Genomic DNA, 115,343 nt, shown 5'->3' with positions numbered 1-115,343 from the left:
CGGCCCGTCCTGGCGCACCGCGCCCGGCAGCCAGGGGTGCAGCGCCGCGTCGAGCAGCGCGGGGTGGACGACGAACGGGTCGTCCGTGCGGCGCACCGGGAGCTCGACCTCGGCGCAGATCTCCTCGCCGGCCTGCCAGAGGCGGCGCAGGCCGCGGAAGGCCGGGCCGTAGGCGTAACCGTGCTCGGCGAGGCGGCCGTAGACGTCCGTCGCGTCGATCTCGACGGCGCCGTGCGGGGGCCACGCGGCGGCAGCCGCGCCGGGGGCGTCCGGGGCCTCGGACGGCGTCGCGGAGGCGCGGCCGAGCACACCGCTGGCGTTCCGTGTCCAGGCGTCCTCGACGGTGCTGCTGCCGCCGCCGGTGCGCGAGTCGACGGCGACGTCCCGGCGCCCGGCGGCGTCGGCGGCCGAGACCGTCACCCGCACCACTGCCACACCGTGCTCGGACAGGACCAGTGGCGAGGTCACCGCCAGGTCCTCGACCCTGGGCGCCCCCGCCCGGTCACCGGCGGCGACCACCAGCTCCACGAACGCGGCACCGGGCAGCAACAGACCGCCGGGGACGACATGGTCGGCGAGCCAGGGGTGGGTGGACAGGGCGATCCGGCCGGTCAACACCAGCCCCCCGTCCGGAAGTTCGACAGCAGCAGCGAGCAATGGGTGCCCCGCCTCGGACAGACCCGCCGAAGAGACATCACCAGCGGAGACCGGCTCCAGCCAGTAACGCTCACGCTGGAACGGGTAAGTCGGCAGGGCAACGCGCCGGGGCTCATAGGGGGCGAACAGAGCGGGCCAGTCCACCTCCACGCCGTGGACGAAGCCATGCGCCAGCGCGGTCACGGCCTGCCGGTACTCACCACGATCCTTACGCAACACCGGCACCGCGTTCTCCGCCAGCCCCGACAGGACACCATCCGGGCCCAGTTCGATCCAGGCACCCGCATCGGCAACACTGACCGCGTCGGCAAAGCGCACTGTGCGGATGACATGCTCGACCCAGTACCGCGGCTGCGACCACTCCTCCTCGACCGGGCGGCCGGTGACCGACGACACCGCCGCGAGCTGCGGAGCGTGGAACGTCAGACCCTCCACGACGGTGCGGAAGTCCTCCAGCATCGGCTCCATCAACGGCGAGTGGAACGCATGACTCACCTCCAGCCGCTTCGTGCGCCGCCCCGGCAACCCCTCGACTACGGCCAGCACTTCGGCTTCGAGGCCGGAAACGACCAGCGATGTCGGCGAGTTGACAGCCGCGATGCCCACACCGGCCGTCAGCAGCGGCACGACCTCGTCCTCCGCCGCCTCCACGGCGACCATCACCCCGCCTGCGGGCAGGGCATCCATCAGCCCCGCGCGGGCACGCACCAGCCGGCACGCATCCACCAGATCCAGCACACCCGCCACATGAGCCGCCGCGATCTCACCCACCGAATGCCCCACCACAACACCCGGGCTCACACCCCACGACGACAACAGACGGAACTGCGCCACCTGCAACGCGAACAACGCCGGCTGCGCCAACCCCGTACGACCCAAACCCTCACCCGAGACCACGGCCTGCTCCACCGGCACACCAAGCTGCGCACACACCTCGTCGAAGGCAGCACGGAACACCGGGAACGCCTCGTACAACTCCCGGCCCATCCCCACCCGCTGACCACCCTGACCCGCGAACAGCAACCCCACACCACGAGCAGACCCACTCGCCACCACCGGCGCAGCGGAGATGAGTTCTTCCCGGTCCGCGCCGAGCAGTACCGCCCGGTGCGCGAACACCGACCGGGACGTGACCAGCGACCAGCCCACGTCCTCCGGATCACCGGTGAACGACGCCGCCTGGTCCAGCCGTGCCCGCAACGCCTCCTCCGACCGCGCCGACACCACCCACGGCACCACCGGCATCCCCACCCGGCCACCAGCAAGCTCAGTTACTGGAGCGGGATCGCCCTCCTCCACGATCACATGCGCGTTCGTCCCGCTGATCCCGAACGACGACACACCCGCCCGCCTCGGCCGCTCCCCCACAGACCACTCCCGGGCCTGCGAGAGCAACTCCACCGCCCCCGCGTCCCAGTCCACATGCGAGGTCGGCTCACCCAGATGCAACGACCGCGGCAGCACACCATGCCGCATCGCCATCACCATCTTGATCACGCCCGCCACACCGGCGGCCGCCTGGGTGTGCCCGATGTTCGACTTCACCGAGCCGAGGTAGAGCGGACCGGTCGAGCGGTCAGCTCCGTATGTCGCCAGCAGGGCTTCCGCCTCGATCGGGTCCCCGAGCCTGGTCCCCGTGCCGTGCGCCTCCACCGCGTCGACCTCGTGCGCAGCCAGACCCGCCGACGCCAACGCCGCCCTAATCACCCGCTCCTGCGACGGACCGTTCGGCGCCGTCAACCCATTGCTCGCACCGTCCTGATTGACCGCACTGCCGCGCACCACCGCGAGCACCTGATGCCCATGGCGCCGGGCATCCGAAAGACGCTCCACGAGCAGCACACCGACACCCTCGGACCAGCCCGTCCCGTCCGCGTCGGCCGAGAACGGCTTGCACCGCCCGTCCGGCGCCAGCCCGCCCTGGCGGGAGAACTCCACGAACATCCCGGGCGAGGACATCACCGTCACCCCGCCCACGACGCCCAGCGAGCACTCCCCGTTGCGCAGCGCCTGCGCCGCCAGGTGCAGGGCCACCAATGAGGACGAGCACGCCGTGTCCACCGTCAGCGCCGGGCCGGTGAACCCGAAGGCGTACGCGATCCGGCCGGACATCACGCTCGGCGAACCGCCGGTCAGCAGGAAGCCGTTGAGGCTGTCGGGTGCCGCGTGCCGGCGCGGGCCGTACTCCTCGGCGGTGGCGCCGACGTAGACGCCGGTCCGGCTGCCGCGCAGCGACTGCGGGTCGATGCCCGCGTGCTCGAAGGCCTCCCAGGTGGTCTCGAGCAGCAGCCGCTGCTGCGGGTCCATGCCGAGCGCCTCGCGCGGCGAGATGCCGAAGAAGTCCGCGTCGAACCAGGCGGCGGTGGGCAGGAACCCGCCGTGCCGGACCGGGCCGGGTGCCCATCCCCGGTCGGTCGGGAAGGCGGAGACGGCGTCGCGCTCGTCCGCGATCAGGTCCCACAGTTCCTCCGGTGATCCGGCCCCGCCGGGGAACCGGCAGCCGATGCCGACGATCGCGATCGGGTCGTCGTCCGACGCCCCCTGAACCGCCGTCCCGTGAACCGCTGCTGCCGGAGCCTTCGCACCTGCCTCCCCGGATGCCTCCGCCATTCCGAGCGAGCGGTACAGGTGCTCGGCGAGTCGGCGCGGTGTCGGGTGGTCGAAGACGAGGCCCGCGCGCAGCGGGATCCCGGTCCGGGTGACGAGCGCGTCGCGCAGTTCGACCGCGGTCACCGAGGTGAGGCCGAGGTCACGGAAGGTGCTGTCGGCGTCGAGCTGCGCGACGTCGGTGTCGAGGAGCCGGGCGAGGGTCCGGTTCACCAGTTCGGTGACGGCCGCCTCGGGGTCGGGCAGTTCGGCCAGCTGCCGCCGGAGCGCGTCGGCGCGGCTGGGCTCGTGCGCGGGTCCGTCGGCGCGCGGGACGCCGAGCCAGTGCCGCTCACGCTGGAACGCGTATGTGGGCAGCGGGATCCGGCGGGCACCGGTGCCCTCGAACAGCCGCGGCCAGTCGACCTCGACGCCGTGCGCGTAGAGCCGGCCGAGAGCGGTCAGCAGCTGGACGGGCTCGGCGCGTCCGGCCCGGAGCGTGGCCACCGCCGGCACGTCGAGCCGGGTGTCGGCGATCGCGCCGGTCAGAGCGGCGTCGGGGCCGACCTCCAGGAGGACGGTCGCGTCGGCGGCGCGGACCGCGTCCGCGAACCGGACCGGCCGGCGCACGTTGCGCACCCAGTAGTCCGGCGAGGCGATCTCCTCCGCGGTGAGCGGCAGGCCGGTGACGGTGGAGACCATCGGCACGCGCGGCGGGTGGAACGGCAGTTCCGCCACGATCCGCCGGAACTCCGGCAACATCGGGTCCATCTGCGGCGAGTGGAAGGCGTGGCTGACGGTGAGCCGCTTCACCCGCCGACCGCGGGTGCGCAGCTCTTCGGCGATCTCCGTGACGACCGTGGCGTCGCCGGAGAGCACCACCGAGGTCGGACCGTTGACGGCGGCGACGTCGGCGAGACCGGCGGACGGGGCACGCTCGCCGAGCATGGTGCGGACCTCGTCCTCCGAGGCCTCGACGGCGGCCATCGCCGCGTCGTCCGCCGGCAACGCCTGCATCAGGCCGGCGCGGGCCGCCACCAGCGCGCAGGCGTCGGGCAGTTCGAGTGCGCCGGCCAGGTGGGCGGCCGCGACCTCGCCGACGGAGTGGCCGATCACCACGTCGGGGCGGATGCCCCAGGACTCCAGCAGCCGGGCCAGGGCGACCTCGACGGCGAACAGGGCGGGCTGGGTCCGGCCGGTCCGGTCGAGCCCCTCACCCGAGTCGATCGTCTCGGCGAGCGAGCCGCCGAGCAGCGGGTCCAGGTGGCGGCAGACCTCCGTGAAGGCGCGCGCGAACTCCGGGTACGCGGCGCGCAGTTCGCGCCCCATCGCGACGCGCTGCGCGCCCTGGCCGGTGAAGACCAGGCCGAGCCGCGGCCGCTGTTCGGCGGGCGTTCCGGACGCGGCCACGTCGCGCAGGGCGGCGAACAGCTCGTCGGCGTCCGTGCCGACGACGACCGTGCGGTAGGCGTGGGCGGCGCGGGTGGTGACCAGCGAGTGGCCGATGTCCACCGGGTCCGCTCCGGTCAGTGCGCCGAGCCGCTGCGCCTGGGCGCGCAGCGCGGCCGGGGTGTGGCCGCTCAGAACCCAGGGCACGGCGGGCATCGCCGCGGTGGGGCCGGGCGGCTCGACCGGGGTGTGCCCTTCGGCCAGCACCAGGTGGCAGTTGGTGCCGCCCATCCCGAAGGAGCTGACGCCGGCCACCAGGGTCCGGTCGGGGCGGGGCCAGGCGCGCAGCTCGGTCGCCACGTCCAGCCGCAGGTCCGCGAGCGGGATCCGTGGGTTGGGCAGTTCGTGGTGCAGGGTGGCCGGGATCTCGCGGTGGCGCAGCGCGAGGACCGTCTTGACCAGACCGGCGATCCCGGCGGCCCCTTCGAGGTGGCCGATGTTGGTCTTCACCGAGCCGACCACGAGCGGGGGTTCGTCCGCCGAGCGGCCGGCGAGTCCGGCACCGAGCGCGGCGGCCTCGACGGGGTCGCCGACGGGGGTGCCGGTGCCGTGCAGTTCGACGTACTGGAGGTCGGCGGGGCCGATGCCGGCGGCCCGGTGGGCGGCGGCGAGCACGGCCTGCTGGGCGGCGGCACTGGGGGTGGTCGGGTTGTCCTCGCCGCCGTGGTTGACCGCCCCGCCGAGGATGGTCGCCAGTACGGTGTCGCCGTCGGCGAGCGCCGCGGCCAGCGGCTTCAGCAGGACGGCGGCGGCGCCCTCGCCGCGGACGAAGCCGTTGGCCCGGGCGTCGAAGGTGCGGCAGATCCCGTCGGGCGACAGTCCGCCCCAGGCGGCGAGCAGTTCCTCGTTCTCGGGGCCGAGCAGCAGGTTGACGCCGGCCGCGACGGCGAGTTCGGACTCGCCGCGCCGCAGGCTCTCGCAGGCCAGGTGGACGGCGACCAGGGAGGAGGACTGGCCGGTGTCCACGACCAGGCTGGGGCCGCCCGCGCCGAGGAAGTGGGAGAGCCGGTTGGCGATGAGGCTGCGGTGGACCCCGACGGCGGTGTGCCGGTTGTAGCCGTCGGGGCCGGTCCGGCGGCTCAACTCGCCGTACTCGTCCCAGATCGCTCCGACGAAGACGCCGAGCCGGCCGGTCTGCGACGGGCGGACACCGGCGTTCTCCAGTGCCTCCCAGCCGACTTCGAGGACGAGCCGCTGCTGCGGGTCGGTCGCGTCGGCCTCCTGCGCGGTCATCCCGAAGAACGCGGCGTCGAACCGGTCGACCTGGTCGAGGTAGCCGCCCCGGGCACGGCCGGCCGCCGTCCCCGCCCGGTCGGCGGGCGCCTCGGTGACGGCGTCGGTACCGGTGCGCAGCAGGTTCCAGAACTCCTCGACGCCGTCCGCGCCGGGGAAACGGCAGGACAGTCCGATGACGGCGATCGCGCCGTCCGTTGCTTCGAAATCACCAACGGAGCCGGTCATGGCTCTCCCATCGTCGATTTGTTCGGGACAATGGCCGCGCAAGGACGATCAGATTTCGATGCTAGACAAGTGGCCGTACCGGCGGCTGCCCCGTACGGTCCCTACCGCGCCCCCGAAGAACCCCTACCGGAAGGGGTCCGCATTTCGCCAGGGGGCGCAGATTCCGCCATTCCCGGGATTGTCCGCAGGACTGGGAAAACGAATGCGCCCGGTCCTGGAAAGGACCGGGCGCATTCGCTCCGCAGGATCGCGGTGTGTTTCTCCGGCGGCCACCGCGCCGCCCGACGGGTTACGGGACCAGGATCACCTTGCCGGTGGTGACGCGCTCCTCGAAGGCCCGGTGGGCCTCGGCGGCCTCGGCCAGCGGGAACACCGGCCCGAGGACCGGCTTGATGGTGCCGGCCGCGGCGAGCTCGAAGGCGGTCTTGCGCAGCCGGAACCCGTACTCGGGCTGGACGAAGACGCGCGGGCCGAAGCCGGTGACACTGACGCCGCGCACGTAGACCTGTTCCGGGTCGAACTGCGGGACCTTGCCACTGGCGGTGCCGAAGACGACCATCCGGCCGAAGGCCATCGCCAGCAGGTCGAAGGCGGCCTGGGAGACCTCGCCGCCGACCGAGTCGAGGACGACCTGGACGCCGGCCGGGGCGACCTCGCGAACGCGCTGCGCCCAGTCGGCCTCGGTGTAGTCGAAGGCGTGGTCCGCGCCGAGCTCGCGGGCGAGAGCCAGCTTCTTCTCGCCGCGCGCCAGGGCGATCACCTCGGCACCCGCGTTCTTGGCCAGCTGCACCAGCAGGCTGCCGACGCCGCCGGCCGCGGCCTCGACCAGCACGATATCCTTCGGCTGGATGTCGGCGACCTCGGCGACGCCGACCGCCACGACGCCCTGTCCGTACAGGGCCAGCGCCTCGTGCTCGGAGAGTCCCTCCGGGAGGGCCTGGGCCACGGCGACGGGCAGGACGGCCAGCTCGGAGTAGCCGCCGGCGGTCGGGGAGACACCGACCACCTTCCGGCCGACCCACTCGTCGCCCACGCCCTCGCCGACCTTGACCACGGTGCCGGCGACCTCGAAGCCGAGGGCGTGCGGCAGCGGCGGGTCCGGGAACCAGGCGAACTGCTCCATCACGCCGCCCCGGATCTGGATCTCGGCGTAGCTGATGCCCGCCGCGCTCACCTGGACCAGCAGCTGGCCCTCGCCCGGCTCCGGGTCCGGGACGTCGTCGACCTTGAGGACCTCCGGCGGCCCGTAGTCGTGGAACCGAACAGAACGCATGTGCGCATCTCCTTGCCTCTGCAAGCCTGGTCTCACCATATCCGGACCGCTGGTCCTCTTGGCTGCGATAGCGTAGCCCTCGATCACCGCACGATGTCAAGGGAGCCCAAGTGACCGTCAGGGAGCGCGCGGACGCCGCGCACAACCGGCGCAAGATCCTCGTCACCGCTCAGCGACTGTTCCAGGACAGCGGCGTCGACCACGTGTCCATGGACGACATCGCCCAGGCGGCGGGCGTCGGCAAGGGCACCCTCTTCCGGCGCTTCGGCAACCGCGAGGGGCTGATCGGGGCGCTGTTCCAGCAGCTCACGGAGGACTGGCAGCAGGAGGCCCTGGACCAGCTGGCCGACCCCGGGGAGGACCCGCGCGAGCGGGTCCTGGGCTTCGTCGCCAGCCTGTTCGACGACATCGTGGTCCCCGGCCGCCCACTGCTGCGGGCGCTGGAACGCGACTCCGGCGGCTCGCACGCCAACCTGGAGCGCTACCTGCTCTGGCAGGGCCTGCTCGCCCGGGCCATCGCGGAGGCCCGTCCGGACACCGACGCCGACTTCCTGGCCCACACGGTCCTGGGCGTGCTCCGCGCCGACTTCGTCGACCTGCTGGTCGGCACCGGCATGAGCATCGACGCCGTGCGCACCGGTGTGCTGACGCTGACCGCCTCGGTCCTCACCGCCGCGCCCGAGCCCGGCTGACCCGCACCCTCCGAGTCCGGCGGCGCCGAGCGGTGCCTGAGCCGGCCGGCCCGAGCGGCCCGGCCGGAGCCGTCACCAGGCCGGCGGGAAGGCGTCCACCACCTGGCCGGATACGTGCCGCGACTCCTCGGAGAGCAGGAACCGGGCGAGCGGAAGGTTGTCACGCACCTGCGGCAGCGCCGGGTATGGTTCCTGCCGCCCGAGCGCCGACGCCTTGCGGTCGAGGAAGTCCCGGGACAGCGCCGTCTCCGCGACGATGCCCAGCGCGTTGGCCCGCACGCCCGTCCCGGTCAGCTCCTTGGCGAGCGTGCGCACATAGTGCTCCAGCGCGGCCTTGGCCGACGCGTAGGCGCCGAGCATCTCCACCGGGAACCGCGCGCTGTGCGAGCCGAGGGCCAGCACGCTGCCCCGCCCGGCTTCGCGCATCGCCGGCACGGCGTGCCGCAGGCAGCGGACGAACCCGAAGAAGGTCGCGTCGAAGACCCGGGCCAGCTCGTCCGGCCCGACCTCCCAGCCGTACCCCACCGCCGACGCGTCGCCCGCGCTGTAGACCAGGCCGTACGGCGCCGGCGACACGCTCGCCGCGTACCCGAAGAAGTCCGCGACGCTCCGCTCGTCGGCCACGTCGACCTGCCGGTAGAGCACTCCGCCGCCGGACTCCCGGGCACTGCGGGCGCCCGCGACCACCGTCCGCCCGGCGGCCGCGAGGTCCTCGGCCAGCGCGGCGCCGAAGCCGCTGCTCGCCCCGATGATGACGACTGCGGATTCTTCCACTGACACTCCCGGGATTCTGCCGTGGTATCCCACCGGCCATTTCCGTCGCGCACGGTAGGCATCGATTCTGACCCGCCCGACCGGGTCACAACCACCGGAACGGCCGGAACAGGGGTTCTTTAGGGGGGCCCGCCGTCCGCGCGCCCGATTACGCTGTCGTCCCGCCCACCCTCGACGGGTCGACGCCCGCGGCCTTCCCCCCATTTCCGCAATTCGCGCCCACAAACCCCTGAGAGAAGGTTTCCGTGATATTCGACGACCTCTATCTGGACGGCATCGCCGCCTGCATTCCGGACCGCGTCACCCTTGACGAGGCGGTCGAGCGGGGGCTCTGCGAAGCGGAGGACGTGGCGGGGACGGACTGGCTCTCGGTCGCCCTCGCCGGAGACGTCGCCGCGCCCGACATGGCGGTCCAGGCCGGGCGGGAGGCGCTGGAGATGTCCCGTCACCCCGCCTCCGACTTCGCCGTCCTGATGCACGCCACCTGCACCTACCAGGGCCCCGACATCTGGTCCTCCTCGCACTACGTGCAGCGGCACACCATCGGCGGCTCCGCGCCCTCCGTCGAGATCCGCCAGGGATGCGCCGGCATGGTGGCCTCCCTGGAACTGGCCGGCTGCTTCCTCGCCGCCGCCCCGGACCGCCCCGCCGCCCTGATCACCTCCGCGGACAACTGGACCCACCCGCTGATCGCCCGCTGGCGGGGCACCCAGTGGGCCCTGTTCGGGGACGCCGCCACGGCACTCGTCCTCTCCCGCCGGCAGGGCTTCGCCCGGCTGGTGAACGTCTGCTCCTCCTCGCTGCCCGAACTGGAGGAGATCAACCGCGGCGGGGAGCCCCTCCACCCGGCGGGGCCCACGATCGGGCACCAGGTCGTCCTGCCCGAGCGGATCCTGGCCCTCCAGGGCGATCAGAGCGAGATGGCCAAGGCGATCGGCCGGGCCGAGAGCGAGCTCATCCACCGCGCCCTGGACGAGGCCGGGCTGAAGCCCCGGGACATCACCCGGGTCGCCCACCAGTCGGCGGGAAGCCGCAGCATCGTCGAACACATCCTGGAACCCTTCGACGGGGAACTGGCCCTGGGCACCTGGGAGTTCGGCCGCCGCCTCGGCCACACCGGCGCCAGCGACCAGGTCGCCGCGCTGCATCACCTGCTCACCGGGCGCGAGGTCCGCCCCGGCGACCACGTCATGCTTCTGGGCACGGGCGTCGGCATGGCCTTCTCCTGCGCGATCGTGCAGATCCTGGACGACCTCCCGGCCCGGGCGTAGCGCCCGGCCGGTGCGCGGGCCGTCCGAGGACAACCAGGGCGGCCCGCTCACCCGGAACCCGGGTCAGCCCAGCTTCCGGCGCAGGTCACCGCGCCCGCCGACCCGCAACTTCCGGTAGATCCGGGTCAGGTGCTGCTCCACCGTGCTGACCGTGATCGACAGGGTGCGGGCGATCCGCTGATTGGTCTCGCCCTGCGCGGCCAGCAGGGCGACCCGCTGCTCGGACGGGCTGAGTTCGTCCAGGGCGGCCGCGTAGCGGTCGGTCACCTTGTACCGGACGACCCGGTACGGGACGGCGCCCGGCAGGTCACCCCACTGGAGCAGCCGCAGCCGGGAGAACAGGCCGGGGCGTCCGGCGCTCTCCTGGAGGATCCCGAACAGCTCCTCCCGTTGCTCCCGCCGGCTCCTGGCCCCCGGCCGGCCGAAGACCTGGACCATGTCGGCGGCGGGCGCGGCCGGCCCGGCCAGGTGGGAGTCGACCATGGTGAGCGCCGCGTCGTGGTCGCCGAGGCTCAGGTATGCCGCGGCGGCGGCGAGCCGCCACGGGTACAGGTCCGCGTGCAGGCCCCAGGAGGCCAGCAGCCGTCCGCAGCTCATGAAGTCGGCCAGCGCGGAGCGGTGTTCACCGTCGGCCAGGTGGTGGTGGCCGCGGGCGTAGAGGTAGCCGAGGCAATGCCGGGTCTCGTAGATCGGCGCGGGCACCGGGCGCCGCGCCCAGCCGCGGGCAGCGCCGAGCTCCCCGAGGTCGGTGTAGCCGGCGATCAGACAGGCCAGCGGTCCGCCGATCCAGGCACCGCGCCGCTCCGGCGGCGCCGTCTCCAGCGCCGCCTCGGCCCGCGCCAGGGCGACCAGCACGTCGCCCCGGTGCAGGGACGCCTCCGCCCGTACCGCCAGCAGCCGGGCCGACCAGCTCTCGGTGGTCAGCCGCGACGCCTGCGGCAGCGCCCCGTCGCACCAGGAGATCGCGGCCTCCAGGTGGTTGCCGTGCACCAGGGCGGTGACGGCGGCCACCACGGCGGAGGCCGTCTCGGCGCTGAACGGGCAGGAGGCGAGGGCCGACCCGGCGTCGTCCGGCGGGTCCGGCAGGCCGGGGTCGCCGAGCAGGCAACCGGCCAGCGCCCAGGCGGCCCGGTGCCGCACGGCGTCCCGGTTGCGGTCGCCGATCGCGTCGAGGACCGCCACCCGCTCCGGTTCGCCGGCCTCCGCGCGCAGCAGGCTCGGGAACTCGCAGGCGATCAGCAGCCGGTCGGCGGCCACCGCCACCCGGCTCCGCCCGTCCGGCGCCGCCGCTCTTCGGTCCAGCGCGGCCAGTGCCTCCTTCGCCTGCCAGAGCAGGTCCGGCACCACGGCCGTTCGTTCGACGACAGTCATCGGTGGCAAGCCCTCCACTATCACATGACGAATGGTCAGTTCTGGTCCGGAGGTTCCGCCCATGGGGGCGGCGCGGGCCGGCGGGCGCGACACGGTGGCGGCGCGCGGGCGGCCGCGACCGGACGCGGGCACCGGACACCGGTGGATCTCACCGGCGCGACCCGCTGATCGGGACAAGGCGAACCGCCCGGTCCCTGGTGCGGGCATGGGGAGAGATGAAAAGGGAAAGGGAGAAAGGGCCGAGGGGCGGCCGGAGCCGTGCCAGAGCGTGTCTGACGATTCCCGCCGGGCGCGCGGCGCGGATCCGACGCGAACCGCCGGACACGCCCTAGCGGGGGCGGCGGTCTGTCACACCGGCACGCGGGCGGACCGAGGGGGGGACACCCGGGCGTCGGCCCTCCGGTGTCTCGCGGCTCCGCCCAGTCTCCTCGACCCGCTCATGCGACCCCCGTCACTCGTCCACAACTGCTACATGGTCATCATCACCGATGGCGTCCTCCGTCCGTCCTCGAACCATCCTCGGGCCGTCCCGGCCGGATCGTCTCCCGGCCATGGGCCGTCGCGCCCCTCGCGGGCGGCAGGAACAGGGCGCCACCCGGAGGCGTTCGGCCTGGTGTCCGACGGTTCGTCAGGAACCTTTGACCGGGGACCAATTGCCCGAGCGGGATGTCACCCGGCGGGGTAACATCGCGCCTTCAACGTGAGACCAGCCCGGAGGTGGCTGCCCGCGACACACGGGGAGGCTGCGTGAGGTTCCGAATACTCGGACCGCTGGAGGTACGTGCGAACCATCGGAAGGTGCTGCCGGCCGGCGTCCGGCAACACCTCGTACTGGCCCTCCTGCTCCTGAAGTCCAACCAGAACGTCCCGCTGAGCGAGCTCGTCGACGCCGTCTGGGACGACCCGCCCCGGACGGCCGAGAAGCAGATCCGCAACGCCGTCTCACTGCTGCGCGGCCGGCTCAGATCCGCCGGGATCGTCAACCTCCCGGCGGCGGTCGGCGCCAACGGCTACCGGTTGGAGCTGCCGGACGACCATCTGGACCTGACGGTCTTCATCAACACGCTGGCCACCGCTCGCCGCCGGGCCGCCGAAGGGCGGCCGGACGAGGCGATCGCCGAGTTCCGTGCCAGCCTCGGCCTGTGGCGCGGCCCGGCCCTGGCCGGCCTCAACACGAGCGCGCTCCAGCCGTACACCTCACGACTGGAGGAACAGCGGCTGACCGCCCTGGAGGACTGCCTCGACCTCGAACTCGCCCAGGGCAAGCACCAGTCCGTGGTCCCCGAACTGATCGACTGGCTCGGCGCCCACCCCCTGCGCGAGCGCCTGGCCGGCCAGCTCATGCTGGCGCTGTACCTCTCCGGCCGCCAGTCGCAGGCACTGGCCGTGTACGAGTCGACCCGGCAGCGGCTCGCCGACGCCCTCGGTCTCGAACCCGTCCCGGAGCTGCGCGAGCTGCGACAGCGCATCCTCACCAACGACGGCACGCTGGGCCGCCCCCGGACGTTCGCGCTCGCCCCGCGCGCCCCGCACAGCCTGCCCAAGGACATCAGTCACTTCACCGGCCGGGAGCGGGAGTTGCGCACCCTGATCGACGAGGTGACGGCAGGCCGCCGGCGGTCGGAGCCCCACGACGTGGTGCTGGCCGCGATCGACGGCATGCCCGGGGTCGGCAAGACCTCGCTCGCCGTCCACCTGGCGCACCGGATGACCGAGCGCTACCCCGACGCCCAGCTCTACCTGGACCTGCACGCCCACAGCCGGGACCACGCTCCCCTGGACCCCAACACGGCGCTGGAGAAGCTGCTGCGCTCGGTCGACGTCACCGGCACCGACCTGCCCGAGGACGTGGAGGAGCGGGCCGCGTTATGGCGCACCAGCCTGGCCGGCCTGCGGGCCGTCCTCGTCCTGGACAACGCGGCCAGCACCGCCCAGATCCGGCCGCTGCTGCCGGGCACCACCGACTGCCTGACCCTGGTCACCAGCCGCGACCGGCTGACCGACCTGGACGCCACCGCCGTGCTGTCCCTGGAACCGCTGGCCCCGGCCGGCGCGCGCCGGCTGCTGACCCGGATCCTCGGCGAGCGGCGGGTGGCCGTCGAACCCAAGAGCGTCGGCGAACTGCTGCGGCTGTGCGGCAACCTGCCGCTGGCCATCCAGATCGCGGCGGCCCGGCTGCGCCACCGGCCGGCCTGGACCATCGCCCATCTGACCGCACAGCTGCGCGGCCCCCGGTGCGGGCTGACCGAGCTCAGGACCGCGGAGACCAGTCTCGCGGCCGTGTTCCACCTCTCCTACCGCAAGCTCGACCCCAGCCACCAGCACCTGTTCCGGCTGCTGGGCGTCATACCGGGCACCGAGTTCGACGCGGACGCCGCGGCCGCGGTCGCCGGGATCCCCCGTCCGGCCGCGGACCGCCTGATGGAGCGGCTGCTCGACGCGCACCTGCTGGAACAGCCGTCCGAGGAGCGCTTCCGGCTGCACCCCCTGCTCCAGGCCTACGCCGTCCACTTGGCCGCCGCCGAGGTCCCCGGGGCCGAGTGGGAGGAGGCGCTGACCCGTCTTCTGGACCACTACCGGCACACCGCCGCCGCGGCGATGGACCTCCTCGCCCCGCACTGGCGTTCCGACCTCGCGCCGTTCACTCCGCCGGGCCAGGTGCTCGCGCCCCCGGGCGGCCACGAGCGGGCCGCGGAGTGGCTGGAGGCGGAGTGGCCGACCCTGCTGACCGCCGCGGAGGCGGCGCAGCGCTCCCGGCCCGGGCACAGCGCCGACATCTTCCGGATCCTGCGCCACTTCCTGCACCTGCGCGGCCAGCACACCGAGGCCCTGTCGCTGCACACCGGCGCCGTCGAGCTGGCCCGCGAGACCGCCGACCGGGAGCTGGAGAGCCTGGCCCGCTACGGCCTGGGGGTGGCCAACCAGCGGCTCGGCCGGTACGAGACCGCCCTCACCCACTTCCGGCAGGCGCTCGACGTCGCGCGTGACGTCGGCGACCACGTGACCCACGGCCGGTCACTCAGCAACATCGGGCTGGTGCTGCACCGGCTCGGCCACTACGAGAGCGCGCTCACCCATTTCGGCCAAGCCCTCGCGCTGGCCCGCGACACCGGCACCCCCGCGGCCGAGTGTCACGCCCTGTCGGGCCTGGGGCTGGTCCACGAACGCCTGGGCAGATACCGCACCGCCCTCACCCATCTGGGCCAGGCCCTGGCCATCGCCCAGCGCATCGACGACCGTGACATCCAGGGCTACGTGCTGGGCAACCTCGGCCGGGTGCAGGGGAGTTCCGGCCAGTACCAGCAGGCCGTCGAGAGCCTGCGACGGGCGCTGGCCACCGCCCGGGACACCGGCTCGCGGGACCTGGAGGGCCATGCCCTGTGCGGTCTGGCCGTGGTCCACGAGCGCCTCGGGGACTGCCAGGCCGCCCTGGTCCATCTGCGGCCGGCGCTCCAGCTCGCCCGCGACACCGGCACCCGCGACCTCGAAGGGCAGGCCCTGTGCGGTCTGGCGGTCGTCCACGAGCGCCTCGGCGACCACGACACCGCCCTCGCCCACGCACACCTGGCCCTCGAACTCGCCCGCGACACCGGCACCCGCGACCTGGAGGGTCACGCCCTGTGCGCCCTCGGCGCGGTCCGCGCCCGCCTCGGCGACCACGACCTCGCCCTCACCCACCTGCAGTTGGCCCTCGAACTCGCCCGCGACACCGGCACCCGGGACCTCGAAGGGCAGGCGCTCAACAGCCTCGGCGAGCTGTCCCTCGCCCGCGGATGTCCGGCCGAGGCGGCGGAGCTGCACGGCAGGGCGCTGCTCATCGCCCAGGAGATCGGAAGCCACTACCGGCAGGACCAGGCGCGCCGCGGCCTCGACGCGGTGCGCCACGCGCTCGGCTGCCCGGACGCCGCGTAGCGGCACGGGCGCCCCGGCGAACGCGTCCGGTCATCGGACCGGGGCGCCCCGGCCGGCGGCCTCCCGCCGAGGCCACCGGCCGGGGCACCCGGACACTAGCTGGAGCTGACCGACAGGTTGTGGTGGAAGATGTTGCGCGGGTCCCAGGTGGCCTTGATCTGCTGCAACTTGGCGTAGTTGCCCTTGTAGTAGATGGTCGACCAGGGCACCCCCGAGGTGTTCCAGAGCGGGTCCGCGAGGTCCGGGTCGGGCCAGTTGACGTAGTTCCCGTCGGTGACGGTGTTGGGCACCGGCACCCCACCGGTGCTCGTGTAGACGTCCCGGTACAGCTGGCGGATCCATTGCAGCTGCTGGTCGTCCGCCGTGGCGTCGGCCCAGTAGTTGGAGAAGGAGGCGAGCATCACCGAGTCCCGGTGCGGCACCGCGTTCGCCGTCGTGGAGAGGGCGTTGACCTGGCCGCCGAAGGAGAACAGGCCCATCAGGCCACCCGAGTAGGAGTAGGCCGAGTTGGTCATGTACTGGTAGATGACGCCCAGCTGGGTCGAGGTGAAGCCCTTCTTGTGGAAGGCGCCCTTGGTCTTCGAGCGCAGCTGGAGGGAGGGTATGCCGAAGACGTCGCCGACCTCGCCGGCGCTGGTGGTCGTGGTGTAGAGCCACGGCAGGGTGCCGGTCGTGGTGTTCGACGGGGCCGGCGTGACGTTCTGGGTCATCGCGGCCGCGAAGGAGGTCAGCAGCTGCTGGTTGCCGGCGACCGTCGGGTCGACCTGGGAGCGGACGACCACCCCGCCCTTGCCCTGGCGGACCGCGATGAGCGAGGCCCACAGCTGGTTGGCGGCGGCGCCGGGGGCGCTGTTCTGCTCGTGCCAGGTGCCGAAGTTGGTGGCGATCCTGGTGAAGGCCGTCTGGTCGAGCTGGGACCAGTCCCAGTACAGCGTGTTGATCATGATCCCGCCCGGGGTGGGCGGCAGCAAGGTGGTCGGGTCGGTGCCGGTGGCGCCCGGCGAGCGCAGCCAGAACCGGGTGACGATGCCGAAGTTGCCGCCGCCGCCACCGGCGCACGCCCACCAGAGGTCCCGGTTGGGATCGGACGCCGATTTGGTCGCGATCACCGCCTTCGCCGTGCCGCTGGAGTCCACCACGACCACCTCGACCGCCACCAGGTTGTCGGCGACGAGACCGTACTGGCGGGAGAGCACCCCGTAGCCGCCGCCGGTGATGTGGCCGCCGACGCCCACGGGCGGGCAGGAGCCGCCGGGTATGGTCACGCCCCAACCGAGGTCGAGGGTCCGGTAGACCTGCGACAGGATCGCACCGCCCTGGATGACGAAGGCGTTCATGGCGCTGTCGAAGGACACCGACCGCATCTCGGACAGGTCGATGACCACCTTGACGTCCGGGTCGTCGACGAAGTCCTCCAGGCAGTGCCCGCCGCCGCGCACGGTGACGCGCTTGCCGGCGGCGACCGCCTCGTTGACGGCCTGCACCACCTGGGCCGTGCTGCCGACCAGTCGCACGTAGTCGGGGTTGCCGGTGAACCGGCGGTTGTAGCCGCGCACCAGCAGGTCCTGGTAGCGCCGGTCCGTGGACTTCACGGTGACCGGCCCGAAGGACGACTGCGCCGTCCCGTCCGTGGCGTCCGCGGCGGCCGCCCGGGCCGGCGTGCCCTCGCCGCCCACGACGACTCCCGTCGCGGCGGCACCGAGCCCGGCCAGAGTAAAGCGCCTACGAGTCAACTCGGCCATGAAAATCCCCCTTGTTCCACCAACATTGCGGACGGCCCCGGACGACGGTTGTGCGAATGCCGCTCCCGCGTGTGGCCAGAATCATGCCGTTGCCACACACCCCGTCAACCAGCCCCCTAAAAATCCCCTATTTCGCGACTTGGCCGAGCGGATCCGGGAGTTCCTCTGTTTAGCTGCCGAAACGATGTCTCCGCACGTCACACGAGAGTTAGATTGACATGTCCACCTACGTCATAACCGTGCTGGCCAATGTGCACGAAGGCCGCGAGAACGATTTCCACGCCTGGTACGAGAACAAGCACATCCCGGAAATCCTCGAAGTCCCGGGAGTCGTTTCCATCAGGCGCATGACCCTCAACGAGAACCAGATCGCCGCCGACGAAAGTCATTCCCAGGACCACTACAGCTTCCTCACCCTCATCGAGATCGAGACCGAGGACTTCCCGACCACCCTCGCCGGCATCAGCGAACTCGACGGCACCGAGGCCGCCGACTTCCTGATCCCGGGCCAGGTACTCGCCTCGCTGTATCGCGACCCGAAGCTCTACACCAGGCGGTGACCATCCCGCCGTTCCTTTGACAGGCCATCGATCCGGGCTCCGGAAACGGAGTTCAACGGGCCGCGACCGCCACCGGCGGTCGCGGCCCGCCGTATTCCACGCCATCCGGACGCACATCCAGGAACACATCGTTCCGGCCACTTTGATGGGGCTCGTAATATCGGCAGAACGGCCACCGAGGCACCGATATATACCAGTTCACACCGGTTCGCCAACCGGACCGGATGGTCCGGTTCTGGCTCGTTCCTGTTCCCCTGTCATGGCCCGGACATCATCTGGCACTTAGCATTCTTCGCAGGCGGTGCACCCTGCCCTATCGAACAACTCCTGACCCGATGAATTCCCGGCGAGAGGAGATACTTCGGTGTCGCTCAAGTTACTGCTCGTCAACGCGCCCAATCCCACCGAGAACGCGAACGCCTCGAACTACGCGTGTTATCCCCACATCGGCATCGTGCAACTGGCGACCGCCGTCCGGGCCGCCTATGGCGACCAGGTCACCGTCCGCGTCGTCGACGGCGGGATCAGCAGCACCGCCCACGTCCAGCAGGCCGTCCGGGACTTCGAGCCCGACCTGGTCGGCATCAGCGCGCTCACCCCCACCTACGGGGAGGCCCTGCGGATCGCCGAGACGGCGAAGCGGGCCGGCGCCCAGGTCGTCCTCGGCGACGACCACCCCGGCTTCTTCCCCCGGCTCATCCTGGAGAACCGGCCCGCCGTCGACTACGTCATCGCCAACGATGTCGGCGAGGTACCGTTCGTCGAGTTCGTCGGCGCCCTGCTCAAGGGCGAGCCGCTGTCCGCCGTCTCCTCGCTCGGCTACCGCGACGACAACGGCTCCGTCGTCGTCAACCCCTCCCCCACGTACGCGCTCCGGCAGCAGAACACCATCCCCGACCTGGAGTTCATCCGCCCGGAGCTGCCCGTCTACGCGGAGAACTACCGCGCCCAGTTCGGCCACCTCCACGACCACGTGGTCACGCCGATCACCGTCAACAACGCCCGCGGCTGCGAGAACGGCCACAAGCGCTGCACCTACTGCAGCATCGCCGACCTCAGGGTCAACACCGGTGAGCCCAGCGGCTTCTGGAAGGCCGTCGACACCTACTACCGCGACTTCGGCGTCAACCTCTTCTTCGAGGTGTACGACAGTTTCACGGCCAGCCCGCGCTACGTGGACGCGCTGATCGAGGCCACCCCGCCGCACCTGCGCCGGCTGATCGACAACGGTGAGATCGAGGTGATGGTCTACGCCCGGGCGCTGGGCCTCACCAAGCGCAACAACGTCGACAAGTGCCGCCGGCTCGGCGTGACGCGGGTCAACATCGGCCTGGACGCGGCCGACCCCGAGATGCTGGAGGCCCAGCGCAAGAACAAGACCACCGGTGAGACCAACCTCGAAGCGATCCGGATGCTCAACAAGGCCGGCATCTCCGTCCACGCCTCCTACATCGCCGGCGCGCCCGGCGAACGCCCGGAGACGCTCGACCGGACGATCGACGGCATCCGGCAGATGCTCGGCGAGGTCGAACTGTCCTCCGTCGAGTTCTCCCGGTTCATCCCCCTGCCGAACAGCCCCGCCTGGGACCTGCTGGTCGACTACCGCAACCCGTCGTTCTTCAAGAACAGTGCGGACATCGACGCCTACCTGTCCGGCCTGCACCTGAGCGTCGGGCCCGAGCTGCGGGCCGAACTCTTCGAGCGCTTCGGCGACCAGGACCTGCTCGACATCGAGGAACTGGCCGCGGTGTGGGCCGAGCACTTCACCCACATCACCGAGGAGCACGCCCTGGAGCGCATAGCGGAGGTGGACCGGCTGGTCTCCGCGCACAATGTCCGAACCGGCAACAACGTCGGCTGACACCGTCCCACACCGGTCCGGCCGCGGCGGGCGCGCGCCCGCCGCGGCCGGACCGGGCACCACCGCCCAGGAAGGAGCGCCGCATGCTGGGTGTCACCAATCTGCCCACCTACACCCTGGGGGCCCTGCTCATCATCCTGCTGCCAGGACCGAGTTCGCTCTACACGCTCTCGGTCGCGAGCCGCCGGGGAGTGCGGACCGGCTACCGGGCGGCCGCCGGCATGTTCATCGGTGAGGGCCTGCTGATGCTCCTCACCTCGGCCGGGATAGCCTCCCTCCTGAAGGCCAATCAAGTGGTCTTCTCCGTGGTCAAGTTCGCCGGAGCCGGGTATCTGGTCTGGATCGCCATCGGGATGATCCGCGCCGCCGTGGCCGTGTGGCGCGACCGAGCCACCGAACGGCCCGCTCCCGACAGCGAGCCCGCCAAGGCCGAGCACCCGTTCCGCCGCTCGCTGCTGATCACCCTGCTCAACCCCAAGGCGATCCTGTTCTTCCTCTCCTTCTTCGTCCAGTTCGTGGACCCCTCCTCCCCTCATCCCGCCCTCTCGTTCGGCCTGCTCGCCCTCGTCTACCAGGCGATCAGCATCACCTACATCTCCGTCCTGATCTTCGGCGGCACCTACCTGGCCGCCCAGTTCCGCCGCCACCGGCGCCTCTCCGCCGGCCTGACCGTCGGCTCCGGCGCCCTCTTCCTCGGCTTCGCCGCCAAACTCGCCACCGCGGGCAGCTGACGCGGCAACCAGGACCGACACCGGAACCCGGTCGGCAGGCGCGCCCTCTCGGCAGGCCGGCCGGAGGAGCCCGGACACCCCGAGCGCCGCCCACCCGGCCTCCTGCGCCGATCCCGCCTCCCGCGGTCACTACGCCCGCTGCCGGGCCCCGGTGAGCCACCCGGCGGCCGGCCCGTCCGTACCCGTGCGGGGGATGCCCGGATTGAGCCTGGGCACCAGGTGTCATGTCCTTGAGACGGTGCCGTACGACGGAACGGCCGCGCGGCACCGTCGACCGATGAACGTTCAACGAGAACGGAGCGGGCGATGCGTGAGATCCTCGCGGCGCTGGACCGGTGGTACGCCGCCCGGCTGCCGTTCGGGCTGGCCACGGTGGTCGAGGTCAGCCGCAGCGCGCCCCGCGGACCCGGCGCCGCCATGGCGGTCGGCCCGGACGGCGAGGTCGTCGGCAGTGTGTCCGGCGGCTGTGTGGAGGGCGCCGTGTTCGAGCTGGCGCAGGAGGCCGCCGAGAGCGGTACGGCCCGGCTGGAGACGTTCGGGTACAGCGACGAGGACGCGTTCGCGGTCGGACTGACCTGCGGCGGTGAGATCACCGTGCTGGTCCGGCAGGTGACCTGGGCCCGGGATCCGGCGTTCGGCGCGGTCGCCGCGTCCGTCGCCGGCGGCGAGCCGGTCACCGTGGCGACCGTGGTCGACGGGCCGGCACCGCGCGGGGCCACCCTCGCGGTGTGGCCGCGGACGGCCGCGGGCGGCCTCGGCACCCGGGGGCTGGACGCGGCCGTCGCCGCCGACGCGCGCGGCGAACTCGCCCTCGGCGAGACGGGCCTCAGGCACTACGGGCCGCACGGGGAGCGGCGCGAGGACACCGTGACCGTGTTCGTGCAGTCCTTCGCGCCGCCGCCGCGCATGCTGGTGTTCGGCGCCATCGACTACGCCGCCGCCGTGGCCCGGATCGGGGACTTCCTCGGCTACCGGGTGACCGTGTGCGACGCCCGCCCGGTGTTCGCCACGCCCCGCCGGTTCCCCGAGGGCGTGGAGGTGGTCGTGGACTGGCCGCACCGGTATCTGCGCGACACCCGCACCGACGCCCGGACGGTGATCTGCGTCCTGACCCACGACCCCAAGTTCGACGTGCCGGTGCTGCGGGAGGCGCTGCGGCGCCCGGCGGCGTACATCGGGGCGATGGGCAGCCGGCGCACCCACGACGACCGGCTGCGCCGCCTGGCCGAGACCGGCCTCTCCGACGCGGAACTGGCCCGCCTGCGCTCCCCCATCGGACTGGACCTCGGCGCCCGGACACCGCAGGAGGTCGCGGTGTCGGTGGCGGCGGAGATCGTGGCGCTGCGCTGGGGCGGCACCGGCGCGCCCCTCAGCCGCACGAGCGGGGCGATCCATCCGCGGGCGGCGGGCTGACGGCCGCGCGGCGGCCGCTACTCGGGGTCCCCGGCCACCCTCGCGTGCAGGTGCTGGTCGTGCCAGCCGTCGGCGTGCAGGAGGGCGCTGCGCTGCGTGCCCTCGTAGCGGAAACCGGCGCGCTCCGCGACCCGGCAGGACGCGGGGTTGGCCGTGGAGTGGCACAGGCGCAGGCGGTGCAGGCCCAGGTCGTCCAGGGCCCACCGGGTGAGCCGGCGGACCGCCGCGACGGCGAGCCCGGCGCCACGGGCGCGGGGCAGCAGCCAGTAGACGAGTTCGGCGCCGCCGCCCGCCAGGTCCACGTCGTTGAGCCCGACGAGTCCGGCCGCCTGGCCGTCCGGCCGGGCGAGGGCCCACACCGCGCCGGTCTCGGCCCGCCACCGTTCGTGCATACGGGCGATCCGGGCGCGGGCCTGCGCGGCATCGGCCACGGTGAACAGGTTCCACCGCCGGATGCCGGGATCCTGCCCGGCGGCGAGCAGCGCCTCGGCGTCCTCCGGCCGCCAGGGCCGCAGCCGGAGACCGTCCGGCAGGGCCAGCACGGGCTGCGCGCGGCCGGCCATGCGGCCCGCCGGTACGACGTCGGGTATGCCGGCGTCCGCCCGGCCCGCGAGCACGGCACCGGGCGCGCCGGCGTCCGCCCGACCGTCGGGTACGACGTCGGGTATGCCGTCGCTGGAGATCATTCCGGCATCCTCGCACAGGCCGGGGCGAGGTGACCGCTACGGGGGATCTCCCCTTGTGCCGGAACGCGGTTCACGGGCGGCGCCGGCTGAACGGCGAGCAGCGGATGGTTCACAGCGCTCCGCGGGCGGACGTCTTGCACGTCGTGGCCACCCGGGCACGCCACTGGATACTGGGCTTCTGAGGTCCCACGCACGCGAGCGCGGGCGAGCGGGTAACGGCGGCTCTCGCTTCCGCCGCTTGGACTGCGGTCTGCGTAGTAAGAGGTCCCTTGCGGGCGGGGACGCTGCGGCAGACGATCATCCATTGGCGGCGGTCGGGCCCGTGTCAGCAAGCACCGTTGCGCTACTGGCCCCGCGGCAGGCGGTGCAGGGTCACATCCGTGAGCGATCCGTCGGTCACCGTCGCGGTGAGGTAGGTGCAGTGGGGCTGGCCGCGGCGGTCGGTCGGGGAGCCGGGGTTGAGCAGACGCAGGCCGCCGGGGGCGGTGGTGTCCCAGGGGATGTGGCTGTGCCCGAAGACCAGGACGTCCAGGTCCGGGAAGCGGGCCGCGCACCGGGCCTCGCGGCCTGGGGCGGGGCCGGTCTCGTGGACCACGCCGAAGCGCAGGCCGCCCAGTTCGGCACGGGCCACCTCGGGCAGCCGGGCGCGCAGCTCGGGGCCGTCGTTGTTGCCGTACACACCGATCAGCCGGCGGCTGCGGCTCTCCAGGAGGTCCAGGGTGGCGGTGTCGACCCAGTCCCCGGCGTGGAACACGACGTCGGCGTGCGGGAGTTCGGCGAGCAGCTGCTCCGGGAGCCGCTTGGCCCGCTTGGGAAGGTGGGTGTCGGACATCAGCAGGAGGCGCACGCCGTCAGCCTAGTGCCGCGACGGCGCCGGCGGGGTCAGGGGCTGTCCGCGCGCCGGGGGCGGGGCAGGGACGGCGGAGTCGGGGAGGGCGAGGGCCGCCCGCACCCGACAGTGAGCGTTTTCTACCATCCCTCACAGTCGGCCACTCACAATCCGGAGCAATGGATTCCGTAACCGTCCGAAACCTTGCCGTTGCCCGGAGGCCACCCTATTCTCGCGGCGCGGAAAGCGCTTTCCCGCGTTCGGCTGAGTACGGCACCACCAGAATCCGAGCCGCGTCCGGCGGCGAACGACCGAGTGGGAGACGACGATGAGACGACCAGTCGCCATGCGACTGTACGCGGCCCTGGCCACGCTGGGTGTGGCCGCCGCGACCGGGATGGTCGTGGCGATCCCCGAGCGGGCGTCGGCCGCCGTCGGAGGCGCGACGGGATACGCGACACAGAACGGCGGGACCACCGGCGGCGCGGGCGGGCAGACCGTGCGGGCCACCACCGGGACCGCGATCCACGCGGCCCTGTGCTCCCGGGCGAGCAGCAGCACCCCGATCACCATCCAGGTCGAGGGCACCATCAACCACGCCAACACCAGCAAGGTGTCCGGCGGCAGCTGCAACACCGCCGACGGCGTCATCGAGCTGAAGCAGGTCAGCAACGTGACCATCGTCGGGGTCGGCGGCGGGGCCGTCTTCGACCAGCTGGGCATCCACATCCGCGAGTCCCGCAACATCGTCGTCCAGAACGTGACGGTGAGGAACGTGAAGAAGTCCGGCTCCCCCACGTCCAACGGAGGTGACGCCATCGGCATGGAGAGCGACGTCCGCAACGTCTGGGTCGACCACGTGACACTGGAGGCCTCGGGCGGGGAGGACGAGGGCTTCGACGGGCTCTTCGACATGAAGGACGGCACCCAGTACGTCACCCTGTCGTACAGCATCCTGCGCGACTCGGGTCGGGGCGGTCTCATCGGGTCGAGCGAGAGCGACCTGTCGAACAGCTACATCACGTTCCACCACAACCTGTACGAGAACATCGACTCGCGCGCTCCGCTGCTGCGCGGCGGCACGGCCCACATGTACGACAACCACTACGTGCGCCTGAACAAGTCCGGGATCAACTCCCGGGCCGGCGCCCGCGCCAGGGTGGAGAACAACTACTTCGAGGACTCCAAGGACGTCCTGGGCACCTTCTACACCGACGAGCTCGGCTACTGGCAGGTCGCCGGCAACACCTTCGACAACGTGACCTGGTCCAGCCCGGGCACCGACAACCACCCGGCCGGCCCGAATCCGCAGTCCACCACCACCGTCAGCATTCCCTACGCCTACACGCTCGACGCCGCAGGTTGCGTGCCGGCCATCGTGAGCCAGACGGCGGGCGCCGGCAAGGGGCTGCGCGTCTCCGACGGCACCTGCACACCGCAGACACCGACACCCACACCGACGCCCACGCCGACCCCGACCCCCACGGCGACGCAGCCCGGTGGGACCAACCTCAGCATCGGAGCGGGCTCCGACGGCTCCGGCAAGGCCGACGGCACGAGCTACGGCAACGTGCGCGACGGTGACCTGAACACCTACTGGTCGCCGGCCGGCACGACCGGATCGATCTCCATCAAGTGGGGCTCGCCCACCGCCATCTCCTCGGTCGTCATCCGGGAGACGGCGGGGGCCGCGGGCCGCATCGGCTCCTGGCGCGTCCTCAACGGCGACACCGGCGCGCTGCTCACCTCCGGCAACGGTGCGGGCGTCATCCCCCTCCCCCGGACGACGCTCTCCAAGGTCACCTTCCAGATCACCGGCGCGAGCGGCACCCCGCAGGTCGCCGAGTTCGAGACGTACGCCGGGTAGGGCCGCGCACCGGCGTTCGCCGACTCCCCGGTCGCCGCGGTGCCCCGACGCCCAGGGGCGGCCGGGGCGTACGGCTACTGGCCGGCGGGCGCCGGTACGAGGCCGTCCGCGACCAGACCCGCGAGGACCGCCTCACCGAGGGCGCGGACGGCGGACAGGGGGCGGACCATGACGGTGAACTCCTTGATCCGGCCGTCGTCGTCGAAGTGCAGCAGGTCGACGCCGTGGATCTCCCTGCCGCCCGCCGTGGCCCGGAAGAGCAGCACCGCGGAGGCGGCGGACGTGTCGTCGGCGCTGGTCCGCGCGGTGCCGGTGTAGTGGCCGAGGTAGCGGAAGTCCTCGAACGTGCGCAGCAGGACCTTGAAGAGGCCCCGCACCATCGGCTTGCCCTCGAAGGGGGTGAACTTCACCGGGCTGTAGAAGCGGATGTCGTCGGCGAACAGGTCGTCCAGCGCCGCGAGGTCACGGCGGTTCACGGCAGCACGGAAACGGTCGGCAGTGGTCACGGCTTCCTCACCCTCATAGTCATGAATGTGACTAGTCATTTTCATGACTATCATGGTCCGAGCATTCGTGACAGAGGCAGGCGAGGAGACGGCCCGATGGCACTACGGCACGCCGTGCTGGCGGCACTGCTCGACGGGGAACTCAGCGGCTACCAGCTGGCCAAGGCGTTCGACCTCGGCGTGGCGAACTTCTGGTACGCCCAGCCGCAGCAGCTCTACGCCGAGCTGACCCGGCTGGAGAAGGACGGGCTGATCGCGGGCCGCGAGGTGGTCCAGCGGTCCCGGCCCACCAAACGCCTGTTCCGGGTGACCGAGGCCGGGCTGGCGGAACTGGGAGAGTTCACGGCCTCCTCCGCGAAGCCCTCCTTCATCCGTGACGACCTGCTGGTCAAGGTCCAGGCCGCCGACCACGTCGACCCCGAGGCCCTGATCGCGCAGCTCTCCGAACGCGCCGCCTTCGCCCAGGCCAAGATCGAGCTCTTCGGCAAGCTGCTGCGCGGCGTGCGCGGTGACCGTACGGAGGAGGAGTTCCTGCGCCACGGCGACCGCGTCGGCCCCTATCTGACGTGCCTGCGCGGCCTCGCCTTCGAACAGGGCAACCGTGACTGGTGCGAGCGCACCATCGCGGTCCTGCGGGAGAGGCTGCAGGCCCATGCCCGGCACTGACGTGACGTACCGGCGCTACGTGGCCCTGGGCGACAGCCAGACCGAGGGCCTCGGCGACGGAGACGACACCGTCGGCCTGCGCGGCTTCGCCGACCGGCTCGCCGAACACCTCGCACGCCACAATCCCGGCCTCGGGTACGCCAATCTCGCCGTACGGGGCCGCCTCGCCGCGCGGATCCACGCCGAACAGCTCGCGCCCGCCCTGGCCCTCCGCCCCGACCTGGCCACCGTCGTCGCCGGCGTCAACGACCTCCTCCGCCCCCGCTTCGACGCCGACCACGTCGCCGGCCACTTGGAGGCCATGTTCGCCGCCCTCACCGCCCAGGGCGCCCGCGTCGCCACGCTCACCTTTCCCGACCTCGCCCGGATCACGCCCCTCGCCCGTCCCCTCACGCCACGCGTCACCGCCCTCAACCGGCGCATCCGCGAGGCCGCCCGCCGCCATGGCGTCGCCGTCGCCGAAACCGGCCACCACCCCGTCGTCGCCGACCCCCGTCTGTGGAGCCACGACCGGCTCCACGCCGGTCCTCTCGGCCACCAGCGCATCGCGGACGCCCTCGCCGACGCCCTCGGCCTGCCCGGCGCCGACGACACCTGGACGCGCCCCCTGGCCGGGCCGGCGACACCCGCGCCGGCCGGCCTGCGCGCGGCCGCCGGCGAACTCCGATGGGCCGCCGCCTTCCTCGGCCCCTGGCTCGGCCGGCGCCTGCGCGGCCGTTCCTCCGGCGACGGCCACACCGCCAAACACCCACTCCTCACCCCCGTGGGCGCCACGACCACACGGTGAGGAGGTCCTGGGCAGGGGTGTTCCCCGCCCCTGCCGTCAGGAGGGGCGCTCCTGCCCGTGCCGCGCGTCCTCCTCGTACGTGATGCCGTGCCGGCCGGCGATCCGGTTCAGCCGGGCCGGGTCGAGCCGGCCGTCGGCCATGAGGCGGGGGCCCGCCTCGACCATGTCCTCGACGAAGCACTCCCAGCCGCCCGGTGACGAGATCTGCAGCACGCGCGGCGGGCCGTCCGCGCCGGGGCGCAGGGCGTGGGGTATGCCGCGGGGCAGCAGCGTGAACCCGCCCGGGCCGAGCGTGTGGGTGCGGTCCCCGATGGTCACCAGCAACTCGCCCTCCAGTACGTAGACGCTCTCGTCCGCGAGGTGGTGGGTGTGGCGGGGAATCGGCCGGTCGAGGACGACTTCGAGCAGCGAGAAGCGGCCTTCGGTGTCGGCGGTCGTGGCCTTGACGGCGTAGGCGGGCGGCAGGGGCACGCGGCCCGGCCGTGCCTCGCCTGCATCCAGCAGCAGGAAACGGTCGTACGCCATGAGGTGTTCGTTCCTCTCCTCGGGAATCAGGGGTTGTCGGGGGGCTCAGCGGGGCTGCCGGACCCCGCGTCGCCACAGGGCGGTCACGTTTTCCAGGGCCGACACGTCCCGCGTCGGGTCGCCGTCGACAAGGAGCAGGTCCGCGCGCAGACCCGGCGCGACGCGGCCCCGGTCGGCCAGGCCGAACCGGTCCGCCACCGCGCTCGTGGCCGCGGCCAGCGCCTCCTCGGCACGCAGGCCGCCCGCCCCGGTGAGCAGGGCCAGCTCGCGGTGCAGGCCCGAGCCGTGGGCCGGCGCGAACGGGGTGGCGTCGGTTCCGGCGAGCAGCGGGACACCGGCCCGGTGCAGGGCCCGCAGCGCCCCGACTGCGTTGGCGTAGTGGCCCGGGTGCGCGCAGCCGGCGGTGTCGGGCTGTCCTGCGTCGATCGCTTCGAAGTAGGCGAGCGTGGTCACGACGAACACGCCCTGCTCGCGCACGCGGCGGGCGAGCCGGCGGGACGCCGGGTCCTCGGGCGGGACATCGGCCCACACATGGGCGAGGCCATCGACACCCGCGTCCAGCGCGATGGCCGCCTCGGAGGCGGTGATCGCGTGGGCGACGACCCGCAGCCCGGCGTCGTGCGCCGCCGCGGTGAGGGCGGCGGCGGCCTTGAAAGTCATGGCGGGCAGGTCGGTGCCGTGCACCGTGCCGTCGTCGATGACGATCTTCAGGAAGTCGGAGCCCTCGGCGAGCCGGGCCGCCACGAACCCCGGGGCCCGCGCCGGGTCGGTGACGGTGTCGATCTCCGTCACGTCGTCCGGATCGAGCACCGTACCGGTCAGTGCCGCGATCAGCTGCGTCGGGTGCCCGCCCGGCGCGGTCGCGATCGTGCCCGCGCTGCGCAGGTCGGCCACGTCGTCCCGGTCGGCCGCGAGCCGCCGGTGCCGGGCCAGTGGGCGCGGCAGGCAGAACATGTCGATCTCGGTGGTGACCCCGTACCGCAGGGCCTCGGCGAGACTGCCGTCGAACACATGGGTGTGCGCGTCGATCAGCCCCGGCAGCAGTGTCCCGCCCCGCCCGTCGACCTCGGCGTCGGCCCGGCCGCCCGCCTCGGTGCCGACCGCGGCGACGATCCCGTCCTCCACGACCACATCGGTGATCCCCCGGATGTGTTCGCCGTCGAACAGCCGGGCGCCGTGGATCCGCGTACGCATGGTGAAGCCTCCCTCTGGTCGTCGCGGAGGCCCTTCCTCCCCGACGGCACCACAGAGCGGACTCCCACCGGCCGCTGTGACATCGGCGCCCGTGTCCGTGGTGTGGCTCACACCCGGCCGCGTCCGTGTCACACTCGCGACGCGACGGACCTCTTCGGTCGGAAAACAGTCCGGGGCACAGGAGGAGCAGATGACCCCCACACCGCCGGGGTGTCCGGCCGAGGACACCGTCACCGAGCAGTTCCTCGACCACCGCGAGCTGCTGTTCTCGGTGGTCTACAACATGCTGGGCAGCGTCGCCGACACCGAGGACACGCTCCAGGAGGTGTGGCTGGCCTGGGCCGCCCGCCACCGCGGCCCCGGCGCCGAGCCCGTCGACAACGCCCGCGCCTACCTCACACGTGTCGCGGTCAACCAGGCCCTCGCCCGCCGCGCCCGTCTGAGCCGCCGCCGGGAGACATATGTGGGCCCGTGGCTGCCCGAGCCGCTGCTGGTCGGGCGGGACGACGCGTCCGAGGGCGCCGAACGCGCCGAGGCGCTGTCGATGGCAGTCCTCGTCGTTCTCGAGACGCTGTCGCCGTTGGAGCGCGCCGTGTTCGTGCTGCACGAGGTGTTCGGCTTCGCCCACCCGGAGATCGCGCGGATCCTGGACCGCTCGCCCACCGCGGTGCGCCAGCTAGCTACCCGCGCCCGACGTCACGTCCAGGCCCGCCGCCCGCGTCACCGGCCCCCTCGGGAGCAGCACGCCCGGGTCACCGAACGCTTCGCCGAAGCCGCCCTGGGCGGGGACCTGCGGGCTCGCCTCGAAGTCCTCGCCCCCGATGTGACGCTGTGGACCGACGGCGGCGGCAAGGGCCCGGCGGTCAGCCTCCGGCCGGTGCACGGCCGCGACCGGGTCGCCGCCGTGTTCACGGCGGTCGCCCGTGCCCTGCCGCCCGAAGGCGTCGACGTCCGGTACCGGCTGGTGGCCGGTGACCCGGGGGCCCTCGTCTTCTCCGGCGGGAGCCCGCTCGCCGTCGTGGTGGTGGACCTCGCCCCGGACGGAGAGCACATCGCCGGCGTCTTCTCGGTCACCAACCCCGACAAGCTCACCGGCATCCCCGCTCCCCGCGCGTGACGGCCTGTGCCCAGGCGGCTAGGCGGCTCGCCCCGTCAGGCGGCGCAGGCCGCGGGTGGTGCCGAGCAGGGCAGCGCCGGCGCCGAGGGCGGTGGCCGCGGGGTGCCGGAGCAGGGTCTCCTGCCAGGAGCGGCCGTGCGCGCTGTCGTCGAAGGCGCCGTGCGCGCCCTGGTCGTCGGCGGGTGTGCGGTCGACCGGTTCGAAGAGGTTGTCCAGGTGGGCCGGCGGGACGCTGTCGGTCTGCTGGGAGTCGAAGCCGGTGCGGGCCAGATAGCGGTCGAGCAGCGCCGGGACGAGCCGGTTGGCCCAGATGGTGGCGACGGTGGAGGCGCCGACGTAGTACTGCTTGCGGCGCGGGTGGTCGGCCGCGTACAGCACGCCCCGGGCGGCCACCTCGGGCTGGTAGATCGGCGGGACCGGCATGGGGTGCTTGGCCAGCCGGGAGCGGACCCACTCGAACTGCGGGGTGTTGACGGCGGGCATCTGGGCGACGGTGATGTGCACGCCGCTGCCGCGGTGCAGCAGTTCGGTGCGCACGGAGGAGGTGAAGCCGTTGATGGCGTGCTTGGCCCCGCAGTACGCCGACTGGAGCGGGATGGACCGTTCCCCGAGCGCGGAGCCGACCTGCACGATCGTGCCCCGGTCGCGGGGCAGCATGCGCTTCAGGGCGGTGCGGGTGCCGTTGACGAAGCCGAGGTAGGTGACCTCGGTGACCCGCTTGAACTCCTCGGCGGTGATCTCCTCGAACGGCGCGAACACCGTGGCGAACGCGCAGTTGATCCAGACGTCGACCGGTCCGAACGCCTGCTCCGCGGCGTCGGCCGCCGCCTCCAGCTGCGCCGGGTCGGCCGCGTCCGCGGCGTGGACCAGGGGCCGTCCGCCGAGCGCCGCGACCTCGTCGGCAGCCGCCTGGAGGCCGCCCTCGCCGCGCGCGACCAGGACGACGTCGGCGCCGCGCCGGGCGTACAGGCGGGCGGTGGCGCGGCCGATGCCGGCGCTGGCGCCGGTGATGACGACGGTGGGGGGCATGGTCCTTCTCCTCTTCCAGCACGATGTCCGGCACGGTGTCCGGCGTGGTGTAGGGCGCGGTGTACGGCCTGGTGTCCTGCGCCTTCGTTTCACTCCGTCCGGTACGGCGCCGCCCTGTCTTCGGCGAGCGTGAGGCCGAGCCCGGGGGCCCCGTCGGCGCCCGGGGTGACGCTGCCGCCGGCCGGGTCGAGGACGCCGTCGAACAGCAGGCGCTCGATGCGGACGTGGTCGTGGAACCACTCCAGATGGCGGAGGTTGGGCACGGCGGCGGCAGCGTGGGCGTGGGCGTGCGGCGCGCAGTGTCCGGAGATGTCGGTCCCGCGCGCGTGGGCGAGCGCGGCGACGCGCAGCCAGACGGTGATGCCGCCGCACCGGGTGACGTCGGCCTGGAGGCAGTCGACGGCTCCGGCGGCCAGCATGTGCTCGAAGTACGGCAGGGTGTAGCCGTATTCGCCGGCGGCGACGTCGAGCGGGATCCGGTCGCGGAGGCCGGCGAGGACGGTGAGGTGGTCGGAGGAGACGGGTTCCTCGAACCAGGTGACCCCCTGGTCGGCGAGCGCCCCCGCGATCCGTACCGCCTGGCCTCCGGTGTAGCCGCCGTTGGCGTCCACGTACAGCTCGGCCGTGTCGCCGATGGCCGCCCGCGCTCGGGTGACGCGTTCCAGGTCGCGGTCCTGCCGGGTGCCCCACGACTCCCCGATCTTGATCTTGACGCGGGGGATGCCCTGTTCCTCGGCCCAGCCGCGCAGCTGGCGTTCCTGCCGGCCGGCGTCGTAGGTGGTGAAGCCGCCGCTGCCGTAGACCGGCACATCGGTGCGGGCGGCGCCCAGCAGGTGGACGAGGGGCAGGCCGAGCAGGCGGGCCTTGAGGTCCCACAGGGCGATGTCGGCGGCGGCGATCGCCTGGGCGGCGAGGCCGGGCAGCCCGGCGTTGCGCACGGCCCGGCACATCAGTTCGTTGGCGCGCGGCACGTCGTACGCGGACAGGCCGGTGACGGTGCCGGCGAGCAGTTCGCGGACGAGGTGGGCGGTGGCGGCGGGCGCGTAGGTGTAGCCGAGCCCGGTGGTGGTGCCGGAGCGGGCGGTGACCAGGACGAGGGTCGTCTTGTCCCAGGCGAGGGTGCCGTCCGCCTCGGGGGCGTCGGTGGGCACGGTGTAGACGGCGGTCTCGACCGTGTCGACGGCCGGCTGGTCGTTCATGCTCACCTCCCGGGCCGGCGCAGTCCGCTCACCGCGGCGGCGGTGCCCGCGGCGAGGGCGGCCACCAGGGCGGCGGTCGCCCAGCCGGCCGCACGGGACGGCTCGGCGGGGCGGACGGCCAGCCGTTCGGGCCGGTCGCTGGGCAGGTTGCCGTCGAGGGCGAACGCCAGGGCCTCGGCGAGGTGCAGGGCGCGGCGGCCGGTCGCGCCCTGTTCGATCTGGGTGCGGCAGCTGAAGCCGTCGGCGATGACCAGGCTGTCCGGGGCGGCGGCGCGTACGGCGGGCAGGACGCCCAGTTCGCCGACGGCCATCGACACCTCGTGGTGGCCGCGTTCGAAGCCGAAGTTGCCGGCCAGGCCGCAGCAGCCCTCGTCGAGCACCTCGGCGTCGAGGTGGGCGCGGCGCATCAGTTCGCGGTCGGCGTCGAACTTCATGACGGCGTGCTGGTGGCAGTGGGTCTGCACAGTGGCGTGCCGGGCCAGTCGCGGCGGCCGCCAGTCGTCGGGGGCGTGGTGGACGAGGTGTTCGGCGAAGGTGCGCACCTGCCCGGCCAGCCGCTGGACGTCCTGGTCGCCGGGCATCAGCTCCGGGGCGTCGGTGCGGAAGACGGCCGTGCAGGAGGGTTCCAGGCCGATGACGGGCGTACCGGCCTCCAGGTAGGGCCGCAGCACGCCGAGGGTCCGGGTCAGCACCTTCTTGGCGGTGGCGAGCTGGCCGGTGGAGATCCAGGTCAGTCCGCAGCAGACGGGTTCGGTGGGGACGGCGACGTGGAAGCCGGCGTCCTCCAGGACGCGGACGGCGGACCGGGCGATGGCGGGGTGGAAGTAGGTGCTGAAGGTGTCCGGCCACAGGACGACCGTGCGCGGGTCGGCCGGGTCCGGCTCGGGGCGGTCGCGGGAGCGCCACCACTGGACGAAGGACTCCTCGGCGAACACCGGTGCCGCGCGGGCCGGGTCGACGCCGGCGAGCCGCTTGCCGAGGCCGGCCAGGCCGGGGGCGTGCAGCGCGGAGTTCACCAGCCGGGGCGCGGTGCGGCTGAGCCGGGCCCACAGCGGGAGCCAGCCCATGGAGTAGTGGGCCATGGGGCGTTTGCGGCCCGCGTAGTGGTGGGAGAGGAACTCGGCCTTGAGGGTGGCCATGTCGACGCCGGTCGGGCAGTCCGACTTGCAGCCCTTGCAGGCCAGGCAGAGGTCGAGCGCGTCGTGGACCGCGGTGGAGCGCCAGCCGTCCTCGATCACGGAGTCCGGGTGCCCGCCGAGCATCTCGAACAGCAGCCGGGCCCGGCCGCGGGTGGAGTGCTCCTCCTCCATGGTGGCCCGGTAGGAGGGGCACATGACGCCGCCGGTGTGGCCGCGGCAGTTGCCGATGCCGACGCAGCGCATCACGGCGCGCTTGAAGGAGTGTTCGTCCTCGGGGAAGCCGAAGTGGGTGGCCGGGGTGGCGGGCCGCCAGGCGGGGCCGAGCCGCAGTTGTCCGTCGACCGGGTTCGGGTGGACGACCTTGCCGGGGTTCATCCGGTTGCCGGGGTCGAAGAGCGCCTTCAGCTCGCCGAACGCGGTCATGAGCCGCTCGCCGAACATCCGGGTGAGCAGTTCGCCCCGGGACTGGCCGTCCCCGTGCTCGCCGGACAGGGAGCCGCCGTAGGAGGCGACGAGGTCGGCGGCGCGCTCCGTGAACCGCCGGAAGACGGCCACGCCGTCGGCGGTACGCAGGTCGAAGGGGATGCGGGTGTGCACACAGCCCTGCCCGAAGTGGCCGTACAGGGACGGGTGGTCGTAGTCGGACTCGGCGAACAGGCCCTTCAGGTCGCGCAGATAGTCGCCGAGCCGTTCGGGCGGTACGGCGGAGTCCTCCCAGCCCTCCCAGGTCTCGCGGTCGTCCGGCGGGCGGGCGGTCACGCCGAGCCCGGCCTCGCGGGCCTTGAGCATCTTCTGCTCGCGTTCGGGGTCGTCGGAGAAGGCGACGTTCCGGTCCTTCTCGTCGCGGCCGAGGGCGTGCAGCAGCGCGTGCGCCTGTTCGTCGACGTCCTCCTGGCTGTCGCCGCTGTACTGCACCATCAGCCAGCTGTCGCCCTCGGGCAGCACGGCGAGCGAGTCCAGATAGGCGCCCTCCGCGCGCATCAGCTGGGCCATCCGGTCGTCCAGGGCCTCCAGTTGGGTGGGGTTGCAGTGCTCCAGCAGGCGGGGTACGTCGTCGGCGGCGGCGCAGATGTCGTCGTAGCCGAGGACGAGCAGGGACTGGTACGCCGGCACGGGGACGAGGTCGAGTTCGGCGCGCAGGACGGTCACCAGGGTGCCCTCGCTGCCGACGAGCGCCTTGGCCACGTCGAAGCCGTTCTCGGGCAGCAGGGAGTCCAGGTTGTAGCCGGAGACGCGGCGCGGGATCTTCGGGTAGCCGCGGCGGATGTCGGCGAGGTACTCGGTGGCGATGCGGTCCAGGCCGGCGTAGATCCCGGCGAGCCGGCCGCCGCCGGCGATGATCCGCTCCCGCTCGTCGGGCGGGGTGGGGCCGACCCAGGCGCGCTGCCCGTCGTAGGTGAGGATCTCCAGCCGGCGGACGTTGTCGACGGTCTTGCCGTAGGCCTGGGCGGAGGCGCCGCAGGAGTTGTTGCCGATCATGCCGCCGAGCGCGCAGTGGCTGTGGGTGGACGGCTTGGGGCCGAACTGGAGCTTGTGGCGGGCGAGTTGCCGGTTGAGTTCGTCCAGGACGATGCCGGGTTCCACCACGCAGGTGCGCCGTTCGGGGTCGACGGAGAGCACGCCGGTGCAGTACTTGCTCCAGTCGATCACCACGGCGGTGTTGGTCGTCTGCCCGGCGAGGCTGGTGCCGCCGCCCCGGGAGAGGACGGGGGCGTCGAAGCGCGCGCACACCGACACCGCGCGGGCGCCCGCCTCCACGGTGCGGGGCACGACGACACCGATCGGGGGCTGCCGGTAGTTGGAACCGTCCGTGGCGTAGGCGCCGCGGCTGCCCGCGTCGAAGCGGACTTCGCCGTCCACCTCGGCGTGGAGAGCCGCCTCCAGGCCGGACCTGTCCGCAGGGGTCATCAGCGCTCCTTGGGTTCACCGACGTGCTGGCCTGTCCGAGGTCCGGCGAGTACCCCCGCAAACAGTCAGCCAAAACTGAACAGTCTCAACTGGACAGCCAAGGCTGTCGGTCATAGCCTGGCGCGTATGGCCGACATCTCCGACTCCTCCGCCCGCGCCGCCCGCGATCTGCGCGTGGTCTTCAGCAGGCTGCGGCGCCGCATCCGCGAGGTCGCGCAGGACACCGACCTCAGTCCCTCGCAGGAGTCGGCGCTCACCCTCGTCGGCAAGCACGGCGCGGCCACGGCCAGCGCCCTCGCCGCCGCCGAGGGCGTGCGCCCGCAGTCCATGGCCGTCACGCTGGCCGCGCTGGAGCGGCACGGGCTGATCCGCCGGGCCCCCGACCCCGACGACGGCCGCCGCCAGCTGGTCACCCTGACCGACACCGGCCGGGCCCGCGTCGAGGGCAACCGGCAGCTGCGCGAGGAATGGCTGGCCCGCGCCTTCCAGGACCGTTACACCGAGGAGGAGCGGCGGACGGTCCTCGCGGCGCTGGAGCTGCTGGAGCGGCTGTCCGCGCCGTGACCCGGGGCGCACGGCACCGACCGGTGTGCCGTCCGGTCACGCACTGTCCCGGCCGCGATGCCCCCGGCCGGCCGTCTCCTCGGCCGGTTCATCCCCGTAACACCCGAAAGGCCTGACCGACCCATGTCGCTCACCACGCTCGACCCCCGTACCGCCCTCGTCGCGATCGACCTGCAGAACGGCATCGTGGCCATGCCCACCCAGCCCCGCCCGGGCCCCGAGGTGGTCTCCCGCACCGCGGAACTCGCCGACGCCTTCCGCTCGCACGGACTGCCCGTGGTCCTGGTCCGGGTGTCCTTCGCCGCCGACGGCGCGGACGCCGTGCCCGGCCGCACCGAACGCCAGGCGCGCGGGCTCGCCCTCGCCGAGGGCTGGGACGAAATCGTGGACGAGCTGTCCGGCCACCCCGGCGACATCCGTGTCACCAAGCACAACTGGAGCGCCTTCCACGGCACCGACCTGGACGTCCAGCTGCGCCGCCGGGGCATCACGCAGATCGTGCTGACCGGCATCGCGACCAGCATCGGCGTGGAGTCCACCGCGCGCGACGCCTACGCGCACGGCTATCACGTCACCCTCGCCACGGACGCCATGGCCGACGCCGACGGCGAGGCGCACGCCAACAGCGTGCGGCGGATCTTCCCGCGGCTCGGCGAGACCGGCACCACCGCCGAGATAACGGAGCTGCTGGCGAAGACCCGCGGCTGACCTCCGGTCGCTTACGGGACAGGGGCCGTCAGTCCTCGCCGCGCACGATGGTGTCCTCGGTGTCCGGGTCCGGCCGCCGCCCGGTGGCGCGGTCCAGGACCGCGGGGAGGCACGTGCGCACTCCCCGGTCCCGGCGTCGGCGGGCCCGGGCCCAGCCGGTCTCCGCGTAGGGCAGGGCCGGTTCCGTTTCCGCGTGCGCGGTCATGTCGTTCCTCGTCCTTCCGTGTCCCGCCCGTGGCGGGAACTGTCGCCGGGACCGCCGCGGGCCCGGCGGAGTGATCCGTGTCCGGGTGCCCGGCCGGGGCCCCGGGCGTCCGCCCCGCGGGCCGGTCCCGCCGGGGAGCCGCCGGGCGGTTCCGGCACCGTGCGCCGGGCCGTGCCCGTGCCGGCTCAGGTCCGGCCGCCACCGCCACCGCCGAAGGACCCGCTCGACCCAGGCGTCCAACGGGGACGGCTCTGGTCGGCGGCACGCTTGGTGCCGACGTTGCCGAGCTGGTGCGGGGTGAGGCGTTCGCTCCCGTCGGCGGCCCGGGGCACCTCGTCGGGCTCCCGGACCTCGCGGGTCTCGTGCACCGGTCCGCCCGGCGGCATCTTGGGCTGCTCGTCCGGGCGCGGCGGCGCGGGCTCCCGCTCACGCACCTTGGCACCCAGCCGGAAGGCCCAGATGATTCCCGCGACGAGGGCCACTCCGGCGATCAGGATCAGGACGTATCCGAAAGCCTGCGCGCCCGTGGCCGCTTGGTACATGGCAGTGTTCATGGACGCCGGGTACCCGGGGCCGGGCGGCGGATGCCTGGTCCGGCGGCCCTACGGCGCTCCGTCCTGCTCGTCGGCCGCCGCGCGTTCCACCTCCGCCTCGACCTCGGCCCGGGGCCGGCCCGTCTCCCGGGCGTACTCGCTCACCGCCGTCTGCACATCGCGGGCGAGGTCACGCCAGGCGCGCAGGGCGGTCTCGTAGGTGCCCGCCTGGACGCCGGTCAGCCGCTGCTCGGCCGGCGGCCCGTAGGCCTCCCGCAGCTCCTGGACCTGGGCCTGGGCGGCGTCGGCCGCGCGCTGCTTCGCGACCAGTTCTTCGAAGGTGTGCGACACGCCAACCGACCTTAGGCAGCTTCGGCGCTCTCGCCCAGAGCGACCTGCCGGAAGTGGCCGCAGCCGCACCCGAGTGGCGGGTCAGCCACCGGTCACCAGCTCCGCCCACACCTGTTTGCCGCCACTGACCGGCACCGTGCCCCAGGCCGCCGACACGGCCTCCACCAGCAGGATCCCCCGGCCCCCGGTGGCCTCCCAGCCGATGCCGGCCGGTTTCACGGGGCTGCGCGGGGAGCAGTCGGTGACGGCGAGCCGCAGCCGGTGATTGGCCAGGTTGAGGTCGAGCCGGACCTGGCCGCCGGTGTGCACGAGGGCGTTGGTGACCAGTTCGGAGACCACCAGCAGGGCCGCGTCGACGGTGTCCCGGGGCAGCTGCCAGGCGCGCAGGGTGCGCCGGGTGAAGCGGCGGGCGTGCCGGGCCGCCTCCGGCACCCGCCACACCGTCCAGCTCTCCCGCAGCGGGCGTACGGCCATGCCGTCGTAGCGCATCAGCAACAGGGCCACGTCGTCGTCGCGCTGGGCGCCGGTGAGCAGGGCGTCGGCGACCAGGCCCAGGTGGCCGGGGTCGGCGGCGGCCAGCTCGCGGGCCAGCCGGTCCATGCCGGTGTCCAGGTCGAGGCCGGGCGACTCCACCAGGCCGTCGGTGGTCAGCGCGATCACCGTACCGGGCAGCAGGCGCAGCGGGGTCATCGGGTACTCGGCACGGTCGAGCACACCGAGCGGCGGGCCGCCCTCGCACCGCACGATCTCGGCGGTGCCGTCCGGGTGGCGCAGCACCGGATGCGGGTGGCCGGCGCGTACGCACCAGGCGGTGCCCTGTTCCATGTCGACGTCGACGTAGCCGCAGGTGGCGAAGAGGCCGGTCTCCATGTCCAGCAGCAGCCGGTTGGCGTGCGCGACGACCACGTCCGGGGGGTGGCCCTCGACGGCGTAGGCGCGCAGCGCGGTGCGCATCTGGCCCATCAGGGTGGCGGCGCCCGCGTTGTGGCCCTGGACGTCGCCGATGACGAGGGCCACGTGGTGGTCGGCGAGCGGGATCACGTCGTACCAGTCGCCGCCGACCTCCAGGCCGGCCGTGGTGGGCAGATAGCGGGCGACGGCGGTCCCGCCCGGCAGCCGGGGCAGCCGGCGGGGCAGCAGGGTGCGCTGGAGCATGCCGACGAGTTCGTGCTCGGCGTCGAAGGCGTGGGCACGCAGCAGGGCCTGACCGGTCAGCGCGGCGCACGCGGTGAGCAGGGCGCGTTCGTCGGGCGGGAAGTGGTGCGGGCGGTCCCAGCCGATCAGACAGGCGCCGGCCATCCGGCTGCCGGCGGGCAGCGGCAGTACGGCGAGGCCGCCGGGGCCGACCTCGCCGAGGGCGGGCTCCAGCGCCGAGCCGGCGGGCCAGATCCGGGCGCGGCCCGCGCGCAGCGCGGAGGCCAGGGTGGGCATGGCCCGCACCGGGGCGTCGGGCCACTCGGTGCGCCATTCGCTGCGCCAGACCTCGGGCCAGGCCTCCGGTTCGGGCGGGTCGAGGACGGTGACGACCAGCCGGTCGTTCTCCAGCTCGGCCAGGGCGATCCGGTCGGCCTGGAGGGGTTTGCGCAGGGCGGCGACGACGGCCCGGCCGACGTCCTTGACGGTGCCGGCGGTGGCCAGGGAGGCGGCCAGCCGCTGTACGCGGGCGACGTCGGTGCGGTCGGAACGCAGGGTGGAGGCGTCGACGACGGTGCCGACGAGCCGGGCGGGGCAGTCCTCCCCACGGGGCAGCAGCCGGCCGCGCAGCCGCAGCCAGCGGGGCGGGCCGGCGGGCTGCAGGATGCGGAACTCCAGTTCGCGTTCGCCGATGGTCATGTGGTCGGCCTCGACCACGGACATGAGCGCGGGCAGGTCCTCGGGGACCGTGCGGGCGAGCAGGGTCTCCACCCGGCCGTCGAAGGAGTCCGGGGCGATCCCGAACAGCCGCAGGAGCTCCGCGCCGGCCTCCATCCGGCCGGTGTCCATGGCCAGGCTGAACGCGTCGGCGGCGAGCTCGCCGGTGTCGGCGGCGACGGCCGGGGCGGGTACGGGGATCGCGCGGGCGATCAGCTCCAGGCAGGCGCGGTCATCGGCACCGAAGCCGCCGGGGCGTTCCCCGACGACCAGCAGACAGCCACCACCCGGCGAACCGAGCGGCAGAACGGCGAGGGCGAGGCCGGGGGGTGGGGTGGGGCCGGTGAGGTCGGGGGGTGGGGCGGCCCCGGCGGGGGTGGGGGGTGGGGTGGCTGCGGCAGGGGCGGGAGGCGGGGCCGAAGCGGAAGGGGCGGAGGGTGGGGCGGGCCCGGCGGGGGCAGCGGGCGGGGTGGTCCCGCCGGGGGTGGAAGGCGGGGCCTCGGCAGAGTCGGACGGCGGGGCGGCTCCGGCAGGAGCAGGAGGCGGGGTGTCCCTGGCGGGGTCAGCGGGCGGGGTGGCCCTGGCAGGAACGGGAGGCGGTGCGGCTCCGGGAAGCCCGGGGGCAGGGGCGGGAGATGGGGTGGCACCGGCCGAGTCCGACGGCGGGGTGGCCCCGGCAGGAGCAGGGGGCGAGGTGACCCCGGCAGAGTCGCACGGCGGGGCAGCTCCGGAGGGAGCGGGAGGCGGGGCGGCCCCAGCAGGGCCGGAAGCCGAAGCGGCTCCGGGGAGCCCGGGGGCAAGGGCGGGAGACGGGGTGGCACCAGCCGAGTCCGACGGCGGGGTGGCACCAGCAGGAGCAGGGGGCGAGGTGACCCCGGCAGAGTCGCACGGCGGGGCAGCTCCGGAGGGAGCGGGAGGCGGAGCGGCTCCCGCGAGGCCGGGGACGGAAGCGGGAGGCGGAGTGTCCCTGGCGGGGGCAGCGGGCGGGGTGGCACCAGCCGAGTCGGACGGCGGGGCGGCTCCGGCAGACGCGGGAGGCGGGGCGGCCCCAGCAGGGGCGGAAGGCGGAGCGGCTCCGGAGAGACCGGGGGCAGAGGCGGAAGGCGGGGCGGCACCGGCCGAGGCCGACGGCGGGGTGGCCTCGGCAGGAGCGGGAGCCGGGTTGGTTTCGGTGGGGTCGGGAGGTGGTGGGGTGGGGGTGAGCCAGCGGGGTCGGCCGGTGCGGTGGGCCTCGGCGACCGGGGAGGTGCCGGACGTCGGGTAGCCGTCCGGCAGCCCGTACAGGGTGCGGGGCAGTCCCGCCGACTCGGCGAGGCGCAGCAGCGCGGGATCGTCGCCGGGTACGTACACACCGGCGAAGGAGGCCCCGGCGAAGACCAGTGCCTGTTCCAGGATGCGGCGGAGCCGGTCGGGATCGGCCGGGGACGCCTTCAGCGAGGCGAGGGCGGCTTCGGCGCGCTGCGGCGCCGTTCCCGCTGCGCCGATCGCGGCGCCCTGTCTCACCACCTCGCCATTACAGCGCGGGTCGACGGCCCGCGCAGCCCCTGTGCGCGGGCCCGGTCTCCCCCCTCGTCCGGCCGCCGCCGCTTCCCGCCCGGCCGCTCGGACCGGCTCCGCCCGGATCACCGGGAACGGCCCGGACGGAGACGTGCGGTCGGGTACGGCTCCCGCGGCGGATCAGGACGTCTGCGGAGCCTCCCGCTGGAACCTCGCGTAGAGGTACGCGGTGTCCTGGCTGCCCTCGGGAACGTCGAAGTTGGGCTTCGACTCCTTTTGCCCCGGCTTTCTGAAGCCGGTGATCTCCACGCTGTACTTGTTTCCGTCGATGAACACCGTTTCGGGCTCGTGGATCGCTTCCCATTGGACCGTGTCGTTCGGGTGCGAACTCTGGTTGGACGTCTCGTCGTGACGTAAATTGACCGTGAAGTCGTGGTTGAGGTTCCCGTTCTCGAAGTGCACCCGGATCGCGAGGTACACCCAGAACTGCGACTGTCCCGAAAGGAAGATCGGGTAGTTGTGGTGCGTGAACTCGCCTATCGGGAATTCCCGGCCACCCAGGTTCGCCTCCATTTCATAGTCCAGGAAGTCATAGCCACTCAGAGCACCGCCGGGCGTGGCGGGCTGCCCCCACCTGATCTGACTGGTGTTCACACCCGTCAGACCGGGAAGGTCCACACTGGCCCCCGTGAACACGCCGGTGGTCTTGATGAGCCCCATTGCGGGATTCCCCTTCCCCTGGGCTGCGCAGAAAAAATTTCCTGCCGTTTCGTTCCCGGGTTTCCGGGAACAGGTCGACGCCACTCTATGAGACGGAGACCGGGGTGACGAAACGAGAAAACAGGACAAACGGAAATCCGCTCATCCCGGGTCCTTGGTCGGGATGACGAACAGCTTGGTGACCGAGCCGTCGTCGCCGACGACATCCCGGACGTGGCGGAAGCCGAGGCGGCGGCACATGGCCAGGCTGGCGGTGTTCCCGGCGCCCACCATGCCGTACGCCTCGGTGAGTCCCAGGTTGTCGGCGGCGTGCCGGAGCAGGCCGCGGACCACCTCCCCGCCCAGGCCGCGCCCCCAGTACGCGGGGACGAGCGCGGTGACGAGTTCGTGGCCGTCGACGTTGCCGGTCGGCTTGACCTCGGCGTGGCCGACGTAGCGGCCCTCCAGCCACAGGCCCCACACGTCGAACCGGCGCTGGGGATAGACGTCGGTGAGGATGGCCCGGAACAGCTCGCGGATCTGCGGTTCGGGCACGAGGTCCTGCCCCATCCAGCGGCACACCTCCTCGTCGCGCAGCAGGGCGACGAAGACGTCCTCGTGTTCGGGCCGGTAGGGGAGGAAGTCCAGGCGCTCGGTGCGCAGGACGGGGGTCTCGGGTGTCATGGCGGGCTCCTCGGGAGTGATGCGGTGCGGCGGGGCCGAGGGCGGTGGGGCGCCGGTACGCGGCTTGTGCGTGTGTGGCGGCTTGTGTGTGTGGGGGGGTGACCGGGCCGGGCCGGCATGGGGCCGGCCCGGCGGGTCCTTGGCGGTACGGCGGTCAGGCGCCGGCGTTCTCCATGCGCTCGCGCAGGCTCTTGGGCCGCATGTCGGTCCAGACCTCATCGACGTAGGCGGAGCACTCGGCCTCGGTGCCCTCCTTGCCGACGGGCTGCCAGCCGGCGGGCACCTCGATGTCGACGGGCCACAGGGAGTACTGCTCCTCGTCGTTGCGCAGCACCTGGTAGCGGGTGTTCTCGTCCATGTCGTCTTCCTTCGGTCGTCCGGTGTGCGGATGGGTGTGCGGTGGCCGGGGACGGGTGGGTGGTGAGCGGGGGCCGTGGGGGGCGCGCCGGCGGTGGGTCGTCACCGGCCTCCCCTGGCGTGCCGGGCGAGGTGGCGCAGGGCGGTGGCGAACTCCTCGGCCACCCGGCGCACGGTCGCGGTGTCGTGGACGCCGGGCCGGTGGTGCCAGGTGAAGGCGAGCCGGCCGTGCTGGACGGCGCCGACCACCTCCAGCGGGTGGGAGCCGGGGTCCCGGGGGTCGTGGTCCTGTCCGAAGGAGCCGTGTTCGGCGCGGACCAGGCCGCCGTCCGCCGTGTCGGGGCGGGCGTCCCACTGGCCGAGGTAGTTGAACACCACCTGGCTGTGCGCGGTGCCGCCGAGGCGTTCGCGGACCTCGGGCGGGCCGAAGGTGCGCAGCGCGCCGAAGCCGATGCCGTTGCCGGGGACCGCGCGCAGCTGGCGGCGCACCGACTTCACCAGCGACCGCCAGTCCCGGTCCGGGCCGAGGTCGCCGGGGTCGGGCACCTGGAGGGCCACGGGGTGGACGGTGGTGAACCAGCCGACGGTGCGGGTCAGGTCGACCCCGTCGAGCAGGTCCTCGCGGCCGTGCCCCTCCAGGTCCAGGCGGACCCGGTCCCGTCCCGTCCAGCGGGCCAGGGCGAGGGCGAGGGCGGCGAGCAGGACGTCGTTGACGCGGGTGCGGTAGGCGGTGGGGGCGGACCGCAGCAGGGCGGTGGTGTCCTCTTCGCCGAGTTCCACGTCCACCGTGGCGGCCGGTCCGGCGCCGGCGGCCGGGGCCGGGGGCTCCTCGGTGTTCACCGCCTGTTCCCAGTAGGGCAGTTCGTGGTCGAGGCCGCCCTCGGCGACGTGTGCGGCGAGCTTCCGGGACCACTCGCGGAAGCTGGTGCTCCGCTCCCCCAGGGTGACCTGGCCGCCGTGGCGGGCCTGCCGGTAGGCGGTCTCCAGGTCGTCGCGCAGGATGCGCCAGGAGACGGCGTCCACGACCAGGTGGTGGGCGACGAGGAGGAGGAAGGCGGGCCGGTCGGCGGCGCCGGTGAACAGGGCCGCGCGCAGGTGCGGGCCGTGGGCCAGGTCGAAGCTCGCGTGGAGTTCGTCGGCGGCCTTGGCCATGGCCGCGTCGGCGTCGTCGGCGGACAGGCCCGTCAGGTCGTACCGGGTCAAAATGTCCTGTCCGGTGGTGGGCGGCGGGTTGAACTGCCGCCAGCCGCCGGGCTCTTGGGTGAACGTCATGCGCAGGGCGTCGTGGTGTTCCAGCAGCGCGTCCAGTGCGGCGCCCAGGGCGCGCGGGTCGGGGGTGCCGTCGAGTTCCAGCAGTGCCGACTGGTTGAAGTGGTGGTGGGCGGCGCGCGGGGTGGTGAGGAACCAGTGCTGGATCGGGGTGAGCGGCACCTCGCCGGTGACCGGGCCGTCGGCGGACCGCCGGGGCGCGGCGCGGACGACGGTGGCGAGGTCGGCGACGGTCTGGTGGGTGAACAGGTCCCGGGTGGCCACGTGCAGTCCGTCGCGGCGCAGCCGGGAGACGACCTGCATGCTCAGGATGGAGTCGCCGCCGAGCGCGAAGAAGTTGTCGTCGGCGCCGACTTCCCCGATGCCGAGCACATCGGCCCAGATCCGGGCGATCCGGCGTTCGGTGTCGGTGCGCGGCGCGGTGCGCGGTCCGTCCGCCGCCTGGGCGGGACCGGGGGCGGGCAGCGCGCGGCGGTCGGTCTTGCCGTTCGGGGTGAGCGGCAGCCGCTCCAGCGGGACGAAGACCGACGGCACCATGTGCGGGGGCAGCGACCCGGCCAGGTCCAGCCGCAGTTCACCGACGGGCAGGGCGGTGCCGGACGGCTCGGCGGGGACGACGTAGGCGACGAGCCGGGCCGGTACCCCGGCCCGGTCCGCGCGGACGACGACGGCCGCGTCCCGGACCAGGGGGCTGCGGCGCAGCGCGCTCTCGATCTCGCCGGGTTCGATGCGGTAGCCGCGCAGCTTGACCTGGTCGTCGGCGCGTCCGGCGAACCGCAGCCGGCCGTCGGCGGTCCACCGCACCAGGTCCCCGGTGCGGTACATCCGCTCCCCCGGCGCCCCGGACGGGTCGGGCAGGAAGCGCTGGGCGGTGAGTCCCGGCCGGCCCAGATAGCCGCGGGCCAGGCCGGGCCCGGAGACGTACAGCTCGCCGGTCACGCCGGGCGGTACGGGGCGCAGCGCGGCGTCGAGCACCTGGACCCGGGTGGTGCCGGCGGGGCGGCCGATGGACGGGGTGCCGGTGCCGGGGGTGAGCGGGCCGGTCCAGGTGGCGACCACGGTGGCCTCGGTGGGGCCGTAGGAGTTGATCATCCGGCGGCCGGGTGCCCAGGTGTCGACCAGGTCGGCGGGGCATGCCTCGGCGCCCACGATGAGGGTGCGCAGGCGGGGCAGGGCGGCGGCGGTCTCGGGCGGTACGGTGGCCAGCGCGGCCGGCGGGATCAGGGTGTGGGTGATCTCCCGTCCGGCGAGCACCTCGGCGAGCCGCTCCCCGACCAGTGGTCCTTCCTCGCCGGTGACCAGCGCGGCCCCGCCGAGCAGGGAGACGCACAGTTCCAGCACGGAGGCGTCGAAGCTCGGGGAGGCGAACTGCAGGACCCGGTCTCCGGGGCCCGCCGCGTACTGTTCCGCGGCCGCCGCGGCGAAGGAGGCGAGGCCCCGGTGGGTGACCACGACGCCCTTGGGGGTGCCGGTGGAGCCGGAGGTGTAGATGACGTACGCGGGGTGGGCGGGGGTGAGCGCGGTGGTGCGGTCGGCGTCCGTGGGCGCCGTGTCCGGTCCGTCGGCGTTCCACACCTCGGCGGGGTCGCCGAGGACCAGGTGGGCGCCCGCGTCCCGGATCATGAACTCCCTTCTGGGGGCCGGGTAGTCGGGGTCGACGGGCAGGAAGGCGCCGCCGGCCTTGGCGACGGCGAGCTGGGCCACCACGGTCGACGCCGAGCGGGGCAGCGCCAGGGCCACCACGCGCTCCGGTCCGACGCCGTCGGCGATGAGCCGGTGGGCCAGCCGGTTGGCCGCCCGGTCGACCTCGGCGTAGGTCAGTTCCCGGTCGCCGTCGATCAGCGCCACGGCGTCCGGGGTGCGGACCGCCTGCCGTTCGAACAGGGCGGGCAGGGTGGACTCGGGCACCGGGCGGAAGGAGCCCCGGCCGCGCGCCGTCAGGGTCTGCAGCTCCTCGTCGGAGGCCAGCGGGAGGGCGCCGAGCGGGCGGTCGGGGTCCTCGGCCACGGCGCGCAGCAGGGTGGTGAGCTGGGCGGCCATCCGTTCGGCGGTGGCCGCGTCGAACAGGTCGGTGTTGTAGGTGAGCAGGCCGTGCAGGGCGCCGGTGCCGGTCTCGGCGAACTCCACGGTGAGGTCGAACGCGGCCTGTTCCGACTCCGGTTCGACGTCGGTGACGTCCAGGCCGGGCAGGTCGAGGTCGGCGGCCGGGGTGTTCTGGAGGACGACCATGACCTGGAAGAGCGGGCTGCGGCTGGTGTCCCGTTCGGGCTGGACGGCGTCCACGACCCGTTCGAACGGCACGTCCTGGTGGGCGAAGGCGTCGCGGACGGTCTGCCGTACGTCGGTGAGGAACGCGGAGAACGGCCGTGCGGCCTCGGCGCGGGAGCGCAGCACCAGGGTGTTGACGAAGAATCCGACCAGGTTCTGGGTCTCGGGCCGGTCGCGGCCGGAGGTGACGGTGCCGACGGCGATGTCCTCGGCGCCGGAGAGCCGGGCGAGGTAGGCCTGGGCGGCGGCGACGAGCGTGGTGAACAGGGTGGTGCCGTGGTCCCGGGCGAGCCGGGTGAGCCGGGTGACGGCCGGGGCGGGCACGGTCAGCCGGGTGGTCGCGCCCGAGCTGGTGCGTACCGGCGGGCGGGGCCGGTCGGTGGGCAGTTCCAGCGGTGTGGTGCCGGCCAAGCGCTCCTTCCAGTGGGCGAGGTGCTCGTCGGCGTCGCTGTCGGCGGTGGTGCGCTGCCAGTGCGCGTAGTCGGCGTACTGCACCGGCAGCGGCGGCAACTCCGTTTGGCTTACCCCGAGTCGGGCTCGGTAGTGGTGGGCGAGGTCGCCGAGCAGGACGGCGGTGGACCAGCCGTCGGTGACGATGTGGTGCAGGGCGAGGGAGAGGACGTGGTCCTGCTCGCCGAGCCGGATCAGGCCGGCCCTCAGCAGCGGGCCCTCGCGCAGGTCGAAGGGGCGGGCGCGGTCCTCGGCGAGCAGCCGCCGCAGCTCCGGCTCCCGCAGGGAGTCGGCGACCTGGGAGAGGTCGCGGACGGGCAGCGGCATCTCCCGGGGCGGGTGGACGATCTGGACGCCGCGCCCGTCGACGCTGTCGAAGGTGGTGCGCAGGGACTCGTGCCGGGCCACCACGGCGTCGAGGGCCGCGCGGAGCGCTCCGGTGTCCAGGGTGCCGCGCAGCCTGAGGGCGAGCGCGGTGACGTACTCGGTGCCGCCGGGCTCGAACTCCTGGAGGAACCACAGGCGTTGCTGGGCGTGGGACATCGGGGCGACGGCGCCGCGGCCGGCCGGGGCCGGCGCCGGACGGCCGGAGCCGCGCCGGGTGCCGAGGAGGCGGGCCAGGGCGGCCGGGGTGGGGTGGGTGAACACCGCGCGCGGGGTGACGTCGGTGTCGAATGCCTCGGCGAGGCGGGAGGCGAGCCGGATGCTCAGGATCGAGTCGCCGCCGAGCTGGAAGAAGTCGTCCTCCACACCGGGCGGTTCGCTGCCCAGCACCTCCGCGAAGACGGCGGCGGTGCGCCGTTCGTCCTCGGTGCGGGGCTCGGTCCGGGCGCGCCCCGAAAGGGCCTCGGGCGCGGGCAGGGCGGCCCGGTCGACCTTGCCGTTGCGGCTGAGCGGGAGGGCGGGCAGCGGGACCACGGCGGTGGGCACGAGGTAGTCGGGCAGGGTGCGGGCGGCGAAGGCCCGCAGTTCCTCGGCGTTCCGGCCGGCCTCTCCGACGACGTAGGCCACGAGCCGTTTGGCGCCCGGCCGGTCCTCGCGGGCCAGGACGGCGACGTCCGTCACGCCCGGGTGGGCGGCGAGCGCGGCCTCGGCCTCGCCGGGCTCGACCCGGAAGCCGCGGATCTTGACCTGGTCGTCGGCCCGGCCCAGGAACTCCACGGTGCCGTCCGGGCGCCGCCGGGCCAGGTCGCCCGTGCGGTACATGCGGGTGCCGGGCGGGCCGAAGGGGTCGGCGAGGAAGCGGGCGGCGCTCTCTCCGGGACGGCCCAGATAGCCGCGGGCGACACCCTCTCCGGCCAGGTACAGCTCGCCGGGGCAGCCCGGCGGTACGGGGCGCAGCCGGGCGTCGAGGAGGTGTGCCCGCATGTCGTCGAGCGGCCGGCCGATGGGAACGGTGTCCGGCACGGCCGCCGGGTCGGTGAGGGCGAAGGAGGTCGCGAAGGTGGTGGTCTCGGTGGGGCCGTAGCCGTCCACGACGGTCAGTCCGGGGCAGGCGGCCAGCACCCGGCGCACGGCCGGGGCGGGGACGACGTCGCCGCCGGTCCACACCTGGGTCAGGCCCCGGAAGCAGTCGGGGGCGTCCTGGGCGAGCAGCCGGAACAGTCCGGCGGTCAGCCACAGCGCGGTGAGCCCGCCGTCGGCGGCGAGCCGGCGCAGCAGGGCCGCGTCCACGCTCTCGCCGGGTGCCACGACCACGCGGCCGCCGTTGAGCAGGGGCGCCCACACCTCGAAGGTGGCCGCGTCGAACGCCACCGGCGAGTGCAGCAGCACGCGGTCGCACACCCCGCCGGCGAACCGGCTGTCGGTGCCGAGCGCCGCCACGTCCCGGTGCCGTACCGCGACGGCCTTGGGCAGCCCGGTGGAGCCGGAGGTGAACATCACGTAGGCCAGCCGGTCGGGGTCGGCGGGCGGCAGCGGCCGCCCCACGGTGTCGCGCGCGGGCCGGCCGGGGCCGGGGGCCGGGGTGCGCTCGGACCGGGCGGGCTCGTCGGCCGGGATGCGCTCCGCGCCCGGCGTGCTCGGCGCCGGCCGGCCGGGGTGGGCCTTCCGCGCGCCCCGCGCGAGGGCACCGGGCGTCTCGCCTTCCGTGCCCCGCCGGGGCCGGCCGGGGAGGGTGTCCCCCGCTTCACCCGCGAGGGTGCCTCGTGCCGCTTCCGCTCCGGTGTCGTACGCCGGTCGGGCGGTGTCGGCGGGCGGCACCCGGTCTCCCGTGGCGTCGGGGCGCGTGGCGGTCACGTCCGCTGCCGTGAGGCGGGTGGTCGCGCCCGCCTGGGCCAGTAGGGTGCGGCGGCGTTCCTCGGGGGCGCGGGTGTCGACGGGGACGTAGGCGCCGCCGGCCAGCAGGACCGAGAGCTGGGCGACGACGAGTTCGGCGGAGCGGTCCATCAGCAGGGCCACCCGGTCCTCGGGCGCCAGCCCGCCGGCCAGCAACCGGCCGGCCAACGCCGCCGCCCACTCGTGCAGTTCGCGGTAGGTCAGCTCGCGGTCTCCGTCGTGGACCGCGACCGCGTCCGGGGTGCGGCGGGCCTGCTCGGCGAACAGGTCCACGGGGCTGCGCGGGCCGGCCGGGCGGGCGGTGGTGTTCCAGGCGGCCAGCAGCTCGCGGTCGGCCGGGGTGAGCGGGTCCAGCGCGGCCAGGTCGGTGTCGCAGCCGTCGGCGAGGGTGGTGAGCAGGGCGGCCAGCCGGCCGGCGGCGCGCTCGGCGGTGCCGGCGTCGAACAGCGCGGGGTCGTAGGCCAGCTCGAAGCCGAGTCGTTCGTCCAGGTGGGCGCGCAGGCACCAGGCGAAGGTGGTGGCGTCGTCGGCGCGCACCTCCTCGACCCGGACACCGGTGCGGGCGGTCGCCGACTCGTCCACGGGGTAGTTCTCGAACACCACCATGCTGTCGAACAGCGGTTCCCCGGGCGGGACTTCGCTGACGGCCTGGATGCGGGACAGGGCGAGGAAGTCGAAGCGGCGGGCGTCGCTCTGCCGTTCCTGGAGGTCGCGCAGCCACGGCAGCACCGGCCCGGCGGGGACCCGGACCCGGGTCGGCACGGTGTTGACGAACATGCCGATCATGCCCTCGACTCCGGGCAGTTCGGCCGGGCGGCCGGAGACGGTGGTGCCGAAGACCACGTCGTCCCGGCCGCCGGAGCGGGCCAGCAACAGCGCCCAGGCGCCCTCCACCACGGTGTTGACGGTGAGCCCGGCGCGGGCGGCGCTCTCCCTCAGGCGCCGGGAGAGCTCCGGGTCCAGCTCGTGGCGGACGGCGGCGGCGGAGCGGGCCCGGTGGGCCTCGGCGGGCGTGCGGTCGTACGGCAGCGGGGTGCGGGCGGTGAACCCGGCGAGCGCGTCGGCCCAGTGCCTTTCGGCGGCCGTCTCGTCCTGTGCGCGCAGCCAGTGCAGGAAGTCCGCGAAGGGCCGCCGTGCCGGGGGTGCCTCCTCCGGGCCGCCGGTGAGGGCCGCGTAGCGTGCGCAGACCTCGGTGAGCAGCTGTCCGGTGCTCCAGCCGTCGAGGACGATGTGGTGGGTGGACCACAGCAGCAGCACCTCGTCGCCGGGCAGGGCGGCCAGGGTGAGCCGGGTGAGCGGCGCGCTGGTGAGGTCCAGGCCGGCCGCGCGGTCCTCGGCGAGCAGCCGTTCGGTGGCCTCGGCGCGTTCGGCGGGGGTCAGGGTGCGCCAGTCGAGGTGGGTGACGGGCAGTTCGGCGTGGCGGTGGACCACCTGGACGGGGTGGGGCAGGCCGTGCCAGTGGACGCTGGTGCGCAGCGCCGGGGTGCGGTCGGCGACCTGCTGCCAGGCGGCGGCGAAGGCGCCCGGGTCGGCCACCCCGGACAGCCGTACGGCGGTGCGGTCGAAGTAGGCGTGCTCGGTGTCGACGAGGCCGTGGAAGAGCATGCCGGACTGGAGCGGGGTGAGCGGCAGGACGTCCTCGATGTGCCGGCCGGTGCCGACGAGCCGGTCCAGCTGTTCCTGGCCGAGGCCGGCGAGGGGGAAGTCGGAGGGGGTACGTCCGCCGGCCGCGGGGTCCGCGCAGTGCGCCACGATCTCGCGCAGGGCGGTGAGGGTGTCCTCGGCGAGCCGGCGGACGGTGGCCTCGTCGTAGACGGCCGCCGGGTAGGTCCAGCCGAGTTCGAGGCGGCCGTGCTGGACGACACCGGTGATGTCCAGCAGGTAGGGGCGGGGTTCGTCCGGGTCGGTGTCGCGTCCCGCCGGGGGCAGGGCGGCGCGGAACAGCCCGTCGGTGCCGTCGGTGTCCCACTGGCCGTGGTAGTTGAAGCCGACCTGGGGGGCCGGGGCGTCGGCGAGGGGGCTGCCGGGCAGCAGGTGGCGCAGGGCGCCGTGGCTCAGGCCGTGCAGCGGGACCGCGCGCAGTTGTTCCTTGACCGAGCGGAGGGTGTCGTGCCAGCCCGCGTCCGGGGCGACGCGCAGCGCGAGCGGGTACTCCGCGGTGAACCAGCCGACGGTCCGGGACAGGTCCACGTCCTCGAACAGCTCCTCCCGGCCGTGGCCCTCGACGCCGAGCAGGACGGTGTCGCGTCCGCACCAGCGGGCCAGGGTGCGGCCGAGGGCGCTGAGCAGGACGTCGTTGACCTGGGTGCGGTAGGTCTCCGGGACCCGGCGCAGCAGGGCGTCGGTGGCCGGCTGGTCCAGGGTGACGGTGAGGGTGGCGGCGGTGCCGTGGGTGTTGGGTCCGGGGTGTCCGGCGGGCAGTTCGGCGGGGGCCTCGCCGGTGCGGGTCCAGTACGGCAGGTCGGCGTCCAGGGCGCCGGAGCGGGTGTGCCGCTCCAGGCGGGCGGCCCAGTGGCCGTAGGGGGTGCCGGTGGCGGGCGGGTCGGCGGGCCGGCCGGCCGCCGCCGCCCGGTGGGCGGCCTCCAGGTCGGCGAGCAGGATGCGCCAGGACACTCCGTCGATCACCAAGTGGTGTGCGGTGATGACGAGTTGTCCCGGTCGCCGCGGGCCGCGGTCGAGGAACAGGACGCGGACGACCCGCCCGGCCGTGGGGTCGAGGGCGGCCTGCGCCTCCTCGGTGAGCCGCTGGGCCTCGCGTTCCAGCGCCGGGTCGTCCAGCGCGGCCACGTCGTGCCGGGTGAACACGCCGTCCGGTGCCGCGGGCAGCGCCTCCTGGCGCCAGCCGTCGGGGGTGTGCCGGAACCGGGTGCGCAGGGCCGCGTGCCGGCGGACCACGGCCTCGGTGGCCTGCTCCAGCGCCGGGGAGCGGGTGCCGGCGACGAGTTCCAGGCGCTGGGTCATGGTGAACCGCAGCGGCCGGGCGGGGTCGCGGCCGTCCAGGTACCAGTGCTGGATCGGGGTCAGCGGCGCCTCGCCGGTCTCCTCGACGGCCGAGTGCGGCGCGGACTCCTTGGCGCACAGGGCGAGTTCGGCGACGGTCTGGTGCCGGAAGACGTCCTTGGTGGTGAGGGCGAGTCCGGCCTGCCGGGCGCGGGAGACGATCTGGATGCTCAGGATGGAGTCGCCGCCGAGGGTGAAGAAGTTGTCGCGGGCGCCGACGCGTTCGACGCCGAGCACCTCGGCCCAGATCGCGGCCAGGCGTTCCTCGGTGCCGGGCCGGGGGGCGACGTAGGGGGTGGTGCCGTCGGGCCGCGCGGGCGGGGCGGGCAGGGCGCGCCGGTCGGTCTTGCCGCTGGTGGTGCGCGGGATCCGGGCGAGCGGGACGAACGCGGCGGGCACCATGTGGTCGGGCAGGGTGCGGCGCAGCGCGAGGCGCAGGGCGTCGGCGGACGGGGCGCGGCCGCCGGCGGGCACCACATAGCCGACGAGCATGAGCCGGCCGGCGTGCTCCCGGGCGGCCACCGCGGCGTCGGCGACGTCGGGGTGGTCCAGCAGGGCGGCCTCCACCTCGCCGGGTTCGATGCGGAACCCGCGGATCTTGACCTGTTCGTCCGCCCGGCCGAGGAACTCCAGCAGCCCGTCCCGGTCCCAGCGGGCCCGGTCCCCGGTGCGGTACATCCGCTCCCCCGGCGCGCCGAACGGGTCGGCGAGGAAGCGGGCGGCGGTGAGGCCGGGCCGGCCCAGGTAGCCGCGGGCCACCTGCGCCCCGGCCAGGTACAGCTCGCCGGGCACACCGGGCGGCACCGGGCTGAGGGCGCCGTCGAGGACGTAGGCGCGCAGGCCGCCGCCGGGGCGGCCGATGACCGGGTGGTCGGGGCGGTCCTCGGTGCGGGCGTAGACGGCGTCGACGGTGCACTCGGTGGGCCCGTACATGTTGTACACGGCCACGCCCAGCTCCTCCTCGGCGCGGGCGAGTTCGCGCCACAGCGCCGGGGTGACTGCCTCGCCGCCGACGAGCAGCAGGCGCGGATGGTGGCGGCCGGGGGCGAGCAGTCCGGCGGCGGTGAGTTCGCGCAGGAACGAAGGGGTGACGTTGACCAGGTCCAGGCGGTGCTCGGCGACCTGGGCGCAGAACGCCCGCGGGTCGAGGCGGACGTCCTCGTCTATGAGGTGCACCTCGTGGCCGAGGGCGAGGAGCAGGGGCCCCTCCCAGGAGGTGTCGAAGGAGAAGGAGGCGCTGAGGGCGGCCCGCAGCCGGCGCCCGTCCGTGGTGTGCGGGGCGAGCAGCCCCTCGCGGTGGTCGTGGCAGAGGTTGACCAGCTGCCGGTGTTCGACGGCGACGCCCTTGGGGCGGCCGGTGGAGCCGGAGGTGTAGACGAGGTAGGCGGTGTGCCGGGGCAGCAGGGGCCGGACGCGGTCGGCGTCGGTCGGGTCGTGGTCGGGCATCCGGTCCCAGGGCACTTCGCCGAGGCCGGTCAGCAGGGTGTGCGGGCGGGCGTCGGCGAGCAGCAGGTCCTGCCTCTGTTGCGGCAGTTCGGGGTCCAGGCAGAGCAGGGTGGCGCCCGCCTTGAGGACCGCGAGCAGGGCGACCATCAGGTCGGTGGTGCGCGGCAGGCGTACGGCGATCACGTCCTCGGGGCCGGCGCCCCGGGCGATGAGGTGGTGGGCGAGCCGGTTGGCGCGCCGGTTGAGCGTGGCGAAGCCGAGGGTGGTGTCGCGGGCGGCGAGGGCGGTGTGGTGGGGGGTGCGGGCGGCCTGGGCCTCGAAGAGGGCGGGGAAGGTGGTGTCCGGCGCGGGCAGCGGGGCGCCCCGGCCGTGGCGGAGCACCTGGCGCCGTTCGTCGCCGGTCATCAGGGGCAGCCGGCCCACCTGCCGCCCGGGGTCCTCGGCGGCGGCCTCCAGCAGGACGCGCAGCCGGGCGGCGAGGCGTTCGGCGGTGCCGGCGTCGAACAGGCCGGTGCTGTACTCCAGATGGCCGGTGAGGCCGTCGTCGGTCTCCACGAAGTCGAAGGCGAGGTCGAAGGTGGCGGTGCGGACCGGCGGGGTGACCGGTTCCACCGTCAGGCCGGGCAGCCGGGGCGGGGCGGCGTCGAGGTTGTGCAGGGCGACCATGACCTGGAACAGCGGCGTGCGGCTGGTGTCCCGCTCGGGCTGGACGGCGTCCACGACGCGTTCGAAGGGCACCTCCTGGTGGGCGGATGCCTCCAGGACGGTGGTGCGCACCTCGGCCAGCAGTTCCCGGAAGGACAGGCCGGGGCGGACCTGGGCGCGCAGCACCAGGGTGTTGACGAACATGCCTACCACGTCGTGCAGTTCGGGCCGGTCCCGGCCGGCGGTGACGGTGCCGACGGTGATGTCCTCCTGGCCCGCCCAGCGGGCGAGCAGGACCTGGCAGGCCGTCACCAGGGTCATGTAGAGGGTGGCGTCGGCTTCCCGGCCGCGCTCGCGCAGCCGCTCGGTGAGGGCGGCGGGCAGGGTGAACGTCAGCAGGGCGCCGTCCCGGGTGCGGACGGCGGGGCGGGGCCGGTCGGTGGGCAGCTCCAGCGGGACCACGCCGTCCAGGGCCTCGCGCCAGTAGGCGAGGCCGGACTCCGCCCGCTCGGTCCGGGCGCGCTGCCAGGCGGCGTGGTCGGCGTAGCGGACGGGCAGGCCGGGCAGGTCGGGGCGGCGGCCCTCCAGGGCCGCCGTGTACAGCTCGCCGAGGTCCCGGGCGAGCACACCGCCGGACCAGCCGTCGGTGACGATGTGGTGGACGGCGAGCACGAGGACGTGCTCGTCGGCGGCGAGCCGGGCCAGTCGGGCCCGCAGCAGCGGCCCGGCGGTGAGGTCGAAGGGGGTGGCGGCCTCGCGGTCCAGCAGGGCGTCCAGCGCCGCGCCGTCCGCGAGGTCGTCCACCGGGAGGTCGACGGGCCGTGGCGGGTGCACGAACTGCCGTGCCTGCCCGTCGTGTTCGGCGAACGTGGTGCGCAGTGCCTCGTGCCGGGCGACCAGGCCGTCCAGCGCGGTGCCGAGCGCGCCGGTGTCCAGGGCGCCGCGCAGGCGCAGCACGGACAGGGTGGTGTACGCGGTGCCGCCCGGCTCGAACCGGTCGAGGAACCACAGGCGTTGCTGGGCGTACGACAAGGGGGCCGGGGTGTCCGGGGCGGTGGCCGGGATGGCGTCGGCGGCCGGCGGGGTGCCGGCGGCGGCCCCGGTCAGGGGCTCGCCCAGCTCGGCGGCGAGGCCGGACAGCGTGGAGTGGGTGAACAGCAGCCGGGGCGAGATGTCGGTGCCGAAGGCGGCGCGCAGCCGGGAGGTGACGCGCACGGCGAGGATGGAGTCGCCGCCGAGGGCGAAGAAGTCGTCGTCGGCGCCGACCTCGTCGGTGTCCAGGACGTCCGTCCAGGCGGCGGCGACCAGCCGTTCGGCGGGGGTGCGCGGCGGGGTCCGGCCGGCGTCGGCGGCGAAGCCGTCGGGGCCGGGTGCGGGCAGGGCGCGCCGGTCGAGCTTGCCGTTGGCGGTGAGCGGCAGCGCGGCCAGCGGCACATAGGCGGCCGGCACCATGTGCGCGGGCAGCAACCCCGCGAGGTGGGCGCGGAGTTCGGCGGCGGAGGGGGGCGGTACGGCGCGGTCGCCGGTGCCGGTGCCGACGACGTGGGCGACGAGCCGGCGGGTGCCGGCGGCGTCCTCGTACACGCCGACGGTGGCCGCGCCGACGCCCGGGTGGCGGTGCAGGGCGGCCTCGATCTCGCCGGGCTCGATGCGGTAGCCGCGGATCTTCACCTGCTGGTCGGCACGGCCCAGGTACTCCAGGGTGCCGTCGGCTCGCCAGCGGGCCCGGTCACCGGTGCGGTACATGCGGGTGCCGGGGCGGCCGAACGGGTCGGCGGGGAAACGGGTCGCGGTGAGACCGGGGCGGTTCAGATAGCCGCGGGCCAGGCCCTCGCCGGCGACGTAGAGTTCGCCGACGGCGCCGGGCGGTACCGGTTCCAGGCGGCCGTCGAGGACGTAGAGCCTGAGGTCGGGGATGCCGGTGCCGATGGGGCTCGCGGTGCCGGCGAGGGCCGCCCGGGCGTCCAGCGGCGCGTAGGTGACGTGCACGGTGGTCTCGGTGATGCCGTACATGTTCACCAGGCGGGGCGCGGTGTCCGGGTGGCGGGCGTACCAGTCGGCGAGCCGGGCGACGTCCAGCGCCTCGCCGCCGAACACCACCGTGCGCAGCGCCAGCCTCCGGCTGACCTCGGGGAGTTCGGCGTCGGCGCGGATCAGCGGGTAGAAGGCGGACGGGGTCTGGTTGAGGACGGTGACGCGTTCGTCGGCGAGCAGGCGCAGGAAGTCCTCCGGGGAGCGGGCGGTGTCCTCGGGGACGATCACGAGCCGGCCGCCGTGCAGCAGCGGGCCCCACAGCTCCCACACCGAGAAGTCGAAGGCGTAGGAGTGGAACAGCGTCCACACGTCGTCGGGGCCGAAGCCGAACCAGATCCGGGTGCGGGTGAACAGCCGGACGACGTTGGCGTGCGGGACGACGACGCCCTTGGGGCGGCCGGTGGAGCCGGAGGTGTAGATGGCGTAGGCGGGGCTCTCGGGCAGCGCGCGGCGGGGCGGGCCGGCGGCCGGGCGGCGGGCGAGGTCGGCGCGCACCTGCGGGTCGTCCAGCGCCACCCGGGGGACGCCGGTGTCGGCCAGGGTCCGCCCGGTGGTGACGAGCGTCACCGGCCGGGCGTCGTCCAGCAGGTTCCGGACGCGCTCGGCGGGCAGGGCGGGGTCGATGGGCAGGTAGGCGGCGCCGGTCTTCAGGACGGCGAGGACGGCCACGACGAGGTCGGTGGAGCGGGGCAGGGCGAGGGCGACGAACGTCTCGGGTCCGGCGCCGAGTTCGGCGAGCCGGTGCGCGAGCCGGCCGGAACGCGCGTCCAGGGTGGCGTAGTCGAGCCGTTCGCCGCCGCAAGAGACGGCCTCGGCGTCGGGGGTGCGGGCGGCCTGGGCGGTGAACAGGGCGTCCAGGGTGCCGGCGGGCCGGCCCTCGGCGGTGCCGTTCCAGTCCGTGAGCATCCGGTGCCGCTCCTCGGCCGTGGTCCAGGCGAGGGAGCGTACGGGCCGGTCCGGGTCGTCGGCCAGCTCGGTGAGCAGCAGGCACAGCCGGCCGGCGAGGGAGCGTACGGTCGCGGCGTCGAACAGCTCGGGGTCGTAACCGAGGTCGAAGCCGAACCGCTCGCCCTGGTAGGCGCGCAGCACCAGCGGGTAGTTGGTGGCGTCGCGGGCCGAGACGTCGGCCAGGCGGATGCCGGTGGCGGCGGAACGCGCCTGGTCGAAGGGGTAGTTCTCGAAGGCGACCAGGCTGTCGAACAGCGGGCTGCCGGCGGGTACGTCGCTCAGCGCGGTCAGTTCGGCGAGGGACACGTCGGCGAACCGCCGGGCCTCGGCCTGCTCTTCCTGGAGCCGCCGGAGCCAGTCGGCCGCGGTGCCCGTGTCGTCCACGCGGACGCGGGCGGGCAGGGTGTTGATGAACATGCCCACCATGGACTCGGCGCCGGGCAGGTCGTCGGGGCGTCCGGAGACGGTGGTGCCGAACAGCACGTCCGGCTCGGCGGCGTAGCGGGACAGCAGCAGTGCCCAGGCGCCTTGGACGACGGTGCCGAGGGTGAGCCCGGCGGCGCGGGCGGTGCGGGCGAGGCGCGCGGAGACCTCGTCGGACAGGGCGGCGGTGTGCACGTGGCCGGAGCGGGTCTCGTGGCCGGGGCGGCGGACGCGGTCGGCGGGCAGCGGGGTGGGGGTGGCGAACCCGGCGAGGACGGTCCGCCAGTGCGCGCGGGCTGCCTCGGTGTCCCGGTCGGCCAGCCAGCGTACGTAGTCGCCGAACGGCCGCCGCGCCGGGGGCCGTGGCGCGGTGCCGGCGGTGAGGGCCGCGTACTCCTCGAACACGTCGGTGAGCACCTGGGCGAGGCTCCAGCCGTCCAGGATCAGATGGTGGGAGGTCCACAGCAGGCGCAGCCGGGCGTCGGGCAGCCGGATCAGGGTGAGCCGCGTCAGCGGTGCCGTGCCGAGGTCCAGTCCGCGCGCGAGGTCGTCGGCGCGCAGCCGCTCCAGCCGTCCGGCCCGCTCCCGCTCGTCCAGCTCCCGCCAGTCCAACTGCTCGATCGGAAGAGCTACTTGGCGGTGAACAACCTGGAGCGGCACGGGCACGCCCTCCCACACCACCGAGGTGCGCAGGGCCGGGGTGCGGTCGGTCACCCGCTGCCAGGCCAGGGCGAGGGCGTCGGGGTCGGGGACGCCGTCCAGCAGGAGGGCGGCCTGGTCCACGTACACGTCGTCCGGTCCGCCGACCAGCCGGTGGAAGAGCATGCCCTCCTGGAGCGGGGTGAGCGGCAGCAGGTCCTCCACGTCCCGCCCGTCGCCCACGAGGCGGTCCACTCCGGCCTGGTCCAGGCGGGCCAGCGGGAAGTCGGAGGGGGTGCGGCCGCCCGCGCCGGGCCGGGCGCAGTGCTCGGCGATGCCGGCGAGCGCGGCCACCATGGCGTCGGCCAGCCGCCGTACGGTGCCGGTGTGGTGCACCTGGTCGCTGTAGTGCCAGGTGATCTCCAGCTCGCCGCCGGCGACCAGGGCGGACACGTCCAGGAGGTGGTCCAGGGGCGCGCCGGGGTCCATGTCGGCGCCGGGTACGTCGGCGACGGGCGCGAAGTCGCCCGCGGCGGGCGCCTCCCACTGGCCGTGGTAGGTGAAGCACACCTGGGGCAGCGGGAGTTCGCCGAGCGCCCGGGCCTCGGGCCGGGGTGAGCCGAGGTGGCCGAGGGCCTGGTAGCCGAGACCGCGCTGGGGCACGGCCCGCAGCCGTTCCTTGACGGCCTTGAGGGTGGTCCCCCAGTCGTCGGGGCCCGCCGGGGTGAGGGTGACCGGGTACTGGGTGGTGAACCAGCCGACCGTGCGGGCCAGGTCGGCGCCCGCGGCCAGGTCCTCCTCGCGGCCGTGGCCCTCCAGGGCGACGGTCACCCGGTCGGTGCCCGTCCAGTCGGCCAGCACCCGGCCCAGCGCGCTCAGCAGCACGTCGTTGACCTGGGTGCGGTAGACGCCCGGCACCTTGCGCAGCAGGGCCTCGGTGGTGGCCCGGCCCACCCGGGTACGGACCGTGCGCACGGATCCGGCGAGCGGGGTGCCGGGCAGGTCGACGGGGAGCGGGGTGGGCGGCTCGGCGGTCTCCCGTGTCCAGTAGGGCAGGTCGTCGTCCAGGCCGCCGGTCCGGACCCGGTCGGCGAGGGCGTGCGCCCAGGCGGTGAACGGGGTGTGTTCGGGCTCCAGTCGCGGTTCCTGGCCCGCGGCGGCCTGCCGGTAGGCGGTTTCCAGGTCGGCGAGCAGGATCCGCCAGGAGACGCTGTCGACGGCCAAGTGGTGTGCGGCGAGGAAGAGTTGCGGGCGTCCCGGGCCGGTGAGCAGGGCGGCGCGCAGCAGGGTGCCGGTGGCCGGGTCCAGCGCGGCGCGGGCGGCGCGGGCCGCCTCGGCGGGCGGGGTGCCGGGGGCGCAGCGGGTCAGCAGGCCGCCGGCCGGGCCGGTGCCGGGGTGCTGCCGCCAGGTGTCCCCGGTGCGGGTGAAGCGGGTGCGCAGGGCGGGGTGGTGGGCGACCACCGCGTCCAGTGCCCGTTCCAGTGCCCGTGTGTCGAGGTCGTGGGGCAGGTCGAGCAGCATCGACATGCCGAAGTGGCGCAGCGGCCCGTGCGTGGCGAAGAACCACTCCTGGACCGGGGTGAGCGGGGCGGGCCCGTCCTCCCGCGGGCGCCGGGGCGCGGGTACGGCGGCGGTGCGGCGGGGCGCGGCGGCGGCCAGGTCGGCGACCGTCTGATGCCGGAAGACGTCCTGGGAGCCGATGTCGAGCCCGGCGGCGCGGGCCCGGGAGACGGCCTGGATGCTGAGGATGGAGTCGCCGCCCAGCTCGAAGAAGTTGTCGGTGACGCCCACCCGGTCCACCCCGAGCACCTCGGCCCAGATACCGGCGAGGAGTTCCTCCTCCGGGGTGCGCGGTGCGGTGAACTCCCGTTCCTCCACGACGTGTTCGGGGGCGGGGAGGGCGCGGCGGTCCAGCTTGCCGCTGGTGGTCAGCGGCAGCGCCTCCAGCGGGGTGAAGGAGGACGGCACCAGCGCCTCGGGCAGCACCCGGCGCAGGGCCGCCCGCAGATCGGCGGGGGCGGGCCGGGGCGCGCCGGGCGCGGGGACGACGTAGGCGGCCAGGCGGGTGTGGCCGTGCGGGTCGGGCACGGCGACGACCGCGGCGGCGGCGATGCCGTCGAGGGCGAGCAGGGCGGCCTCGATCTCGCCGGGCTCGACACGGTGGCCGCGCACCTTGACCTGGTCGTCGGCGCGGCCGAGGTAGTCGAGGCGGCCGTCGGCGGTCCAGCGGGCCAGGTCACCGGTGCGGTACATCCGCTCCCCCGGCGCCCCGAACGGGTCGGCGAGGAAGCGGGCCGCGGTCAGCCCCGGCCGGCCGGTGTAGCCCCGGGCGAGCTGGGGGCCCGCCAGGTACAGCTCGCCGCCGACGCCGGGCGGCACCGGCCGGAGCCGGGCGTCCAGCACATACGCCCGCAGTCCGGGCAGCGGGCGGCCCACCAGCGGACGGTCGCGGCCGTCGATGCGGCAGGACAGCGCGTCGACCGTGCACTCGGTGGGGCCGTAGAAGTTGTACGCGGTCACGTCCGGGTGGGCGGCCAGCTCCCGCCACAGCGCGGGCCCGGCCGGCTCGCCGCCGAGCATGAGGACGCGGGGCCGGTGCCGGGGGTCGGTGAGCAGCCCGGCGGGCAGCAGTTGACGCAGGTAGGAGGGGGTGAGGTCGAGGAAGTCGATCCGGTGCTCGACCACGTACTCGACCAGGGCGGCCGGGTCCATCCGGGTGTCCTCGTCCACCAGGTGCAGCGGGTGGCCGTCGGCCAGCAGCAGCACGCCTTCGAGGGAGGTGTCGAAGGAGAAGGACGCGGTGAGCGCGACCCGCAGCGGTCCGCCGCCCGCCTCGGCGACGAAGCCGGACCGGTGCGCGGCCAGCAGATGGGCCGCCGCGCGGTGGGACACGGCGACGCCCTTGGGGCGGCCGGTGGAGCCGGAGGTGTGGATGACGTACGCGGTGTGCTCCGGATCCAGCGGGGCGCGCCGGTCGGCGTCGGTGGGATCGGTGTCCGGGGCGGTCGCGGGTACGGCGCGCAGCGCGGCCTCGTCCAGGACCAGGGCCGGGCGGACGTCGTCCAGCAGGAACCGGACGCGTTCCTCGGGCAGCGCCGGCTCCAGCGGCAGATAGCCGGCGCCGGCCTTCCACACGGCGAGGATCGCGGTGATCATGTCGGCGGTGCGCGGCAGCCGCAGCGCGACCAGCCGTTCGGGGCCGGCGCCGAGCGCGATGAGGTGGTGGGCGAGCCGGTTGGCGCGGGCGTTGAGCGTGCCGTAGTCCAGCCGTTCGCCGCCCGCGACGAGGGCGAGGGCGTCCGGGGTGCGGGCCGCGCGGCGCTGGAAGAGCTCCGGGTGGGTGGCCTCGGGCAGGGGTTGCCGGGGGCCGGCGCTCCAGTCGCGCAGGATCTGCCGCAGCTCCGCCCCGGACAGCAGGGGCAGGCTGTCCAGCGGGCGGTCCGGTGCCTCGGCCGCGCCCTGGAGCAGGCGCAGCAGCTGTCCGGCCAGCCGTTCGGCGGTGTCGGCGTCGAACAGGTCGGTGCGGTACTCCAGCAGTCCGGTCAGGCCGGCGCCGTCCGGCACGAACTCGATGCTCAGGTCGAAGGTGGCCGCCTGCCGGGGCACGGTGACCGGGGTGGCGGCGAGGCCGTGCGGGGCGGTCGCGGCGGGCGGGGCGGGGTGCAGCAGCACCATCACGTCGAACAGCGGGTTGCGGCCCGCCTCGCGGGGCGCGCCGACCGCCTCCACGATCCGTTCGAACGGCGTGTCGCCGTGGGCGAAGGCGTCGCTCACCGTGCCGGCGGCCCTCGTCAGCAGGTCGCGGAAGGATCCGGAGGTGTCCACCGGGGTTCGCAGCACGACGGTGTTGACGAAGAAGCCGACGGTCCGTTCGAGGTCGGTGCGGGGCCGGCCGGGGGTGAGGGAGCCCACGGCGATGTCGTCCTGCCCGGACCAGCGGGCCAGCAGCGCCTGGACGGCGGCGACCAGCGCGGTGTGCAGGGTGCCGTGCCGCTCGGCCGCGAGGTCGCGCAGGCGCGCGGTCAGGGGGGCCGGGACGGTGAAGGTGTGCACGGCGCCCTCGCCCGCCTCCTCGCCGCGCCGCGGCCGGTCCAGGGGCAGCTCGGGCGCCACCGTCCCGGTCAGCTTCTCCTTCCAGTGGGCGAGTTCGCGCTCCAGGCGGGGACCGGAGAGCTGGGCGCGCTGCCAGACGGCGAAGTCCGGGTACTGCGTCGGCACCGGGGGCAGCCCGGGGGCCTTGCCGCGCGCCAAGGCGTCGTAGGCGGTGCACAGTTCGTCCAGCACCACGCCCATCGACCAGCCGTCGGTGACGATGTGATGCGCCGTCAGCATCAGGACGTGCGCGGTCGCCGACTCGCGCAGCAGCAGGGCGCGCAGCAGCGGACCGTGCCGCAGGTCGAAGGGGCGGGAGTACTCCGCCAGCAGGTCCGCGTCGAGGTCGTCGGTGTCCCGGACCGGGAGCGGCACCGGGCCCGCCGGGTGGACGCGCTGCGCCGGGCGGCCGTCGGTCTCCTCGAAGGTGGTGCGCAGGGCCTCGTGCCGGGCCACGACGGTGGCGAGGGCCGTGCGCAGCGCCTCGTGGTCCGCCGCGCCGGTGAAGCGGACCGCGACCGCGCTGTTGTAGCGGGCGTCGCCGGGCCGCAGCCGGTCCAGGAACCACAGGCGCTGCTGGGCGAACGACAGCGGCAGCGGGCGGTCCCGGTCGGCGCGCGGGATGCCCCGCCGGGTGGCCTGCGCGCCGTCGGCGGCCCGGCCGGCCAAGCGGCGTCGCAGCGCTTCCCGCATCTCCTGGGGCAGCGCCTCGGCACGGTCCCGCCGGGACGGTCCGGAGGGACGGGCGGCGCCTGCGGAGGAGTCGGCGGAGCCGGAGGGGTGGGAAGGGGTCGAAGACGTCATGGTCGTCGGATCCTCACCGTTCGTCGTGGTCGGGGCCGCCGTACGCGGCGTCTTCGTCGTCGGGTCCGCCGTGGGCGGGGTCTGGTGCGTCTCCGCCGTACGCGGCCGCTTCCAGTTCGCTCAGCACCTGTTCCTCCACGAGTTCCGCCAGGGCGGCGACCGTGCGGGAGACCAGGACGTCGCGGGGGGTGAGCGTGACGCCGAACGCGTCGTTGGCGCGGGAGGCGATGAGCAGGGCGCGCAGGGAGTCGCCGCCGAGCAGGAAGTAGTCGTCCTCGGCGCCCACGGCCGTCTGGAGGGCCTCCTCCCAGAGCTCGGCCAGCGCCTCCTCGGTGGGCGTGCGCGGCGCCACGTACTCCGGGCGTTCCCGCTCCTCCCCGGCCGGCGCCGGGGCGGGCAGCGCGGTCCGGTCGGTCTTGCCGTTCTCGGTGAGCGGGAAGCGGTCCAGCAGCACGAACGCCGACGGCACCATGTACCCCGGCAGCGAGCGGGCGGCCTGCTCGCGCAGTGCGGCGGCGGTGGGCGGTTCGGCGCCGGGGGCCGTGAGCAGGTGGGCGACCAGGCGCGGCAGGCCCGGTTCGTCCTCGCGTACGGTCACCACGGCGTCCAGCACGCCCGGATGGCGTACCAGGACCGCCTCGACCTCGCCCGCCTCGATGCGGTGGCCGCGCAGTTTCAGCTGGTGGTCGGTGCGGCCGAGGTAGTGCAGTTCGCCGGCGCCGTCGCGGCGCACCAGGTCGCCGGTGCGGTACATGCGGGTGCCGGGCGGCCCGAACGGGTCGGCACGGAACCGGGCGGCGGTCAGTCCGGGCCGGCCGAGGTAGCCGCGGGCCAGCGCCGGTCCGCTCAGCCACAGTTCGCCGGGTACGCCGTCGGGGACCGGCCGCAGCCGGGCGTCGAGGACGTAGGCGCCGGTGGCGGGCAGCGGGCGGCCGATGGGCGGCGCGCTGCCGTCGGGCTCCAGCGGGGCGGACCAGGTGGCGACGACGGTGGCCTCGGTGGGGCCGTAGGAGTTGACCATGCGGTGGTGCGGGGCCCAGCGGGCGACGAGTTCCGCGCCGCACGCGTCGGCGCCGACGATCAGGGTCTTCAGGTCCGGCAGGGTGCCGGGGGTGTCGGCGGGCAGGGTGGCGAGCGCGGCCGGCGGCAGCAGGGTGTGCGTGACGCGTTCGGCGCGCAGTACGCCGGCGAGTTCGGCGCCGAGCAGCGGGCCGGGCCGGGGTACGACGAGCCGGGCGCCGTGCGGCAGGGACATGCACAGCTCCAGCACGGAGGCGTCGAAGCTGGGCGTGGCGAAGGCCAGTACCCGGTCCCCGGCGGCGACTTGGTAGTGGGCGGCCTCGGCGGCGCTGAACGCGGCGAGGCCCCGGTGGGTGACGACGACGCCCTTGGGGGTGCCGGTGGAGCCGGAGGTGTAGATGACGTAGGCCGGGTCGTCCGGGTCGAGCGGGCGCCTCCGGTCGGCGTCGGTGGGCCGGTGTCCGGGGGTGTCGTCCGGGGGTGCGGCGAGCAGGGCGGCGATCTCCTTGGCGTCCAGGGTGAGGGCGGGGGCGGCGTCGCGCAGCATCAGGGCGATCCGCTCCTCGGGGTAGGCGGGGTCCACCGGCAGGAACGCGGCGCCGGACTTGGCCACCGCGAGCTGGGCCAGCACCATGTCCGCCGAGCGGGGCAGCAGCAGCGCGACGAGGTCGCCGGGGCCGGCGCCGCGGGCGATGAGCCGGTGCGCCAGCCGGTTGGCCCGCGCCTCGGTCTCGGCGAAGGTGAGGAGCGTGCCGGGCGCGTCGAGCGCGGGCGCGGCGGGCCACCGGTCGACGGCGGCTTCCACGAGGGCGGGCAGGGTGGCGGCGGGCACCGGGCCGAGCGCGGGCCGGGACGGGCCGCGCAGCAGCCGTTCGCGGTACGCGGGCGGGAGCACGTCCAGGTCGTCCAGGCGTGCGGTGTCGTCCGGGGCGGCCAGCGCCCACAGGGTGTGCAGGAGCTGTTCCGCCATCGAGTCGGCGGTCGCCCGCCCGAAGTACCGGGGGTCGTAGCCGAGTTCGACGGTGAGCCGGTCGCCGGGCGAGACGACCACGGTGAGCGGGTAGTTGGTGGCCTCCCGGGCGTCCAGGTCGCGCAGCGCGAGCCCGTGTGCGCCCGCGGTCGTGTCTCCGACCGGATAGTTCTCGAATACCACCAGGCTGTCGAACAGCGCTGTTTCCGGCGGGAGTTGGGTGTAGGAGTGCAGCTCGCTCAGGGGCAGGTGGTCGTGGCGGCGGTCCTCGGCCCGCGCCTCCTGGAGGGCGCGCAGCCAGGTGTCGGGGCGGGCGGTGCCGTCGACCTCGGTGCGGGCGGGCAGCGTGGTGATGAACAGGCCGGTGATGGTGTCGGCGCCGGGCAGTCCGGCGGGCCGCCCGGAGACGGTGGTGCCGAAGCAGACCTCCCGTTCCCCGCTCCACCGCGCCAGCAGCAGCGCCCAGGCACCCTGTACCAGGGTGTTGAGGGTGAGGCGGTGCCGGCGGGCGAACTCGTGCAGGCGCTGTGTCTGCCCCGGGTCGAGCCGCCGGGACAGCCAGGTGCCGGAGCGGGCGGTGGTGCCCGGGGCGGGCCGCCGGTCGTACGGCAGCGGGGTGGGGGCGCCGAGCCCGGCCAGGGCGTGGCGCCAGTGTTCCTCGGCGGCGGCGGTGTCCCGGGCGGCGAGCCAGGCGGCGTAGTCCGCGAACGGCCGGCGCTCGGGCAGCCGGGGCCGTTCGCCCCGGGTCAGGGCGGCGTGCGCGGCCATGACGTCGGACAGGACGTGGAAGACGCTCCATCCGTCCAGCAGGACGTGGTGGAAGGTCCACACCACCCGGACCGCGTCCGGGCCGAGCCGGACCAAGGCGAGCCGCAGCAGCGGGGCCCGGTCCAGGGCGAGGCCCCGGGCCCGCTCGTCGGCGAGCAGCCGCTCCAGCTCCGCCGCGTGCCGCTCGGCCGGCAGCGTGCTCCAGTCGTGCTCGGTGACCGGCAGGGTCACGTGCCGGTGGACGACCTGGAGGGGCACCGGTACGCCGCGCAGGGCGACGGAGGTGCGCAGGACGGGGGTGCGGTCGACCACGTGCCGCCAGGCCGCGGCCAGCGTCGCGGGGTCGTGCGCGCCGTCGGCCACGAAGGTGATCTGCTCGACGTAGAGGCCGTGTTCGGCCTCGTCCAGGCCGTGCATCACCATGCCGGTCTGGGTGGGGGTGAGCGGGTAGACGTCGGTGACGCCGGCTCCGTCGCCGACGAGCCGGTCCACGGCCGCCTGGTCCAGCGGGGCGAGCGGGAAGTCCGAGGGGGTGCGGCCGCCCGCGCCGGGTTCGGCGCAGTGCCGGATGATCGCGCGGAGTTCCTCCGCCAGTTCGGCCGCCAGCCGGGCGACGGTCTCCCGCCGGTGCCGGCCGCGCGAGTACGACCAGGTGAACCGGAGTCGGTCCTCGGTGACCTGGCCGAGGATGTCGAGGAGGTGCGGCCGGTTCGCGGAGCGGTCCATGCCGCCGGTGAGGCCGCCGTGGGGCGCGTGCAGCAGTCCGCCGGGGGCGGGGGCCGCGTCCGGCCGGCCCAGGTAGTTGAAGCAGACCGGCGGCAGGGCGGGCAGGTCACGGCCGACGGCGGGGCGCAGGTGACGCAGCGCGCCGTAGCCGAGTCCGCCGTGCGGTACGGCCCGCAGGTTCTCCTTGACGGACTTCAGCGTGGTGCCGGGGCCGGCGTCCCGGGGCACGTCCAGGGCGACCGGGTACATCGCGGTGAACCAGCCGGTGGTGCGGGCCAGGTCGGTGTCCTCGAACAGCTGCTCGCGGCCGTGGCTCTCCAGGGTCACCGCCACCCGGTCCCGGCCGGTCCAGCGGGCCAGGACCCGGCCCAGCGCGGTGAGCAGCACGTCGTTGACGCGGGTGCGGTACGCCTCGGGCACCTCCTGGAGCAGCCGGCGGGTCTCCTCGGCGTCGAGTCCCACGGTCACGCTGTCCTCGTCGGCGACGGTGTTCGGGCCGCCGGGGTGGTCGACGGGCAGCGTGGCGTCGGTGTCCGTTCCCTGCCAGTGAGGGAGTTCGGCGTCGAAGCCGCCCGCCTCGGTGTGTGCGGCGAGCCGTCGTGCCCAGTCCCGGAACGCGGTGCTCTTCGGGGCGAGGGCGGGGCGTCCGCCGTCCCGCAGCGCGCGGTAGGCGGTGTCCAGGTCCTCCAGGATCAGCCGCCAGGAGACGGCGTCCACGACCAGGTGGTGGGCGGCCAGCAACAGCACCGGACGCGTTCCGTCGACCGGCCGGCACAGCGCGGCCCGCAGCAGCGGCCCGCCGGCCAGGTCGAACCCGGCGCCGAGGGTCACGGCCACCGCTGCCGGGTCCGCCCCGTGGTGCACCTCCAGATGCGGGGCCCGGTCGCCGGGCGGGGTGCCGTACTGCCGCCAACTGCCGTCCGGCGCCTGCTCGTAGCGCATGCGCAGCGCGTCGTGGTGCTCCAGTACGACGGCCAGGGCGGACCGCAGCAGCGTCTCGTCGGGGTCGGCGGCCAGCTCGTGGGCGACCGTCTGGCTGAAGTGGGCGGGGTCGCCGGTGAGGGTGGACAGCAGCCAGTGCTGGACGGGGGTGAGCGGGGCGTCGCCGGTCACCGGGCCCTGCTCGGCGGAGACGGCGGTGACCGGCAACCGCTCGGCCACGGCGGCCAGTTCGGCGAGGGTCTGGTGGGTGAACAGGTGCCGGGGGGTCAGCGCGAGACCGGCCCGGCGGGCGGCGGACACGATGCGGATACCGAGGACGGAGTCGCCGCCGAGCGTGAAGTAGTTGTCGTCCGCGCCGACTTCGGGCACGCCCAGCACCTCGGTCCAGATCGCGGCGAGGATCCGTTCGGCCTCGGTACGCGGCGGCCGCCCGGCCGTGCCGGTGGCCGGCGCGGCCCACTCGGGCACGGGCAACGCCCTCCGGTCGAGCTTGCCGGTGGCCCCCAGCGGCAGCCGCTCCAGCGGGACGACGAGGGCGGGGACGAGGTGGTCGGGCAGACTGCGGGCGAGGAAGGCCCGCAGCTCGGCGGAGTCGGGGACGACCACGCCGGGCCCCTCCGCACCGGCGGACATCGCCGACACCGGAACCCCGGAACCGCCGGAACCCGGCACAGCGGCCGCACCCGGCACCCCGGAGTCGTCCGGCGCGGCCGGCGTACGTGGCACCACGTAGCCCACGAGGCGGCGGTGGCCGGCGTGTTCGATCACTCGGGCCGCCGCCGCGGCCACGGCCGGGTGGCGGGCCAGCGCGGCCTCCACCTCACCGAGTTCGATGCGGAAGCCGCGCACCTTGACCTGGTCGTCGCCGCGGCCGAGGTAGACGAGGTCGCCGTCGGCCGTCCAGCGGACCCGGTCGCCGGTGCGGTACATGCGGCTGCCCGGCGGGCCGAACGGGTCGGGCAGGAAGCGGGCGGCGGTCAGGCCGGGGCGGCCGAGGTAGCCGCGGGCGACACCGGTCCCGGCGAGGAACAGCTCGCCGGGGACGCCGACGGGCACCGGGCGCAGCCGTTCGTCCAGGACGTGGGCGCGGGCGCCGCCGAGCGGCCGCCCGATCGGCGGGTCCCGGTCGGGGTCGGCGGGGTCGCAGGTGAAGGCGGTGGCGTAGACGGTGGCCTCGGTGGGGCCGTAGATGTTGCGCACCTCGCTGCCGGGGATGGCGTCGCGGACCCGGCGCACGGTCCGGGCGGGCAGTCCCTCCCCCGCCAGGACGACGGTGTCGGCGGTGATCCGTACGGCGTCCTCGGCGAGCAGCCGGTCCAGGGCCGAGGGCACCGCGCTGAGCAGTCCGGCCCGCCAGGGCCCGGGGCGCTCGGCGAGGGCCAGCAGATCGCGGACGATCTCCACGCAGCCGCCGGACAGCAGCGGCGCGAAGATCTCGAAGACGGACACGTCGAAGTTGAGCGAGGTGGAGGCCACCACGTGGTGCAGTCCCCGCCCGGTGAACTCGGCCGCCGCCCAGTCGGTGAGGGCGAGCACGGAGGCGTGGCTGACGACGACGCCCTTGGGGCGGCCGGTGGAGCCGGAGGTGTGGATGACGTACGCCGGGTGGCCGGGCAGCAGGGTGCCGTGCCGTTCGTCGTCGCCGACCGGGGTGTCCGGTGCCCCGGGTTCCAGGTCATCGAGCAGGATCCGGGTGAAGGGGCCCTCGGGGAGCCGGCCGGCGGTCTCGGGCGCGGTGATCACGGCGTCGGGCCGTACGTCCTCGAAGAGGAACGCGACGCGTTCGGCCGGGTACTGGGGGTCGACGGGCAGATAGCCGGCGCCGCTCTTGAGCACGGCGAGGAGCGCGGTCACCAGGTCGGCGGTGCGGGGCAGGCAGAGGGCGACGAAGCGTTCGGGGCCGGCGCCGGCGGCGATGAGCCGCCGGGCGAGCCGGTCGGAGCGGGCGTCGAGCTCGCGGTAGGTGAGTACCTGGTCGCCGTGGCGGACGGCCGGGGCGCCGGGGGTGCGCTCGGCCTGCCGGCGGAACGCGTCGGGCAGGGTGCCCCGGGGTGCCTCGGCCGTCCGTCCGCCGAACCGGGCCACCAGCGCGCGCTCCTCGGCCGGGTCCAGCAGCGGCAGGTCGGCCAGGCGGCGGTCGAGACCGCCGGCCATGCCGGTGAGCAGGGTGCGCAGGCTCTCGCCGAGCGCGGTGACCGTGGCGGTGTCGAAGGCGGCCGGGTCGTGGTCCAGGTTCACGGTGAGGGTGTCGCCGGGCGCGACGACCACGCTGAGCGGGTAGTTGGTCGGCTCCAAATCCCGTTCCGGTTCCATGGTGAGGCCGTGCCGGGCCGGCGCGTCCGGGTCGAAGGGGTAGTTCTCGAAGACCACGAGGGAGTCGAACAGGCTGGTGCCGCCCGGCAGTTCGCTCCAGGACTGGATCTGGGCCAGCGAGACGAAGTCGTGGCGGCGGGCCTCGGACTGGGCGGTCTGGATCTCGCGCAGCCACTCGGGCAGCGGGCGGGAGCCGTCGACACGGACCCGGGTGGGCAGGGTGTTGATGAACAGGCCCACCATCGAGGTGACGCCGGGCAGTTCGGCGGGCCGGCCGGAGACGGTGGTGCCGAACACCACGTCGGTGCCGCCGCCGTAGCGGGACAGCAGCAGCGCCCAGGCGCCCTGGAGCACGGTGTTGAGGGTGAGCCCGTGGTGCTGGGCGGTCTCCCGCAGCCGGGCGGAGAGGTCCGGGCCGAGGGTCATGCGCACGGAGCCGGAGGAGGAGGTGCGGTGGGCCTCGGCGGGCCGCCGGTCGCGGGGCAGTTCGGTGGGTGCCTGGAAGCCCGCGAGGGTGGCGCGCCAGTACCGCTCGGCCTTGCCGGTGTCGCGCCCGGCGAGCCAGCGCAGATAGTCGGCGAAGGGCTTGCGCTCGGGGGTGTGCGGGCGGCGCCCGGAGGTCAGGGCGGCGTACCGCTCGCACACCTCCTCGAAGACCTGGGCGGCGCTCCAGCCGTCGAGCAGGACGTGGTGGAAGGTCCACACCAGGCGGACCCGGTCCGGGCCCAGCCGGATCAGGGTCAGTCGCATGAGGGGCGCGGCGGCGAGGTCGATCCCCCGCTCGCGGTCCTCGGCGAGCAGCCGGTCCAGTTCGGGTGCGCGGCGCTCCTCGGGCCATGCGGACCAGTCGTGGTGGGTGACGGGCACGGTGGCCCGGTGCCGGACGACCTGGAGCGGTTCGGGGGTCTCCTGCCAGACCAGACCGGTGCGCAGCACGGGGTTGGCGTCGGCGGTGTGCTGCCAGGCTTCGGCGAGCGCGTGCGGGTCGGTGACGCCGGCCAGCACGAGCTGGACCTGGTTGACGTAGGTGCGGCCGGCGGGGTCGAGCAGGCTGTGGAAGAGCATGCCCTCCTGCATCGGCGTGAGCGGGTAGATGTCCTGCACGTCCCGGCCGTCGCCGGCGATGCGGTCCACGGCGGCCTGGTCGAGCCGGGCCAGCGGGAAGTCCGACGGGGTGCGGCCGCCGGCGTCGGGGCGGGCGCAGTGGGCGACGATGCCGCCGAGCGCGTCCAGCATGCCCTCGGCGAGGGCGGTGACGGTCTCCTCGCGGTGGCGTCCGCCGCTGTAGTGCCAGGTGATCTCCAGCCGGTCGTCCTCGACGCGGGCCACGACGTCCAGCAGGTGCGGCCGCTCGGTGTCCGGTGCCTCCGCGCCGCCCAGGCCGCCGGGCACCGACCGGACCAGGGCGGCGTCGTCGGCGGACCAGTCGAAGCGGCCCAGGTAGTTGAAGCTGATGCCGGGTTCGGGGGCGGTGGTGAGCCGTGGGTCGCGGGCGAGGTGGCGCAGCACGCCGTAGCCGAGTCCCCGGTCGGGTACGGCCCGCAGCTGTTCCTTCACCGACTTCAGGGCGGTGCCCCAGTCCCCCGCCGGGACGGTCAGGGCGACCGGGTGGAGCGCGGTGAACCAGCCGACCGTGCGGGACAGGTCGACGTCCTCGGCCCACCGGTCCTCGCGGCCGTGTCCCTCCAGGCCGACGGCGACGGTGGCGCGTTCCGTCCAGTCGGCGAGGACCCGGCCCAGCGCGGTGAGCAGGACGTCGTCCACGCGGGTGCGGTAGACGCCGGGCACCCGGCGCAGCAGGGCGTCGGTGCGCTCGCGGTCGAGCCGTACGGTGACCTCGCGGAGGTCGGCCATGGTGTTGCCGCCGGCCGAGTCGACGGGCAGGGGTTCGGCGCACGCGCGGGCGGTCCGCTCCCAGTGGGGCAGCTGTCCGGTGAGGTCCCTCTCGCGCAGCCGGCGGACCCACTCGGCCGCGGACGTGGTGCGGGCGGGCAGCCGTACGGGCTCGCCGGCGGCGGCCTGCCGGTAGGCGGTCTCCAGGTCCTCCAGCAGGATCCGCCAGGAGACGCCGTCGACCACCAGGTGGTGGGCGACGAGCAGCAGCCGGGCGGGCCCGGTACCGTCGGCGGTGAACAGGCGGGCGACGAACAACGGGCCTGTCTCCAGGTCGAGTCGCGCGTGGGTCGCCGCCGTGACGCCTTCCTCGTCCCGCGGGTCGTGGACCCGGAGCAGTTCGGGGGCGGGGCCGTCGTGGGCGGTGATGTCCTGGTGCCAGGCGCCGTCGCCCTCGCGGCGGAACCGGGCGCGCAGGGCGTCGTGGCGGGTCCACAGCGCGGTGAGGGCGCGGCGCAGGGCGTCCTCGTCCACGGGGCCGGGTGTCTCGATCACGACGGACTGGTTGAAGAAGGCGGGGTGCGCGGGCCGGGCGTCCAGGAACCAGTGCTGGATCGGGGTGAGGCCGGCCGGTCCGGCGACCGGTGCGGTGCCGGCGACGGCGGGCGCGGCTCCGCCGCCCGCGGCGGCCAGTGCGGCCACCGTGGGGTGCCGGAACAGATCGCGGGGGGTGAGGGCGAGTCCGGCGGCACGGGCCCGGGAGACCACCTGGATGCTGAGGATGGAGTCGCCGCCCAGCATGAAGAAGTTGTCGTCCACGCCGACGCGTTCGACGCCGAGCAGTTCGGCCCAGATCCCGGCGAGGGTCCGTTCGGTGTCGGTGCGCGGTTCGCGGTGGGTCCGTTCGGCGCCCGCCGCCCAGTCGGGGGCGGGCAGCCGCCGCCGGTCGACCTTGCCGTTGGCCGTCAGCGGCAGCTCGGGCACGGTGACGAACGCGGCGGGCAGCATGTAGTCGGGCAGTCCGGCCGCCAGGTGGGCGCGCAGCCCGGCGGCGGAGGGCACATCGGCGCCTTCGGCCGGTACGAGGTGGGCGGCGAGCCGTTTGCGTCCGGCGTCTTCGTAAAGGGAGACGACGGCCTCGGCGACGGCGGGGTGGGCGGTGAGGCGGGCCTCGATCTCGGCGGGTTCGACCCGGAAGCCGCGGATCTTGATCTGGTCGTCCGCGCGGCCGACGAAGTGCAGTTCGCCGTCGGCGCTCCAGCGCACGAGGTCGCCGGTGCGGTACATCCGGGTGCCGGGCGGCCCGTAGGGGTCGGCGACATAGCGGGCGGCGGTCGCGCCGGGCCGGCCCGCGTAGCCCCGGGCGAGGCCCGCGCCCGCGATGTACAACTCGCCCGGGATGCCGGGCGGTTGGGGCTGGAGCGAGGCGTCCAGGACGTAGACGCGGGTGTTGTCCAGGGGGCGGCCGATGGGCAGGACGGCGGGCAGCGGGTCGCCGGAGCGGAAGACGCGGCGGGTGGCGAAGGTGGTGGTCTCGGTGGGGCCGTAGCCGTCCACGACGGTCAGATCGGGGCAGGCGTCCAGGACCCGGCGGACGACCGCGCCGGGCACGGCCTCGCCGCCGGTCCACACCTCGCGGGCGCCGCGCAGGCAGCCGGGGTCCTCCTGGGCGAGCAGCCGGAACAGGCCGGCGGTCAGCCACAGGCAGGTCACCCCCCGCTCGGTGATGGCGCGGCGGACCTGGGCGGCGTCGAGGCCGGCGGGCGGGGCGAGGACGGCCGTGCCGCCGCGCAGCAGCGGCACCCACACCTCGTAGGTGGCGGCGTCGAAGGCGTGCGGCGAGTGCACGAGGACCCGGTCGTGCCCGGCGAAGGCCCGGTCCAGGGCGAGCGCGGCGACGTCCCGCTGCCGCACCGCGACCCCCTTGGGGGTGCCGGTGGAGCCCGAAGTGAACATCAGGTAATGGACGTTGTCGGGGTGGACGGTGTGCGCCGGGCCGGCGTCGGGTGCGCCGGAAGTGTCGTCCACCCGCAGGACCCCGCCCGCGGGCAGCAGTTCACGGGCCGTACGCTCCCGGCCGGCGTCGGTGAGCAGCAGGTCCGCGCCCGCCTCGGCGAGCATCCGGCGCAGCCGTTCGGCCGGGGCCCTGCCGTCCAGCGGCACGTACACGCCGCCGGTGCGGACGAGGGCCAGCTGGGCGACGATCAGTTCCGCCGACCGGTCCATGAGCACACCGACCGGGCGCTCCGGCCGTACCCCGAGTCCGGCCAGGCGGGCCGCCAGCTCGCCCGCTCTGGCGTCCAGTTCGCGGTAGGTGAGGCGGGTGTCCCCGGCGTCCAGGGCCACGGCGTCCGGAGTGCGGCGCACCTGCGCGGCGAAGAGGGCGGCGACGGTGGTGTCGGGCAGGTCGGTGGCGGTGTCGTTCCAGGCGCTCAGCACCTGCGCGCGGCGGTCCGGGGCGAGCAGCGGCAGCCGGGCTGGCGGGCGGTGGGCACCGGCGGGCAGGTGGGTGAGCAGGACGGTCAGGTACTCGGCCATGCGCTCGGCCGTCGCGGTGTCGAACAGCCCGGGGTCGTAGCCGAGCCGCAGCGTCAGCTCCGGGCCCGGGTAGGCGGTCAGGCTCAGCGGGTAGTTGGTGGTCTCGACGCCTTCCAGGCCGCTGAGGCGCAGCCCGTGGGCGGCGGCGAGGTCGTCGTCGACCGGGTAGTTCTCGAAGACCACGATGCTGTCGAACAGACCGGCCCGCTCGGGGAGTTCGGTGAACGTCTTCAGCCGGGTGAGCGGCAGGTGGTCGAATCGGCGGTCCTCGCTCTGGTCGTGCTGGAGGGCGCGCAGCCAGTCCAGCAGGGTGCCGTGGCCGGGGACGGTGACCCGGGTGGGCAGGGTGGTGATGAACAGACCGGTCATGGTGTCGGCGCCGGGCAGCTCGGGCGGCCGTCCGGCGACGGTGGTGCCGAACACCGCCTCGTCCCGGCCCGCCTGCCGGGCCAGCAGCAACGCCCAGGCGCCCTGGACCAGGGTGTTGAGGGTGAGGCCGGAGGTCCGGGCCAGCTCCTTCAGCGCCCGGGTGGCGGCCGGGGGCAGCGCACGGCGCACGGCGTGGGTGGACTCGGCGCGGTGGGCCTCGCGCGGCTCGCGATCGTAGGGCAGCGGGGTGGCCTCGGCCAGCCCGGACAGGCGGCGGCGCCAGTGCCGTTCGGCCGGGGCGGGGTCGCGGCGCCGCAGCCAGGCCACGTAGTCCCGGTACGGCGGGCGGTGCGGGAGGGTGTCGGGGGCGGCCCCGGCGTGGTGGGCGAAGACGTCCGAGAGGACCTGGAACAGGCTCCAGCCGTCCAGCAGCAGATGGTGGAAGGTCCACACCACACGCACGGCGGTCCCGGACAGGCGGGCCAGGAGCAGGCGTTGGAGCGGGGCCCGCCCGAGGTCGATGCCCTCGGCGCGGTCCCGGGCGAGCACGTCGTCCAGGCGGGCGCGGCGCTCGTCCTCGGACAGGTCGCGCCAGTCCAGGTGGGTGACCGGCAGGTCCGCGTGGCGCGCCGCCACCAGCAGCGGCTCGGGCACGTCCTGCCAGACGACCCGGGAGCGCAGCGTCTCGGTGCGGTCGGTCACGTGCTGCCAGGCGGCGGCGAGGGCACCCGGGTCGGGCACGCCGTCCAGGACGAACGTCAGCTGCTGGAGGTAGACACCGCGGTCGTCCTGGGACAGGCCGTGGAAGAGCATGCCCGCCTGGGTGGGGGTGAGCGGGTACACGTCCGCCACCGCCGCCGGGTCCGGGCCGGTGATCCGGTCGACGGCGGCCTGGTCGAGCCGGGCCAGCGGGAAGTCGGACGGGGTACGGCCGGCGGCACCCGGGCGGGCGGCGTACCGGGCCAGGTCGGCGAGCGCGGCGGCGTACCGCCCGGCGAGGTCCGCGACCTCTTCCTCGCGCTGCGGCCCGTCGGCGTAGAACCAGGTGAACTCCAGCTGTCCGTCCACGAGTTGCCCGACGACCTCCAGGGCGTGCGGGCGGGCGGCGGCCGGGTCGGCGTCCAGCTCCAGCGGGCGTACGGTGCCCCGGTAGAGGCCGTCGGGGTCCTGCGGCAGCTCCATGCGGCCCAGGTAGTTGAAGCTGATCCGCGCGTCGGCGGCGGGCGGCGCCGCTCCGGGACCGGCGAGCCGGCGCAGGACGTCGTACCCCAGGCCGTGCCGGGGTACGGCGCGCAGCTGCTCCTTGACCCGCTTCAGTACGGTGTCCCAGCCGGCGTCCTCCGGGACGGCGAGCGCGACGGGGTACCGGGTGGTGAACCAGCCGGCCGTGCGGCTGATGTCCAGCTCGGGGAAGAGGTCCTCGCGGCCGTGTCCCTCGACGTCGACCAGCACCCGGTCCCGGCCGCTCCAGCCGCACAGGGCCCGGCCGAGGGCGCCGAGCAGGACGTCGTTGGCCCGGGTGCGGTAGGTGTCGGGCAGGGTGCGCAGCAGCGCCGAGGTGTCCTCGGGACTCAACCGCACGGTGAGCGCGCGCTGTTGGGCGTAGGTGCCGGCCGGTCCGGTCGGCAGCGCGGGGGCGGGCTCGGACAGGGCCCGGGCCCAGTACGCGCGTTCGTCGTCGAAGCCGCCGTCCGCCGCGTGGGCGGCCAGCCGGTGGGCCCACCGGCGCAGCGGCGAGGACTTGGCGGGCAGCGCGGCGGCGCCGTCGCGGCCGGCGCGGCGGGCCCGGTAGGCGCGGTCCAGGTCCTCCAGCAGCAGCCGCCAGGAGACGCCGTCGACCACCAGGTGGTGGACGGCGAGGTGCAGCACCGGGGGCCGGCCGGCGCCGGTGTCGTGCAGCACGGCCCGCAGCAGCGGTCCCCGGGCGAGGTCGAAGGGGCCGAAGTGGGGGGTGTCGGTCTCCGGTCCGGTGTGGCGGGCCAGACGGAGGCGGGGCGCCCGCTCCTCCACCGCCCAGGCGGGCCGGCCGTCCGGGCCGTCGGGGGTGAAGCGGGAGCGCAGGGCGTCGTGGTGGGCGACCAGGTCGTTCAGCGCGTCCTCGAGCGCCGTCGGGTCCAGGTCCTCGGGCAGCCGGACGGACAGCGCCTGGGCGAAGTGGCCGGCGCGTTCGGCGGCGGTGTCGAACAGCCAGTGCTGGATGGGGGTCAGGGGGGCGGTGCCGGTGGCCGCCTCCGGTGCGGGGGCGGCCGCGCGCGGGCCGCCGGCGGCGTCCGCGCGGCGGGCCAGGGCGGCCACCGTCTGGTGCTGGTAGACGTCCCGGGAGGTCAGCGGCAGGCCCTCCTGCCGGGCCCGGGCCACCACCTGGATGCTGAGGATCGAGTCGCCGCCGAGTTCGAAGAAGTTGTCGTCGACGCCGATCCGCTCCGCCCGCAGCACCTCCGCCCAGATCGCGGCGAGCGCGCGCTCGGTGGGCGTGCGGGGCGCCACATGCCGTACCGCGCGCACGGCGGGCCCGGGGTCGGGGAGCCGGCCGCGGTCGAGCTTGCCGTTCGGGCTGAGCGGCAGGGCGTCCAGCACGACGACGGCCGAGGGGACCATGTAGTCGGGCAGCGTACGGCCCAGTTCCCGGCGTACGGCCTCGGGTTCGGTCCGCTGACCGGCGGCCGGGACGACGTAGCCGACCAGGCGCCGGTGGCCGTCGCGGTCCGTGGCGGCGACGGCGGCGGCCTCGGCCACGCCGGCGCAGCCGCGCAGCGCCTCCTCCACCTCGCCCAGCTCGATGCGGAAGCCGCGCACCTTGACCTGCTGGTCGGTCCGGCCGACGTACTCCAGCGTGCCGTCGGCGCGGCGGCGCACCAGGTCACCGGTGCGGTACATGCGCTCCCCCGGCGCGCCGAACGGATCGGCGACGAACCGGGTGGCGGTCAGTCCGGGACGGTTCAGGTAGCCGCGGGCCAGCCCGCCGCCCCCGAGGTACAACTCGCCGGTGACGCCGACGGGTTGGGGCCGCAGGGCGCCGTCCAGGACATAGGCCCGGGTGAGCGCCACCGGGGCGCCGATGGGCGGGGCCTGCCCGGGCAGCCGGTCCCCGGCGAACCAGGCGGTGGCGTACACGGTGGCCTCGGTGGGGCCGTAGATGTTGGCGATGCGGCAGCCGGGCAGGGCGGCGCGCAGCTCGTGCAGCGTCTGGGCGGGCAGGGCCTCGCCGGCGAGGACGACGGTCCCGGCGGTCACGGGTGCGGTGCCGCCCGCGATCAGCCGGGAGACGACGGACGGCACCCCGCTGAGCAGCCCGGCCCGCCGTGGTCCGGTGCCGTCGGCGAGGGCCGGCAGGTCGGCGACCACCTCGACGGTGCCGCCGGCCGTGAGGGGGCAGAGCAGTTCGAAGACGGAGACGTCGAAGTTGAGGGAGGTCGCGGCGATCACATGGTCCAGCCCCTCGGCGCCGAACCGCTCCCCCGCCCACCGGGCCAGCGCCGTGACGGTGCGGTGGGTGACCACCACTCCCTTGGGGCGGCCGGTGGAGCCGGAGGTGTAGATGACGTACGCGGGGTGGTCCGGCAGCAGCGGGCGGAGCCGGTCGGCGTCGGTGAGGGGCGTGTCGGGCACCGCCGGGCCGGTGGCGTCCTCCAGGAACAGCGGGTCGCAGTCCGGGGGCAGGGCGGCGGCGGTCTCCCGGGTGGCGACGACGAGGGCGGGCCGGGCGTCGGCGAGCATGAGCCGGACCCGCTCGGCGGGGTAGCCGGGATCGACGGGGAGGTAGGCGGCGCCCGCGGTGAGCACCGCCCACAGCACGGGCACGAGGTCGGCGGTGCGCGGCAGGCACAGGGCGACCAGGGTCTCCGGGCCCGCGCCGCGTGCGACGAGCCGCCGGGCCAGCCGGTTGGCACGCCGGGCCACCTCGGCGTACGCCAGCCGGTCCGGTCCGCAGATCACCGCCGTACGGCCGGGGGTGCGGGCCGCCTGGCCGTGCAGCAGCTCGGGCAGCGTGGCGTGCCCGCTCTCCCGGAGCCGGCGGGCGGGCGGGTTCCAGCTGTCCACCAGGGTGCGCTGCTCCGCGGCGGAGAGCATGGGCAGTTCGGCCAGGGTGCGGCCCGGGCCGTCCGCCATGCCCTCCAGCAGGCGGTGCAGATGGGCGGTCATCCGGGCCACGGTCGCCGCGTCGAACAGGTCCGTGTTGAACTCGACGGTCAGGACCGAGCCGCCGTCCGGGTCCGGGGTGAACTCCAGGACCAGGTCGAAGCGGGCGCCCGGGCGGGGCAGCGGGTGCTCGGCCAGACGCAGTCCCCCGGCGAGCGGCGGCACGGGCAGCGGGCTCTGCTGTACGACGAGCGCCTGGACCAGCGGGGTGCGGCTGGGGTCGCGGGGCGGGGCGAGTTCCTCCACCACCCGGTCGAAGGGCACGCCGTCGTGGGCGAAGGCGTCCAGCACGGTCGTCCGCATGCTCTCCACGAACCGGTCCACGGTGGCCCGCTCGTCCACCTCCCCGCGCAGCACCACGGTGTTGGCGAAGAACCCGGGCACGTCCTCCAGGTCCCGCCGGCCGCGCCCGGTGGTGACGGTGCCGAACGCGATGTCCCGCTGTCCGGAGTAGCGGGAGAACAGCAGCGCGGACGCGCCGGCGAACAGGGTGAACAGCGTGGTGCCGCGGCCGGCGGCCAGCCGGTGCAGCCGGGTCACCAACTCGGCGGGCAGCTCGTGCCGGTGGGCCGCGCCGACGGTGGTGCGCACGGCGGGACGGGGCCGGTCCGTGGGCAGCTCCAGCTGCTGAAGTCCCGCCAAGTGCCGCTTCCAGTAGGCGAGATCGGTGGTGTCCGCGTCACCGGCCCGCTGCCGCCGCTCCCACAGCGCGAAGTCCGGGTACTGCACGGCGGGTTCGGGCAGTCCGGCGGGCTCGCCGGTGGTCTCGGCGTGGTAGAGGGCGGCGAGTTCGCGGGTGAGGACGCCGACCGACCAGCCGTCGGTGACGATGTGGTGCTGCGCCAGGAGCAGTACGTGCTCCTCGGCGCCCAGCCGGACGAGCAGGGCCCGGGTGAGCGGGCCCGCCGCCAGGTCGAAGGGCCGCTCCAGCTCCTCGGTGAGCAGCGCCTCCACGGCCTCCTCGGCGTCCGGCGCGCCGGAGAGGTCGGCCGTCCGCAGCGGCAGCTCCGGCTGCGGCGCGACCCGCTGGACGCCCTGCCCGTCGGCGGTGGCGAAGGTGGTGCGCAGGGAGGCGTGGCGGGCCGCGAGCCGGTGCAGGGAGCGGCGCAGCGCGTCCGGGTCCAGGGCGCCGCGCAGCCGCAGGGCCACGCCGGTGTTGTACTCGGTGCCGCCGTCGGAGAGATCGTCCAGGTACCACAGCCGCCGCTGCGCGCTGGACATGGGCAGGGCGCCTTCGGCCGGGGCCGGCGGGATCGGCTCCGGGGCCACGGTGGCCGACGGGTCGGCGAGCAGCGGGGCGAGGGCGGCGACGGTCCGCGCGGTGAACACGTCCCGCAGGGTCAGCCGGACCCCCAGCTCGTCCCGGACCCGGGCGAGCACCCGCGCGGCGAGCAGGGACTCGCCCCCGAGGTCGAAGAAGTCGTCGGTCACCCCGACCGCGTCGACACCCAGCACCTCGGCCCAGATCGCGGCGAGCACCCGCTCCCCCTCCGACCGGGGCGCCACCCGCCCGCCCACGACCGCCCGTTCCGGCGCGGGCAACGCCCGCCGGTCGATCTTGTGCTGCGGGGTCAGCGGCATCCGCTCCAGCACCACGACAACGGCGGGCACCATGTGCGCGGGCAACAGACGGCCTACGGCGGCACGGAGGGAGACGGGATCGAGCGACTGGGCGGGGTTGGCCGGGGCGGCGGCCGGCGGTGCGGGGTTACGGGGCTCGGCGGAGTCGGTCGGGGCGGCGGAAGCAACCGGCCCGGCGCCACCGGTCGGGGCAACGGAGCTGGACTGCCCGGCGAAATCGCGAGGCTCAGCGGATTCTGGCAGGGCGGCGGAATTGACCGGCTCGGCGGAGTCGGCCCGTTCGGTGGCGTCGGCCGGGGTGGAAGAGGTGGCCCGCTCGGCGGGATCGCGGGGCTCGGCGGCGTCGGACAAGGCGGCGGAGGCAGCCTGCTCGGCGGAGTCGGCCGACCCGGCGCCGCCGGTCCGGCCAGCGGAGTCGGCGGGCTCGGCGCCGCCGGTCGGGGCGGGGGACTCGGCGGACTCGGCGCCCCCGGTCAAGGCGGGGGACTCGGCGGACTCGTGGGGCTCGCCGGAGTCGGACAGGTCGGCCGAGTCGCCCAGCCCTGCGGCGCCGGCCGGGGCGACGGCATCGCGGGACTCGGCAACGTCTGTCGGCTCGGCGCCGGCCACGGCTGCGGAGTCGGCCGACCCGGCGCCACCGGTCCGGCCAACGGAATCGGCGGACTCGGCGCCGCCGGTCGGGGCGGTGGAGTTGGCCCGCCCGGCGGAATCGCGGGGCTCACCGGAGTCAGCCAGGACCGCAGAGTCGGCCCGCTCGGCGACCTCAGCCGGAGCGGCGGCATCACGCGACTCGGCGGCGGCGGTCACGGCGGCCGAGTCGACCGGCTCGGCAACGCCGGCCGGACCGGCGGCATCACGCGACTCGCCGGAGTCGGACAGGACGGCCGGGTCGGCCGGCGCGGCGTCGGTCGGGGTGGTGGGTGCCGGCTGTCCCGCCGGGGTGACGTAGGCGACGAGGCGCTGGTGGCCCGGGTCGTCCTCGCGGACCACGACCACCGCCTCGCCGACCGCCCCACCGCCCGCGCGCCGCAGGGCCGCCTCGATCTCGCCGGGCTCGATGCGGAAGCCGCGGATCTTCACCTGCCGGTCCAGCCGGCCCAGGAACTCCAGTTCCCCGTCGGCGGTCCAGCGCGCCCGGTCCCCGGTGCGGTACAGCCGCGCGCCGGGCGTGCCGAAGGGGTCGGCGACGAAGCGCGCGGCGGTCAGGCCCGGCCGGCCCAGGTACCCCCGGGCCACCGCGTCACCGCCGACGAACAGCTCCCCGTCCGCACCGGGCGGCACGGGCCGCATCGCGGCGTCCAGGACGTACACCCGCGTGTGCGGCAGGGCACCGCCGATCGTCGGGGTGCCCCGGCCGGCGGTGAGCGGCCCGGTCCAGGTGGCGACGATCGTGGCCTCGGTCGGACCATAGGAGTTGATCATGCGGCGGCCGGGCGCCCAGCGGTCCACGAGCCCCGCCGGGCATGCCTCGGCGCCCACGATCAGCGTGCGCAGGTGGCGCGCGGTGCCCTGCGCGGGGTCGGGCAGGGTGGCCAGCGCGGCGGGCGGGATCAGGGCGTGGGTGATGCGGTACTCGTCCAGGACCGCCGCGAGTTCGTCGCCGAGCCACGGCCCGTGCGGCGGTACGACCAGCGTGGCGCCGCACAGGACGGACACGCACAGCTCCAGCACCGAGGCGTCGAAGCTCGGCGAGGAGAACTGGAGCACCCGGTCGCCGGGGCCCACCGCGTACCGTTCGGCGGCGGCCGAGGTGAAGCCGCCGAGGCCGCGATGGGTGACCGTGACGCCCTTGGGGGTGCCGGTGGAGCCGGAGGTGTAGATGACGTACGCCGCGTGGCCGGCGTCGGCGTCGGCCCGCCGGCCGGTGTCGTCCTCGGCGGCCGGCGGCTCGCCCGTCTCCAGCAGTTCGCCGACCCGGCGCGGATCGTCGAGGGTGACGGCGGGCCCGGCGTCGGCGAGCATCAGCGCCCGGCGCTCGGCGGGGTAGGCGGGGTCCACCGGCAGGAAGGCGGCGCCCGCCCGCGCGACGGCCAGCTCGGCCGCGATCAGCTCCATGGAGCGCGGCAGGACCAGGGCCACCACCCGGTCCGGCCCGGCCCCCCGCCGTACCAGGTGCGCGGCCAGCCGCTCGGCACGGGCGGCCAGTTCCCGGTAGGTCCAGGTCCGCCGCCCGTCGGTGAGGGCCGGTGCGTCCGGAGTGCGGGCCACCCAGGCGGTGAACAGCTCGCCGAGCGTCGGGTGCGCCGGTGCCGCGCCGCGCTCCGGCAGGCCGGCGGCGGGGCCGGCCTGCGGCAGGGAGGACGCCGGAGCGGGCTTGTCGTGCAGGTCCGTCATGGGTGAAGTCCTTCGGAGAGCGGGGCGATACGGCGCGGGGCGGCCCCGGTGGGCCCCGGGGCGGGGGAAGGGCGCGGGTCACCGCGCGTACGTGACGGGGCGGCAATGCGGGGCGGGCGGCGCTGATCGGTGTCCGGGAGCGGTGACCGGTGCCTGGCGGCCGGAACCGGCGCCTGGCGGCCTGAAGCGATGCCTGGTCTCCGACGACGGACGAACCCGGCGCACCGGACCGCACCGAACCGCACCACACCGCACCACACCGCACCACACCGCACCGGCGGCCAGGACCACGGCCGGAGCCGAGCCCCCGGGCCCACGGCAGCCGCCGGTTCCCCGCCGGCCGTACCCGCGAAACCGGCCACACCAGCGCAACCGAAGCGAGAAGCGAACGGGAACCGGAACCGGGACTCGGAACCGCGACCAGGACTCGGCACCGCGACCAGCACGGCATCAGCCCCCGGAGCCGGACTGGAACCGGCACGGCTCAGGCACCGGGTGAGACCGGCACCGGAACCGCTGCCGGCGGTGCCCCGCCTCAGCCGTCGTCGGTCCGGCGGGCCGTGCGTCCGGAGATCTGCACCCGGTCGACCAGGCCGGTGGCCGGATCGCGGTGGAAGCGTCCTCCGGGTTCGAGCCGCCCGCTGGCCGGATCGCGCAGATCGCAGGACAGGTCGGCGTAACAGACCAGCGGGAGGGGCAGGTCCCCGTCCACGGAGAGGGCCGGCGCGCCGTCGGGACCGGGCGCGACCCGGTAGGTCGTGGTGCCGTTGCGGTACGTGCCCACGCAGCCGGGCAGGTCGACGGGCCGCCCCCGGTCCACGGTGTGCGGGCCGGCCGGCACCGGGATGCCGGTGATCCGGGTCACCTCCTCGGCGAGGTCGCGCCACAGCGCGGTCGCGGACGCGGAGTTGCCGGTGAAGGCGACCACGACCCCGCTCTCCGGGTCCGCCCGCAGATGGCAGGACGTGCCCTGGGCGTTGCCGTCGTGGCCGCCCCAGATCCGGTCGTCCCGCCGGTACAGGGCCAGTCCGGGGCCCCAGCCGTCGGCCAGCGTGCCGGGGCGGGCGGCGCTCTCGGGCCGGCGCATCTCCTTGGCGACGGCGGGCGGCAGCAGGTCCGAGCGGCCGGTGAGCGCGTTGCCGAACGCGACCAGGTCCAGGGCGCTCGCGAGCAGCGCGCCGGCCGGTGCCTCCAGCGGTGCCAGGTTCTGCCGGGCCGGACGGGCCTGCCCGGTCGCGGTGTTGACGGCGTGCCCGGCGGCCACGGGGCGGGCGGGCGCGGTGTCACCGGTGAACACGGGTCGGATGCCGAGGGGTTCGAGGAGCAGCGCCCGGACCGCCTCGGGCCACGGCATGCCGGTGACCGTCTCCACCAGCCGTCCGGCGGCGACGTAGCCGGCGTTGGAGTAGGAGAAGTCGGTGCCGGGCGCGAACAGCAGGTCGCGGTCGGTGCAGACGGCCGCGAGATAGCGGGCGGCGGTGGTCGTGGCGGCGGTGTCCGAATCGGGCCCGGTGGGCAACCCGCCGGTGTGCGCGAGAAGGTGACGTATCGTCACCTGGGGTATCCCGGCCAGTTCGGGGAGCTGGCCGGCGGCGGGTTCGTCCAGGTCGAGGTCGCCGTCGTCGGCCAGGAGCAGGACGAGCGCGGCGGTGAAGGGTTTGGTGAGCGAGCCCAGCGGGACGGCGGTGCCCGCGGCGAAGGGGCCGCCGGTCGTGACGTCGGCCGTGCCGGTGTGTACGGCGATCACGTCCGTGCCGGTGTCCAGGGCCAGTTGGGCTCCGGGCACCCGGTGGGTCCGGGCGAGGGAGTCGAGACGGTCCTGCAACTCCCGGTGCGGTTCCCGCGACTCCCGGGGCGAGGGGGACGGTGTCCGGGAGGCGGCCGGAGCGGCGGGGATGGTGTACGGCATGAGAAGGGGACTCCGTTGGATGGGTCTGTGGTGCGGGCGTGCCGGTCCGGCCCGTGACGAGCGGTACGGGGGCCGGCCGGAGGGCGCTGCACGCGCCGGGACTAGGGTCTGCCGACCTCGACGGGCAGCTGTCGTACGCCGACGATGACGGCCGGGTTCTGGTAGGCGATGTCCTCGTAGGAGGGGATCACCAGCATGCGGAATCGTTCATGCAACATACGCAGGGCGATCCGTGCCTCCAGCCGGGCCAGTGGTGCGCCGAAACAGAAGTGGATGCCGTGCCCGAAGGTGAGATGGGGATTGGGACTCCGGGTCACGTCGAAGACGTCGGGCGCGGCGAACCGGGCGGGGTCCCGGTTGGCGGCGCCCAGATGGGCCATCAGCAGGGTGTCCGCCGGGAGTTCGTGGCCGCCGAGGACCACGGGGCGGGTGACCCGGCGGCCCAGCTCCGGGAAGGGCGGCAGCCAGCGCAGCACCTCCTCGACGGCGGCCGGGATGCGCGCGGGGTCGGCGCGCAGCGCGGCGTGCGTGCCGGGGTGGCGGTCGAAGGCGACGACGGCGTTGCCGAGCAGCGCGGTGGTGGTGATGTGCCCGGCGACCAGCAGCAGCGCCACGAAGCCGACCATCTCCTCGTCCCGCAGGCGCACGCCGTCCACCTCGGCGGCGATGAGTCTGCTGGTGAGGTCGTCGCCGGGGTCGGCGCGGCGGGCGCGGATGTGCTCCAGCATGTAGCCGTTCATCTCGCGCACCGTGGGGGCGATGGCTTCCAGCGCCCGCTCCAGGTCGGCCATGTCGGGCGCCTCGCCGAGCTGGTCGCCGCCGAACAGCACGCCCGCCCACTCCTGGAAGAGCCGGTGTTCGCCGGCCGGGATGCCGAGCAGTTCGGCGATGACGATGATCGGCAGCGGGTAGGCCAGCGCCTCGACCAGGTCGAACCGGTCGCGGTCGGCGACGGCGTCCAGCAGCCGGGCGCAGACGGCCTCGATACGGGGCCCGAGTCCCTGCACGACCCGGGGGGTGAACGCCTGGCTCACCAGGGCACGGAGTCTGCGGTGGGCGGGCGGGTCCATGCCGACGAAGTTGCCCTGCCGGAAGGTCTCGAAGTCGGGCTGGGTGGGGGTGAGGGCGGACAGGTCCGAGGAGTACGTCGCCGGGTCGGCGAGCACGGTGGCGACCGACTGGTGGTCCAGCACCTGCCAGACGCCCTGTGTCGCGTCGTACCGCACCGGCCCGGCCTCGCGTAAGCCCCGCCAGCGGTCGGGCAACTCCTCCAACAGGAGGCGGTCGCCCGTCGGTTGCTTGCTGATCACCTTGTCTCCTTGCTAGCGGGTGGCGCGTGCGGGCACGCGGGAGTCACACACCGAGGCTCCTCGGGACCCCGGGCGCCCGGGGCGCGAGCGGTTCCGGACACGGCTGTGCCGACGTTTTCCGGACATCGGACCGGAGGCAGCGCGCGGCCCGCGCGGCCTTGGTGGTGCGCGGCGAGTCGGTCAGTCGCCGTCCGTCCGACGCCGGAGCGGGCCCCTGGCCCTCAACACGTGCAATACAGGAGGCGGAACGTGCGATACAGGACGCGGCGACCGCGCGGCCGGCCACGGCCCCGCGGCGAGCCCGGTCGTGTGGCGCGCCAACCCGACATAACCCCATCCCCTCGGCGATACCTCCCGCGCAGCGATCGCGCGGGACCCTCCCGGCTCCTGTACGACAGCGGGCCCCCAGCCCGGCCGTTCGAAACGAGGTGCGAGATGACGCGTTCTCGGCGCCCGCCCTCCCGTGGGGAGCGGATGCCACCCCGTGATGGGCATGGTGCACACCCCGGGACACCTTCGTTTCGAGGGAACTCGGCCACAGTCTTCACGGTGCGTCACGCGCAAGCAACCCCCTGAAGTTGAACGGAGAGTACTGTGCCGATGCTTTTGCGTCATCATCGGGCCACTCGCCGGGGCCCCTGACGCGCGTGGAGACGGCGGCCTGATCGTCGCCCCCGCGTGTGCCCCGGCGGCTCACCGGCAAACCGGGCGCGGGGAAAAAGATGCCAGAGGGACGCCTGTGGAGCCGCTGCCCGCTCCCCCGGCCTCCCGGACGGTGCCCTACCGCCCGGTACGACGGGTTGGCCGAACCTCGCCTGATCTGTGGTGACGATTCGGCCACCGGACACGCTGGACCCGCCGCGCGGACGACGACGCGACACGCCGTGGGCGACTTGGCCCCGCCGGCCCCGCATCCGGCCCGCCCCGCACCCCGTCGCCCCGGCACCGGACCGCTGCGGGATCCGGAATCCACCGCCCCTCTCGCATGTCTGTGATTTCGGCCATCGTGGCGTGCCAGGGGGGGCGCACAGAAGCCATCCGCACACCACACGCGCACCGCACGCCCAACCGTGCGCCCCGCACGTCGAAACACCGACTGGGCGCGCCGCCCGCGAAACCCCGATCGCGCGCGCCGCCCGCCGACCGGCACCGTGCGCCCCGCCCGACGGGCGCGCCACGACGAGCCACGCCCGGCCGAGCCGGCCCCCTCGACAGCGACCGGCCGAGCCCCCTCCCCCGCACCCCCCGCGCGGGGCGGCAACCGGACGGGGGACACGGAGCACCGCGCGGCGCGGCGGGGGCGCCGGGACCGTTTCGCCGTGCGCCGGGCGCCGCCCCGAGGGAGTCTTGTGCCCTGGACACGGCACGCGGCCGGAGGAGGTGGTCGGCGTGTCCGACGGGCCGGGGCCGGAGCCGGCGCCGACGGCCGACGGGGGGACGGCCGCCCAGCCGGTGCTGTCGCTCGCCCTGGTGTCGATGATGCACGAGGTCCACGCGCACTCCGGTGCGGTGTACCTGCTCCGCCCCGACGAACCGGTCCTGGAGATGGCGGTGCACGCGGGCATGCCCCGGGCGTTCGCGGCGCCGTGGGAGCGGGTGGGGCTGAGCGCCCCGCTGCCGGTGGTGGACGCGGTGTGCGGACGGCGCCTGGTGTGGGTGGGCGGCGAGGAGGAGATGGCCCGCTGCTACCCGCGCATCGCGGTGGTGCTGCCGTATCCGTTCGCGCTGGCCGCGCTGCCCGTGGCGACGGAGCGGCAGGTGTACGGGGCGGTGTTCGTGACCTGGCCCGGCGGGCATCCGCCGGAGCTGACCGACGCCGAGCGCGACCGTCTGTGGGCGGCCTGCGAGCGGCTGGCGCTGCGGCTGGAACGGTCGGCGGCGTGGCCCGGGGCGCACGGCCCGGGGGAGGACACACAGGCGTCCTCGGTGGCCGGGGCCGCGACGGTGGCGGAGACGCTGGGCTCGGTCGAGGCGGTCCGGCTGGTGTCCCGGCTGCCGTACGGGCTGATGTCACTGGATCTGCACGGCCGGATCGGCTTCGTGAACCCGGCCGCCGCCGAACTGCTCGGCCGGCCGGCCGGCGAGCTGCTCGGCACTCCGCTGTGGGCGTCGGTGCCCTGGCTGAACGACCCGATGTACGAGGACCGCTACCGGGCGGCGCTGCTCAGCCAGCAGATGGCGTCGTTCGTGGCGCTGCGCCCGCCCGGGGACTGGCTGTGGTTCCGGCTGTACCCGAGCACCACCGGGCTGAGTGTGCGCGTCAGCCGGGCCCACTCGGTGACGGACGCCCCGCACGGGGCCCGGCAGGCCGCCCCGGGCCCGTCCCGGCTGATGACGATCTCCCAGGTACTGGGCCTGGCGGGCGCGCTGACCGAGGCGGTGGGGGTGCGGGACGTGGTGCAGCTGGTCTGGGACGAGGTGGCCCCCGCCGTCGGCAGCCAGGCGATGGCCATCCTCGGTTCCGAGGGCGGGCGGATGCGGGTGCTCGGGCACCGCGGCTACCGGGACCCGCACATCGTGGAGCGGTTCGAGGGGCTGCCGCTGGCCGAGCGGACCCCGGGCACACAGGCGCTCAGCACCGGCGTGCCGGCGTTCTTCGACTCACGGGCGCAGCTGGAGCGGCTGTATCCGAGCCGGCACGAGACCCCGGACGGCTTCGCGGCCTGGGCGTATCTGCCGCTGATCGCCTCCGGCCGGCCGGTGGGCACGTGTGTGCTGGCGTACGCCGAGCCGCATGTGTTCCCCGCCGACGAGCGGGCGGTGCTGACCTCGCTCGGCGGGCTGATCGCGCAGGCCCTGGAGCGGGCCCGGCTCTACGACGCGAAGCACAGCCTGGCGCACGGTCTCCAGCAGGCGCTGCTGCCGCACTCGCTGGCGCCGCTGCCCGGCATCGAGGCGGCGGCCCGCTATCTGCCCGCCACGCACGGCATGGAGATCGGCGGCGACTTCTACGACCTGGTGCCGGCCCGGCCGCTGCCGGCGGCGGTGATCGGGGACGTCCAGGGGCACAATGTGACCGCGGCGGGCCTGATGGGACAGATCCGCACCGGCGTACGGGCGTACACCACGGTGGGGCAGGCACCGCACGAGGTGATCAGCAGCACCAACCGGCTGCTGATCGATCTCGGCGCCGAGCTGTTCGCCAGCTGTCTGTATCTGCGGCTGGACCCGGCGCACGGGCGGGCCGTGATGGCGCGGGCGGGCCATCCGCCGCCGCTGCTGCGCCGGCCGGACGGGAAGGTACGGGTGCTGGACCTGGCCGGGGGCCCGCTGCTGGGCATCGACGCCTCGGCCGTGTATCCCACGACCGAGGTGTCCCTGGCCCCCGGCTCGGTCCTCGTCCTGTACACCGACGGGCTGGTGGAGTCTCGCGGCGTCGACATCGAGGACGCGCTGGCGGACCTCGGCGGGCTGCTCGCGGACGTGGGCGACCAGCCGCTGGAGAGCCTGGCGGACGAGGTGGTCCGGCACAGCGTGGCGGCTCGGGAACGGGTGGACGACGTGGCGGTCCTGTTGCTCCGGGCCCGCGCCGACGGCTGAACGCCCGGCCGCCCATCGGCGGGACCGGCACCGGACGACGGCACTCGGCCCACTGGTCAGGGTCCGCGCTCCGACGGTCCGGGTCCGGCCCTCCCGCCGGAGGGCCGGACCGCTCCCCGCCGGCTGGAACCGAGGGGGGCCGGCCGGGGAGTCTCGAGGGGCGCCGGTCCGCTCAGCGCGTACCGGTGAGGGCCGGCGATCCGTCGTCCGCCGCGCCGGAACGGGACCCGTCGGAGGGCGCCGACGGGTCACCGTCCCCGCCGACCGGGTCGCCACCGGCACCCGGGCCGGCCTCGTCACCGGAACCGGAAGGGGAATCAGCACCGGAAGCGGAACCGGAACCGCCGCCGGACCGCTCGCCCGCGCCCGCCCGGTCGTCCTCCCCTCCGCCCGCTCCGCCGCCCAGGGTCGCCCCGGTGGCCCGGAGTGCGGTGGTGACCGGCTGGAAGAATGTCTCGCCGCCGCCGGTGCAGTCGCCGCTGCCGCCGGAGGTGAGGCCGAGGGCACCGCCGTCCTGGGTGAACAGGGGGCCGCCGCTGTCGCCGGGCTCGGCGCACACGTCCGTCTGGATCAGGCCGGTGACGGTGTCCACGCCGCCGGGGTCGGTCTCGCTCTGGAAGTTGACGGTGGCGTCCAGCCCGGTCACCCGGCCGTCGTGCAGCCCGGTGGTGGAGCCCATCCGGAACACGGTCTGGCCGACGGTGGCCTCGGCGGCCCGGTTGATGGGCACGGTCCGGCCGTCGCCGGCGTCGACCTCGCTGGGCGCCCGGGTGCCCGGGTCGTCGTACGTGACGAGGGAGAAGTCGCCCTCGCCGGGGAAGGTCGCCCGGTCGACGGTGGCTGTCGGCTCGCCGTTCTGCGTGTCGGACCACTTCTCGGCGGCGACCCCGCAGTGACCGGCCGTCAGGAAGGCGGGCCTGCCGTCGGCGGCGGTGACGTTGAAGCCGAGGGAGCAGCGCACGCTGCCGCCCTGGGACCGGGAGAAGACGGCGTCGCCGCCCGAGGCGAACGTCTTGAACGTGCCGGCGGACTTCTTCAGGGTCGCCATGCCGGGGCCGAGCCCGCGCACGGCGGACCGGAGCCGGTCCCACCGGGCGCCCGTCACCGTGGAGTCGGCGGTGACGAGGATCTTGTCGGTGCGCGGGTCGACGGCCCAGGAGGTGCCCGGGACCGCGGCCTCGGCCCTCAGCGTCCGGGCGGCGGCCCTGAGTTCGGCGGCGCTGTTGGCCACCTGCCGGACGACCGCGCCGGCCTTCTCCGCCCGGACGACGACGTCGTCGCCGCCGCCGGACACGTTGACGACGAGCTGCTGCCGGCCGTTGTCGTACCAGGAGCCGGCGAAGGCGTCGCCGAGGAGTTCGCGCAACCGGGCGTCGAGGTCCGGCGCGTCCGTGGCCCGCAGGGTCCTCGCGGTGCCGGTGGCGCCCGGCGCCCGGCCGTCGTCCCCCGCGTCCTGCGAGGCGTTCGCGTGGGGCAGCAGAAAGGCCGCCGCGCCGAGTGCCGCGACCGCACCCACCGCCATCGCGGCCTTGCGCCGGGGCATTCGCTTGTGACTCAACCTTCTCGACCTCCTGGGAGGGGGAGCCCGCCGCTCGCGGGCCGTGCGGACCGGGGTGGGTGTCGCGGCGCCTGGACGGCCGTAGGTACGCGGCGGCGGCGCGGTGTGTTCAATTCCGGTTCCGTCCGGCCGTGGTGGGGCGGTGAACCGGCCACGCTCCGTGTGTCACGGCGGGCGGGCGGGAACAATCGCCCCCATGACGATGACCACCGCCGAGGCCGACGAGATCCTCTCCGCACGTTTCGCCCCGTGGGTCCGCGAACTCGGGCTGGCCGTCGAGGCGGTGGGCGAGGACCGGGCCGTGCTGCGGCTGCCCTGGTCGGACCGGCGGGCCCGGGAGGGCGGCGGGCTGTCGGGGCAGGCTCTGATGGCCGCGGCCGACACGGCGACCGTCATCGCGGTCTCGGCCGCCCGGGGCGGGTTCGTGCCGATGACGACCGTGCAGCAGTCGACGTCGTTCCAGCGGGCGGTGACCGGCGCGGACGTCCTGATCGAGGCGGTCCTGACGAAGCTCGGCCGCCGGACGGCCTTCGCGGACGTGACGCTGACCGACGCCGCCTCGGGCAGCCTCGCGGCCCGCGCGAGCACGGTCTACGCGCTTCTGGGCTGACGTCCCCGGTCACCGGCCGACAACCCCTGATCGGCTACTGTCAGCTACCGATCGGTAACGATCAGCTGACAGCGTGAACCGGAATCCCCCCTTCAGGGAATCTGCACATCCATTACCCAGGCACCTCACCGGCCCCCGAGCTTCTGCACAACCGCAGACCCCGCGGCACGCCTTTGGCGAGGAGTGCCGGATTCGCGTTCCGGCCCGCAAGGAGCCCGTCGCGACGATGCCGTGTGCCATGTGAAGGAGTCGCCGACATGACGTGCGCACGCCTGCACGGATGAACCCCGTCGGGCGCCAAATTCCCAGGTGAGAGCCCTGGTTGATTGGAAGCGCGCCCCGCGTGCGTGCTTTGATCCATCGCACCGCAGAGGTCCGGCGGGCCCCCGGAACAGGGGGTCCGGCGCCCGCGGTCGCGGCCGTCCGTCTGTCCCCAGAGGGGGCCGCTCCCCCCTTGTGAAGTCATCCATACGAAGGGAAGTTCCATCATGAACTCCACCCCCCAGGTCGAGACCGTCGAGATCTCGGACGCCGAGCTGGACAACGTCTCCGGCGGTCTGTCCGTGAACACCCTCAACAGCACCCTGGGCACCGTGAACGAGATCGCCCCCGGCGTGACCGGTCTGGTCAACACGGTCGTCGGCACCGTCGAGGGTGTCACCGGCCTGAACACCGCCCCGATCAACGGCCTGGTCGCCGGTCTCTGATCGCACCCCCGGTGTCACCCGAAGTCCCGGAGCCGTCCCTCGGCTCCGGGACTCTCGGACGTTGGGCACCGAACGCGTCACCCATGCGTCTTACCCACAGGTGAGGGAAGTTCCGTGCAGTTCCGCCAACAGGCCCTCGCCAAGCTCCAGTCGCCGGAGGAGCTGGACCTTCCGGTGCGGCTGGCCCGTCCGCAGGGCTGGCTGGCGCTCGGCGTCACCGTCGTCGTCATGGCCGCGGCCACCGTGTGGGCGGTGACCGGCTCGGTCGCCTCCACGGTGAGCGCGCCCGCCATCCTCACCCACGGACAGGGCAGTTATCTGCTCCAGAGCCCGGTGGCCGGGCAGGTGACGGCCGTCCTCGCCCGGCAGGGCGAACGGCTCCCCGCGAACGCGCCCGTGCTCAAGGTCCGTACGGAACAAGGCGAGACGGTGGTGCGGACGGTCGCCGCCGGCCGTGTCACCACGCTCGCCGCGTCCATCGGGCAGATCATCCAGACCGGCACCGACGTCGCCGCCGTCGAGAAGGTCGCCCACGCCTCCGACCCGCTGTACGCGACCGTGTACGTGCCCGCCGAGAACGCCGCCGCCATCCCGGCGCACGCCTCCGTCGACCTGACCGTCTCCTCGGTCCCGGCACAGCGGTACGGCGTGCTGCGCGGCACGGTGAAGTCGGTGGACCGCACCGCGCAGTCCGCCCAGACGATCGCCGCGTTCCTCGGCGACAGCCAGCTCGGCGAGCAGTTCACCCGCAAGGGCCCCCCGGTCGCCGTCCTGGTGGAACTCGCCGACTCGCCCGCCACCAAGAGCGGTTACCGCTGGTCCAACGCCGGCGGGCCGCCGTTCCGGCTGGAGTCCATGACCCTCGCCACCGGCTCCGTCCACCTCGCCGACCAGCATCCCGTCGATTGGCTGCTCCCGTGACCACCGCCCAGGAAACCCGCGGCCGCAGACGGGCGGCCCCCGCCAAGCGTCCGGCCCCCAAGTCCCGTACCGGCAAGGTCCGTACGCCCACCGTGTTGCAGATGGAGGCCGTCGAGTGCGGCGCCGCCTCCCTCGCGATGGTCCTCGCCCACTACGGCCGGCACGTCCCGCTGGAGGAGCTGCGCATCGCCTGCGGTGTCTCCCGCGACGGCTCCCGCGCCTCCAACCTGCTGAAGGCGGCCCGCGGTTACGGCCTGACCGCCAAGGGCATGCAGATGGACCTGGCCGCCCTCGCCGAGGTGCGGGCCCCGGCCATCCTCTTCTGGGAGTTCAACCACTACGTCGTCTACGACGGCATGGGCCGCCGCCTCGGCCGGCGCGGGGTGTACGTCAACGACCCCGCCAAGGGCCGCCGTTTCGTGCCCATGGAGGAGTTCGACGGCAGTTTCACCGGGGTCGTGCTGGTGCTGGAGCCCGGCGAGGGCTTCACCCGGGGCGGGCGCCGCTCCGGGGTGCTCGGCGCGATGCCGGCCCGGCTGCGCGGCACCGCCGGCACCCTCCCGGCGGCGGTGCTGGCCAGCCTGCTGCTGGTCGCGGTCGGCGCGGCCGTGCCCGCGCTCAGCCGCACCTACATCGACACGTTCCTCATCGGCGGGCAGACCTCCCTGCTGGGGGTGCTGTTCACCTCCATGGCCGCCTGTGTGCTGCTCACGCTGGTGCTGACCTGGCTCCAGCAGGCCAACCTGCTGCACGGCCGGATCATCTCCTCCACCCTCTCCAGCGCCCGGTTCCTGCGCCATCTGCTGCGGCTGCCGGTGACGTTCTTCGCCCAGCGCTCCCCCGCCGACCTGGTGCAGCGGCTGCAGTCCAACGACCAGGTCGCCGAGACCCTGGCCCGCGACCTCGCGGCGGCCGGCGTGGACGCGATCGTGGTCGTGCTGTACGCGGTCCTGCTGTACACCTACGACCCGCAGCTGACGTTCGTCGGCATCGCCGTGGCGCTGCTGAACGTGGTGGCCATGCGGCTCGTCGTACGGCTGCGCGCCACCCGCACGGCGAAGCTGCGCGCGGACACCGCACGGCTCACCAACACCTCGTACACCGGCCTTCAGCTGATCGAGACGCTGAAGGCGACCGGCGGCGAGGACGGCTACTTCCGCAAGTGGGCCGGGCAGCACGCCACCACGCTGGAGGAGCAGCAGCGGCTCGGTGTGCCGAGCGCCTGGCTGGGCGTGGTCGCGCCGACGCTCGCCACCTTCAACAGCGCGCTCATCCTCTGGATCGGCGGGCTGCGCGCGGTGGAGGGGCACATCTCGGTCGGGCTGCTGGTCGCCTTCCAGGCGCTGGTCGCCCGCTTCACCGCGCCGCTGACCCGGCTCAACGGCGTGGCGGGCCGCATCCAGGACTTCGCGGCCGACGTCGCCCGGCTGAAGGACGTGGAGAACTTCCGGACCGACCCGCTCTACGCCCGCCCGGGCGGCGACTCGGCCCGGCGGCTGCACGGCCATGTGGAGCTGGAGAACATCACCTTCGGCTACAGCCCGCTGGACCAGCCGCTGCTGACCGGCTTCGACCTGACCGTCGGCCCCGGGCAGCAGGTCGCGCTGGTCGGCGGTTCGGGCAGCGGCAAGTCCACGGTCTCCCGGCTGATCTCGGGCCTGTACACACCCTGGGACGGGGTGATCCGCATCGACGGCCGCCGGCTGGAGGACATCCCGCGCGGCGCGCTCGCCGCCTCCGTCTCCTTCGTGGACCAGGACGTCTTCCTGTTCGAGGGCTCGGTCCGCGACAACGTGGCCCTGTGGGACCCGTCCATCCCCGACGAGGCGGTGGTGGAGGCGCTGAAGGACGCGGCGCTGTACGACGTGGTGATGCGCCGGCCCGGCGGCATCCACAGCCGGGTCGAGCAGGACGGCCGCAACTTCTCCGGCGGGCAGCGCCAGCGCCTGGAGATCGCGCGGGCGCTGGTGCGCCGGCCGAGCATCCTGGTGCTGGACGAGGTGACCAGCGCGCTGGACGCGGAGACCGAGCTGGTGGTGATGGACAACCTGCGCCGGCGCGGCTGTGCCTGTGTGGTGATCGCGCACCGGCTGAGCACGGTCCGCGACAGCGACGAGATCGTCGTCCTGGAGCACGGCACGGTCGTGGAACGCGGGCGGCACGAGGAGCTGGTGGCGCGCGGCGGCGCGTACGCGGCGCTGGTCAGGGAGCGGTGAGATGACATCCGTGCAGGAAGGCGACCTCGTCCTCGGGGCGCTGGGCTCGCTGGGCACCCGGCTGGACTGCGCCGGCCTCGGCCGCCTGGACCTGGAGGGTCCGCAGGTGCTGTGGCTGGTCGCGGCCGGCGCGCTGGACCTGTTCGCGGTGGACGCCGCCGAGCAGGGCCACTGGCACCACCTGGGCCGGCTGGAGGCGGGCACACTGCTGCTCGGCCCGGTCACCGGCCCCCGGCACACCCTGGTGGCCCGCCCGGTCCGGGACTGTGTGGTGCACCGCGTCGGGCTGCGCGAGCTGTACCAGCCGGCCGGCACCCAGACCTGGTCCTACGACGAGTACGGCACCCCGCAGTACGTGCCGCCCGCCTCCAGCCCGCTGGAGTACGCGGTGGCGCTCGGCGTCGGCCGGGGTCTGTCCGTCCTCTTCCAGGCGCCGCTGGCGGACGAGCGCGCCGCCGCGCCCGCCGACGACGACGTGTTCTGGATGCAGGTGCCGCCGGGCAGTGTGCAGTACGGCTCGCTGTACGGCGCCGAGGCCGCGGCCGATCTGCTGATGGACCCGGCGCTGTGGCAGAGCATGGTGGACCAGCAGTACCGGCTGCTGACCGCGCTGGACCGGTGGATCGAGCAGCTGGAGCAGGCTCACGAGACGCGTACGGCCGCCGGGATCAGGGCCGGTGAGGCGGTGCGCGCGCAGGCCGACCGGACGCTGCTGGCCGCGATCGGCAAGCGCTCGGCCCGCCACCCGACGGCCGCCGACGCGGACGCCACCTACGCGGCCTGCAAGCTGGTCGCCGGGGCGGCCGGGATCGCGCTCGCCGAGCCCGCGCAGAGCGGCACCGCGAACGAGCGGCTGGATCCGGTGGAGCGGATCGCGCTGGCCTCCCGGGTGCGCACCCGCACGGTGCGCCTGGAGGGGCGTTGGTGGCGGGAGAACGCGGGCCCGCTGGTCGGCCACCGGGCGCTGTCCGGGGCCCCGGTGGCGCTGCTGTGGCGGCGCGGCGGCTATGTCGCCGTGCATCCGGGCACCGGCCGCGAGACACCGGTCGGGAAGGACAACGCCGGGGAGTTCGAGCCGCGCGCGGTGATGTTCTACCGGCCGCTGCCCGACAAGCCGCTCTCCCCGCTCGGGCTGCTGCGGTTCAGCCTCCGCGGGACCCGCGGCGACCTGCTGAACCTGCTGCTCGCGGGCCTGGTGACGGTGGCCATCGGCGCGCTGGTGCCGATCGCGACCGGCAAGGTGCTCGGCGAGTACGTGCCGAGGGCCGAGGAGGGCCTGATCGTCCGGGTGTGCCTGGCGGTGATGGTGAGCGGGGTGGTCGCGGCGGCGTTCACGCTGCTGGAGAATTTGTCCATCCTGCGCCTGGAGGGCCGTATCGAGGCGGCGCTGCAACCGGCCGTGTGGGACAGGCTGCTGCGGCTGCCCACCCGGTTCTTCACCCGGCGTTCGACCGGCGAGCTGGCCAGTGCGGCGATGGGCATCAGCGCGATCCGCCGGCTGCTGGCGGGCGTCGGACCGGTCGTCGCCCAGTCGGTGACGGTCGGCGCGATGAACCTGGGGCTGCTGCTGTGGTACAGCGTGCCGATGGCGCTCGCGGCGGTCGGGATGCTGCTCGTCGTCGCGGTGGTGTTCGCGGGGCTCGGGCTGTGGCAGGTGCGCTGGCAGCGACGCCTGGTGGTGCTCGGCAACAAGCTCAACAACCAGGCGTTCCAGACCCTGCGCGGGCTGCCCAAGCTGCGGGTGGCGGCGGCCGAGAACTACGCCTACGCGGCCTGGGCCCGCGAGTTCGCGCGCGGCCGGGAACTCCAGCAGAAGGTGGGCCGGATCAAGAACCTGACCACGGTCCTGGGCGCGGTCTACCTCCCCGTCTGCACCCTGCTGATGTTCATGCTGCTGGCGGGCCCGGCCGAGGGCGCGATGTCGGCGGCGGACTTCCTGACCTTCAACACGTCGGTGACCATGCTGCTGACCTCGGTCACCCAGCTGACCGGCGCGTTCGTGTCGTCGGTGGCGGCGCTGCCGCTGTTCGAGGAGATCAAGCCGGTGCTGGAGGCCCGGCCCGAGGTCCGGGCGGCGAGCACCCGTCCGGGTCCGCTGTCGGGCGCGCTGGAGGCCCGCCGGCTGTCCTTCCGGTACGCCGACGACGGTCCGCTGGTCCTGGACGACGTGTCCTTCGCCGTACGGCCGGGCGAGTTCGTCGCGGTCGTCGGCCCGAGCGGCTGCGGCAAGTCCACGCTGCTGCGCCTGCTCATCGGCTTCGACCGGCCGGTCTCCGGCAGCGTCCTGTACGACGGGCAGGACCTGGCGGCGCTGGACCAGTCGGCGGTGCGCCGCCAGTGCGGGGTCGTCCTCCAGCACGCGCAGCCGTTCTCCGGCTCGATCATGGACGTCATCTGCGGCGCGGAGCCGTACACGCCGGAGGAGGTGATGGCGGCGGCCGAGCTGGCGGGCCTCGCGGAGGACATCCAGCGGATGCCGATGGGGCTGCACACCATCGTCGCGTCGGGCGGCGCGATCTCCGGCGGGCAGCGGCAGCGGCTGATGATCGCCCAGGCGCTGATCCGGCGTCCGCGGATCCTGTTCCTCGACGAGGCGACCAGCGCCCTGGACAACGACACCCAGCGCGTCGTCATCGACAGCACCCGCAAGCTCAACGCCACCCGGATCGTGATCGCCCACCGGCTGTCGACCGTCCTGGACGCCGACCGGGTGATCGTGATGGAGGAGGGCAGGATCGTCCAGCAGGGCCCCCCGTCCGAACTCCTCGCGGACGCCGGCGGCCGCCTGCACGAACTGGTCCGCCGGCAGCTCGCCTGAGACTCGGCCGACGCGGTCCGGAAGTGGTGCGATCGAAGATCCGACCGGATCCGGGTCAGGACTCCTCCCGCTCCTCGGTCCCGTCCGTCCACTCCGGCTCGTGGTGGGAGGGCATCCAGTGGTGTTCGGTGAACCAGCGGCCGAACAGGGCGCCGCCGTAGATGACGAAACCGACGCCGATCAGCCAGGACTCCACGACGAGGACGGTGCCGACGGCGCCGTAGCTGAGGGCGTTGGTGACGATGAGCGGGGTGAACACCAGGTAGGAGAAGGCGCGCAGGCCGATCAGGCCGATGACGGTGGCCACCGCGCCCGGCAGCAGCGCCCGCCAGCGGATCTGGCCGCCCAGCAGGAAGCGCTGTCCCCACCAGAAGAACAGCGCGCCGCTCACCGTGGACAGGGTGATCCGCTGCCCGCCGTGCAGCGTCGTCTTCGTCGCCGCCTCCTGGTAGAGGTACGCGGTCAGCACCACCAGCCAGGTCGCCTGCCGCCACACCCGGTGCCAGGGGCCGGACGCCAGGCCCCAGATCCTCTCGTAGGCGTTCTGCACGCTGCCGCCGAAGGCCACGCCGAAGACGGCGAGCAGGACCGCGCTGAGGGCGCTGGTGGTGCCGATGACCTTGCGGGGCGGGCTGATGACGTCGGTGACCGCGTGCGCGGACCGGCCGGACAGGCCCATGCCGTCGGTCAGCCAGGAGGCGAAGCCGCCGCGCACCAGGGGGGCGGCCGCGGCGACCACGATCAGCAGCGGCGCCAGCGTCACCAGGGCCAGGGTGGCGAACCCCATGGCCCGGTGCATCAGCTCCAGCTCCCGCCCGTGCTCGAACAGGGCCCGGACCCGCAGCCACTGCCACGCGCGGTGCAGGCCGCGCCGCAACCGCCTCACGGCTCCTCCCGTGCTCGCCGCCGACCCGCCGTCCTGCCGATGTCTCCAGCCTGGCACGTGCCGGGCGGCTCGCAGCCGCAGCGCGGGCACCGGCACGGCGGGGCGGTGCGCACGGGTGACCCGGCCCACCGGCGGGCGGTTTGGGCGCCGCCCCGGCGGAGAGACGTCCACCCGTGCGGAGCACCCACCACGAGGCGCCGGACGGCCGGCGGCGGACCCTGATCCTCAGCGCGAGCATGGGGGCCGGTCACGACACCGTGGCCGCCGAACTCGTGCGCCGGGCGGAGGTCCGCGGCGAGCGGGCCGAGGTGGTGGACGTGCTGCGGCTGCTGCCGTACGGCCTGGGCAGCGGGCTGCGCCGCGGCTACCAGGCGTCGGTACGCCACCTGCCCTGGGTGTACGCCGGGATCTACGGCGCGTTCCTGCGCGAGGGGCCCGGCCCGCGGCCCGGCGGGGTGCCGCTGGCCCGGCTCGCCGGGGACCGGCTGACGGACCTGGTGGACCGGCTGCGCCCCGACGTGGTGGTGTCCGTCTTCCATCTGGCCGCGCAGCTCACCGGGCATCTGCGGGCCCGGGGGACGCTGCGGGTGCCCAGCGCCGTGTTCCTGCTGGACTTCGCGGTGCACCGGCAGTGGCTGCACCCGGGCAACGACCGGTATCTGTGCCTGACGGACACGGCCGCGGCGCGGGTGCGCCGGGCGCTTCACACGTCCGTGGTCACCACCGGGCCGGTGGTCGCCCCCGCCTTCCGCGGGCCGGCCCCCGGGGCGGCCCGGTGGCGGGAGCGGTTCGCCGCGCGGGCGCCCGGCCGGCCCCCGGTCCTGCTGTCCGCCGGCGCCTGGGGCGCGGCGTCGCGGCCGGCCGCCACCGCCCGGCTGCTGGCGGAGGCCGGCCGGCTGCCGGTGGTGCTGTGCGGCCGCAACGAGCGGCTGTACGCCCGGATGTCCCGGGAGCCGGCCGCGCTGGCCCTGGGCTGGGTCGACGACATGCCGGGGCTGCTGGCGGCGGGTCACGCCCTGGTGGACAACGCGGCCGGCCAGACGGCCGTACAGGCGCTCGCGGCGGGCCTGCCGGTGGTCGCCCACCGCCCGCTGCCCGGCCACGGCGCGGAGGGCGTCCGCCGGATGGCCGACCTCGGCCTGTGCGCCCTCGCCCCCGACGGCCCCGCGCTCCTGAGGGCCCTGGACGGCCTCGGGGAGGGCACCCCGGAACGCGCCGCCCGGGTGGCCCGGGGGCGCGCACTGTTCCGGGGGGACGCGCTGGAGAGCCTGGGGGAGCTGTGAGGCGCAGGGTGCCGCGCACACCCGCGGCACCCTGCCGGGCGGCCGGGCACCCGCCATGTCTCCCGCACACTCACCGCAACCGCACCACGGCACGCGCACGGTCACTCCCGGAGCGCGCCCTCCGGCACGGCCGGCCGGGGTGCGGCCGGGGCCGGGGCCGTGCCGTGTTCGTGGAGGGGGCCCACCGTCAGGCCGGCCTCCCGGCAGTCCCGCACGATGACCGGGAGGGCGGCGAGCGTGGCGTGCCAGCAGCCGGGGGCCGAGTACCGGTCGGCGTCGTGCAGCAGCACGGTGCCGCCGCCGCGCAGGTCCGCGGCGACCCGGGCCCGGACGGACCCCGGTGTGGCGTCGGCCGTCCAGTCCCTGCCCCACGCCGACCACAGCACCGTGCGCAGCCCGGCCCGCCGGGCGGCCCGCCAGCGGCCGGTGGTGAGGATGCCGTACGGCGGGCGGTACCAGCGCGGGCGCCGCCCGGTGAGGTCGTGGACGACGCGCACGGCCCGGGCCACCTCCTCGGCGTCGCGGGCGAAGGAGGGCCGCCAGGGCCGGTCGTGGCGCCAGCCGTGCACCCCCAGCTCGTGCCCGCGCCGCACGGTCTCGCGGACCAGTCCGGGATGGCGCGCCGCGTGCTCGCCGACCACGAAGAAGGTGGCCCGCGCCTCGAGGCGGTCCAGGGCGTCGAGGAAACGCGGGGTCGACTCCGGATCGGGTCCGTCGTCGAAGGTGAGCGCGATGTGCCGGACGTGGCCGGTGCCGGCGAGACCGGGGAAAAGCAGCGGCCGCAGCCCGGGCAGCCAGCTCGCCGCCGGGACGATGTGGGCCGCGGCGGCGCCGGCCGGCAGCAGGGCGGCGGCCGTCCGCCAGGAGCGTCCGGACACGGGGAACATCGGTGGACCTACCTCCTCGGTGTGCGGGGAAGAGCGGTGGTGGGGCCGGGGCGCGCCGCCGCGTCGCCGGTGTCCCACGCCCCGCCGACGGACGGGGCGCGGGCGAGGCCGATGCTGCCCGCGCCGATCAGGGCGACGCCGGCCGCCTCCGGCAGCATGCGCAGGCCCAGCTGGATCGTCTCGGCGAACAGCACCCAGCCGAGGATGACGCTGCCGAGCGCGTCCCCGAGGGTGAGGGCGGGCTGGGAGGCCGTCAGGGGCCCGGCGCCGAGCGCGCCCTGGAGGAGCACGAAGGCGACCAGTCCGGCGGCCCCCGTCGCGTACGGCGACCAGTGCCCGAACATCGCCGCGGGCCCGTCCGCCAGCCTGCCCACGGCCTCCTTCATCAGCGCGGCCGTGGTGGCGAAGCACAGCGCCGAGGCCAGGCCGAGCAGCATGGCCCGGCAGGCGCCCCGGACCGGGCGGGCGGCCAGCCACAGCAGGGCGACGGCGGCGAGCACTCCGCCGCCGCCCAGCAGCCAGGCCCCGGGCCGCGCGGTCTCCCGCCCGGCGGTCGGCGCGGCGGCCAGCAGGAACAGGGCCAGCCCGCCGGCCAGGGCGATGAACGCCAGCCAGGTCCGGGTGTCGGGGCGGCGCCGGAAGACGACGCTGCCGACGGCCAGGGTGAACAGCAGCTCGGCGGCGAGCAGGGGCTGGACCAGGGACAGGCTGCCGGTGGCCAGTGCCCCGGCCTGCAGCAGGCCGGACAGCAGCAGCATGCCGGCCCCGGCCAGCCAGCTGCGGCGCCGCAGCAGTTGGGGGATCCGGCGCAGGATGGAGGGCCCCGGCTCGCCGCCCTGGTCCGTCTCCTGTACGGCGGCCCGGCGCTGGAGCACCGAGGCGGACGCGTTGGCCAGGGCCGCGAGCAGGGCGAGCAGCACCGTGACCGCGGTCATGGCCGCTCACCCGAAGCGGGCGGCGAGCCGCCGGTAGAGTCCGGGCGCGGCACCGCGCACCAGGACGGGCAGCCGTAGCCAGCCGGGGACGTACACCTCGTCCCTGCCGTGCCGTACGGCGGCGCAGACCGCGTCCGCGACCCGTTCGGCGGGCACCGGCCGGGGCCAGGACCGGGTGTAGGGGTTGCCCCGCCGGTCGAAGAAGGGGGTATCGACCACGCCGGGGACGACATGGCTGACGCCGACCCCGGTGCCGCGCAGTTCGTAGCGCAGGGAGTCGGCGAAGGTGCCGAGGGCGGCCTTGGCCGCGGAGTAGACGGCCTCCCCGCGTACGCCCACGCTGCCGGCCAGGGACCCGATGAGCACGACGCGGCCCGAACCGGCGGCGACCATGGGGGGAAGCAGGGCGCGCACCAGGCGGACGGTGGCCAGCAGGTCGACGCCCACGACCTCGTCGATGCGTGCGGCGGGCATTCCGGTGAAGTCTCCGGCCCAGCCGACACCGGCGCCCGCCACCAGCAGGTCGAGCCGTCCGAGGTGGTCCAGGGCGAGGTCGGCGAGTCTGCGGTCGGCGCCGGGCCGGGAGAGGTCCCCGGGCAGCGCGACCGCGCCGGACTGGGCGGCCACCTGCTCCAGTCGGGTGATGTCGCGGCCGTTCAGTGCCAGCCGCCAGCCGCCCTGGGCGGCCAGCCGGCGGGCCACGGCCGCGCCGATGCCCGAGGAGGCGCCCGTCACCAGGGCGGCACCGCCCCGGCCGGGCCGGCCGCCGGGCGGCGGGGCCGCACGCTGCTCGTGGGCCGGGGCCGGGGCCGGCCGGGTGCCGTTCGACGGTCCTGCGGGAGACGGGGCATGGGACATGTGACGACCTCACTGCGACGGCGTAGGGGCTCGCGAACCGTGGGGGCCGAACCCTCGGGGTGTATCCAGGGCGCCACACCCTGAAACACCGCGCACGGCGAGCACCGTCCCGGCCGCCCGGGCGGAGGCTCCCCGGACCCGGAGCCGGCCGTCGCACGCGGCTGCCGGACGCTTGGGACGGCGCCGCCGGGTAACTCGCAGGGGAGATCACCCACATCGGCGGAAAGGAGAGGTCATGCCGGGCGGGAACGGCCACGACGACCATGAAGACCGGCAGGAGTCGGCCCTGGAGGAGGTGCTCCGGGAGGTCGAGCAGGCCGAGAAGCGCGACGAGGACAAGGCCTCGGGCCAGGCCGGGGACGCCATCACCCCGAACACCGGGGCCCAGGAGCAGGCGGACGGGGAGTGAGCCGGCCGGGCGGGGCGCCGCGGGGGTGCTCACGGGCGGACCGGGCGCGCGGCGCGCGGTGAGCCGCCCGGCCGGGGCACGGACCACACCGTGGGCCGACGGGCCGGGCCGTTGACCGGCATGCCGGTGACCGGCCGGGCCGTTGGCCGGCATGCCGGTGACGAGCCATGCCGCCGGCCGGCGAACCACGTCACGAGCCGTGCCGTGCCGCCGGCCGGCGGACCGGATGCCGGGCCGTGTCGTTGATCGACGGCGGGCCGGGTACCCGGGCTCCATGAATCACCACCCGCGAGAACCCCGGCTCCCCCGCCCCCGAGGCCCCCTGTCCGCCGCGCTGACCGCGAACCTGCGCGGCGCGGGCCCGCTCCCCCGCCCCGCCGACGCCGGGGCCGCGGACCCGTACGGTGACGACCTCCAGCTCGCCCTGTACGTGTGCTACGAGCTGCACTACCGCGGTTTCGCCGGGGTGCCCGCGGAGCGCGAGTGGGACCCGGAGCTGCTGCGGGTGCGGGCCGCGCTGGAGGGCCGTTTCCTGGACGCGCTGCGCGCCGACACCCCGGTCCACGACAGCCTGGACGACGCGCTCGGCGCCCTGCTGGTCGAACCGGCCGAGGGGACGGGGGTCGCCGGTTTCCTGCACAAGGAGGGCGAGCTGTGGCAGCTGCGCGAGTACGCGGCGCTGCGCTCGCTGTACCACCTGAAGGAGGCCGACCCGCACGCCTGGGTGCTGCCGCGGCTGTGGGGCCGGGCGAAGGCGGCGATGGCCGCGGTGGAGTACGACGAGTTCGGCGGCGGCCGGGCCGACCGGGTGCACGCGCGGCTGTTCGCCGACCTGATGACGGACCTGGGCCTGGACACCGCCTACGGCCGCCATCTGGACGCGGCCCCGGCCGAGATGCTGGCCCTGGTCAATCTGATGTCCCTGTTCGGCCTGCACCGGGGGCTGCGCGGCGCGCTGGTGGGCCACTTCGCCGAGGTGGAGATCACCTCCTCGCCCGCCTCCCGCCGGCTCGCCGAGGCGATGCGCCGCACCGGGGCCGGCCCGGCCGCGGAGTTCTTCTACGACGAACACGTGGAGGCCGACGCGGTGCACGAGCAGGTGGTCCGGCACGAGGTGATCGGCGGGCTGCTCGCCGAGGAGCCGGAGCTGGCGCCGGACATCGCCTTCGGGATCGACGCGACCGAGTATCTCGAGGTCCGGCTGGCCCGGCGGCTGCTGACCGACTGGCGGGCGGGCCGGTCGTGCCTGCGGATCCCTCTGGGACCGACGGGACAGCGGGAGCCGGAGCGACGGTTTTCCCATACATCCTGAGATGAGGGGCATTCGGGTTACGTGAACCTTTTGCTGCTTCCGGGCGTGTACGCCCCCCAGGACGACACGGAGATGCTGGCGGAGGTCCTGCGCGAGGAGGCCCCGCCGCCGGGTGCGCGTGTGCTGGACGTGGGCACCGGGAGCGGGGCCCTGGCGCTGGCGGCGGCCCGGCAGGGCGCCGAGGTGACCGCGGTGGACGTGTCCCGGCAGGCGGTGTGGACGGCCCGGCTGAACGCCTGGCTGAGCCGGCTGCCGGTGCGCATCCGCCGCGGCAACCTCTTCGCCCCGGTCCGGGGCCGCGCCTACGACATGATCCTGGCGAACCCGCCCTATGTGCCGGCACCGGAGGACGGGCGCGGGCCGCGCGGCCGGGCCCGGGCCTGGGACGCGGGGGGCGACGGGCGGCTCCTGCTGGACCGGATCTGCCGCGACGCCCCGGCGCTGCTGCGCCCCGGCGGGCTGCTGCTGCTCGTGCACTCGGCGCTGAGCGGCCCCGACCGCACCCTGGAACTGCTGCGGGAGGCGGGCCTTAAGGCCGAGGTGGTCCGGCGCCGCCGGGTGCCCTTCGGCCCGGTGCTGCGCTCCCGGGAGGACTGGCTGCGCCGGCGCGGGCTGCTCGGGCCGGCCGACGACAAGGAAGAGCTGGTGGTCATCCGTGCCGAACGACCCTGCTGACAGCGCGCCGCGCGAACCCGGCGCCTCCGCCGCGCCCGCCCGGCGGGTCACCGTGCAACGGCGCGGGCCCCTCCTGATGGAAGGGCCCGTGGAAGTCGCACTGGAGGACGGGACCACGGTCCGCTCGGACCGGTTCCGCGTCGCTCTGTGTACCTGTCGGCGCAGTCGCCGCTACCCCTGGTGCGACACGAGTCACCGGCGCAGGGCCGACCCGCCGCGTTGAAACCGTACGTTTTTCGCCGCTCCCCGGACGGCCCCCCACGGACCGGCCGGGGAGCGGCTGTGTTGCCCGGAGCCGGCGGGCGGCCCCACTCCGCCCGCCTGCCCCGGTTACGAGATCGCAGGTTCCCCGCCCCAGGGGCCGCACTCCCCAGTTGCGGGCCTGATCCGGCGTTCACGGGGTCCCGTGCGATCCCGGTCCTAGAACGCGAAGAGGCTGCCGCCCACGGCATCCCTCATGCACGCGTTGTCGAACGTGCGCTCGTAGGAGAGGCGCTGGCCCTGCCAGACACCCTGGAGCGTGACCACGACCGGGGCGTACTCCTTGGTACACATCACGCCGTCGGCGGGCTTGAGGGCGTCGAGGTCGCCGTCGAGGCCGCGCAGTTCGGCGCAGGCCTCGGCCGGGGCCGGATGGGTGCCGGAGGCCGTGGGCGCGCAGCTCAGGGTGACGGCGCGCTCCGGAGTGGCCGTGGCCGCGTCGTTGCCGTGGCCGGTGGTGAGCACCAGGGCCGAGGGGGCGTAGAGCGACGACGGGGCGGCGCCCGGTGCAGCGACGGCGGCCCCGGTCAGGGGTCCGCAAACGGCGGCGGCGGTGAGGCCGAGGGCCGCTGCCCAGCGCGCGGTGTTCCGCATTGTGTGCATCCTTCCGCTCGAACAGTCGGGTTGCCGGCTCCAGCCCGGTCGGGTGCCGGAGCGGCGTGCGCCACTCTGCCGAGTCCACCGCCGAAACTCACATCGAACCCATGGGTTTCAGTAACCTTTCGTGTTGAATCAGTGGCGTGAAGTCACGGAATTCGAACGCCGGGACCCCGTAACAGAGCGGTTCCCCCGTTCCGGGACGGGCCGGATGGCCGAAAAACAGCGCGTCGTTAATCGTCCTGAAACATTCCGGCTTCGCCCGCCCCGAGCCCCTTCATGACTCCCCGTGTTCATGAAGTGATCACCACGTGGACGGTTCCTGTCCGGCCGCGGCGCCGGACCGCGTGGCCCCGTGCGCCCCGTGTGAAACGGGCGCACGCACCGGCCGGCCGCGCACGCTCCCGGAGGGCACGGTCCGGTGGTGGACTGGGGTCCGGTCCTCCCCGAGAGGCCCCGCTCCGGCCGGCGGCTCCGGCGACTTCCTCCACCGGCCGGGGCGGGGTCAGATCTGCCAGGAGCGGAGCCGGTCGGCGGCGCCGTAGACGTCGGTCTTGCCGGAGATGAGGTCCCGCGCGAGGTCGACGAGCGCGCCGTAGGGCGGGTCGATGCCGGCGCCGCTGACGAACATGTAGGCGACGGCGGTGGCGCAGGCGAAGCGGGCGTTGGCCGCGGGTAGCGGCTTGAGCACGGCGAGGGTGTGCAGCAGGGCGGCGGCCCGCCAGGCGGCGTCGGAGTCGACGCCGAGCCGGGGCGGGTCCACCCGGTGCCGGGCGACGGCCGCGACCAGCGCCGAGAAGTCGTCCACGGCGGGCTGGTCGGGCAGGACCTCTTCGTGCCGCTGGAGCAGCCAGGGAACGTCGATGTGGATGACGGAGGGCATCGGTCAGGCGGCCTCGCCCCTGCCGGGGCGCTCGTCGTCGGGGAAGGCCGCCGCGAACTCCTCGGCGTGGCCGGCGAAGAAGCGGCGGAAGGCCTCCGCGCCCTCCTGGAGAGCGCGGTGCCGGGCGATGTCGGCGGCGGCGGCCTCGCGCACCAGCGCCTTCATCGACGTACCGCGCTCCTTGGCGATCTGACGCAGGTCCTCTAGTTCCCGTTCGCTGAACTCCACGTTGAGAGCTGGCATGACCTCACGGTACCGCGCGGGTACTTACGGGTAAATACGCCCAGGTGGGACGCCATGCGTCGCGGTACCGGAGGTCCCGCGCGCGCCCCCTCACACATCCAGTCGGCTGATGCGCACCGCTCCCTGAGGCCGGCCCGGGCGGGCGCTGGTGAGGGTCAGGCGCAGCCGGGAGCCGCGGACCGGGTCGAAGGTGATGACGGTGGGGCTGTCGGAGGCGGTGGCCCACTGAGTCCTCGCCCCGGTCACCGGGACGTAGGCGTGCCCGTTCCACACCGCGACCTCGGCCCGCGCGGGCGGGGTGTGGCCCGCGTCGGCCGTGAAGGAGACGGCCACCCGGTCGAAGGTGCGGGCGCGCCCGAAGTCGACCGACACCCAGTCCTTCGCCCGGGCTCCGTCGAACGCGGGCAGCAGTGCGGTGGCCTGCTTGACGAAGGCGTTGGACCAGCCGGTGCCCGGATCGCCGTCCAGCATCGCGGCGGGCGGGGTGTCCGGGCGGCCGGAGTAGCTCGCGTCCGCGTACGGGTGGGCGGGCGGCGCAGGGTGGTCGGGGCGGAACACCGCGGGCGCCGTGGTCGCGGCGTGGCCGGCCGGGGTGGTGTGCAGGCGGACGGTGCCCGGGCGCAGGCCGGCCACCCGGGCGGTGACCTCGAGGGTGCCGGGCCGCGCGCCGGACCGGACGATGGCGAGCGCCTTGCCGTGGAAGGCGGTGCGGGTGCTCGCCTGGTAGCGCTCGGCGCTCTCCTGACGGCCGTTGTCGACGCCGGCCAGGGAGCCGCCCGAGACGTCGAAGGCGATGAGGTGGGCGGCGTCGGGCACGACGACCCCGTGCGCGTCGGTGATCTCGGCGGTGACGAAGGCGAGCGAACGGCCGTCGGCGGGGAGGGACGTGCGGTCGGCGGTGAGGCGTACGGCGTGCGGGGCGCCGGCCGTGCGCAGGACGTCGCCGGCGACGACCTTGCCGTCCCGCCGGGCCACCGCCCTCAGCTCGCCCGGCCGGTACGGCACCTTCCAGGTCAGGTGGAGTTTGCCGGCGCTGCCGTTGGGGCTGGTGTAACTGCCCGGGTAGGGGCCGTCGGTGAAGGTCTTGTCGTCGCCGGTGGGCTCGGTGGTCTCCAGGTAGGTGCGGCCGTCGGTGGTCTTCTTGACGTCGAACTCCCTCACGCCGAGGGACTTTCCGTCGAGGAACAGCTCGACCGTGGGCACGTTGGCGTACGCCCACACCTCGACGGTGTCGCCCTCCTCGTGGTTCCAGGTCATCGGCAGCAGGTGGACCATCGGCTCGGTCGTCCACTGGCTGCGGAACAGGTGGTACATGTCCTTGGGGAAGCCGGCCGTGTCGACGGCGCCGAAGAAGGACGCCTTCACCGGGAACACGTCGTACGGGGTCGGTTCGCCGATGTAGTCGATGCCGGACCACAGGAACTGGCCCGCGAACCACTTCCGGTCCCGGTCCTTCTTGTGCCCGTACTCGCCGCTCATCGTCCAGGAGGCGAGGTTGTTGTCGTAGGAGGAGACCTCCCGCCTGCCGGGGGTGTGGTTCTCGCCGGTGTTGAGGTGCTCCGGCTCCTGGTAGGCGCCCCGGGTGGAGGTCTCCGAGGAGGACTCGGACTCGAAGAGGAACAGGTGCGGGTAGGCGGCGTGCAGGGCGTCCACCGACTTGGCCGTGTTGTAGTTGAGGCCGAGGCCGTCGAGCTTGGCGAGCATCAGGTCGGCCGCCGAGCCCTTGGCGGGCGGCCGCCGGTACTTGTCGGAGCCGATGACGAGCGGCCGGGTGCCGTCGGCGGCCTTGATCGCGCCGATGATCCGGTCCGCCATGGCCAGGCCCGCGGTGGAGGTGGAGTCGGGGATCTCGTTGCCGATGGACCACAGCAGCACGGCCGGTGAGTTGCGGGCGGCCAGGACCATCTCGGTGGCGTCCTTCTCGCACCACTCGTCGAAGAACCGGCCGTAGTCGTAGCGCGTCTTGCCGGTGCGCCAGCAGTCGAAGGCCTCCACCAGCATCACGATGCCCAGTTCCTCGCAGACCCGGATCAGCTCCGGCGCGGGCGGGTTGTGCGAGGTGCGCAGGGCGTTGACGCCCATCGACTTCATGATCCGCAGCTGTCTGCGGACGGCGTCGGCGCTGATCGCGGCGCCGAGGGCGCCCTGGTCGTGGTGGAGGTCGACGCCCTTGATCTTGGCGGGGATGCCGTTGAGGGAGAAGCCCTCGTCGGGGTCGAAGCGGAAGGTACGGATACCGAAGGGGGTGCGGTAGGTGTCGGTGGTGCGGCCGGCCACGCGCAGCTCGGTGTGCAGGGTGTAGCGGTGCCCCGGGGTCGCGAAGTCCCACAACAGCGGGTCCTGGACGGTCAGTTCGTGGGTCGCGGCGGCCTCCCCCGCGGCGGCGACGGCGACCGTACCGTCCGTACGGGCCACGGTCCGGCCGTCGGGGCCGGTGATCCGGGACCTGATCTCCACGTCGGCGGCGGTGCCGGAGTCGTTGCGCACGGTCGTGCGCACCCGGACCAGCGCCCGGCCGGCCGAGACCTCCGGGGTGGTGACGTACGTCCCCCAGCGGGCGACGTGCACCGGCTCGGTGATCACCAGGCGGGCCTCGCGGTAGATGCCACTGCCGGAGTACCAGCGGCTGCTGGGCAGCTGGTTGCGCACCCGGACCGCGAGCACGTCGGGCGTGCTGCCGTCGGTGTGCACGAGATCGGTGAGGTCGAGGGCGAAGCCGGTGTAGCCGTAGGGGTGGCGGCCCGCCTCGGTGCCGTTGCAGTAGACGTGGGCATCCATGTAGACGCCGTCGAACTCCACCGAGATCCGCCGGCCGGCGCAGGAGCGCGGGAGGGTGAAGGCGAGCCGGTACCACCCGAGGCCGCCCGGGAGGAAGCCGGTGCCGCCGGTGGTGTTGTGCTCGGTGGTGGGGGTCTGCTCGATGCTCCAGTCGTGCGGTACGGCGACCTCGCGCCAGGCCGAGTCGTCGTGGTCCGGGCCGGCGGTCCGCGCCGGGTCGCCGGCCGGGTCGGTGGCGCCGACCGGGTCGGCCAGGTGGAACCGCCAGCCGTCCCGCAGCGGCACGGTGTGGCGTCCGCCGGCGCCGGACGCCTCGGCGGCGAGGGCGGCCGGGGCCGCCGCGAGGGCCGGGAGCGTTCCGGCCGCGGGTGCTGCCGCGGCTGTGACCAGGACCGACCTGCGCGTGACCGTCATAGCGGCTCTCCCCCATCGGGACTCGTCATGGACTCGTCATGACGGAGGGCTCCCGTCATGGCTCAGGGCTCAGGGCTCAGGGCTCAGGGCTCATCAGGAATCAGAACTACTCACAATTGATCGTGAACAAACAGATTCTGACGTCCCGCTCCACACGATCGTCAAGAGTGCGGACGTGCACGGCTGCCTCCGGCCCTGAACAGTCCGGATTTACCCCTGACCGGCCCCTGACCGTGTTCGACCGGTCGGCCGACCGGCCCCGGCGCCGCCGCTCACCGAGGGGCGTCACGCACTACGCTGGAACGCGAGTGGTGCCACCTGTTCACTGAGAGTGTGTGCGCTTGGGAGCGGCGACGATGAGCCGGGTCTATCCGTTCGACGACACGGGCACGGCACGGGCTGTCATCGGCGACGACGGCACCCTGACGGAGTGGAACGAGGGAGCCGTCCGCCTGCTCGGCCACCCGGCGGACGCCGTCATCGGCCGCCCCGCCGCCGACCTGCTGGCCGACGGCGCCCCCGCCCCGGCCGCGCCCCCCGGCCCACGCTGGGAGGGCACGCTCGGCCTGCGCCACCGCGACGGCCGTACCGTCCGCGTGTGGCTGCTCGCCCACCACCGTCCGCCGCACGACGGCGGGCCGGGCGACTGGCTCGTGGTCACCCCGCTCGCCGGCACCGAACCGCCCGCCGCCGACGACCCGCTCGCCGAGGCGGGCCTGATCCAGTCGCCCTGCGCGATCGCCGTGTACGACGACCGGCTGCGGCTGCGCCGGATGAACGAGGCGATGGCCGCCGTCGTCGGCCTGCCCGAGGAGCGGGTACGGGGGCTGCGGATCGCGGAGATCGGCGGCAAACCGCAGAGCGAGGAGCTGGAACGGGACCTGCTCAGGGTGCTGACCTCGGGCCGGCCGCTGGACGTGCAGACCTTCCTGCGCACCGGCGGCGAGGACCGGGCGCACGCCTGGCTGGCCCGGATGGCGCCGGTGCGGGACCGGGCGGGCCGGGTGCGGGGCGTGTCCATGGCCGCGCACGACATCACCGACAACCACCGTGCCCGGCAGCGGCTCCAGCTGGTCAACGAGGCCAGCGTGCGCATCGGGACCACGCTGGACGTCACCCGTACCGCCCAGGAGCTGGCGGACGTGTGCGTGCCCGCGCTCGCCGACTTCGTCACCATCGACCTGCTCGATCCGCAGGAGGGCTGCGCCGAGGCCCCGGCCCGCATCACCGCGCCGGTGCGGCTGCGCCGGATCGCCCAGCAGTCGGTGCTGCCCGGCGTACCGGAGACGCAGACCGGCCCCGGGCAGACGGAGCAGTACCCGGAGGCATCCCCGCAGGCGGACGCGCTGACCACGGGCCGCACCGTCGCCGTCCCGCCGGCCCCCGGCGCCGTCGACCGGGTACCGGCCCGGCCCGGCGCGGGCGGCACACCGGCGCGGGAGTCCGGCGTCCACTGCGCGCTGTCGGTGCCGATCCAGGCGCGCGGACTGACCCTGGGGGTCGCGGTGCTGTCCCGGCACCGGCGTCCGGAGGCGTTCACCCCGGACGACGTGCTGCTGGCCGAGGAGATCACCGCGCGGGCCGCCGTCTGCATCGACAACGCCCGCCGCTACTCACGCGAGCGGGAGACGGCGCTCGCGCTCCAGCGCAGCCTGCTGCCCCGCTCGCTGCCGCACACGGCCGCGCTGGAGGCCTGCTCCCGGTATCTGCCGGCCGCGCGCGCCGGGGTGGGCGGGGACTGGTTCGACGTGATCCCGCTGTCCGGGATGCGGGTCGCGATGGTCGTCGGGGACGTGGTCGGGCACGGCATCCGGGCCTCGGCCACCATGGGCCGGCTGCGCACCGCCGTGCGCACCCTGGCGGACATCGACCTGGCCCCGGACGAGCTGCTGACCCACCTGGACGACCTGGTGCTGCGGCTCTCGGACGAGTCCGGGACCGCGAGCGCCGGCGAGGCGGGCAGCCCCGGGGAACTCGGCGCCACCTGCCTGTACGCGGTCTACGACCCGGTGTCCCGGCGCTGCGCCCTGGCCCGCGCCGGGCACCCGCCGCCCGTGGTGCTGGAGCCGGGCGGCGCGCCCCGCGCGCTGGACCTGCCCGCCGGTCCCCCGCTGGGCCTGGGCGGGCTGCCGTTCGAGTCCGCCGAGGTGGAGCTGCCCGAGGGCACGGTCCTCGCGCTGTACACGGACGGGCTGGTGTGGTCCCGGGAGCGGGACCCGGAGACCAGCCGGGAGATGCTCCACGCGGCGCTCGGGGCGTACGCCGGCTCCCTGGACGAGACCTGCGACCGTGTCCTGCACACCCTGCTCCCCTACGGCGGCGCGCCCGACGACGTGGCCCTGCTGCTCGCCCGTACCCGGGGCCTGCCCGCCTCGCAGGTGGCGACCTGGGACATCCCCGCCGACCCGGCGCTGGTCGCGCCGATCCGCAAGCAGGTCGTGGAGCAGCTGTCCGACTGGTCGCTGAGCGAGGCGACGTTCACGACCGAGCTGGTGGTCAGCGAGCTGGTCACCAACGCCATCCGGTACGGCTCCCATCCCATCCGGCTCCGGCTGATCCATGACGCGAACACGCTGACCTGCGAGGTCTTCGACGCCAGCCACACCGCCCCGCATCTGCGCCGGGCCAAGGTGTTCGACGAGGGCGGCCGGGGCCTGCTGCTGGTCGCCCAGCTCACCCAGCGCTGGGGCAGCCGGCACACGGCGGAGGGCAAGACGATCTGGGCCGAGCTGCCGCTGTTCGAGCAGGACCGGTAGCCGCCGGGTCAGGCCGAGGCCGTCAGCCAGGGCCGTACCCGCCTGCGGGCCTCGTGCAGGCGGGACTTGAGGGTGCCGAGCGGGATGCCGGCGCGTTCGGCCGCCTCGGCGTAGTCGAGCTGGCAGATGTCCCGGTACACCAGCGGCGCGACCAGCTGCGGGTGTTCCCGCTCCAGCCGGTCCAGGGCCTCCAGCAGATCCACCCGCGAGCCGGCGATGACGCTGGTGGTGCGCGGATCGACGGCATGGGCGGGCTCGATGACGGCGGGCTGCTCGGCGGCCCGCCGTTTCAGCTCGCGGTACTTCTGCCGGCAGCAGTTGGCGACGACGGTGTACAGCCAGGTGCCGAAGCGGCTGCGGCCCTCGAACCCAGTGATGTGCCGGGCCACTTGGAGCAGCACGTCCTGGGCGGCCTCCTCGGCGTCCTCCCGGCAGGGCAGGAAGCGCCCGCAGCGGCGCACGGTCTCGGGCCGGATCTCGGTCAGCAGCAGCTCCAGGGCCGCGCCGTCGCCGGCGGCGGCGCGCCGGGCCAGTTCCTCGGTCGATGCCCCCTCCGGCACGGCCGGCCCCCTTCACGTCGGTCCCGGGCCAGGCATGATAGCCATATGCAGCCCCCGGAGCGGATCGGCCGCCACCGTCTCGAACGGCCGCTGGGCAGCGGCGCGTTCGCGCTGGTGTGGCTCGCCCACGACCCCGAGCTCCAGGCGCCGGTGGCGGTGAAGGTCCTCGCGGAGAACTGGGCGCACCGGCTCGATGTCCGCGAACGCTTCCTGGCCGAGGCGAGATTGCTGCGCCGGGCCGGTTCCAGCCGGGTGGTGCAGGTCTACGACATCGGTGAACTGCCGGACGGAAGACCGTACTTCGTGATGGAGTACGCCGGTGGCGGGAGCCTGGCCGAGCTGTCGGCGGGCGGGGCGCTGCCGGTGCCGGAGGCGCTGGCGCTGACCGCCGAGGCCGCGCGCGGGGCCGCCGAGCTGCACGAGGCGGGCATCGTGCACCGTGACATCAAGCCGGCCAATGTGCTGCTGCACACCGCCCGGGACGGCTCCCGGCGGGTGCTGCTGGCCGACCTGGGCCTGGCCAAGAGCCTCGCCCAGGCATCGGTGCTGACGCTGGCGGCGGGTTCGGCGGGGTACCGGCCGCCGGAGCAGGCCGAACCGGGGACGGGCATCGACGAGCGGGCGGACGTCTACAGCCTGGGCGCGGTCGGCTACGAGCTGCTCACCGGGACCGTACCGGGCCCGCCGGGGAAGGTGGTGCCGCCCCGGCGGCTGCGGCCGGAGCTGGGCGAGGACGTGGAACGGGCGCTGCTGCGCGCGCTGGAGCCGGACCGGGCGCGGCGCTGGCCGGGCGCCCTGGCGTTCGCGCGGGAGCTGGACCGGCTGGCCGCGCGGCCCCCGGCGCCGCCCGCCCGGCGGCTGGACCGGCTGCGCGCCCGGCTCGGCCCGGTGACCCTGGCCCTCGCCGCGGTCCTCGCCGCCGGCGCCGCGGCGGTCACGGTGACCGTGGCGGCGCACCGGGACGGCGGCGGGCCGGAGCGGGTGCGGATCACGGACGCCGGCGGGCGGGTGACGCTCACGGTGCCCGCCGGCTGGGGCCGCGAGCTGCGCGGCTCCGGCTGGGACCCGCGGGTGCTCGGGCTGGCGGCGGGGCGCGAGCCGGGCCTGGTGGTGGCCGACGACCTGTCCCGCTGGCCCGACCTGACGGCGCCCGTGGACGGGGCGTTCGTCGGTGTCAGCCCGCGTGGCGGCGTCACCGCCGGGGTCGAGGCGCTCAGCCACCCCGGCTGCCGCTACCGGGGCGCCCGCGGCTTCACCGACGCCCGCTGGCACGGGCTGGTCCGCTCCTGGAGCGGCTGCCCGGACGGCGGCTCGGTCACCGAGTCCGCGCTGGCCCCGGCGGGCGGTGCCGGCCGGCCGCAGGTCTATGTGCAGATACGCCAACGGGGTGACGGCGACGCGACCGACGGCGTACTGCGTTCGCTGCGGGTGGCCTGAACGGCGCCTGCCGAGGGGCGAATCGGGGAAAAGAACCCGCGTGCCCCGAACTTTTCCGGCGGTCCGCGCATCGGACGGGGAGAAACGGCGCACCCGG

59 protein-coding genes and 2 pseudogenes (1 of these 61 running past the window's edge) are annotated in these 115,343 nt (G+C 74.7%); 26 read left to right on the top strand and 35 right to left on the bottom strand.

Annotated features, from left to right (window positions below):
- Together IE251_RS26730 and IE251_RS26705 are read right to left on the bottom strand one after the other, a co-directional pair.
- Nucleotides 1-6,153, bottom strand: the start of a protein-coding gene (locus tag IE251_RS26730) for a type I polyketide synthase (RefSeq protein ID WP_229896942.1). 8,139 nt of this gene lie to the left of the window's left edge; the window shows 6,153 of its 14,292 coding nt (coding positions 1-6,153); the start codon lies at nt 6,151-6,153; the stop codon falls past the left edge of the window.
- A 289-nt stretch (nt 6,154-6,442) separates the two neighbouring features.
- Nucleotides 6,443-7,426, bottom strand: coding sequence for a quinone oxidoreductase family protein (locus tag IE251_RS26705; protein WP_189755555.1), 984 nt, complete (start codon nt 7,424-7,426; stop codon nt 6,443-6,445).
- 110 nt (nt 7,427-7,536) lie between these two features.
- On the opposite strand from IE251_RS26705, the gene IE251_RS26700 reads away from it, so the two are divergent.
- On the top strand, nt 7,537-8,118 hold the full coding sequence (locus IE251_RS26700) for a TetR/AcrR family transcriptional regulator (protein ID WP_189755554.1): 582 nt from the start codon (nt 7,537-7,539) through the stop codon (nt 8,116-8,118).
- 72 nt (nt 8,119-8,190) lie between these two features.
- Here the strand turns inward: IE251_RS26700 and IE251_RS26695 are convergent, their stop codons facing one another.
- A complete protein-coding gene (locus tag IE251_RS26695) occupies nt 8,191-8,892 on the bottom strand; it encodes an SDR family NAD(P)-dependent oxidoreductase (RefSeq protein ID WP_189755553.1) in 702 nt (233 codons plus the stop codon).
- A gap of 245 nt (nt 8,893-9,137) precedes the next feature.
- Here IE251_RS26695 and IE251_RS26690 point away from each other — a divergent pair, with 245 nt between their 5' ends.
- Nucleotides 9,138-10,163, top strand: coding sequence for a ketoacyl-ACP synthase III family protein (locus tag IE251_RS26690; protein ID WP_189755552.1), 1,026 nt, complete (start codon nt 9,138-9,140; stop codon nt 10,161-10,163).
- A 63-nt stretch (nt 10,164-10,226) separates the two neighbouring features.
- Here IE251_RS26690 and IE251_RS41240 read toward each other — a convergent pair whose 3' ends face one another.
- On the bottom strand, nt 10,227-11,534 hold the full coding sequence (locus IE251_RS41240; protein ID WP_229896941.1) for a helix-turn-helix transcriptional regulator: 1,308 nt from the start codon (nt 11,532-11,534) through the stop codon (nt 10,227-10,229).
- Nucleotides 11,535-12,281: 747 nt separating this feature from the next.
- Here IE251_RS41240 and IE251_RS26680 point away from each other — a divergent pair.
- Entirely contained in the window at nt 12,282-15,446 is a 3,165-nt protein-coding gene (locus IE251_RS26680) for an AfsR/SARP family transcriptional regulator (protein ID WP_189755551.1), read from the top strand.
- A gap of 95 nt (nt 15,447-15,541) precedes the next feature.
- Here the strand turns inward: IE251_RS26680 and IE251_RS26675 are convergent, their stop codons facing one another.
- Nucleotides 15,542-17,188, bottom strand: coding sequence for an FAD-binding oxidoreductase (locus IE251_RS26675; RefSeq protein WP_189755550.1), 1,647 nt, complete (start codon nt 17,186-17,188; stop codon nt 15,542-15,544).
- A 218-nt stretch (nt 17,189-17,406) separates the two neighbouring features.
- Between IE251_RS26675 and IE251_RS26670 the strand changes: the two genes are divergently transcribed.
- The 4 genes from IE251_RS26670 (at nt 17,407) to IE251_RS26655 (ending at nt 21,753) form a co-directional block, all read left to right on the top strand.
- On the top strand, nt 17,407-17,748 hold the full coding sequence (locus IE251_RS26670; RefSeq protein WP_189755549.1) for a DUF4286 family protein: 342 nt from the start codon (nt 17,407-17,409) through the stop codon (nt 17,746-17,748).
- Nucleotides 17,749-18,112: 364 nt separating this feature from the next.
- Entirely contained in the window at nt 18,113-19,609 is a 1,497-nt protein-coding gene (locus IE251_RS26665) for a B12-binding domain-containing radical SAM protein (protein ID WP_189755548.1), read from the top strand.
- An 83-nt stretch (nt 19,610-19,692) separates the two neighbouring features.
- Entirely contained in the window at nt 19,693-20,340 is a 648-nt protein-coding gene (gene leuE, locus IE251_RS26660; protein WP_189755547.1) for a leucine efflux protein LeuE, read from the top strand.
- Between the two features lie 306 nt (nt 20,341-20,646).
- The gene (locus IE251_RS26655; RefSeq protein ID WP_189755546.1) at nt 20,647-21,753 is read left to right on the top strand and encodes an XdhC family protein; all 1,107 of its coding nucleotides are present in this window, start codon (nt 20,647-20,649) and stop codon (nt 21,751-21,753) included.
- Nucleotides 21,754-21,770: 17 nt separating this feature from the next.
- On the opposite strand, the gene IE251_RS26650 is transcribed toward IE251_RS26655, so the two are convergent.
- Together IE251_RS26650 and IE251_RS26645 are read right to left on the bottom strand one after the other, a co-directional pair.
- Nucleotides 21,771-22,439, bottom strand: a complete 669-nt coding sequence (locus tag IE251_RS26650; protein ID WP_189755545.1) for a GNAT family N-acetyltransferase — start codon at nt 22,437-22,439, stop codon at nt 21,771-21,773.
- Nucleotides 22,440-22,782: 343 nt separating this feature from the next.
- Entirely contained in the window at nt 22,783-23,286 is a 504-nt protein-coding gene (locus tag IE251_RS26645; protein WP_189755544.1) for a metallophosphoesterase family protein, read from the bottom strand.
- Between the two features lie 310 nt (nt 23,287-23,596).
- Here IE251_RS26645 and IE251_RS26640 point away from each other — a divergent pair, with 310 nt between their 5' ends.
- Nucleotides 23,597-25,135: a pectate lyase family protein gene (locus IE251_RS26640; RefSeq protein WP_189755543.1), complete on the top strand. Its 1,539-nt coding sequence runs from the start codon at nt 23,597-23,599 to the stop codon at nt 25,133-25,135.
- Between the two features lie 74 nt (nt 25,136-25,209).
- Here the strand turns inward: IE251_RS26640 and IE251_RS26635 are convergent, their stop codons facing one another.
- Nucleotides 25,210-25,680 carry a nuclear transport factor 2 family protein gene (locus IE251_RS26635; protein WP_189755542.1) on the bottom strand — a complete coding sequence of 157 codons (471 nt, stop codon included), beginning with the start codon at nt 25,678-25,680 and terminating at the stop codon, nt 25,210-25,212.
- A 57-nt stretch (nt 25,681-25,737) separates the two neighbouring features.
- On the opposite strand from IE251_RS26635, the gene IE251_RS26630 reads away from it, so the two are divergent.
- Both IE251_RS26630 and IE251_RS26625 read left to right on the top strand, forming a co-directional pair.
- The gene (locus tag IE251_RS26630) at nt 25,738-26,307 is read left to right on the top strand and encodes a PadR family transcriptional regulator (protein ID WP_189755541.1); all 570 of its coding nucleotides are present in this window, start codon (nt 25,738-25,740) and stop codon (nt 26,305-26,307) included.
- The gene (locus tag IE251_RS26625; protein ID WP_189755540.1) at nt 26,294-27,094 is read left to right on the top strand and encodes an SGNH/GDSL hydrolase family protein; all 801 of its coding nucleotides are present in this window, start codon (nt 26,294-26,296) and stop codon (nt 27,092-27,094) included. The genes IE251_RS26630 and IE251_RS26625 overlap by 14 nt, the downstream gene beginning before the upstream one ends.
- A gap of 36 nt (nt 27,095-27,130) precedes the next feature.
- On the opposite strand, the gene IE251_RS26620 is transcribed toward IE251_RS26625, so the two are convergent.
- Nucleotides 27,131-27,619 carry a cupin domain-containing protein gene (locus IE251_RS26620; RefSeq protein ID WP_189755539.1) on the bottom strand — a complete coding sequence of 163 codons (489 nt, stop codon included), beginning with the start codon at nt 27,617-27,619 and terminating at the stop codon, nt 27,131-27,133.
- 45 nt (nt 27,620-27,664) lie between these two features.
- A complete protein-coding gene (locus IE251_RS26615) occupies nt 27,665-28,813 on the bottom strand; it encodes an amidohydrolase family protein (protein WP_189755538.1) in 1,149 nt (382 codons plus the stop codon).
- Nucleotides 28,814-29,003: 190 nt separating this feature from the next.
- On the opposite strand from IE251_RS26615, the gene sigJ reads away from it, so the two are divergent.
- A complete protein-coding gene (gene sigJ / locus IE251_RS26610; RefSeq protein WP_189755537.1) occupies nt 29,004-29,930 on the top strand; it encodes an RNA polymerase sigma factor SigJ in 927 nt (308 codons plus the stop codon).
- Between the two features lie 18 nt (nt 29,931-29,948).
- Here the strand turns inward: sigJ and IE251_RS26605 are convergent, their stop codons facing one another.
- The 3 genes from IE251_RS26605 to IE251_RS26595 all read right to left on the bottom strand — a co-directional run bounded on the left by IE251_RS26605 (nt 29,949) and on the right by IE251_RS26595 (nt 35,205).
- Nucleotides 29,949-30,959 (bottom strand): SDR family oxidoreductase, encoded by a 1,011-nt coding sequence (locus IE251_RS26605; protein WP_189755536.1) that lies wholly within the window; start codon nt 30,957-30,959, stop codon nt 29,949-29,951.
- An 89-nt stretch (nt 30,960-31,048) separates the two neighbouring features.
- A complete protein-coding gene (locus IE251_RS26600; protein WP_189755535.1) occupies nt 31,049-32,158 on the bottom strand; it encodes an enolase C-terminal domain-like protein in 1,110 nt (369 codons plus the stop codon).
- A gap of 2 nt (nt 32,159-32,160) precedes the next feature.
- On the bottom strand, nt 32,161-35,205 hold the full coding sequence (locus tag IE251_RS26595) for an FAD-binding and (Fe-S)-binding domain-containing protein (RefSeq protein ID WP_189755534.1): 3,045 nt from the start codon (nt 35,203-35,205) through the stop codon (nt 32,161-32,163).
- Between the two features lie 126 nt (nt 35,206-35,331).
- Here IE251_RS26595 and IE251_RS26590 point away from each other — a divergent pair, with 126 nt between their 5' ends.
- Both IE251_RS26590 and IE251_RS26585 read left to right on the top strand, forming a co-directional pair.
- Complete coding sequence (locus tag IE251_RS26590) at nt 35,332-35,769, top strand: MarR family winged helix-turn-helix transcriptional regulator (RefSeq protein ID WP_189755533.1); 438 nt, start codon at nt 35,332-35,334, stop codon at nt 35,767-35,769.
- A 123-nt stretch (nt 35,770-35,892) separates the two neighbouring features.
- Nucleotides 35,893-36,477 carry an isochorismatase family protein gene (locus tag IE251_RS26585; protein ID WP_189755532.1) on the top strand — a complete coding sequence of 195 codons (585 nt, stop codon included), beginning with the start codon at nt 35,893-35,895 and terminating at the stop codon, nt 36,475-36,477.
- Nucleotides 36,478-36,505: 28 nt separating this feature from the next.
- Here IE251_RS26585 and IE251_RS26580 read toward each other — a convergent pair whose 3' ends face one another.
- From IE251_RS26580 to IE251_RS26525, 12 genes and pseudogenes are all read right to left on the bottom strand, one after another.
- Complete coding sequence (locus IE251_RS26580; protein ID WP_189755531.1) at nt 36,506-36,682, bottom strand: hypothetical protein; 177 nt, start codon at nt 36,680-36,682, stop codon at nt 36,506-36,508.
- A gap of 185 nt (nt 36,683-36,867) precedes the next feature.
- Nucleotides 36,868-37,236 (bottom strand): DUF6479 family protein, encoded by a 369-nt coding sequence (locus IE251_RS26575; protein WP_373302052.1) that lies wholly within the window; start codon nt 37,234-37,236, stop codon nt 36,868-36,870.
- A 48-nt stretch (nt 37,237-37,284) separates the two neighbouring features.
- On the bottom strand, nt 37,285-37,566 hold the full coding sequence (locus IE251_RS26570) for a hypothetical protein (protein ID WP_189755530.1): 282 nt from the start codon (nt 37,564-37,566) through the stop codon (nt 37,285-37,287).
- Nucleotides 37,567-37,647: 81 nt separating this feature from the next.
- A pseudogene (locus IE251_RS26565) lies at nt 37,648-39,738 on the bottom strand (SpoIIE family protein phosphatase); the annotation flags it as partial.
- A gap of 873 nt (nt 39,739-40,611) precedes the next feature.
- A pseudogene (locus IE251_RS41235) lies at nt 40,612-40,920 on the bottom strand (SpoIIE family protein phosphatase); the annotation flags it as partial.
- A gap of 174 nt (nt 40,921-41,094) precedes the next feature.
- Nucleotides 41,095-41,634: a choice-of-anchor K domain-containing protein gene (locus tag IE251_RS26560; RefSeq protein WP_189755529.1), complete on the bottom strand. Its 540-nt coding sequence runs from the start codon at nt 41,632-41,634 to the stop codon at nt 41,095-41,097.
- Nucleotides 41,635-41,775: 141 nt separating this feature from the next.
- Nucleotides 41,776-42,297: a GNAT family N-acetyltransferase gene (locus tag IE251_RS26555; protein ID WP_189755528.1), complete on the bottom strand. Its 522-nt coding sequence runs from the start codon at nt 42,295-42,297 to the stop codon at nt 41,776-41,778.
- A gap of 154 nt (nt 42,298-42,451) precedes the next feature.
- A complete protein-coding gene (locus IE251_RS26550; protein ID WP_014676677.1) occupies nt 42,452-42,655 on the bottom strand; it encodes an MbtH family protein in 204 nt (67 codons plus the stop codon).
- 101 nt (nt 42,656-42,756) lie between these two features.
- Nucleotides 42,757-62,949: a non-ribosomal peptide synthase/polyketide synthase gene (locus IE251_RS26545; protein ID WP_189755527.1), complete on the bottom strand. Its 20,193-nt coding sequence runs from the start codon at nt 62,947-62,949 to the stop codon at nt 42,757-42,759.
- Between the two features lie 13 nt (nt 62,950-62,962).
- Nucleotides 62,963-82,483 (bottom strand): non-ribosomal peptide synthase/polyketide synthase, encoded by a 19,521-nt coding sequence (locus IE251_RS26540; protein WP_229896940.1) that lies wholly within the window; start codon nt 82,481-82,483, stop codon nt 62,963-62,965.
- A gap of 535 nt (nt 82,484-83,018) precedes the next feature.
- Entirely contained in the window at nt 83,019-84,392 is a 1,374-nt protein-coding gene (locus IE251_RS26530) for a serine hydrolase domain-containing protein (protein ID WP_189755526.1), read from the bottom strand.
- A gap of 101 nt (nt 84,393-84,493) precedes the next feature.
- The gene (locus IE251_RS26525) at nt 84,494-85,702 is read right to left on the bottom strand and encodes a cytochrome P450 (protein WP_189755525.1); all 1,209 of its coding nucleotides are present in this window, start codon (nt 85,700-85,702) and stop codon (nt 84,494-84,496) included.
- A gap of 1,389 nt (nt 85,703-87,091) precedes the next feature.
- Here IE251_RS26525 and IE251_RS26520 point away from each other — a divergent pair.
- Complete coding sequence (locus IE251_RS26520; protein WP_189755524.1) at nt 87,092-89,242, top strand: SpoIIE family protein phosphatase; 2,151 nt, start codon at nt 87,092-87,094, stop codon at nt 89,240-89,242.
- A 172-nt stretch (nt 89,243-89,414) separates the two neighbouring features.
- Here the strand turns inward: IE251_RS26520 and IE251_RS26515 are convergent, their stop codons facing one another.
- Nucleotides 89,415-90,800: a S1 family peptidase gene (locus tag IE251_RS26515; RefSeq protein ID WP_229896939.1), complete on the bottom strand. Its 1,386-nt coding sequence runs from the start codon at nt 90,798-90,800 to the stop codon at nt 89,415-89,417.
- Nucleotides 90,801-90,996: 196 nt separating this feature from the next.
- Here IE251_RS26515 and IE251_RS26510 point away from each other — a divergent pair, with 196 nt between their 5' ends.
- The 5 genes from IE251_RS26510 (at nt 90,997) to IE251_RS26490 (ending at nt 98,072) form a co-directional block, all read left to right on the top strand.
- The gene (locus tag IE251_RS26510) at nt 90,997-91,410 is read left to right on the top strand and encodes a PaaI family thioesterase (RefSeq protein WP_189755523.1); all 414 of its coding nucleotides are present in this window, start codon (nt 90,997-90,999) and stop codon (nt 91,408-91,410) included.
- A 488-nt stretch (nt 91,411-91,898) separates the two neighbouring features.
- On the top strand, nt 91,899-92,117 hold the full coding sequence (locus IE251_RS26505) for a hypothetical protein (protein ID WP_030607508.1): 219 nt from the start codon (nt 91,899-91,901) through the stop codon (nt 92,115-92,117).
- Between the two features lie 114 nt (nt 92,118-92,231).
- The gene (locus IE251_RS26500) at nt 92,232-93,038 is read left to right on the top strand and encodes an HlyD family efflux transporter periplasmic adaptor subunit (RefSeq protein WP_189755522.1); all 807 of its coding nucleotides are present in this window, start codon (nt 92,232-92,234) and stop codon (nt 93,036-93,038) included.
- Nucleotides 93,035-95,254 carry an NHLP family bacteriocin export ABC transporter peptidase/permease/ATPase subunit gene (locus IE251_RS26495; protein WP_189755521.1) on the top strand — a complete coding sequence of 740 codons (2,220 nt, stop codon included), beginning with the start codon at nt 93,035-93,037 and terminating at the stop codon, nt 95,252-95,254. The genes IE251_RS26500 and IE251_RS26495 overlap by 4 nt, the downstream gene beginning before the upstream one ends.
- Before the next feature lies 1 nt (nt 95,255).
- On the top strand, nt 95,256-98,072 hold the full coding sequence (locus tag IE251_RS26490; RefSeq protein WP_189755520.1) for an NHLP bacteriocin export ABC transporter permease/ATPase subunit: 2,817 nt from the start codon (nt 95,256-95,258) through the stop codon (nt 98,070-98,072).
- A 55-nt stretch (nt 98,073-98,127) separates the two neighbouring features.
- On the opposite strand, the gene IE251_RS26485 is transcribed toward IE251_RS26490, so the two are convergent.
- The gene (locus IE251_RS26485) at nt 98,128-98,958 is read right to left on the bottom strand and encodes a YhjD/YihY/BrkB family envelope integrity protein (RefSeq protein WP_189755519.1); all 831 of its coding nucleotides are present in this window, start codon (nt 98,956-98,958) and stop codon (nt 98,128-98,130) included.
- 236 nt (nt 98,959-99,194) lie between these two features.
- On the opposite strand from IE251_RS26485, the gene IE251_RS26480 reads away from it, so the two are divergent.
- Nucleotides 99,195-100,241 carry an MGDG synthase family glycosyltransferase gene (locus IE251_RS26480; protein ID WP_189755573.1) on the top strand — a complete coding sequence of 349 codons (1,047 nt, stop codon included), beginning with the start codon at nt 99,195-99,197 and terminating at the stop codon, nt 100,239-100,241.
- A 101-nt stretch (nt 100,242-100,342) separates the two neighbouring features.
- Here the strand turns inward: IE251_RS26480 and IE251_RS26475 are convergent, their stop codons facing one another.
- Genes IE251_RS26475 through IE251_RS26465 form a run of 3 tightly spaced genes read right to left on the bottom strand, consistent with a single transcriptional unit; the run spans nt 100,343 to nt 102,921 of the window.
- Nucleotides 100,343-101,128, bottom strand: coding sequence for a polysaccharide deacetylase family protein (locus IE251_RS26475; protein ID WP_189755518.1), 786 nt, complete (start codon nt 101,126-101,128; stop codon nt 100,343-100,345).
- A gap of 8 nt (nt 101,129-101,136) precedes the next feature.
- A complete protein-coding gene (locus IE251_RS26470) occupies nt 101,137-102,063 on the bottom strand; it encodes a DMT family transporter (RefSeq protein WP_189755517.1) in 927 nt (308 codons plus the stop codon).
- A gap of 6 nt (nt 102,064-102,069) precedes the next feature.
- Nucleotides 102,070-102,921, bottom strand: coding sequence for an SDR family NAD(P)-dependent oxidoreductase (locus tag IE251_RS26465; RefSeq protein WP_189755516.1), 852 nt, complete (start codon nt 102,919-102,921; stop codon nt 102,070-102,072).
- Nucleotides 102,922-103,156: 235 nt separating this feature from the next.
- On the opposite strand from IE251_RS26465, the gene IE251_RS26460 reads away from it, so the two are divergent.
- From IE251_RS26460 to IE251_RS41230, 4 genes are all read left to right on the top strand, one after another.
- A complete protein-coding gene (locus tag IE251_RS26460; protein WP_167345730.1) occupies nt 103,157-103,330 on the top strand; it encodes a hypothetical protein in 174 nt (57 codons plus the stop codon).
- Between the two features lie 274 nt (nt 103,331-103,604).
- Nucleotides 103,605-104,642 (top strand): iron-containing redox enzyme family protein, encoded by a 1,038-nt coding sequence (locus IE251_RS26455; protein ID WP_189755515.1) that lies wholly within the window; start codon nt 103,605-103,607, stop codon nt 104,640-104,642.
- Nucleotides 104,643-104,663: 21 nt separating this feature from the next.
- Nucleotides 104,664-105,317, top strand: coding sequence for a HemK2/MTQ2 family protein methyltransferase (locus IE251_RS26450; protein ID WP_268253344.1), 654 nt, complete (start codon nt 104,664-104,666; stop codon nt 105,315-105,317).
- A complete protein-coding gene (locus IE251_RS41230) occupies nt 105,298-105,540 on the top strand; it encodes a CDGSH iron-sulfur domain-containing protein (protein ID WP_200692107.1) in 243 nt (80 codons plus the stop codon). The genes IE251_RS26450 and IE251_RS41230 overlap by 20 nt, the downstream gene beginning before the upstream one ends.
- A 197-nt stretch (nt 105,541-105,737) precedes the next feature.
- On the opposite strand, the gene IE251_RS26440 is transcribed toward IE251_RS41230, so the two are convergent.
- The 4 genes from IE251_RS26440 to IE251_RS26425 form a co-directional block, all read right to left on the bottom strand.
- On the bottom strand, nt 105,738-106,172 hold the full coding sequence (locus tag IE251_RS26440) for a protease inhibitor (RefSeq protein ID WP_189755514.1): 435 nt from the start codon (nt 106,170-106,172) through the stop codon (nt 105,738-105,740).
- A 508-nt stretch (nt 106,173-106,680) separates the two neighbouring features.
- Nucleotides 106,681-107,058: a hypothetical protein gene (locus IE251_RS26435; RefSeq protein ID WP_030607468.1), complete on the bottom strand. Its 378-nt coding sequence runs from the start codon at nt 107,056-107,058 to the stop codon at nt 106,681-106,683.
- Nucleotides 107,059-107,061: 3 nt separating this feature from the next.
- The gene (locus tag IE251_RS26430) at nt 107,062-107,301 is read right to left on the bottom strand and encodes a hypothetical protein (RefSeq protein WP_030607465.1); all 240 of its coding nucleotides are present in this window, start codon (nt 107,299-107,301) and stop codon (nt 107,062-107,064) included.
- A 90-nt stretch (nt 107,302-107,391) separates the two neighbouring features.
- On the bottom strand, nt 107,392-110,493 hold the full coding sequence (locus IE251_RS26425; RefSeq protein WP_189755513.1) for a glycoside hydrolase family 2 TIM barrel-domain containing protein: 3,102 nt from the start codon (nt 110,491-110,493) through the stop codon (nt 107,392-107,394).
- A gap of 356 nt (nt 110,494-110,849) precedes the next feature.
- On the opposite strand from IE251_RS26425, the gene IE251_RS26420 reads away from it, so the two are divergent.
- Nucleotides 110,850-113,249: a SpoIIE family protein phosphatase gene (locus IE251_RS26420; protein WP_189755512.1), complete on the top strand. Its 2,400-nt coding sequence runs from the start codon at nt 110,850-110,852 to the stop codon at nt 113,247-113,249.
- Between the two features lie 8 nt (nt 113,250-113,257).
- Here IE251_RS26420 and IE251_RS26415 read toward each other — a convergent pair whose 3' ends face one another.
- Nucleotides 113,258-113,809, bottom strand: a complete 552-nt coding sequence (locus IE251_RS26415; RefSeq protein WP_189755511.1) for an RNA polymerase sigma factor — start codon at nt 113,807-113,809, stop codon at nt 113,258-113,260.
- Nucleotides 113,810-113,854: 45 nt separating this feature from the next.
- Here IE251_RS26415 and IE251_RS26410 point away from each other — a divergent pair, with 45 nt between their 5' ends.
- On the top strand, nt 113,855-115,246 hold the full coding sequence (locus tag IE251_RS26410) for a serine/threonine-protein kinase (RefSeq protein ID WP_189755510.1): 1,392 nt from the start codon (nt 113,855-113,857) through the stop codon (nt 115,244-115,246).
- The last annotated feature ends 97 nt before the right edge of the window (nt 115,247-115,343 follow it).

It is taken from the genome of Streptomyces eurythermus (genome assembly GCF_014649115.1).
Classification (GTDB): domain Bacteria; phylum Actinomycetota; class Actinomycetes; order Streptomycetales; family Streptomycetaceae; genus Streptomyces; species Streptomyces eurythermus.
This window is presented reverse-complemented; position numbering and strand designations above follow the sequence as displayed.

Excerpts from the sequence above, each read along its gene's own strand:
- IE251_RS26705 (WP_189755555.1), bottom strand. The coding sequence starts at position 7,426 with ATGCGTTCTGTTCGGTTCCACGACTACGGGCCGCCGGAGGTCCTCAAG.
- IE251_RS41240 (WP_229896941.1), bottom strand. The coding sequence starts at position 11,534 with ATGACTGTCGTCGAACGAACGGCCGTGGTGCCGGACCTGCTCTGGCAG.
- IE251_RS26675 (WP_189755550.1), bottom strand. The coding sequence starts at position 17,188 with ATGGCCGAGTTGACTCGTAGGCGCTTTACTCTGGCCGGGCTCGGTGCC.
- IE251_RS26670 (WP_189755549.1), top strand. The coding sequence starts at position 17,407 with ATGTCCACCTACGTCATAACCGTGCTGGCCAATGTGCACGAAGGCCGC.
- leuE (WP_189755547.1), top strand. The coding sequence starts at position 19,693 with ATGCTGGGTGTCACCAATCTGCCCACCTACACCCTGGGGGCCCTGCTC.
- IE251_RS26655 (WP_189755546.1), top strand. The coding sequence starts at position 20,647 with ATGCGTGAGATCCTCGCGGCGCTGGACCGGTGGTACGCCGCCCGGCTG.
- IE251_RS26650 (WP_189755545.1), bottom strand. The coding sequence starts at position 22,439 with ATGATCTCCAGCGACGGCATACCCGACGTCGTACCCGACGGTCGGGCG.
- IE251_RS26640 (WP_189755543.1), top strand. The coding sequence starts at position 23,597 with ATGAGACGACCAGTCGCCATGCGACTGTACGCGGCCCTGGCCACGCTG.
- IE251_RS26635 (WP_189755542.1), bottom strand. The coding sequence starts at position 25,680 with ATGACTAGTCACATTCATGACTATGAGGGTGAGGAAGCCGTGACCACT.
- IE251_RS26630 (WP_189755541.1), top strand. The coding sequence starts at position 25,738 with ATGGCACTACGGCACGCCGTGCTGGCGGCACTGCTCGACGGGGAACTC.
- IE251_RS26625 (WP_189755540.1), top strand. The coding sequence starts at position 26,294 with ATGCCCGGCACTGACGTGACGTACCGGCGCTACGTGGCCCTGGGCGAC.
- IE251_RS26620 (WP_189755539.1), bottom strand. The coding sequence starts at position 27,619 with ATGGCGTACGACCGTTTCCTGCTGCTGGATGCAGGCGAGGCACGGCCG.
- IE251_RS26615 (WP_189755538.1), bottom strand. The coding sequence starts at position 28,813 with ATGCGTACGCGGATCCACGGCGCCCGGCTGTTCGACGGCGAACACATC.
- sigJ (WP_189755537.1), top strand. The coding sequence starts at position 29,004 with ATGACCCCCACACCGCCGGGGTGTCCGGCCGAGGACACCGTCACCGAG.
- IE251_RS26605 (WP_189755536.1), bottom strand. The coding sequence starts at position 30,959 with ATGCCCCCCACCGTCGTCATCACCGGCGCCAGCGCCGGCATCGGCCGC.
- IE251_RS26600 (WP_189755535.1), bottom strand. The coding sequence starts at position 32,158 with ATGAACGACCAGCCGGCCGTCGACACGGTCGAGACCGCCGTCTACACC.
- IE251_RS26595 (WP_189755534.1), bottom strand. The coding sequence starts at position 35,205 with ATGACCCCTGCGGACAGGTCCGGCCTGGAGGCGGCTCTCCACGCCGAG.
- IE251_RS26590 (WP_189755533.1), top strand. The coding sequence starts at position 35,332 with ATGGCCGACATCTCCGACTCCTCCGCCCGCGCCGCCCGCGATCTGCGC.
- IE251_RS26585 (WP_189755532.1), top strand. The coding sequence starts at position 35,893 with ATGTCGCTCACCACGCTCGACCCCCGTACCGCCCTCGTCGCGATCGAC.
- IE251_RS26580 (WP_189755531.1), bottom strand. The coding sequence starts at position 36,682 with ATGACCGCGCACGCGGAAACGGAACCGGCCCTGCCCTACGCGGAGACC.
- IE251_RS26575 (WP_373302052.1), bottom strand. The coding sequence starts at position 37,236 with ATGAACACTGCCATGTACCAAGCGGCCACGGGCGCGCAGGCTTTCGGA.
- IE251_RS26560 (WP_189755529.1), bottom strand. The coding sequence starts at position 41,634 with ATGGGGCTCATCAAGACCACCGGCGTGTTCACGGGGGCCAGTGTGGAC.
- IE251_RS26555 (WP_189755528.1), bottom strand. The coding sequence starts at position 42,297 with ATGACACCCGAGACCCCCGTCCTGCGCACCGAGCGCCTGGACTTCCTC.
- IE251_RS26550 (WP_014676677.1), bottom strand. The coding sequence starts at position 42,655 with ATGGACGAGAACACCCGCTACCAGGTGCTGCGCAACGACGAGGAGCAG.
- IE251_RS26545 (WP_189755527.1), bottom strand. The coding sequence starts at position 62,949 with ATGACGTCTTCGACCCCTTCCCACCCCTCCGGCTCCGCCGACTCCTCC.
- IE251_RS26540 (WP_229896940.1), bottom strand. The coding sequence starts at position 82,483 with ATGACGGACCTGCACGACAAGCCCGCTCCGGCGTCCTCCCTGCCGCAG.
- IE251_RS26530 (WP_189755526.1), bottom strand. The coding sequence starts at position 84,392 with ATGCCGTACACCATCCCCGCCGCTCCGGCCGCCTCCCGGACACCGTCC.
- IE251_RS26510 (WP_189755523.1), top strand. The coding sequence starts at position 90,997 with ATGACGATGACCACCGCCGAGGCCGACGAGATCCTCTCCGCACGTTTC.
- IE251_RS26505 (WP_030607508.1), top strand. The coding sequence starts at position 91,899 with ATGAACTCCACCCCCCAGGTCGAGACCGTCGAGATCTCGGACGCCGAG.
- IE251_RS26490 (WP_189755520.1), top strand. The coding sequence starts at position 95,256 with ATGACATCCGTGCAGGAAGGCGACCTCGTCCTCGGGGCGCTGGGCTCG.
- IE251_RS26480 (WP_189755573.1), top strand. The coding sequence starts at position 99,195 with ATGGGGGCCGGTCACGACACCGTGGCCGCCGAACTCGTGCGCCGGGCG.
- IE251_RS26475 (WP_189755518.1), bottom strand. The coding sequence starts at position 101,128 with ATGTTCCCCGTGTCCGGACGCTCCTGGCGGACGGCCGCCGCCCTGCTG.
- IE251_RS26470 (WP_189755517.1), bottom strand. The coding sequence starts at position 102,063 with ATGACCGCGGTCACGGTGCTGCTCGCCCTGCTCGCGGCCCTGGCCAAC.
- IE251_RS26465 (WP_189755516.1), bottom strand. The coding sequence starts at position 102,921 with ATGTCCCATGCCCCGTCTCCCGCAGGACCGTCGAACGGCACCCGGCCG.
- IE251_RS26460 (WP_167345730.1), top strand. The coding sequence starts at position 103,157 with ATGCCGGGCGGGAACGGCCACGACGACCATGAAGACCGGCAGGAGTCG.
- IE251_RS26455 (WP_189755515.1), top strand. The coding sequence starts at position 103,605 with ATGAATCACCACCCGCGAGAACCCCGGCTCCCCCGCCCCCGAGGCCCC.
- IE251_RS26440 (WP_189755514.1), bottom strand. The coding sequence starts at position 106,172 with ATGCGGAACACCGCGCGCTGGGCAGCGGCCCTCGGCCTCACCGCCGCC.
- IE251_RS26435 (WP_030607468.1), bottom strand. The coding sequence starts at position 107,058 with ATGCCCTCCGTCATCCACATCGACGTTCCCTGGCTGCTCCAGCGGCAC.
- IE251_RS26430 (WP_030607465.1), bottom strand. The coding sequence starts at position 107,301 with ATGCCAGCTCTCAACGTGGAGTTCAGCGAACGGGAACTAGAGGACCTG.
- IE251_RS26425 (WP_189755513.1), bottom strand. The coding sequence starts at position 110,493 with ATGACGGTCACGCGCAGGTCGGTCCTGGTCACAGCCGCGGCAGCACCC.
- IE251_RS26420 (WP_189755512.1), top strand. The coding sequence starts at position 110,850 with ATGAGCCGGGTCTATCCGTTCGACGACACGGGCACGGCACGGGCTGTC.
- IE251_RS26410 (WP_189755510.1), top strand. The coding sequence starts at position 113,855 with ATGCAGCCCCCGGAGCGGATCGGCCGCCACCGTCTCGAACGGCCGCTG.